Raw genomic sequence first — 115,343 nt, 5'->3', positions numbered from 1 at the left:
CATACCTGATCAGCTTCGACCTGGAGCTGCCCGATGGCAGGCATCAGGGCATCTATCTGGCCGAACTGGAAGACGCCGAGGGCCAGCGCTTTCTGCGGCTTTCCACGCCGATCGGACCACTCTCGGGCGTCGATGCGCGACGCTGCCTTCGCTTCAACTGGGAGCAGCGCACGGGCTACCTGGCGGAGGCGGATCTCGACGGATCGCCCTACCTGCATCTCTGCGAGAACCGTCCCTACGACTACCTGGACGAGCGCGAGCTGGCACGGATCGTCGAGGAACTGGGCGCCACCGGCGACCAGCTCGAGCAGGTGGTGAACGGCGAGGCGGACGCCCTGTAAGAGGGCGCCCTGCGGGCGATCAGTCCGGCACGCGCATCAGAAAAACAAGCGGCCGAGCTTCACGAGGGCGTACCCCAGCGCCGCCGTGATCGGCAACGTCAGGATCCAGGCCCATACCATCCGCTCGACCACCGACCAGCGGATCGCATTGAACCGCTTGGCCGCGCCCACGCCCATGATCGAGGCGGACACGTTGTGCGTCGTGGAGACCGGCACGCCCAGCATCGACGCCGTGAGAATGACCGCCGCCGAACTGCCTTCGGCGGCGAAACCATTGATCGGGTGCAGCTTGACCATCTTGTGGCCCAGCGTCTTGATGATGCGCCAGCCACCGCCGGCGGTGCCGCCGGCCATCGTCAGCGCGCAGACCACCTTCACCCAGACCGGGATCGGAAAGCCGCCGGGCGCCGCCGGATCGTGCGGAATACGCAGGAAGTGCAACAGCGCCGGCAGATGATCGAACTGCCCCGCGGCCGTGGCACCGGCCAGGGCCAGGGCAATGATGCCCATGCTCTTCTGGGCGTCGTTCATGCCATGAGACAGACCCATGGCGCTGGCCGAGAGAATCTGCGCCTTACCGAAGAAGCTGTTCACGAACGGGGTGCGACCAAAACGATGCAGCGGTCCCTTCTGTCGTGAAAAGAATCCTAGCAACGCGTAGAGGGCGCCCATCAGCAGGAAACCAATGACGAAGCCCAGGAAAGGCGACACGATCATCGGCACGATAACCTTCGGCACCACGCCCTTGCCCAGCCACCAGTGCTCGCCACCCTGCCACCAGATGATCGAATGAAGGTTGCCGTCGGACGCGGCCAGCGCGGCGCCGCACAGTCCGCCGACCAGCGCGTGACTCGAACTGGACGGCAGGCCGAGCCACCAGGTGATGAGGTTCCAGATGGTCGCTCCGAGCAGCGCGCTGATCAGCAGGTGCGAACCGACGTCGACCACGCCGGTGTCCACCAGGCCCGAGGCGATCGTCGCCGCCACGGCGGTGCCCCACAGGGCGCCTGCGAGGTTGGTGACGGCCGCCAGCAGCACGGCCTGGCCGGGCGTCAGCACCTTGGTCGCCACCACGGTGGCGATGGAGTTCGCCGTGTCGTGGAAGCCGTTGATATAGGTGAACGCGAGGGCGATCAGGACGACCGCGATAACCATGCTCATGGGGCGGCCGCCGTCAGGAGTTCTTGAGCACGATGGAGTAGACGACGTTGCCGACGTCGCGGCACTTGTCCACCGCTTTCTCCACCAGCTCGAACAGGTCCTTGGCGAGAATCGCCTTGAGCGGATCCGAGCCTTCGGCGTACAGCGTGCGGTAGGGATCCAGGAGCAGGCGGTCGGCCTCGGATTCCAGCGCCTGGAGCTGGTCGCGAAGCTTCTTCACCGGGTCGATCTTCAGGCCATGACGCAGTTGCCCGATCATCTGGACGACCACCTCGGCCGAGCGCTCGAGCAGGGCGGCGCGCTGAGCGAAGTCGATGCCATGGAGGCGTTCGGCGACGATGACATAGCGTTCGGCGAACTTCTCGATGGTCTTGGGAATCTTGTACAGCGCTGAATTGAGCGCCTCGATGTCTTCCCGGTCCAGCGCGGTGACGAAGGTGTTGACCAGTTCCTCGCCGATCTGCCCGTGGAGGGCCTTCTCGCGGGCGCGCGCCGTGCTGAAAGCGGCCATGACCGGCGTGCGGTCGGTCTTGGTGACCAGTTCGTGCATGGCGCGGGCGCTTTCGCGCGCCGCCTCCGCACTGGCTTCGAGCAGACCGTAGAACTTGTCGCCCTTACCGAAGATCGTCTGGAGAGAAAACATGGCGTCGCCTGGGGGAACTGGGGGTTTGTGACGCTAATGTTACCGGAGGGCGGGATCGTGTGCTCCTCCTCCCCGGCTACACCGCTCAGATGGCTTCTACCGGTGCCCTGCACAGGCTGGTCTGCTATATAAGCCTCGATGCCCACCGAACTTCTGCTCGTCCTCGTCCTCTCCCTGGCCAACGCGTTCTTCGCCTTGTCGGAGATGTCGGTTGTCGCTTCGCGTAAAAGCCGGCTCAAGGCCATGGCCCGGGAAAGCCGCCGCGCCCGGGTGGCGCTGCAACTGGCTGAATCGCCGGAGCGCTTCCTGTCGACGGTGCAGGTCGGCATGACCCTGATTATCCTCGTCACGGGCGCGATCGCGGGCGATCAGCTGGGCGAGCACTTCACCGCCCTCCTGCAAGGCGGTGGCCCGGGCTGGCTGGAGCCTTACGCTCGCGCGGCCGGCTGGCTGCTCGGCTTCATCTATATGTCGCTGGTCCAGATCGTCATCGGCGAACTGGTGCCCAAGCGCGCGGCGCTGACAGTCCCCGAGCGCATTGCCTGCCAGATCGCGGTCCCCATGCTGGTGATCTCGCGGATCACGTTGCCGATGGTCTGGCTGCTCAACCACCTGTCGAGCGGCATCCTGCACGTGCTGCGACTGAACCGGGCCGGCGGCCATTCGGCGGCGACCGAAGAGGAAATCCGCCTGCTGGTCGCCGAAAGCGCCGAGCAAGGGATCCTCGACAGCGACGAACGCAACATGGTCAACCGCGTTCTGCGCCTGGGCGACCGCACGGTGGGCTCGGTCATGACCCCGCGCATGAAGATCGCCTGGCTCGACATCGCGGCGCCCCGGGAGGAGAACCTCGAGGTCCTGCGCGAGTCGCAGTTCTCGCGCTACCCGGTCTACCGGAACGACGAAACCGAAGTCGTCGGCACGGTCGAAGTGAAGACGCTGATCGGCTCGTTCGAGCGCGGCGACTTCGACCTGTTCGCCCATATCGCCCGGCCGCTCTTCGTCCCGGGCACCGCCCGCGCACTGGACCTGCTCGAAGCCTTCCGCGATGCGGACACGGAGCTGGCGCTGGCCGTGGACGAGTACGGCGACATCGAAGGCATGGTGACCCTCAACGATCTGCTGACGGCCGTGGTTGGTGCCACCGCGCCCGCCGCGGACGACGCCGAGCACGAGGGCCCGATCGTTCGCCGTGACGACGGCAGCTGGCTGATCGACGGCGGTCTGCCCGCCGACGACCTGCGCGACCTGCTGCAGATCGACCGGCTGCCCAACGAGGAAGAGCACGATTTCCGCACCGTGGCGGGCATGATCACCACCCAGTTCGGGCGCATCCCGCACGCCGGCGAGTCTTTCACCTGGCAGGGCAACCGCTTCGAAGTCGTCGACATGGACGGGGCGAGGATCGACAAGGTGCTGGTCAGCACGGCAAGCAGCGAAGAGTCCGTCGTCGACGCGCCATGACCGCTGACGAGCCCCGCGAGGAAAAGACCGCCGCCCTGCTTCGCACGGCGCTGCTGTCGACGCCGGGAGAACGGGTCACGGTAGACCAGGTCCTGGAGCCACTGAAACGGCGCGCGTTCGGTTTTCTGCTCCTGTTGCTCGCCATTCCCAACTTCATCCCGGTACCGCTGGGGATCGGGGGTGTGATGGGCGTACTGGTGGTGGCGCTTGGCCTGGAAATGCTCATCGGCCTGGAGCAGCCGTGGGTCCCGGGTTTTCTGCGTCGCCGGACGATGTCACGGGAAGGACTCCTCCGGTTCCTCGACCGTATCGAGCCGGTGACACGCCGCCTGGAAAAGCTCTGCAAGCCACGGGCGCAGCGGCTCACACGACGCCCCTTCACGTTCGTCTCGGGCGCGATCATGCTGCTGATCGGCCTGTTGCTCGCGCTGCCGATCCCGTTCACCAACTACGTGTTCGGCGCCATGCTGATCGCCTTCGCGTTCGCGCTTGTCGAAAGGGACGGCGTCCTGCTGGTCGCCGTCTGGGCAACCACAGCGATCATCGTCATCGCTTCGGCCACGTTCAGCCGGGCGCTGCTCGGTTTCTTCCGCGACCTGTTTTAGCCGTCGCGCTTGTGCGCGATACCGGCCATGCGCTGCGCATCGGCCAGAATCCCGTGAAGAATGCGCAGTTCCCGCAATTCAGGACGGGCGCGCAGGAACAGCTTGCGCAGTTTCAGCATGATCGTGGTCGGGGAACGCCCCTTGTGGAACTCGATATCGTCGAGCATCTCGCCCAGGTGCGTGAAGAACCGCTCGAGCTGCTCGGCGTCGGCGGGGATCTCGTCCGGATCGGGCTTGGCCTGCGCCACGACCGGCTGTTCGTCGGCCAGCAGGGCCGTACGCAGTTCATAAGCGACCACCTGCACCGCCTGCGACAGATTCAGCGAACTGAAGTCGTCGACACTGGGAATGCGGACCATCGCGTGGCAGCGGGCGAGCTCGTCATTCTCCAGTCCCGTGCGCTCGTTGCCGAAAACCAGGGCCACCTGCTCGCCGCGGCGGGCGGCGGCGATCGCCTGGGCGGCGCCTTCGCGAGGATCCAGTTCCGGAAGATTGACCCCGCGGCGCCGAGCCGAAAGGCCCAGCGAAAAGGTGGCGCCGGCCAGGCCGGCCACCAGATCGTCATGGATCGCGGCCTGGCCGAGCACGTCGTCGGCACCCGCGGCCAGGGCCGTGGCTTCCGGATCGGGGAACCGGTGGGGGGCGACCAGGGTCAGGCGGTCGAAACCCATGGTGCGCATGGCGCGCGCGGCCGAGCCGATATTGCCCGAGTGCGAGGTGCGGACAAGGACGAAACGGAGGCGGTCGTGGAGCTCGGAGAGGGCCATGGGCGACGGGCGTGCAGGATGGAGGACCGGAAAGTCTACAACGGCAACGACTTGGGCATAGGGCGAGCCGGTGTTAAACTCACCGACCGACGCGGCCCGACCGCGATCTCCCGTTCTTTTGACAAGTCGATCCCCATGCCAAGACCCGCCGTCAACGTCGCGGCGCGCGCCGCGCGCTCCGCAGGAAACATCATCCTGCGCTACATGAATCGCATCGAGGGCCTCGCGGTCGTCGAAAAGCAGCGGATGGACTTCGCGTCCGAGGTCGACCGCCTCGCCGAAGCCGAGATCGTGAAGGAACTTCGCCGCGCCTACCCCACCCACGCCATTCTCGGCGAGGAGTCGGGGCAGATCGGCAAGGGACCGCTTGTCTGGGTCATCGATCCGCTCGACGGCACCCACAATTACCTGCGTGGCATCCCCCACTTCTGCGTGTCCATCGCGCTGGTGGAAAAGGGCGAGCCGGTCTATGGCGTGGTCTTCGATCCGCTGCGCGACGAGCTGTTCACCGCGAGCAAGGGCGACGGCGCCTACCTCAACGACCGCCGCATCCGCGTCGGCAAGCGTGAAGGCCTCGCCGGCTCGCTGCTCGCCACGGGTTATCCCTACCGCGCGCGCAACCACCTCGAGGCGCAGCTGGCCATGACCGGCGAGCTCCTCAAGGAAGCCGAAGACATCCGCCGGATGGGTTCGGCCGCACTGGATCTGGCCTACGTCGCCGCGGGCCGCCTGGACGGTTTCTTCGAGCCGTCGCTCAACGTGTGGGACATCGCCGCGGGTGCTCTGCTGGTGCGCGAGGCCGGTGGCGTCTATGGCGACTTCGGCGGCAAGGAAGGCCTGCCGGAGAGCGGCAACATCATCGCTGGCAACCACAAGGTGGCTGCCGCCATGACCGACGTAATTAAGGCCAACGCCACGGCGCGCCTGCTCGGGGTTTAACGCCCCACGCGGCGAAACCCTACAAGCGGCGAGGCCTTCTCCTCGCCGCTGCCTCACCAAGCCTGACAGACGCTCAGACTTCACCGTCTTACCTTGTCGTCGCGAACGGGACGTTCGCAGCCGCCCACGACGCACAAGGAAACGTACCGTGCAAACCATACTCCCTGGCCGCATCGCGGCCGCGCTCGCCATAGCCACGGTCTCGGCGATTTTCGCCTCCAGCGCGACCGCCGCCGTACATACGATGATCGTCACTTCCGACCCGCAGTATCCCTGGACGGACGCGACCGACGCCGGCAGACCCCAGCCCGACGATGTGCGCAATGCACGATCCCGCGCATTGATCGAAGAGCAATACCGCAGCATCGCCGCTTATCGCGCCGCTCGTCCGGGGGAGGACATCCCCGTCTTCATCAATGGCGATCTCACCGCCTACGGGCATGGCTGGCAGCGCGACGTCATGGAGGAGCTCTACCGCATCCTCGGCGACAACGTTCATCTCGGCCTGGGCAACCACGATTACCAGAACAACATCCGCCAGCCGAACGGCAGCGGCTGCGCCAACAACGGCTGCGCGCGTGACAGCATCTGGGGACTGGTCAGCCATGTGACCGCGAAGCCCGGCAAAGTCTCGTTCGACTTTTCGATCGACGCCAGAGGCCTTGGTAACCGCTACAAGGGCAGCCTCGCCTACGCCGCACAAACGCCAGGCATGGACCGCGTCCTGCAGGTCCAGCTCAATAATTACCCCCGCTATGCGGTGTCATTCGACACGACCGAGGGCATCCTGCCTGCCCGCTTCGACATCGATCCGTCCGTGCCGTGGTTGCGCACCTTGCTCGACCGCCATCTAGCCATCCCCACCTACGGCACACCTGCCGACCGTGCCTACGATTTCGCTCTGGTGCATATGCACGATGCCAGCGACTACGACGACGAGTTCGAGCAGACGATCGCCTCGGGGCATGTTGCCGCCGTGTTCGCCGGCCATTACCACGGCACGCTGGGACGCTTCAGGACGATGGCCGGTGTACCGGTATTCCTGAGCGGCTCAGCCAGCCAGCGAAGCTATCTGATCGTGGAGCACGACACCGAGTCGCGGCATCTGCGCGTCTACGCCGTACGAGGCAACGACCCCTCACGGAAAACACTTGTCGACACCGTACCGGCCGGTACCGCCGGTCGCTGACCTCACTTCAAGGAAGAAACACTCATGCGCAACCTTCTCACGCGTGTGCCATTACAAGCAGCCGCGCTATGCCTGGCCTTCACCAGCAGTGGCGCTTACGCGGAAACACCACGGATCATGGTGATCACCTCGGATCCACAGTACCCCTGGACACCGGCCACCGATGACGGCGAACACTCCGACCTCGCCGACAAGACACTCGCCGAGGCGCTCATACGCGAACAGTACGAAAGCATCGCGGCTTTCCGGCGCAACTATCCAGGGCAGCACATCCCGGTGATCGTCAACGGCGACCTGACGTCCCAGGCCGCCCCAAGTGAGCAGGAGAAGATCCATGACCTGCTCGGTCTGCTGGGCGACGAAGTCTACTATGGGCTCGGCAACCACGATTACCAGAACAACCTCACCAACTTCGTGTGCTCGGCCCTGACACACTGTGCGATCGACGCCCTCGACAATCTCGCGCAGCACGTTCGTCGCCACCGGCAGAACGGACGCGTGACCGACTTCGATTACGCGGCGTTCGCGGGCGGCCTGTTCACTGGCCTACGCAAGGAAGGGAGCTGGTCGTACGCGTTCACGCCGGACGGCTGGGAGCAGGTGCTCAACCTGCAACTCAACAATTCGCCGGGCTATGCCGCAACGATCAACTGGGGTGCTGGCCCGGCAGGCTATCGCTACGAGGTGACACCGAGCACGCCATGGCTTACTCGACACCTCCCCAGATGGAGCACGCCGGGTGCTTACGACTTTCTGCTGGTGCACGTGCACAAGCCCGACGAGTTCTCGACCGGGTCTCGCGCGCCCACGCCCTTACAGGCGATGCTGGCGACCCATCGTGTCGCAGCGGTGTTTGCGGGTCATTACCACGGGCGCATGGGCTATTACAGCGGTGGCTTTGGCGCGCCACCCGTGTTTCTCAGCGGATCGGCATCGCAGCGTACCTATCTCATCGTAGAGCACTGGCCGGAGTCGAAGAAGCTGAAGGTGTACGGCGTTCGCGAAAACGATCCGGCAAGACGCGAGTTGATCCGCGAGATCGACGTCTAGTCGTTCTTCAGCAGGTTACGCAGAAACGGCACCGTCACGCGTCGCTGTGCGGCGAGTGACGCGCGATCCAGGGTATCGAGCAGATCGAGCAAGGTACCCAGGTCGCGCGCGTGGTGCGCGAACAACCAGTCCAGGACGACGTCGTCCAGCTCGATGCCGCGAGCCCCCGCCTGCTCGCGCAGCACAACCCGGCGCTCCATGTCGCCCAGTGGCTTCAGCAGAGCCTGGGTCAGCGAGCCCAGTCGCGAACGAAGATCCGGCAGCGCGATGTCGAGCGACACGGGCGCACCCGATGCCGAAAACAACAGCGTCGCGCCCTCCGCGCGGTAACGGTTGAACGTATCGAACAGCGCGTGCTCCGCGTCCGCCTCGCCAGCGACCGAATCGATGTCGTCGATGGCCAGCACGTCGCTGCCGGCCATGCCACGAATGGCATCCGCACGCGATCCGCGCAGGCCCGCCAGCGGCAGGTACTGCGCCGTACGCCCGACATCGATCGCCGCCTGACAGGCGGCGATCAGCAGATGCGTGCGGCCACTGCCCAGCGGACCGGCCATGAAAACCCACGGCGCCGACGCATCCACGGCCGCGGCGCGCACGGCGTCGACCGCCGCGGCGTTCTCGCCGGCATGGAAGTGCTCGAAACGCTGGCGCCTGGGCCAGCGCAGCGCGAGGGGAAGCTGAGTACTCATGGACCGGGATCGCGAGGCAGGATCGGGTTATCCGGGCGCGGCTTGACCTTCACGTCGACCGCCACATCGACATCGAGCTTCTGTGCCATCGGGGTCTGCGCGGCCGGCTCCTTGTAGAGGTCGCTCTCGCGGTAACGGGCGAAGACGTAGCGGAGCAACACGACGACGACGGACGCGGCCGGCAGCGCCAGCAGCACACCGAGGAAACCGAACAGGTGACCGCCCGCCAGCACGGCGAAGATCACCGCGACCGGATGCAGACCGATCTTGCCACCGACCAGACGCGGCACCAGGACATAGCCCTCGAGCAACTGTCCGATGGTGAAGACGACGCCGACCAGGATCACGTGCGTCCAGTCCCCGTACTGGACCAGAGCCGCGATCAGGGCCGCGACGAAACCGATCATGAAACCCAGGTACGGCACGAAGCTGAGCAGGCCGGCGACCATGCCGATCAGGGGACCGATCGAGATGCCGACCAGGGTCAGGCCCAGGCCGTAGAAAACGCCAAGCGCCAGCATGACCAGCAACTGGCCGCGGACGAACGCGCCGAGCACCTGATCCGACTCGCGCGCCAGGCGAACGACCGTCGGCTCGATGGAGCGCGGCAGCAGGCGCTGAATGTGCGCGATCATCGTGTCCCAGTCGCGCAGCAGGTAGAACGCCACGACCGGAATCAGCACGACATTGGTCAGCCAGGTGACGATGCCCATGCCCGACTGCGTGATCTTGGTCATCGCCTTGGCGGCGATGCTGCCGACCGACCCGATGTGCTCGCGTACCGTCGCCAGGAGGCGATCGGTGTCGAAGACGTTGGCGTCCAGGTGCAGGCGCACCTGGATCCACGGCAGCGCGGTGGTGCGCACCCAGTCCACGTAGCGCGGCAGGTTCTCGGACAGATTCTCGAACTGGTGCTCGATCAGCGGCACCAGCAGGAGCAGGACGCCGACGAACACCAGCGAGATGACGGTGAAGACGATGCTGACCGCCCACGAACGCCCCATGCCGAGGCGCTGGAGGCGATCGGCGAGCGGATCGCCCAGATAAGCCAGCATCGCGGCGATGGCGAACGGCATGAGCACCGGCGCCAGCAGCCAGATCACGAAGATGATGACCGCCGAGATCGCCAGCATCTGCCAGCGGCGGGAAGTGTCGTGGGTCATCGGGTCAGGGGACCCAGCGCACGGCGAGGTCGGCACCGGCGTGTGCGTCGGCGACCAGCACATGGCCGGCGGACGCGTAGCCCGCGACAAGGCGGGCCAGTGGCGCACCGGCGCTGATGTTGAACAGCACCCCGTCGGCCGTCGCGGAAATCGGCGCCACGCTCTTGATCGACGGATCGTTCTGGAAGGTCGCCAACAGGCCCGCGTAATCGGAAGCCGAATGCAGACCCGATACCCAGACCTTGCCGGACGAGCTGCCGCCCTGCGTCGATGCGAACTGGCGGTCCAGCTTGTCGGCCATCGCGTTGGCGCCGTTGCTCAACAGTGCGGCGCGTGCCTCACCGCTGTCCTTCCAGCTGGTCGTCTTGCCGGCCGAGACCAGGGTCCAGTCGGTCTGGTCGTCGCCGATGCTGCCGACGAGCACGACGCCGGTGTTGTACTGGCGCGCCGTCGTCGCGACCGCGGCGGGGTCGCCACTGGCGAGCGCCTTGGCGTCGGGCATGGCGTCGGCGCGGGGGACAACGATCTGATAGCCACGCGTGTCGGCCATCTGCGCCAGCGGGACCAGGTCCTGCTGACCAAGCAGCTTGCCGCTGGCGTCGCGGGCAACGACCAGGACCGGCGCCTTGGGCGCCGCCACCGCCGAGTCGCCGACCGCGAGGATGCGGCGGATGGCGCCCGGGTCGAAGACGATGTCCAGACTCAGTGGCGCACCATTGGCGCCGCCGGTGCGAGCGTACTTGTACTGCTGAACCATGCCGCCCGGCTGCTTCATCGCGTCCGCGTAGCCAGGCTTGCCCCGGGGGTCCGCTCCGTTGGAAGCCCGCGACAGCACCTGGGTCAGGCCGTTGGCGAAGGCCTGATCGCGCACGGCGGCACTGGTGTCGGCGACCGGTACGGTGACCGTATAAATGGAGGTCTGCGCCACGGCGGAGCCGAGGCAGGTCGCCACGAGGAGCGTCAGGAAGACGATGAGACGGGCTGGGCGCATGGTATGGCGTCGCTTTGTGAAGACGGGAAGTCTGCCCAAACCTTGGCATGCCGTCCATCCAAAGCGCGTGCAGGGCAAGGCCGGGCGCCCGCTTGCTGCTATCATTCCGGGTTTCCAATTCGCGCCGGAACCGCTTATGTCCTCCGACCAGGGCTCCCTCACCTACCGCGACGCAGGCGTCGACATCGATGCCGGCAACGCGCTCGTCGAGCGCATCAAGCCGATGGTCAAGCGGACTTTCCGCCCCGAAGTCATGGGCGGACTGGGCGGCTTCGGCGGCCTGTTCGACCTTTCCGGGCGTTACAAGGAGCCGGTCCTGGTCTCGGGTACCGATGGCGTGGGCACCAAGCTCAAGCTCGCTCACCAGCTGGATCGCCACGATACGATCGGCATCGATCTGGTCGGCATGTGCGTCAACGACGTGCTGGTGCAGGGCGCGGAACCGTTGTTCTTTCTGGATTATTTCGCCACCGGCAAGCTCGACGTCGACACCGCGGCGTCCGTCGTCGGCGGTATCGCCCGCGGCTGCGAACTCGCCGGCTGCGCGCTGATCGGCGGTGAAACCGCCGAAATGCCGGACATGTACCCGCCGGGCGAGTACGACCTGGCCGGCTTCACGGTCGGCGCGGTCGAAAAGGCCGAGATGAACGACGGCTCGTCCATCGTCGCCGGCGACGTCATTCTCGGTGTCGCCTCGTCCGGACCGCATTCCAATGGTTACTCGCTGATCCGCCGCATCCTCGAGCGCGCCGGTTCGCCGCTGGACAGCGACATCGGTGGCGTCACACTGGTCGACGCGCTGATGGCGCCGACCACCATCTACGTCAAGCCGATCCTCGAGCTGATCGCCAAGGTGGCCGTGCATGGCATGGCACACATCACCGGCGGCGGCCTGAAGGAGAACATCATCCGCGTCGTACCCGACGGCCTCGGCTTGTCGATCGACGCGTCGTCGTGGGAACTGCCGCCCGTGTTCCAGTGGCTGCAGCGCGAGGGCAATGTCACCCGCGACGAAATGTGGCGCACGTTCAACTGCGGCATCGGCTTCACGGTGCTGCTGGCTCAGGATCAGGTCGACGCGGCGAAAGCCGTGCTGGCCGGCCACGGCCTGGACACGTGGACCATCGGCTCGGTCGTCGCCGCCAGCGGCGACGAGCGCGTTCACATCGCCTGAGATCATTCGTGGATCGGCCCCTGCGCGTCGCCGCGCTCGCCTCCGGGCGCGGCAGTAATCTCGCCGCGCTGATCGCGGCGCGGTTGCCTGTCGAATTCGTGCTGGTCGGCAGCGACAAGTCCAGGGCCGGAGCGCTCACTGTCGCCGCCCAGGCGGGCATTCCCACCGTCTCGCTTCATCCCCGCGATTTCGCGACGCGTGCCGACTTCGACCGCGCGCTGTTCGGCCATGTCGCCGCCAGCGGCGCCGATCTGCTGGTGCTGGCCGGCTATATGCGCATCGTCGACGCCGACGTGGTCGCCGCCTGGGAAGGTCGGGCGATCAACGTCCACCCTTCACTGCTCCCGAAATACCGTGGACTGCATACGCACCGGCAGTGCCTCGAGGCGGGCGACGCGGAGCATGGGGCAAGCGTGCATTTCGTCACCGCGGAGCTGGATGGCGGACCCGTCGTGGCGCAGGCGCGTATCCCTGTGTTGCCGGGCGATACGGAGATATCGCTGGCGGAGCGCCTGCTCGTCGAAGAACACAAGCTGCTGCCGGCCGTGGTCGCGGCGATCGCGTCCGGGCGACTGCGCTGGGAGGGCGGCGCGATTTTCGATGGTCTGCCGCTCACGAGCCCCCTACGCCTCACCGACCTGTAGAAGCGCGCCCCGCGCGCGAGCTCTCCAGACACGCGGGCTATCCCCGGCTCGCCACCCCGTCGCCCCGCATTCAGCCACCGCGGCTAGAATCGGGTGTCATGAAGACCTCAATCCTCCGCGCCGGCTTCGCGCTGGCCCTCGCCCTGCCCGCCGCCGCGTTCGCCGCGGCCGTGCCGCAGTCGTTCACGGCTACCTACAACGTCCTTCAGGGCGGCAGCCCGCTCGGTGAAGCCACCATCGTGCTGAAGTCGGCCGGCAACGGCCAGTTCGAATACACCAACGCCAGCAAGGGCACCGCCGGCCTCGCCGCGGCACTCGGCGCCAACGCCACCGAGACCTCGCGCTTTGCCTGGGCGGGGCAGGTGCCGCAGGCGGTCAGCTACCACTACCAGATGGACGCGTCGTTCAAGCAGAAGACGCGCGACATCAAGGTTCAGGGAGCGACCGTGCAGGTCCAGGACAACAGCAAGAGCTTCAGCTACGCCGCCGTGCCGGGCATGATCGACCGCAACACCCTGCCTCTCGCGCTCGGCGTCGCGCTGCGCGACGGCAAGCAGGAAGCGGCCTTTCCCGTGGCGGTGAAGCAGGCCGTCGAGAACCAGCAGTTCAAGGTGTCGGGCAAAGAAAAAATCACGGTCCCGGCCGGCTCGTTCGATACCGTGCGGGTGGATCGCACCGATGCGGACCGCGGCTTCAACGCGTGGTACGCGCCGGCGAAGTATCCGGTGCCGGTAAAGCTGGCGCAGAAAGATGGCGGGGATCTGACCCTCGAGCTGGTGAAGTTCGAGGGTAAGTAAACCTCAACTGTAGGAGCGCGCCCTGCGCGCGACGCTCTTTGCGAGAACGTGTCGCGCGCAGGGCGCGCTCCTACAACCAGGTGTACCAGCCTGGCAGCCGTAGAACAGGTGGATCAGCCTGGAAGACGGCGGATGTGCGCGCCGAGGACGCCGAGCTTCTCTTCGATATTCTCGTAACCACGATCTATGTGGTACACGCGGTCGACCGTCGTATCGCCTTCGGCGACCAGGCCGGCCAGCACGAGGCAGGCCGAGGCACGCAGGTCGGTGGCCATGATCGGTGCGCCGGTCATTTTCGGCACGCCGGTGATGATCGCCGTGTTGCCTTCGAGACGGATATCGGCACCCAGACGCTGCAGTTCCAGCGCATGCATGAAGCGGTTTTCGAAAACCGTTTCGGTGATGACACCTACGCCCTCGGCGACGCAGTTGAGGGCGGTGAACTGCGCCTGCATGTCGGTCGGGAACGCCGGATACGGCGCGGTCACCAGATTGACGGCCTTCGGACGACGTCCCTGCATGTCCAGCTCGATCCAGTCCGGACCGGTGCTGATGTGCGCGCCGGATTCCTCGAGCTTCTGCAGCACGGCATCCATGGTGTCGGCGCGCGCGCCACGGGCGCGGACCTTGCCACCCGTCATCGCCGCGCCGACCAGGAACGTGCCTGTCTCGATACGGTCGGGCAGAACTTCGTAGTGCGCGCCGTGCAGGCGCTCGACGCCTTCGACGATCAGCGTCGATGTACCGACGCCGTCGATCTTCGCGCCCATCGCCATCAGGCAGTGGGCCAGGTCGACCACTTCGGGCTCCTGCGCGGCGTTCTCGATGACCGTCGTGCCCGACGCCAGGGTGGCGGCCATCAGGATGTTCTCGGTACCGGTGACGGTGACCATATCCATGACGATGCGCGCGCCCTTGAGGCGACCGGCCTTTGCCTTGATGAAGCCGTTTTCGACCGTGATCTCGGCGCCCAGCGCCTGCAGGCCACGGATGTGCTGGTCGACCGGACGCGAACCGATGGCGCAGCCGCCGGGCAGCGAAACCTCGGCCTTGCCATGGCGCGCCACCAGCGGACCGAGCACGAGGATCGACGCACGCATGGTGCGGACCAGATCGTACGGGGCCACGCAGGAATTTTCGGGACGCGGGTCGATGTGCATCTTCATGCGGTCGTCGAGGACGACGCGCACGCCCATGCGGCCGAGCAATTCGATGAACGTGGTGACGTCATGCAGGTGCGGCACATTGCCGATGCTGACCGGTTCGTCGGCAAGCAGGCAGGAGGCGAGGATGGGGAGCACGGCGTTTTTCGCGCCGGAGATGCTCACCTCACCGTTGAGCGGCTGGCCGCCGCTGATCAGGATCTTGGCCATGGAAAGGGAGTGCCTTGAGAAAGGGAACGAACCGGGAATGCCGGGCGGCGCGCTGGATCAGCGGCGGCCGGCGGCTTCTTCGGGGGTAAGGGTCTTGAGGCCCAGAGCGTGAATCGCACCGCCCATGAGGTCGCCCAGCGTCGCGTAGACGAGACGATGACGGGCGAGCGGCAACTTGCCGGCGAACTGTTCCGAGATGACGTCGGCTTCGAAATGAACGCCGTCGTCGCCGCGAACGTCCACCAGGGCGCCGGGCAGGCCGGCTTCGATCAATGCCTGGATGCGCGCAGCGTCCATGGAGTCTCCGATGAGGGGGTCGCCGCGGCCGTGAGGGTTCCGAAACGGACCCTGAACCACCGGTCGATGGCAGCGACGATAAAATGAGAATATGTAATGGTAATGGAAATCCGGTGTCGCAGAAATGGACATCCCGGGTCAGAAGCCACCACCCGGACCTCCGAGGCCGCATGAACGCCCGCACTGCCCCGCCTGCCGATCATCCCGTCGTGAATGCCGATACCATCGTCCGTAGCGCGCGCACCGTGATCGTCACCGAGGCCGCGGCTATCCGTGCCCTGGAGTCGAAGATCGACGCCACCTTCGTCCGGGCCTGTCAGATGATCCTGACCTGCAAGGGACGCGTGGTCGTCTCCGGCATGGGCAAGTCGGGCCATGTCGCCCGCAAGATCGCCGCGACACTGGCCTCCACGGGTACGCCGTCCTTCTTCGTGCATCCGGGCGAGGCCAGCCACGGCGACCTCGGCATGATCCAGCCGGACGACATCCTGCTGGGCATCTCCTACTCCGGCGAGACGGACGAACTCCTCTTCATTCTGCCGGCGGTGAAACGCCAGGGCATCCCGCTGATCGCGATCACCGGCAACCCGAAGTCCTCGCTGGCACGTCAGGCGGAGGTCAACATCGACGCCAACGTGCCATCGGAGGCCTGTCCGCACGGACTGGCGCCGACCTCCAGCACGACCGCGGCGCTGGTCATGGGGGACGCGCTCGCCGTCGCCCTCCTCGAGGCCCGTGGTTTCACCTCGGACGACTTCGCCCGCTCGCATCCGGCCGGCAGCCTGGGGCGCCGCCTGTTGCTGCATATCGCCGATGTCATGCACACGGGTGACGACGTGCCGCGCATCGGCGTGGAAGCGTCCGTCAGCGAAGCCCTCGTCGAGATGACCCGCAAGCACCTGGGCATGACCGCCGTCGTGGACGGCGAAGGACGTCTGCTGGGTGTCTTCACCGACGGCGATCTTCGTCGCGCCCTCGACGACGACGATGTCGATCTGCGCAACGCCACCGTCGGCCAGCTGATGACCCGCGGCCCCAAGACCATCGGCTCGGACAAGCTGGCCGTCGAAGCCGCCCAGCTGATGGAAAAACACCAGATCAACGCGCTGCTGGTCACCGACCCCTCCGGCCAGGTGGTCGGCGCGCTCAACATCCACGACCTGCTCCGCGCCCGCGTCGTCTGACGACCCGGTCCCGGCGCGCCTCGAGCGCGCCCTTTTCGTCCCCATATCGATGCCCATGGCCTACACCCACTACACCGACATCCCCGCCGATATCGCCGAACGCGCCGCCCGCGTGCGCGTCGTCGTCTTCGACGTGGATGGCACCCTGACGGACGGCCGCCTCTGGTACGCCGAGGACGGCCGCGAGACCAAGGTGTTCCATGTGCATGACGGTCTGGGCCTGAAACGCCTTCAGGAAAACGGCATCAAGGTCGCGATCATCACGGCGCGGATCAGTCATCCGGTGTCGCTGCGCGCCGAAGAACTGGGTATTCCTCACGTCTATCAGGGCCAGAAGGACAAACGGGCCTGCCTGACCGCCCTGCTCGACGCCCTCCGCCTTACGCCGGACCAGGCCGCTTTTGTCGGCGACGATCTGCCGGACCTGCCGGCCATGGGTATCGCCGGTCTGGCCGTCGCCGTGGCCAATGCCCACCCCTGGGTGGCCGAGCGCGCCCATTGGCGCACCCGGCTGTCCGGCGGCTACGGCGCCGCCCGCGAGGTCGCCGACATGATTCTCGCCGCCCAGGGCAAGGCCGAAGCCGAACGGGACCGCTGGCTGTGAGCGCCTTCAATCTGCTCAAGGACCGCAGTACCGGCGGTATCGCCGGCATGCTCCTGGTCGCGCTGGGCGCCAGCGTACTGCTCTACTACTGGGTCGCGCCGGAGAAGAAGCTGCAGGACTTCGTCGGTCCGCCGCGCTCGGGCTACGTTCTGACCAACTTCGACCTCGACTCCTACAACGAACAGGGCAAGCTGGCCTTCACGCTCATCGCGCCACATCTGGAGCGCCGAGAGGGTGACGATTCGCTGTACATCAATGCGCCCGATTTCGTGCTGCCATCGACCAAGGAAGTCGACGTGCCGCCGTGGAAGGGGCATTCGCAGTACGGCTGGGTCAACAAGGACGGCAGCATGCTGAAGCTGCAGGGCAAGGTGCACATGGACCGCGTAGCCTTCGCGCAGACGCCGCCGGCCAGCATCGACACCTCCGAGGTCACCGCGTGGCCCAAGCGGAACTACCTGGAGACCGCCGAAGCGGCCCGTATCGTCCAGGGAACCTCTACAATGAACGGCGTTGGCATGCGCGCCAATCTCGATACCAAGCACCTGGAGCTTCTCGATGCAGTCCACACCACGTATCTGCCGCCCAAGCGCTAACGCGCTGCTTGCGCTGCTTGGCCTGGCGCTCGTGGCCAGCCTGTCGGCCGCCGCCAAGCAGTCCGATCGCAACCAGCCGGCCGACGTCGTCTCCAAGTCGTTCGATGGCTCCCAGCAGCCCAACGGCAAGGTGATCTGGACGGGAAGCGTCGTCCTGACCCAGGGCACCCTGAAGATCACCGGCAGCAAGGCGACGGGTTATTTCGACGCCGACAGCCAGCTCAACCGGGTGGTCGTCGACGGCAGCCCCGCCACCATCCATCAGCTGGACGACTGCGATCAGCCCATGGACGGCAAGGCTTCCAACATCGACTACAAGATCGACAAGGACTTTGCCGTGCTGACCGGCGGTGCCCATGTCAACCAGCCGGCGAAGGGCAGTGCCGATGGCGACAAGCTCACCTATAACACCCAGAACAGCACGATGACGGGCGAAAGCAACGGTCCCGCACCCGTACACATGACCTTCCAGCCGAAGAGCACCACGCCGGGCGCACCCGCCAAGGCGGCCGGCGCCTGCCCCACTCCGGCGGCTGCGGCCGCACCTGCCAGGAAGCCCTGACCCGATGCTTTCAGCCCAAGGCCTGCAGAAGCGCTTCCGCGCACGCAAGGTAGTCCGTGACTTCGCCTTCTCCATCCGCGAAGGTGAGGTCGTCGGCCTTCTCGGCCCCAACGGCGCCGGCAAGACGACCTGCTTCTACATGGTGGTCGGGCTGATCCAGGCCGACGCGGGCGTAATCAAGCTCGATCAGCAGGACATCACCGGCCTGCCCATGCACGCGCGCGCCAAGCTCGGCATCGGATATCTGCCGCAGGAAGCCTCGGTCTTCCGCCGCCTCAGCGTGTCGGACAACATCATGGCGGTGCTCGAACTGCGCGACGGCATGACGCAGAAGCAGCGCGACGACGAACTCGACAGCCTGCTCGACGAACTGAAGATCGCGCACATCGCCGATCAGAAGGGCATCAGCCTGTCCGGCGGCGAGCGTCGCCGCGTCGAGATCGCCCGGGCGCTGGCGGCACGCCCGCGCTACATGCTGCTCGATGAGCCGTTCGCCGGCGTCGATCCCATCTCGGTGGGCGAGATCCAGCGCATCGTTCGACACCTCAAGGAACGCGGCATCGGGGTGCTGATCACCGATCACAACGTCCGGGAAACGCTCGGTATCTGCGACCGCGCATACATCCTCAACGACGGCGAAGTGCTTTCTCGCGGCACTCCTCAGCACATCCTCGCCGATGAGAAGGTGCGCGAGGTGTATCTGGGTCGTGAATTCCGCATCTAGAGCGCGTCACCGGCCGTCCGGACCGACGCGCGAATCCGGCCGGAAGAGCTAGCCGACCCGACCGCTGGTTTGTGGAGGCCGCAAGGGGTTACGATGGATTCGACACCTCACGCATCGAAGGCATGAAACCCGGACTTCAGTTTCGTCTGCATCAGCAGCTCACGCTGACGCCGCAGCTACAGCAGGCCATTCGGCTGCTCCAGCTGTCGCAGCTGGAGCTCGAAGCGGAACTCCGCCAGATCGCGGAGAGCAACCCGCTGCTTGAGTTTGCCGAAGATGCGGAGTCCGACGCGGATGCCGAAGGCGACGCCGCCGACGAGAACGGTTTCGACGCCGAGTTCCCCTCCCGCCAGGAGCTCCCGGCCAAGTCCTCGAAGGAGGACGAGTCCACCGCCACCCCGTCCGAAGAACTCGCCCCCGAGTGGGACGACGATCGCTTCCACGGCGAGGCGGGTGACTACGCCGGCGCCCCATCGCGTGCCAACGGTGGTGACGAAGACGGTTTCGAGCCGCAGAACGCCGCGCCGGAAAGCCTCCAGCAGCACCTGGAGTGGCAGCTCAATCTCTCCCAGTTCTCCCCACGCGACCACGCGATCGCCACCGCGATCATCCACGCGCTGGACGAGGACGGTTACCTGCGCGACGGAGTCGAGGCGGTGGAAGTCGCGCTGCCCGCCGAACTGCGGGCCAGTGCCGAGGAGATCGAAGCGGTACGCCAGCGCGTGCAGCGGTTCGATCCCACCGGCATCGCCAGCCTCGATCTGCGCGACTGTCTGCTCTGCCAGCTCTCGCAGTTTTCGACCGAAACACCGTTCCGCGACCTGGCGATCCGTATCGTCCTTGAAGAGCTGGAGCTCCTCGCGCGAAACGACAGCGTCAAGATCGCCCGTCGGCTCAAGGCCGCCGAGAACGAGGTGGCCAGCGCCGCGGCGCTGATCCGCAGCCTCGATCCGCGCCCGGGCGCCGCGCTGGATGCCACGCCCGTCGAATATGTCGCGCCTGATGTGTACGCGCGGCGGGAAGCGGGGCGCTGGACGGTCAGCCTCAACCCCGACGCGCAGCCCCGGCTCGGCCTGAACCAGCATTACTGCAACCTCATCGCCCGCGCACGCGGCGACGACGCCACCTGGATGAAAGGCCAGCTGCAGGAAGCCCGCTGGTTGCTGAAAAGCCTGCAGTCGCGCGCCGAAACCCTGACCAAGGTCGCGGAAGTCATTGTCCGCCGCCAGAGCGCCTTCCTCGATTACGGCCCCGAGGCCATGCATCCGCTGGTGTTGCGTGAGGTCGCCGAAGAAGTCGGCATGCACGAATCGACGATTTCACGGGTCACCACCCGGAAATACATGCACACGCCGCGCGGCACCTTCGAACTCAAGCATTTCTTTTCCAGTGGCGTGGCGACCGAAGACGGCGGCAGCGCATCCGCCACCGCCATCCAGGCCATGTTGCGCAAGCTGATCACGGGCGAGGACGCACGCCGCCCCTTGTCCGACCAGGCGCTTGCCGAGGAGCTCCATCGACGCGGAATTCAGGTCGCACGCCGTACGGTGGCCAAGTACCGTGAAGCGATGCGAATTCCCAGCTCCAGCGAACGCGTTCGCGCAGGTTGAGAAACATCGGGGGGAACCCCGGCGGAGGTCCACGGTCTCATCAGTTCAGGCTTGAGGAGCGGCAACCCCGCCGTTCCGATCTCGTCGCCATAAGGCGACACCCTCAGCAAGAAGGAGGCGTCATGCAAATCCAGATCAGCGGCCAGCACGTCCATATCACCCCCGCTCTGCGCGAGCGCGTGGAACAGCAAATCGGCCGCTTCGAACGCCTTTTCGACAATATCAAAGCCCTCGACGTGGTTCTTTCCGTCGATAAGAACGAGCACAAGGCCGGAGGCACCCTGCACTGTGCCGGCACCCGGCTCCATGGCGAAGGCGTGGCCCGCCTGGAAGACGACAACAAGGGCGACACGCTTTATTCCGCCATCGACGCCATGATCGGCAAACTCGCCGACCAGCTTCGCAAGCACAAAGAGAAGCTCAAGGATCATCACAACGCTGAAGGCCGCGACGCGCGCGTCGCCAGCACCGACTGACGAGAGCGCCCGGCGGCCGCTCGCGCGCGCCGCCGGGCCTCCTCCCGCGTGTTGATGGCACAATAGCCCAGCCGGCGCCCTCGCGCCGGCTTCGCTATCTAAAGGGATCACCCGCGTGGATCGGCTCACCGCCAGACAACTCTTCGACGGCGTCTACGAACGTATGGCGCTTCGCTGGGCCGCCGGCATGCGCGGCGAGGCCCGCGTGCTCGAGCCCAATGCCAAGCAGAGCCGCCGTCCTTCGCTGGTCGGTTACCTCAACGTGATCTACCCGAACAAGGTGCAGATCATCGGCACGGAGGAGCTCAACTACCTCGACGGCCTCGAATCGCGCCAGCGCTGGGAGGTCATCCACAAGATCGCCGCCTATCAGCCGGCCGCGCTGATCGTCACGAAAGACCAGTCGATCCCCTCCGATCTGCGCGAAGTCGCGGAAGAAACCGACACGCCGTTGTGGCAGAGCACCAAGCGCGGGCACGAGCTGCTCACGTATCTGCAGTACCACCTGGCGCGCACGCTCGCACCCCGGGTCACGCTTCATGGTGTATTCCTCGAGGTGTTCTCCATCGGCGTGCTGATCACCGGCGACCCGGGCTCCGGCAAAAGCGAGCTGGCGCTGGAACTCATCAGTCGCGGCCACCGCCTGGTCGCCGACGACGCGACCGAATTCACCCTCATTGCGCCAGACGTCATCGACGGTGCCTGCCCCGAGCTGCTGCAGGACCTCCTCGAGGTGCGCGGCCTGGGCGTGCTCAACATCCGCGAGATGTTCGGCCACACGGCGGTCAAGCCATCGAAATACCTGCGTCTGGTCGTGCACCTCAAGCCGTTGACCTCGGGTGAAGACATCGACGCGATGACCCGCCTTACCGGCGACGTCAGCCGGCGTAACGTGCTGGATGTGGACGTCCCCAAGATCACCATTCCCGTCGCGCCCGGCCGCAACCTCGCGGTGCTGGTCGAGGCGGCCGTGCGCAATCACGTGCTCAAAAGCAAGGGCATCGATCCCGCACAGACCTTCATCGACCGTCAGGCGCACCAGATGCGTCGCCTGCCGCCATGGTGACCGACGTGACCGAGGAAACCATGAGCCCCATCGTCGAACCTGGCGCCATCCATCTGGTCGTCCTCACCGGCATGTCCGGCGGCGGCAAGACGGTCGCTCTGCGCGCGCTGGAAGACCTCGAGTTTTACTGCGTCGACAACATGCCCGCCGAGCTGATTCCCCAGCTCGTCGCCGCCGTCAGCCAGGGCGAGCATGGACCGCGCCGTCGCATCGCCGTGGGCGTCGACGTGCGCAACCGGCGCATCGATCTCTCGCGCATGCCCCACGTGTTGTCCGAGCTTTCCACAGCGGGCGTCCACGTCCATCTGATCTTCCTGGACAGTCGCGACGACGTCCTGATCAAGCGCTACTCCGAGACCCGCCGCCGTCACCCGCTGGCGGCGGAAAAACTGTCGCTGGCCGATTCCATCGCCGAAGAACGTCGCCTGCTGCGGCCCCTGGTCTCGATCGCGGAAAAGGTCATCGACTCCAGCGACCTCAACGTCCATCAGCTGCGCCGGCTGTTCGCCACGGGGTACGCCGCTGCCTCGGATGGCACGACACTGCTCTTCGAGTCGTTCGCCTACCGCCGCGGCCTGCCCTCCGACGCCGATTTCGTCTTCGACGCCCGCTGCCTGCCCAACCCCCACTGGGACCCCCGGCTGCGCCCGTTCTCGGGCCGCGACCTCCCCGTACGCGAGTTCCTCGACGCGAATCCACTCGTGGGCGAGTACTATGCGGACGTCGCCCGCTGGCTCGACACCTGGTTGCCGCGCTTCGAGGGCGAGGATCGTAGCTATGTCACCGTCTCGATCGGCTGCACGGGCGGGCGTCACCGTTCGGTCTATCTGGTCGAGAAGCTGGCCCAGCATTTCCGCTCGGAACGCGGCAACGTACTTACCTTTCATCGCGAGCTAGAGTGAGCCATGACCCAGCCCATGCCAGTGCGAGAAACCGGGCGATGAGCGTCGGCGTCCTCCTCATGACCCACGAAGCCGTCGGCAAGGCGCTGATTTCGGCGGCCCGTCACGTCATGCCCAAGCTGCCACTCGAAGTCGATGCCGTCGAGGTTCCACCCAGTTCGGATCTCGACGTCATGCGCACGCTGACCGCGAAGCATGCGCGCGACCTCGACCATGGTGACGGCGTCCTGGTGCTCGCCGACCTTTACGGCGCCACCCCGTGCAATATCGGCCTCTCGCTGGCCGAACTGGGCGTCCACCTGCGTTGCGTATCCGGCCTCAACCTGCCGATGCTGCTTCGTGTCCTCAACTATTCGGAAAAATCGCTGACCGAACTGGCCGACATCGCGGCCGCTGGCGGTCGCGGAGGGATCTTCATCGACCATGCTTGAACGGGACATCGTGGTATCCAACCGGCTGGGCCTGCACGCTCGCGCTTCAGCCAAGCTCGTACAGCTGGTGGCGGGGTTCAGGTCGACGGTATGGCTGATCAGCAAGGGCCGTGAAGTCAACGCGCAGAGCATCATGGGCGTCATGATGCTGGCCGCTGGCATGGGCACCTCGCTAGTCGTGCGCGCCGAGGGTGAAGACGAAGAAGCCGCGCTCAACGCCGTGGTCGATCTGTTCGACCGCAAATTCGACGAGGGTGCCTGAACCATGATGCCGCCGCACAGGACGAGCCCCCCATGAGATACGTGCTGACCGGCACGCAAGCCGCCCGGGGCATGGCCCTCGGTCGCGCGCGTCTGGTCCAGCCGAGCATCTACGCCGTCGACACGCGGATGCTCGAGGACAACGAAATCGCTCCCGAGATCGAGCGCCTGCACAAGGCGATCGATACCGCCCGCACGGAGTTGCGTGAGCTGCGCGGCAAGCTGCACGGGGCGCTGGCCCGCGAAGTCGGCGATTTCATCGATGCGCATAGTCTGCTGCTCGATGACGAGGAGCTACTGCGCGGTCTGGACGAGCTCGTCGCCGTCGGCCACTACACCGCGAGTGCCGCGCTCAAGATGCAGCGCGATCGTCTCGCGGCGGTGTTCGACGCCATGAACGACCCCTACCTGAAAAGCCGCGGCGAAGACATCGACCAGGTCATCGGCCGGGTGATGTCCGCTCTGCTCCAGCAGTCCAGCCGTGAAGAACGCAAGCTGGCCGCCCGCGTGGGCGAGATCATCGTCAGCGATACCGTCGCGCCAGCGGACATGGCCAGCATGGCGGGACAGGGCATGCTCGGCGTCATTGCCAGCGCCGGCAGCATCTACTCGCACAGCGCGATTCTCGCGCGCAGCTTCAACCTGCCCATGCTGGTCGGCACGAAAGACGCGCTGGCGACGATCAACGACGACGACCTCGTACTGATCGACGCCGAACACGGCGAAGTCATCGTTCATCCCACCGCGCAGGATCTCGCCCGCTACCGCCAATGGCAGCGTCAGGCTGCCGCCGAGGGCCGTCGTCTCGCCGCGCTGGCAACCGCGCCGACGCTGACCCGCGACGGTGCCCATGTTCGCCTGTACGCTAACGCGGAGCTTGCCGGCGACATCACCCTCGCCCGCTCGCGCGGCGCCGACGGCGTCGGCCTCTACCGTTCGGAATTCCTCTTCCTGCGCCAGCGCGGCCTGCCTTCGGAAGAAGAACAGTTCGTCGCCTATCGGGACGTCGTCCTCGGCATGGGTGGCCTCCCGGTCACCATCCGTACGCTCGACCTTGGTGCCGACAAGGCCGACTCCGCCGGACTCGCGATCCGCGGCGAAGACAACCCGGCACTCGGCGTACGCGGCGTTCGTCTGTCCCTGCGCTATCCCGACATCTTCAGCGTGCAGCTGCGCGCCATTCTGCGTGCCGCCTGTTACGGCCCTGTGCGCATCCTGGTACCGATGATCACCCACCTCGGTGAAATGACCGAGGTGCGACGGCTGATCAAGAAAGCACGCGAAGACCTCGCCCGTTCCGGCCAGGAATTGCCTGAGCGCATCGATATCGGTGCCATGATCGAAGTGCCGGCCGCCGCCATCGGCGTCACCTCGATCCTCGAAAAAGCCGACTTCCTCGCCATCGGCACCAACGATCTGGCCCAGTACGTGCTCGCCGCCGATCGCAACAACGATGCGCTCGACGGCATCTACGATCCGCTGCAGCCAGCGTTTCTGCGCCTCATCGCGCATGTCATCGCCAGCGCCCGCCGGGCGAAGAAGCCGGTGAGCCTGTGCGGCGAAATCGCGGGCGACACGCAGTTCACCGCGTTGTTGCTGGCGATGGGGCTGGAGGAATTCAGCATGCACCCGGGACAATTGCTGCAGGTCCGCGACCGGCTGACGCAGCTGGACTGCCGTGCGCTCCGGCGTGCGGCGCCGCGCCTGTTCCGTGCGCACACCCGCGACGATGTCGAAGCGCGCTTGCAGGAAGTCGAAGCGCTGCAGGACGGCTGCGCCGAAAGCTAGGCGTTGCCACAGTCCTGTGCAGGAGCGAGCCTGCTCGCGACCCGACATCGCATCATTCGGGGACTCTAAGGGCTCGGCTGCGCCATCGCTTTCGTACTTGCGCGCTGACGCAAGGGAGCCGCCGACTGCCATGCCTGTCGCTAAGTCCTCTTACGGCCTTCGCCTTCGTGCGGAAGCGCTCCAGGCACGGCAGCCGACGACTCCCCTCGAACGTGGCATTGACTTGAAGGGCGAGCACGAAGGGATCCTTGGCAGACACGATTGAAGACCCGCCCGGCGTCCGGCCACGGACGGGCCGATGAGGTTCATCGTGCGAGCGAGGGTGCACCCGTTGCGTTTTGGCGTGCGACAACTCGGGGCGGAGTGAATCGCCAGCAGGGCTGGCTCCTACATACGCCGCTTGCCTCGACGGTAGGAGGGGCGTCGCCGGCTGCCGTTTCTGGAGCGCTTCCGCACGAAGGCGAAGGCCGTAGGAGGACGTAGCGACAGAAATGGCAGCCGGCGACTCCCCTGCCGCAAGGCGACGCTTTGAGGCAAATGCGAGGGCAAAGCCGAGCCCGCTTCCGCCAAAACAAAAAAGGCCGCGATCGCTCGCGGCCTTTTCCGTGAAGCGATGCGAACGACTCAGGCCGCGCGCACCTTCTTCATCGCTTCTGCATTGCGCACCACGTTCGCGCGCAGTTCTTCGCTGTCGAAGTCATCGACCGAGATGAACTCGGCGACGCCGTCACGGACACGCTGCAGCAGATCGCGCTCCGCAGCGTTGATGGCGCCCAGCTTCTCGGCTTCGGCGAGCTGCTCGTTGTAGGTGTGAGCCTTCAGCTGACCACCCTTGAGCGCCTTGACGAACTTGCGCTCCACCGGCTCGGCGGCGATGACGTCCGGCAGCAGCGCGTTCATGCGACCGACGGTGTTGTTTTGCGTTGGCGTCAGGTAGCTCCACGTGGTCAGACGATCGCGGGCTTCGCTGGGCGCCGTGATCAGCGCGGCGACGCGACGGCCGAGGCGATCCGACGGCGGCACTTCGCGACGACCGAACGGGAACACCAGCGCACGCAGGAGCCAGGCTACCGGGCGGACCGGGAAGTTGCGGATCACGCCGTCCAGCGCCATCTGCATGTTCCAGACGCACTGGTGGAACGCCCAGGCCAGCAGCGGACGATCCGCTTCCGGACGGCCCGTGTCTTCGTAGCGCTTGAGCATCGCGCTGGCGATGTAGAGGTACGAAAGCACGTCACCCAGACGGGCCGACAGCTTTTCCTTGAACTTCAGCTTGCCACCCAGCACGCCCATGGCGACGTCGGCGCAAAGCGCCAGCGCGGCGGAGTAACGGTTGAGCTTGCGGTAGTAGCGACGGGTATACGCATCGCCCGCGGTGTCGCCGATCTTCGCCGCGGTGATGCCCAGCACGAAGCTGCGGACCGCGTTGGAGAAGCCGAAACCGATGTGACCGAACAGCGCCTTGTCGAAGGTCTTCAGACGCTCGCGATAGTCCGCGATGCCGAGGGCCTGCATTTCCTTCAGGACATAAGGATGGCAGCGGATGGCACCCTGACCGAAGATCATCAGGCTGCGCGTCATGATGTTCGCGCCCTCCACCGTGATGGCGATGGGCACCGACTGCCAGCCGCGACCCATATAGTTCTTCGGACCGAGGATGACGCCCTTGCCGCCGTGCACGTCCATCGCGTCGGATGCGATCTGGCGGCACCATTCCGTGGCGTGATACTTCGCGATCGCCGACGGTACGGCCGGCTTCTCACCGCGGTCGACCGCCGCGGCCGTGGCACGCGACAGCGCCTGCATGGCGTAGGTCAGGCCGCCGATGCGGGCGAGTGCTTCCTCCACACCTTCGAAACGGCCGATGGCGAGGCCGAACTGCTTGCGCATACGGGCATAGGAACCCGTCGCCGAGACCGCCATGCGCGACGCGCCCGTGGCGTTGGACGGCAGCGAGATGGCGCGACCCACCGACAGGCACTCGACCAGCATGCGCCAGCCCTGGCCAGCCATGTGCGGACCGCCGATGAGGACGGACAGCGGGACGAACATGTCCTTGCCGTGCACCGGACCGTTCTGGAACGGGGTGTTGAGCGGGAAATGGCGACGACCGATTTCCAGCCCCGGGGTTTCGCGCGGCAGCAGCGCCAGCGTGATCCCGAGGTCTTCCTTCTCACCCAGCAGCTTGTCCGGGTCGTACATGCGGAAGGCCAGACCGACGATGGTCGCGACCGGCGCAAGCGTGATGTAACGCTTGTCGAAGGTGAGGCGGATGCCGACGGTTTCTTCGCCGTTCCACGTGCCCTTGGTGACGATGCCGAAATCCGGAATCGACGTGGCGTCCGAACCTGCGTACGGGCCGGTCAGCGCGAAGCACGGGATTTCACGGCCGTCGGCCAGACGCGGCAGGTAATGATTTTTCTGCTCGTCGCTGCCGTAGTGCATCAGCAGCTCGCCCGGTCCGAGCGAATTGGGCACGGCCACGGTGGAGGCGACGGTCTGCGACATGCTGGACAGCTTCTGCAGCACGGCCGAGTGGGCCAGCGCGGAGAAGCCGAGGCCGCCGTAGCTCTTGGGAATGATCATGCCGAAGAACTTGTTCTTCTTGATGAACTCCCAGACGTTCGGCGGCAGGTCGGCCAGTTCGTGGGTGATCTGCCAGTCGTCGATCATGCTGCAGAGTTCTTCGACGGGGCCGTCGAGGAAGGCCTGCTCTTCGGTCGAGAGTTCCGGCTTCGGCTGGCGGAGCAGTTCCGACCATTCCGGCTTGCCGGAGAACAGCTGGCCTTCGAAACCGACGGTGCCGGCTTCGAGCGCGGTCTGTTCGGTATCGGACAGCTTCGGCGTCACCTTGGCGAACATCGACAGCAGCGGCGCGCTGATCTTCTTGCGGCGGAAATCCACCATCAGCAGCGGTGCGGCGATGAGCGCCAGCAGGATGAGCAGCACGACGGTGGTCACCGGCGCGCCGGCAAGCAAGCCGACGACGACGATGGTGACACCCGTGGCGATGGCCCACGTCTTCAGGGACGTGCGGTGATAAGCGCAAGCACCGGAGGCGATGAGCGCCGCCAGCACAACCAGGATCGCAGACATCGGAATCACCTCGTTACAGTCGAACAGTGGAAACAGCGGATAGACAGTGCGTGAAATGGTGGATCAAAGCTCGCGCATGAAGCGCGCAATCTCGCGGGTGAACGCGTCGTTCGCATCGCCGGCGACCATATGGGTCGCATCATGCAGTGCCACGTGACGCGCATGCGGCACGAGGCGAAGGAATTCTTCCACGGTGTGGCTGGAGACGACGTCACTGCGCGTACCGGAAAGCAGCAGCACGGGGACGTCGACGTTGGCGGCGGCCTCGAAAAGCCGCGGCTGGTAGCGCTCGCTTTCGGCCACAAGACCATCGAGCAGAGCCGGATCCCAGTGCCAGCGCAGGCGTCCGTCGCTACCCGGCCGCAGCAGCGGCTTCAGCTGCGACTCCGTCTTGCGTTCGCGGCGCTGCGGCAGGTACGCCTCGATAGCCGAGGCCGCCTCGTCGTAACTCGCGAAACCTTCAGGGTGCGCACGCATGAAGCCGAGGATACGTTCGACCCCGGCGGTTTCCCAACGGGGCGTGATGTCGACGAGAACCAGCGCCGAAAACGGCGACGTACCGCCGGACTCGCCCGCCGCGATCAGGCCGAGCAGGCCGCCCATCGAGGCACCCACCAGAACGGGAGGCCGTCCGTCCGGCGAGGTCGCCACGCCGGCCACCGCAAGCAGGTCGCCGACGAACTGCTCCATGTGGTATTCGCCTCGCGGGACGCGCTCGCTCTCGCCGTGGCCCCGGGCGTCGAAGGTGGTCGCATCGAAGCCCTGCGCCGCCAGCGTACGCGCCGCGCCGGTCCAGGCGTGCCGGGTCTGCCCGAAGCCGTGAGCGAACAGCAGTCCTGGCGAGCGTTCACCCGGCCAGCGCTCGCTCGCGAGCACGATCCCGTCGATCGAGACGAGACTCGCCTTGGCGGAACTGACGTGGACGGGATCGGCAACCATACGGCGGAGTATGTAGCGGGTCGCCGGGTGCGTCAATACGCCCGCGTACGGTCACGCAATAACAGCCAAGTCAAGGTCTTATGCAGCATGCACCGAAGGGCACGGATTGCAAACGGCGACGGCTCCGCTACCATGCGCCGATGAACGACGGTGCCAAGAACGAACGAGTCCGCCTCTCCGCCGAAGACTGGGAAGACGGCGCCCTGGCCCTTATCGCCGAGCAAGGCGTCGGCGCCCTCGCCGTCGAGGCGCTCGCGCGCCGGCTCGGCGTGACCAAGGGCAGCTTCTACTGGCACTTCCGCACGCGCGAAGCCCTGCTTCAGGCCGCGCTGGAGCGTTGGGAAGAGTACGGCGAACGCGAGGTGCTGGCAGAGATCGAGCGCATCCCGGACCCGCTGAAGCGCTTTCCGGAGCTCTTTCGCCGGGTGGCCCACGAGATGCAGCCGCATCGCGTCTACGCGGCCCTGCTCAAAGCGCTGGATCATCCGCAGGTGGTGCCGGTGATGTCGCGCGTGTCGCAGCGGCGTATGGAGTTCCTCACGCGGTTGTATCAGGAAGCGGGCCTGGATCCCGTGGTGGCGCTGCACCGTGCACGGCTGACGTATGCCGCCTATGTCGGGTTCCTGCAGCTCAACTTCACGCTGGGTCTGCCGCGCCTGAGTCATGAGGAGTTCGATGCGTATGTCGAGCACATGATTGCGACGTTGACGCCGGCGCATGTGAACGACTGAGGCGAGAGGGTCGCGCGCGATGCGCGCTCCTACAGGGGTGCGGCGGGATATGTTGCGCCGTGCCTTGCCAATACCACGAAGCGCAAACTACTGTCTTCAGGGACTTTTACCTGGAGACCACAACGGATGCGTTCGAACGGCAGTTCTCTTGAAGCATTGAACCGATGGGTGGACGAGGTCGCAAGGCTGACCGACCCCGCCTCCGTTCGCTGGTGTGACGGCTCGGAAGGCGAATACGCCGACCTCATCCAGACGATGCTTGCCAGCGGCGATCTCGTGCCGTTGAACGAGGCGACCAACCCGCGCAGCTATCTGCATCGCTCGCATCCGTCCGACGTCGCGCGCGTCGAACACCTGACCTTCGTCTGCACGCCGAAGCAGGACGATGCCGGTCCGAACAATCACTGGATGGCGCCTGCGGACGCGCACGCGAAGATCGACGCCCTGTTCGCCGGCGCCATGCGCGGGCGCGTCATGTATGTAATTCCCTACTGCATGGGACCGATCGACTCGCCGCTGTCCCGCTGCGGCGTGGAGATCACCGACAGCCCGTACGTCGTCGCCAACATGCGGATCATGACGCGCATGGGCGCCCCTGCCCTGGCGCGGATCGAGCGCGAAGGTCGCTTCGTCAAAGGGTTGCATTCGACGGGCGACCTGGACCCGGAGCGCCGCTTCATCATGCATTTTCCCGAGGAGCTGTCGATCAAGTCGATCGGCTCCGGTTACGGCGGCAATGCGCTCCTCGGCAAGAAATGCCACGCCCTGCGCATCGCCAGCTATCAGGCACGTCAGGAAGGCTGGCTCGCCGAGCACATGCTTATCGTCGGCATCGAGAACCCGCAGGGTGAGAAGCACTACATCGCCGCGGCGTTCCCGTCCGCCTGCGGCAAGACCAACCTGGCCATGCTGATTCCGGCCGAGGGTTACCGGAAGGCGGGCTGGAAGGTCTGGACCGTCGGCGACGATATCTGCTGGATGACGCCGGGTGCCGATGGGCGCCTCTGGGCGATCAATCCCGAGGCGGGGTATTTCGGTGTCGCACCGGGCACGAGCGCGGGCACGAATCCGACCGCGCTGGAGACGCTGGGACACGATGCGATCTTCACCAATGTCGCGCTGACCGCCGACAACCGGCCGTGGTGGGAAGGCCTCGGCGACGGCGAGCCGGTGACCGACTGGCAAGGGCGCGCGTTCGATCATGCCAATGGCCCTGCCGCGCATCCCAACTCGCGCTTCACCGTCAGCGCCAGGCAGTGCCCGAGCTGGGCGCCGGAGTCAGAAGACGCGGCAGGCGTCCCCATCTCGGCCATCGTCTTCGGCGGACGTCGCCCCTCGCTGGTGCCGCTGGTCTTCGAAGCGAAAGACTGGGCGCACGGCGTGCTGATCGGTGCGGCGATGGGCTCCGAAACCACGGCAGCGGCGACCGGTGCGGTCGGCGTGCTCCGTCGGGACTCGATGGCGATGAAGCCGTTCTGCGGCTACAACTTCGCCGATTACTTCGCGCACTGGCTTTCGTTCGACAAACCAGGCGCGAAACTCCCGCGGATCTTCCACGTCAACTGGTTCCGCAAGGATGGCGAAGGGCGTTTCATGTGGCCCGGTTATGGGGAGAACCTGCGGGTACTGGACTGGATGATTCAGCGGGTCGCCGGCAAGGCCGAGGGTGTCGAGACGCCGATCGGGGTGGTTCCCGCGAAGGCCGAACTCAATACCAACGGACTCACCGTGGCGCCCGCTACGCTCGACGCGCTGCTCCACGTCGATCTGGAGGGCTGGACGGAAGAACTCAGGGCGATCGACCTTTATCTCGACGGGTTCGGCGAGCGGATGCCGGCGCGGCTGAAGGCTGAGCGGGTACGCGTCAGCGAGGCTTTGCAGAAAGCCATGGAGACCCGGGAAACCGATGTGGCCTAGCGTTAGCGCCCTGTAGGAGCGCGCCTCGCGCGCGAAATCCGCCCCCCGACGTGGCCTGCCTTCGACATGCCCTTCGCGCGCAGGCCGCGCTCCAACGGTGGCGGCGTGGCCGCCCCCCGTTAAACCGTTTTCCCCTTGCCCGCATCCAAGCTGGCAAGATGAATGCCCTATGCCTCGCCGCCACGTCCTTCATGCAGCCTGAGCTGCCCGTCGCATCGACCGATGACGACGTCGTACGCGCGGCGATCGGTGGCGACCGCAAGGCTTTCGAGACGCTGTACCGTCGGCACGCCGACCGGGTCTACGGCGCGGTACTGCGCCTGGCCGCCTTCGATCACGCCCGTGCGGAAGACCTGACCCAGGAGGCCTTCGTCCGCGCCTGGCAGAAGCTGGAAAGCTTCCGCTTCGAAAGCGCCTTCGGCACCTGGGTCTACCGTCTGGCCGTGAACGTCGCACTCATGTCCATACGCGCCCGCAACGCCGACCCCGTCACCATCATGGACGACGAACATCTGCCGGACATCACGTCCACCGACAATCCCGTCCGCGCCATCGAGCGCGACGAGCTGGAAAAGGCCATCGCGGCATTGCCGCCGCGGGCCCGTGCGGTTCTCGTACTGCACGACGTGGAAGGCTGGAAACACGAAGAGATCTCCATCGAGCTGGGCATGGCGGTGGGGTCTTCAAAAGCACAGTTACACCGTGCGCGCGGGCTCCTCCGCCGCGCACTGGGAGAGACGCCATGAACGAACTCGACTATCTGCGCCAGATGCGCTCGCTCAACCGCCCGGTCACGCCGCATCGCGACCTGTGGGCCGATATCGACGCCCGCCTCGGCGAAGCGCCCGTAATCGCTCAGCCGCGTCGGCGTCGCGCACAGCCCTGGCTGATGGCCGCCGCCATCGCCGGTGTCGCGGTCCTGAGCGGCGGCGTCGGCCTTCATCTGGCCAAGCCCACCGGCAGCGATGGCATGGCCAGCACGACGCAGCCCTGGAAGCCGGCCGATCCGCGCCTGTCCGGCGCGGCGGTCGAACTCGACGCAGCCCACATGGAGCTCACTCAGGCCATGAAGGACTCCCCCGACTCTCCCGCGCTGCAGCGCCTGCTGCTACGTACCGAACGCCAGCGCGATCGTCTGCGCAATTTTGAAAAGCAAGCCGGCTAACGCGAACAGCCAGGACAAACCGCTATGAAAACGCTCTACCTCACTCCCCTGCTGCTGGCGCTCTCGATCGGTCAGGCATTCGCCTCGACACCGATCAACCTGTCGAAAGACATCCGTCCGACCGCGAAGGTAAGCATCGACAACGTCAAGGGCGAAGTCACGGTGACCGCCTGGGACAAGAACCAAGTGCAGGTCTCCGGCACGCTCGGCGACGGCGCCCGTCCGCTCGAGATCGAAGGCAACGACCAGAACGTCGACATCCATGTCGATGGCGACGAGAAGAAAGGCAACTGGTTCAGCTGGGGCAACGACACCCGCATGCAGCCCACGGTACTCAACGTGCGCGTGCCGCGCGGCGTCTCCATCGATATCAATGTCGTGAGCGCCCCCGTCAGTGTCGACGGCCTCGACGGCGGCAAGATCGACATCAACTCCGTGAGCGGTCGCATTCGCGCCAACCTGCGATCGCCGAACGTCAGCATGCAGACGGTGAGCGGCACGATCGACCTCGCCGGCCGTTCGGACAAGGCCGAACTGCAGACCGTCTCCGGCGACATCACGGCACCTCAGGTCACGGAGCGCGTCGAGGCCCAGACGGTGTCCGGCCGCATGACGATCGGTGGCGGTCCATGGAAGGAAGCGAGCTTCAGCACGGTCTCCGGCGACACCCAGGTCACCGGTGGCCCGGCACGCGACGGCAAGATCAACGTCGACTCGATGAGTGGCGATGTCCAGCTGCAGCTGCCGACCGACACCTCGGCAAAGCTCGAGGCCTCAACCTTCAGCGGCGAGATCCGCAGCGACTTCGGCAGCCCGTCCAAGGGTGACGATGGTCCGGGTAAGGAACTGAAGACCACCCTGGGCGGTGGCAACGGTTTCATTCATGTCGAGTCGTTCAGCGGCGACGTGCGGTTGAGGGGCCAGGGGCGCTGAGGCGCTTCGATGGGCTGAGGACGGAGTTGGTTTACGGCTCGGCTGTCGCCTTCGCGTTGGGCTTGCTGCGGCGTGTGATGTCGCGTTGAAGAGCCGGCGGGTGCCACCCTCGCGTCCACGCCTGCGGCGACCCCATAAGGAAAGGCCGCTACCGCGGCCGTGTATCAATGGCCTACGGCCGGGTCGGGCTCCGACTGGGGGTTTTCGAGTCGGCTGTCCCTGCCTCCCCGAAAACGGCCGGTCATCCTTGACCGGCCCCGCTCTCGCGGCCTCTTCCAGTCGGAGCCCTCGCCTGCGGCTACCGGACGCGAGGGTGGCACCCGCCGGCTCTTTGGGGGACTGAGGCATCGTGCGGCCGAGCCGCGGCTCGCTTCGTGGCTGGGACCGCTCGCCTGCCTGTTTCGGATGGCCTCGTTCGCCTTAGCCGGGGTGAGGGTTCGCGAACAGGGTTCGCTCCTACCGCACGGCGACCGCAATAGTGGGATACATGGCGGCCTGTAGGAGCGCGCCCTGCGCGCGAAAAGCCAACGAAGCGAAGAAGCCACACCCCGCTCGACCACCAACCCACCTCGGTACACCAAAGAGACGGCGGGGGTGACCCTCGCGGCCGGTAGCCGCAGGCGAGGGCTTCGACTGGACAAGGCCGCGCAGGCGGGGCCGGTCAGGGATGACCGGCCGTTTTCGGGGAGGCAGGGACAGCCGACTCGAAAACCCCCAGGCGAAGCCCGACCCGGCCGAAGGCCATTGAAATACGGCCGCGGTAGCGGCCCTTCCCTGAGGGGTCGCCGAAGGCGTGGCCGCGAGGGTCACCCCCGCCGTCTCTCCAACACGACACGACACACCGCGACAAAGCCAAACGCGATGGCGCAAGCCGAGCCGAGCTCGGCCATTGCCGCCAAGCCGGCCAGCCGACCAGCCGCCGCGGGATCGTCAGCAGGGCCGGCGTCCACCGGATCGGCTGCCATCCGCAGCGCCATAAACGAAGAACCCGCCTTGCGGCGGGTTCGTTCAGAGGTCCTGGTGGTACTGGACGTAAGGCGTTCGCGAGGAGTCGGGCTCTGGACCCGCCGGACTCGCGGGGGCGTTGCCCGAGGACCAGACGTTCTGTGCGCCGACCGAGAGCTCGCCACGCCATGGCAGGCGGAAGGTGACGCCGAGGTCCACCGCGCTCCAGCGGCGATCCGGGTTCAGGCCATTCACGATGTTGGCTTCCGGCTGCATGGTGCGGCCGGTGATGGCGCCCGACACGGAGCCGCGGTCGACGCCGAAGCTCAGCGCTTTCTGGTCGACCGAGCCGATGCCCAGCAGATTGCCCGGCAGCAGGCGGATGCGACCGACGCTGGCGCCGACGTCTATACCGCTGCGCGCACCGAGATCGACCCTGCCGTGAGCATTGAGCTCGGTGCTGGACGAAAGGGCGCTGATGGGAAGGCCCGATGCGGTCGACAGGCCCGGCAGCACACGCGGGAGCGCCGCGCCACCACCCGTCGGACGGCTCGAACCGACGCCCAGACCGAGGCTGTAACCCGTGCCACGGTAGGTCGCGCCGACTTCGCTGCCGACAATGCGCGGCGGCGCACCCGGCGTGTAGCAACGGTTGTCGAGCCCACCCGGCGCCGCGGCGGCGCAGGATTCGGCCGAATTCGCCCAGCCCTGCCCGCTGACACTGGCGTGGGCCTGGAGCCGCGGGCCGAGATCGTACTGCAGGCCACTGGACAGGAAGGGGCCGGCATCGACCGCGTGGAGGGCCAACGGCTTGCTGGGATCGGCGCGATCGTCGGCCTGGATGGCGAGCATCCGGCCATCGGGGGCGCGCCACAGCGGCAAGGAACCCTGGCTCGTCTGCGCGTAGGCATCCGGCTGCTTGGCCAGCAGACGGGACGCCGTGGCGTCCGGACCCACCGACGCACTCTGACCTGCCGCGACGAGCGGCATCAGAAGTAGCAACGTGAGTAAGGATCGGCGCATGTCGGGTCTGGTCGTAAGCGGCTGAAGGTTTCCTCCCCGTGCCCCCGCCTTCAGCCCGACGAGGACGGCTCGACTATACCCCGTTTTACTTTTTACTAACACCCCGGAGCGGTCGAGGTTCAGGAAAAAGATTACCTGCCGTTTAGTACGACAGGGGGAACCGCGGCGCGTGGGGCGCAACGGGTTCGGCAACCTGCAAGGGCCATCGCACGGTTGCGTTAACGCATATAGACTGGCCCGACCACGACCGGAATCTTCGTCAGGCGATGACCATAGCTCCATCCCAAAGCCCGACATCGCAAACACCCGGCACAGGGGAGGTCGAGCCGCTGCATGACGCCGTCGAGCGTCTGCTGAGAGCCGCCGATGCCGATGGGGTCCGCGACGAGTGCGAGGCATTCGCGCGCTGCCTCCTGCCCGACGCCCGGGTCTCCTGGCTGCGCGTCGACGACGCGCCGATGGCGGCCGGCACCACGCTCGACCTCGCTGTCGACCCGCAGTCAGGGCGGACGCTGGGCTTCGGCACCGACGATCGCGACGCCTCCGCCTCGATCGACATGGTGTCCTGGCTGGGCAGGCTTGCCTCCGCCCGGCTACGCCAGCTTGCGGAAACCGCGAATCTTTACGAGGCGATCTCGCGCCTGGCGCTGGCCGAACGGCTGCAACGCGCGCTCTACGCCATCGCCGAGCAGGCGGGTGCCGAGCACAACATGAAGGACATGATGAGTGCGCTGCACAGCATCGTGGGCAGCCTCATGTACGCCGAAAACTTCTTCATCGTCCTCTACGACGCGCAGAACCGGACCGTACGCTTTCCGTATTTCGTCGACACGGTCGACGACGACACACCGGATCCCGAAGGCATCCGCCTGATCGACGCGATCGAGAACTCCCTGACCTGGCACGTGCTGCAGAGCGGGCGTTCGATGATGGGCGCCAGCTCCGAGCTGGAAAAGAGCCTCCCGGGTCCACGCGTGGCCATCGGCCCGCCCAGCGACGACTGGCTCGGCGTACCGATGAAGCGCGGTGACGACGTGGTGGGCGCCCTGGTGGTGCAGAGTTACCGGGACGACACGCACTACAGCGAAAACGACCGCGAACTCCTTACCTATGTCGCGCAGCACGTGCAGACGGCGCTCGAACGACGCCAGGCGCACGAGGAACTCGAGCGACGCGTGACCACGCGAACCGCGGCCCTGCGTGAGGCCAACCGCGTGCTGCGCCAGCAGGTCCTGCAGCGTCAGCGCGGCGAACGCCTGCAGGCGGCCCTGTTCCGTATCGCCGAGCTGGCCAATACGTCGGACAGTATCGAGAACTTCTATGCCGCCGTGCATCGCGTCATCGGCGGCCTGCTCTACGCGCGCAACTTCTATATCGCGCTGCTCTCGGAAGACCAGAACAAGCTGACCTTCCCCTACTCCGTCGACGAACTCGATGGCGTGCGCGAGCCGCGCGAGCTGGGGCGTGGCCTCACCGAATTCGTGCTGCGTAACGGCAAGGCGCTGCTGGCCGATCGCGACGAGATCGACCGCCTCAATCGCGACCAGGTCCTTTCCACCAGCGGCGCGCGCTCACTGCACTGGCTGGGCGTTCCGCTGATCTGGAACGAGAAGTCGATGGGCGTGCTCGCGGTGCAGAGCTATTCGCCCGAACACACGTACAGCGCGCGCGACCAGGAATTGCTGACGTTCGTCAGCTACCACATCGCCAACGCGCTGCAGCGCAAGTACACGACCGAATCGCTGAAGCAGGCCTACGCCAGCCTCGAGCGACGCGTCACCGAGCGCACCCGTGCCCTGGCGCTGGCCAACCGTGACCTGCGCGAGCAGATCGCCGAGCGCGAACGCGTCGAACGCCGGCTGAAATACGAAACCCTGCACGACTCGCTTACCGGCCTGCCCAACCGCACGCTGCTCCTGCAGCGACTCGAGCAGGCGCTCAACCATTACCGCGAGAACCCGGGCGAACTGTTCGCCGTGCTCTTCATCGATCTCGACCGTTTCAAGGTGATCAACGACTCGGTCGGTCATCTGGTCGGCGACGATCTCCTCTTCCAGGTCGGCGGACGCGTGCGTGCCTGCCTGAAGACGCGCGATGTCGTCGCGCGTCTGGGCGGCGACGAGTTCGCCGTGCTGGTCGAGGGCATCACCGATCCCCAGGCGGCCACGCACATCGCGGAGCGCATCATCGCGCAGTTGCAGACACCCTTCCGCCTGGGCGCGAAGGAGATCTTCACCTCCGCATCCATCGGTATCGCGCTGCCGACGCCCGAATACACGCGACCGGAAGAACTGCTGCGCGACGCCGATTCGGCCATGTATCGCGCGAAGGACGAGGGACGCCATCGCGCCGCCGTCTTCGATGATCGCCTGCGCCGTGAAGCGCTTTCGCTGCTCGAGCTCGAGGGCGACCTCCGGCGGGCGATCACCCGCAATGAGTTCGTGCCGTTCTTCCAGCCGATCGTCGAACTGGCGACCTTACGCGTCGTCGGCTATGAGGCGCTGCTGCGCTGGCGCCATCCCGAGCGCGGCTTGCTTCCGCCCGGCGAATTCCTCGCGGTTGCCGAGGACACCGGTTGTTCGGAGGCGATCGACTGGCAGATCTTCGAGCAGGTGGCGCGGCAGGCCCGTGCGCTTACGCGCGACGAGGGCTTCATCAGCATCAACGTGTCGGGCAGTCATTTCCGCTCGGCCGATCTCGATCAGCGGTTGCTGGACCTGTTCGCACAGCACGGCGTACCCGCGCGCTGTATTCGCGTCGAGGTGACCGAGCGCGCGCTGCTGGAGAATCCGGCGCAGGTCAAACGTATTCTCGAGCACCTGCGCGAGCACGGTGTCGGCATCGCGCTGGATGACTTCGGTACCGGGTACTCGTCACTGAGCTATCTGCATCAGTATCCGATCGAGACGCTGAAGATCGACCGTTCGTTTGTCATCGAGCTTCCGGCGGAAGACGATCAGGCGCATAGCACGGCGGTCGTCCGGGCCATCCAGGCGCTGGCGGACTCGCTGCGCATGCAGGTGATCGCCGAGGGCATCGAAACCGAATCGCAGATGCGGGTACTGCAGCGTATCGGCTGCCGGTTCGGTCAGGGGTTTCTGTTCGCGCAGCCACAGCCAGCGAGCAAGTGGCTGGGAGCGCCACTGTCGCTGGATGCCTGAGCGCGGTTTACTGCAGCGTCGAGGGGGCGGGAGGGGTCTCGGCCTGCGTGAGCAGACGCTCGGCATCCACGCGATCGAACACATACCGCGTGGCGCAGAACTCGCAGATCACCTCGATCTCGCCATCGCGATCCTCGAGGGTCGCCTCGACCTCGTCGCGCCCCAGCGCGCGTAACATGCCTTCCACGCGCTCCTGTGAACACGTGCAGCCAAACGCGAGCGGCTTTGGCTCGTACAGTCGCACGGTTTCCTCGTGATAGAGCCGGAACAGCAGCTCCTCCGGGCGCGTCGACAGCATCTCGCTGGCGCTCAGCGTGGCCGTCAGGTGACCGACACGCTCCCAGGCGTCGTCGTCCTGTTCAGCGGCGCTGTGTCCGCCCTCTCCCGCTACCGGTTGCAGGATGAGGCCAACCGCGTGCACGCCATCTGCCGCGAGAAGAATGCGCGCGGGCAGCTGTTCCGACCGCAGGAAGTAGTTCTCCAGCGCCTCGGCGAGGGACGACGTGTCGAGGTCGACCAGCCCCTGATAGCGGCCGCGGTCGATCTGGCCGATGGTGATGGCGAGCGCGGCGTCGGGCAGCTCGCTCAGATCGAGCTTGCCGTCCGTCACCGGCATGTCGCCGTCGTCGAATCGCGCCAGCCCGCGGAGGCGGCCCTTGTCGGTGCATTCCGCGAAGAGGAGGCGCAGCGCGCCCTGACTCTTGAACTCCAGGGACAGCGAGCCTTCGAACTTGACGTTGCCGGTCAGCAGCGCGGATGCCGCGACGGCCTGCCCCAGCGTGTCGCGAAGCTCCGCGGAGTAATCGACGCGCGAGGCGATGTCCTGCCAGCTGGCGCCGAGCCGCACGAGTACGCCGCGCACACCCGCCTTCTCGAGCAGGAAGCGGTGCAGCACGTCCTCGGACGCAAGGGTATCGACGATCGAATCGGTCACGGTGGCCTCCTGGTGATCCGACGGGAGATGGGGGTGGGTCGGCCCGGCGACAAGCCTGCATGGGCACAGGCCCTTTATACTGCGCCATCCTCCTTCCGCGTGCCCTCATGAGCCCGACGCCCCGCTCGCTGCCCCGCCGCATCGTCCATCTCGCCGGCCTGCTCATCGTCTCGTGGGTCGCACTGTCGGTCCTGGTGGTCGTCGTGCTGCGCTTCGTGCCGCCGTGGACCAGCGCGATGATCATGGAGCGCCGGGTGGCCGCGCTGGTCACCGGAGAAACCGGCTTCACCTATCGTCACCACTGGGTGCCATGGGAGCGCGTATCGCCCCAGGTGGGCCTGGCCATGGTCGCTGGCGAAGACCAGAAATTCCCCTATCACCACGGCTTCGACGTCGATGCCATCCAGGACGCGATCGACGCGGCCGACGAGGGCAAGCGCCTGCGCGGGGCCAGCACGATCAGCCAGCAGGTCGCCAAGAACCTGTTTCTGTGGAACGGCCGCAGCTTCGTACGCAAGGGCGCCGAGGCCTATTTCACCGTGCTCATCGAGGCCTTGTGGCCGAAGCAGCGCATCCTCGAGGTGTACATGAACATCGTGGAGCTCGGTGACGGCATCTACGGTGTGGGCGCCGCGAGCGACACGTTCTTTCACACCACGCCCGATCGCCTGGGTGTGTCGCAGGCAGCCCGGCTTGCGGCCGTCCTGCCCAATCCCCGCCGCTTTCACGCCGAGGCGCCCAGCGCTTACGTTCAGCGGCGCGCGGCGTGGATCTCGCAGCAGATGAGCCAGCTCGGCGGCCCGGCCTACCTCACTCGCCCGGCCCCCGTCGCCGGTCGCGTACGCTGAGCGCCACCATGACGTATTCACTGGCCATCGTCGTCCCGGCATATAACGAAGCGCAGGTCATCGACGACTTCCACGCACGCATCGCCGCGGTGCTCGACGGGCTCGACGCGGACGCGCGCGTGATCTACATCGACGACGGCAGCCGCGACGAGACCTGGCCGCTGATCGAGCGCATCGCCCAGGCGGATGCCCGCGTCGTCGCGCTGCGCTTGTCGCGCAACTTCGGCAAGGAGGCGGCCATGACCGCCGGTCTCGATGCCGCGGATGCCGACGCGGTCGTCGTGATCGATGCGGATCTGCAGGATCCCCCCGAGCTCATCCCCACCCTCATCGCCCGCTGGCGCGAAGGCTTCGACGTCGTCTACGCGACCCGCGGCGAGCGCGACGGCGAGACGCGCTTCAAGAAGTTCACCTCGGCGGCGTTTTACCGCGTCATGGAACGGGTGGCCGACACACCGCTTCCGCGCGACACGGGCGACTTCCGCCTGCTCTCGCGCCGCGCGGTCGAGGCACTGCACGGCCTGCGCGAGCGCCAGCGATTCATGAAGGGATTGTTTGCCTGGATCGGCTACCGGCAGACCTCCGTGGTCTATCACCGCGACGCCCGCCACGCCGGTACGACCAAGTGGAATTACTGGCGCCTGGGCAACCTCGCCGTCGAGGGCATCACCTCGTTCTCCACGGCACCGCTGCGTATCGCCACCTGGCTCGGGGTGTCCGCCGCGGGCCTGGCCTTTCTCTACGGCGTATGGGTGCTGCTCAAGGTGTGCATCTGGGGCGACCCCGTACGCGGCTACCCCACACTGCTGGTGGTGATCCTCTTTCTGGGCGGCGCCCAGCTGCTGGCTCTGGGCGTCATCGGCGAGTACATCGGCCGTACCTACGCCGAATCCAAGCGCCGGCCGATCTACTACGTCGAGTCGCGGCGCGGCGCGCCCTCTTCACCTGATCGTTACCCTCGCCCGCGCGCACCCGGCGTAGACTGATCTCCTGGCGGCGGCACGCCGCGCGGCAGCGGAGAGTCGAGCATGCAGCAGGTCAAGCACCTCCTGGAAGGCAAGGGCAAAGCCGTCTACGCCGTGGCACCCGATGCCTCGGTCTACGAGGCTATCCAGCAAATGGCCGATAAGAACGTCGGCGCGCTCGTGGTCATCAAGGGCAGTGAACTGGTCGGCATCGTTTCCGAGCGCGACTATGCGCGCAAGGTCATCCTGAAGGACCGGTCCTCACGCGACACGCCGGTGGCCGAGATCATGACGGCCAGCGTCATCACGGTCGCCAGCGACGCCACGGTGGATGAATGCATGCGGCTGTGCACCGACGGGCGACTTCGCCACCTGCCCGTGCTCGACGGCACGAGGCTCGTGGGCGTCGTGTCCATCGGCGATCTGGTCAAAGCCGTGATCTCCGAACAGCGCGAGACGATCAATCAGCTGGAGAGCTACATCACGAGCTAGACCGGGTCGCGTCGTCGCGTTGCTCGGGTAGCAGGTCGGGCGATTTCGCCGCACGTCGGCCCATCTCGGCCGCCACGCAGGCGAGACCCGCGGCGGTCAGGCCGATCGCCGTGATGCCCACACCCGCGCCACGTATGGCGACGAGTCCCGACGTCACCACCAAATCGCCGAAGCGCCAGACAGCGGTCTCGATGAAGTTCTTGCCCTTGTAGCGCACTTCGCGCGGCGTGCGGGTGTACAGCGCGTCGGACGCCGGCTTGGTCATGCCGTAGGTCATGCCGCGCGAGCCGACCAGCACGATCGCGATCACCGGCACCGTCCAGCCGAAGACGTGCAGGTCGATCAGTCCGAGCACCGACAGGCCGAGCAGCAGCACCATATTGACCAGCGCTGGCAGAACCATGGCCCAGACCACGCCCAGCCCGCGCATGATCAGCGGGGTGAGCGTCAGCTGCAGCAACGCACCGAAGCAGTTGGTCCACAGATCGAGATCGGCATAGAAGGCCGTGCGTGCCGCGTTGTCGGCGAAATGCCCCTTGGTGTAATCCGCCATCAGCGTATAGCCCATCGTGGCGATGCCGTCGCCGAGCAGCATCAGCACGAGCATGTACCGCAGGAACGGCTGCGAGAACGCCGCCTTCGCGCCTTGCAGGATCGATCCGCCCACCGGCGCGCCTTCGCTTTCATCGTTCAGGTCACGCCGTGCCGAGAGCGCGAGCAGTGCGCCCAGCGCCAGCAGCAGGAACGCCGCGGAGACGACGAGCATCGCGGGCACACCGAGGCGCTGGACGAGCAGCCGTGTCAGTAAGGGGCCGAGCAGCGCGCCCGCCATGCCACCGGCCGCGATGAACGGGAACATCAGCCGCGCCTGCTGGCTGCGGTAGACATCCGCCATGAAGCTCCAGAAGAGCGACACGACAAAGAGATTGAACACACTGACCCAGACGAAGAAGATCCGCCCCAGCGCCACCGCGCCGATGCGGTCCTGGGCGACGAAGGCCGGGATGAACGCGAGCATCGAAGCGGCGAAGAAGACGTAGCTGCTGCCGATCACCAGCTTGCGCGGAAATCGCGAGACCAGCCAGCCGAAGACCGGTGTCAGCGCCAGCATCACCACGAAGACGATCGCGTAGAACTGCGGCAACGACTGCGATCCGGCCGCGCCAGCGAGCTGATCGCGCACCGGACGGAGCACGTAGTACGACGTCATCACGAAGAAGAAGGCGATGACGGAGAGCGTGAGGGTCCTCGCTTCATCCCTGGCGAAGGGTCGACGTTCGTTCACGGTGGGTCCGGGGTCGGCGGGATGCGCGAGAAGCCTAGCACGGCTCGCCGCGGGCACCGGATCGTGAAGGGGAACCGGGTCGTCGTTTGTGTGAAGTCTGCCGTCCGTTGTAGACAGCGATGAAGTACACGACAATGACCGCGACGATGATCAGAAAAACGATCCATCCCATGACGTTTCCCTCCCTTCGGCGTGTCCGTCACGCCTCGCTTTCGCGAGAATAGCATGTCGTTTCGATCCGCCTCCCTGCTGGCCTGTGCGCTCGCCTGCGCCGCCACCGCCCCCTTCGCCCTCGCCGCTCCGCCGCCGCAGAAGCCGCCGCAGAAACCCCCGGTCGTCCATGTCGACCCGACGTCGGAAAAGCTGCCTGCGGAGCGCGTGAAGGAAACGATCGAGAACTACAACCGCTGGATGGACGCGGCCGAAGCCCGCGACGCCGCCCCCGCGATCGTCACCGCCGTTATCGTCGACGACAAGGTCGTGTACGAGCGCGCCATCGGCTACGCCAACGCGAAGACGAAAGAAGCCGCCACACCGGAAACCGTGTTCCGCCTGGCGTCGCTGTCGAAGGCCTTCGCCACGGGCGTCACCGCCGTGCTGGTCCGTGAAGGCTTTCTCAGCTGGGACACCAAGCTGATCGACACCATTCCGTATTTCAAGCTCAAGGACATGGAGGCGGCGCAGCAGGCGACCGTGCGCGACATCCTCGGCCAGCGCCTCGGTCTGCCGCGCAACACGTACGACAACATGCTCGAGGCCGACGCTCCCTACGAGGAGCTCGTCCGCAAACTGGACGAGGTGGACCTCTCCTGCAAGGTGGGCGCGTGCTACGGCTACCAGAACGTCGCCTTCAGCATGATCGGCGACGTCATCTACGCCACCACCGGCGATTATTTCTTTCGACAGGTCGAACGCCGCATCTTCGCCCCGCTGGGCATGACCACCGCCAGCTACGGCCGCGACGCGCTCGAAGCCAGCAAGAGCTGGGCACGCCCGCATCGCGGCGGTCCGCACAACTGGATTCCCTACGAGCCCAACGACAGTTACTACCGTGTCGCCCCCGCCGCTGGCGTCAACGCCAGCCTGCGCGACATGGAGCAGTGGCTGATGGCCCAGATGGGCGGACGTCCGGACGTCCTGCCGACGCCATCGCTGGACGTACTGCACGCGCCCGAGGTGGCCACGCCGTCGGAAGTTCACTCGCTGCCCTGGCGACGCGCGCGTGTCACCGACGCGCACTACGCGCTGGGCTGGCGCGTATTCAAGTACGCCAATGAAGACCTGATCTTCCATGCGGGCGCGGTCTCTGGCTATCGCACGATGATCGGCTTCTTTCCCAAGTATCACGCCGGTGTCGTGACCATGTGGAACGGTGCGGGTCCGGTCCCGGCGGGTCTGATGCCGATGGTGTTCGACAGCCTGCTTGGGCTCAACCACGTCGACTGGGCGGGTGTGGAAGGAAGCGTGCGCGCGGCGCCGGTGGCCAAGGCGGCGCCTGCCACGAAAACCAAAGCGAAAGGCAAGGCGGCGCCCGTGAAGAAGGCGGCACCGGTCAAGGCGGTGAAGAAAAAGAAGAAGCCGGAGTAAACGAGGTTCCGGCTTCCGGGCTTTCACCAGGTTACGGCGACCGTGATCGTTTTCATACGACCTGTAGCCCAAAAGAAACGGCCCCGAGGGGCCGTTCCTTTTTTGCGCGGCTGGTGTGGTGACTTACCGGCCGAGGTTGAACTGCAGGCGGCGGCGCAGGGTGACGGTCATCGGTTCGCCGTTGCGTGTGGCGGCCTTGTACTCCCAGCGGCTGACGGCGTCGATCGCGGAGCGGTCGAAGATATGCTTCGGCTGAGCGTCGACCACGTTGACGTTCGCAACGCGACCGTCGGGACCGACGGTCAGCTCGACGTCGACCCAGCCTTCCTGATTCGCACGCATCGCGGCAGTCGGATAGCGCGGGTTGACCTGACGGATAAGGACGGCATCGCTGATGGCCCCGCCCTCCGAGGCAGCCGGCGCGGCGGCCGGTCGTGCGACGGGTGCGGCGACGGGCACCGCCTGCTGCGCCTGAGCGACACGAGCCGCCTGCTCGCGTGCGGCCTGCGCGCGCTGCGCCTCGATGGCCGCGGCGGCCTGTTCGGCCTGCTGACGCTGGGTGGCGGCGGCATTCTGCTGCGCGACCTGCTGAGCCTTCTGCGCATCGACCGCCTGCTGCTGCTCGCGGTCCAGCGTCTTGCGCTGTGCATCGAGCTTCGAACGCAGGATGGTCAGGGTGTAGTTCTCGGGGTCGGCCTTGGCGAGCAGGTCGATCTCGCGCTGCGCTTCATTGAAGTCGCGCTGGTTGATCGTCTGCTCCGTCGCGGCTGAGCCGTAGGAGAAGGTCTCGCGCAGCGCATCCGCGGCGACCGGGTTGCCGGGCTGCTTCTGCAGCACCTTCATATAGAACTCGAAGGCATTGTTGCCCGCCGGGGCGACGAGGCGCTGCTCGTTCATGGCGGTACGCGCTTCGGCCAGCAGCTGGTCGACGCTGAGTGCATCGACGTTGGCCGGCGGGGCCACGCCGGTCGCGGCAGCCTTCTGCACCGCTACCGGCGCGGGCGTCTCCGCGGCGCGGGCGTCGCGGTAAGGCTTGACGATCAGGAACCAGGCCGCAACGGCGAGCGCGACGACGATGCCGATGACGGCGAGCGTCACGGGACTGACCGCGCCACGCTGGCGGCGATCGATAAAGGGTGGACGGTTATCCATGGCGGTCGTACGACTCCGCAAGGCGCGCGCCCCCTGATGGCTTGACGCGGTGGACCCCCCGTCCCCCGCAGCGCGATGTGGCGACAAGGTAACCGTAATGGCCGCGTGAATCCAGCGCGACGCCCTAGGAGCTTTTCCGGGGGAGATATTCTGCGAACCCCATCAATGAATAACCCCGGCAAGCCGGGGTCAAGGTTTCGAAGTGTCTCCCCGCGCTGGGCACCGCGGGGAGATAATTCGGAAACGTACTTTCTTATTGGAAGGTAACGCTTACTTGGCCTTGGCGGCCCGGGGTGCCTTGGCGGTCTTGGTCGCGCGAACGACCTTCGCTGCGGCGACCTTCTTCGAGGCAGCCTTACGCGGGGCGGCAGCCTTACGCGGAGCAGCCTTGCGAGCGGTCTTCTTGACGGAGGCCTTCTTTACGGAAGCCTTCTTGACTGCCTTCTTGGCAGCGACCTTACGGGTGGACGCCTTGCGGGCGACCTTCTTGACCGCAGCCTTCTTGGCGGTGGCCTTCTTGGCCGGCGACTTGCGGGTCGCAGCCTTCTTGACCGCGACCTTACGGGTCGAAGCCTTCTTCGCCGGCGACTTGCGCGCGGCCGTCTTCTTTACGGTGGACTTCTTCGTCGCTTTCTTGGCGGCGGACTTCTTGGCAGTGGCTTTCTTGGCAGTGGCCATAGTTCTCTTCAGCTCCTCATCAGTTGGCAGTGGTTGCCCAGTAAAAGCGTGGAGGAACGCTTCGACCAGCAGGTCGCTGTTCGTAGCGTGCCTCAAATTGTTCACCTGGCGGCGAGTACGTTCATCGGATAGCAGGCGGAGTATGTGCAGCGGAATCGAGACGGTGATCTTGCGTACCGCACCCGCTTTCGAACCATGCTCCACATACGGCCTGACGAATTTTCCTGTTTCCATTTCCGGGTTCCCCGTCAATTGACGCAAAAGCTATTCCTGAACATTTCCGCTGTCAATAAATTTTGGCTCTAAATTGAAGACGTTGCGGACACATACCGGACGATCGGGAAGTCCACCGGGTTTATCCCCGACGCACCTTCGGCATTAGCAAGGCACTAATGGACTTCCATTCAAAACACACCGCATCTCTTATGCGGTTCAAAAAACACCTTAAATAAAGGCGTTTTTTTGTTCGTTCAAAAAAAACGCCGCAATCGCATCGCACCGCGACAGCGCGCGTCGTCGCTCCGGTCACCATCCATCGGGAGGCGAATTTCGGGGATGAACGGAACACGACTGAGGCGAAAAAAAATTTTCGCCGAAGACCCCTCCCGGACAAAAAAATGCCGGTCGAAGACGACCGGCATCGGGGTGAAGCGTCGGCGAGTCGATCAGTGGTCGTCGTTCTCGGCATGCTCGGCGTACTCGTCGGCTGTCATCAGCTCGTCGAGTTCGCTCTTGTCTGCGATCTTCAGTTTGAAGATCCAGCCACCCTCGTACGCATCTTCGTTGATCGTTTCCGGCTTGTCGGCAAGTACCGTGTTCACCTCGGTCACTTCGCCCGACACCGGCGCGTAGATATCGGAGGCGGCCTTGACCGACTCGACGACCGCCGTGCTGCTGCCTGCCTGCACGCTGCTGCCCACTTCCGGCAACTCGACGTAGACCAGATCGCCCAGTGCGCCCTGCGCATGGTCGGAGATGCCGACGGTGACCGTGCCGTCCTGTTCGACGCGGACCCACTCGTGGGTTTTTGCAAATTTCAGATCGCCGGGGATTTCGCTCATGGGGTGTTCCTCGTTGTCTCGGGACGGGGTGTGCGTTGGTGCGACGGCCAATTGTCGCCGGTCCGCGCGTTTCGCGAAAGCGTCTGGGAGAAACGCGGGCGCAATGCGCGGCTGCGGGCGTTCGCCTGCCCTAGGGCTACGAAGTCCCCTACATGAACCTAAGGCTTCGCTCGCAGCGCGAGCGAACACGCGGGCATACGCTGACAACCAGCTCGGCCAATCGAGCTGAACCACGAAGGCGACCTCCGACGTCGCCCGCCCCATTCCCCATGGAGAACCTTATGACACGGAAAACCAGGATGACCTGCCTTGCAGCCCTCATCGCCGTCGCGCTCTCGCCGTCGCTGATGGCGACGGACGTTTCCTCCCCCGGCGACGCACGCGTCGCACTGGCACGCGACCTCGCCTCGATCCTCCACCAGCCCGCCCTCGATACCGCCATCCGTGACCATCTGGGTAACGGTAAGGCCCCATTGGCGGAAATTCTCAACGACTACGCCCAGACCGCGGTCGCCGATGGCAAGCAGGACGTCGTGGACGACATGCTCGACCTCGACCGACAGGCTGTCCACCTGCGCGGCCTCGAGGGCAGGCTCGGCCATATCGCCAGCGTGCGTGTCCACGGTCTGGGCGCACATCCGCAACCCAGGAGTCTTCGCGGCTTCTGGACCGCCGCCGTGACCAGCGACGGTTCGACCGGCAAGAAACAGGTCGTCGCGTTCGATCCCGAGGGTAAGCGACACAGCTTCGCGATCGACCAGGCTCCCGACATCCCCATGCTCCTGGTGGAAACCGACGGTACCGCCGCTGTGCAGGCAGGCATGGCCGTACTCAATGAGGCGGCGCGTGGCGCTTCGTCAAGTCGTCGACTAACGACCTTCGCCCGGGCTGACGCTAGCGAAACGAAGGGCGAGTTGCTGACCATCCTCAAGGAAATCTATCTGGAGAAGGATCACGAGCCCAACATTCAGGGCGATGCCGAGGTGTTTGCTGTCGTGTCCGGCGTCGATGCCGCCGGTAAACCCGTCGTCGTCACCCAGGACATGCCCTGGCTCGACCACGACAAGCGCTGGTATACGCCGAGACAGGACCTGATCAACTGGACACAGTTCGGCACCAACTACGTCAACGTGCAGTTCTTTGAAGACGACGGCAACGTCAACTTCCAGAAGCTTGCGTCCGCCCTGACGGAGGCGGTGGGCGACACCGCGCTGGTCGTGTCGCCGGCGGCTCCGCCCGCGCTCATCGTGGCGGGCATCTCCAGGATCGGCCAGAAGATACTCGGCGCGATGGAGAGTTCGTGGTTCGAAAACAGCACGGACTACATCGATTCGTTCTACGTGCTGGAGCGCGGGCACGATTACGGCAGCAAGAACGCTCCGCTGATCGGCGCCCGCGGCGAAGTGAAAATGGTCCTGGCGCCCTACGAGGTCCGCCAGCGTTGACGAGAAGGCCGGGGTGGCACGCCATCCCGGCCTTTCTTCCCATGGAGCAAAACGATGCACCTGCCACCAGGCACGACGTTTCTTCTTTTCCTGCTGACCGCGGTCGCGAGCGTACCGTCGACCGCGCGTGCCGTGACGATCGGTCATTCGCCAACCCCGGAAGCCACCACCATGCTGCGGCGCATCCTGCTTCGCGACGACAAACATCCCGATTCGCTCGGCGAGGCGTCGATTTTTGTCGTGGTTTCCGGGACCGGTCAGGACGGCAAGCCGCGGACCGAAGTCCATCCCCTGCCCTGGGTCAAGCGGGATCGGACCTGGTATGACAGGTCCTATCCGTTGGTGGACTGGCGCCGCTTCACCGGCGGCTACGTCACGCTGCACATCTATGACCGCACGTCCGGCGAGGACGTCGCGCATGTGGATACCTTCTACGTCATCCAGCCGCAACGCAAATATCTGCTGCAGAACGGCGCAGCGGGCAACGCCGTCCTGTCACTGGAGCCGGGCGCGGCGTCCGCACGCTGACATATATATATGTGTACGTCAGTCGGCGATGCCGGGCATGGGCTGGCCGTCACGGACGAACGGGAACCTGACCACGCGCACCGGAATCTCGCGACCGCGGATGTCCACGCGCACGTCGCCGTGCTCGCCGACCGGAATGCGGGCGAAGGCGACCGACTTGCCGAGCGTCGGTGCGAAGCCGCCGGAAAGAATCTCGCCGTCGCCGATAGCCGTGAGAACTTTCTGGCCGTGACGGAGCACGCCCTTCTCGTCCATCACCAGACCGACCATGACACGTGACACCCCGTCAGCCTTCTGCGACTCCAGCGCGGCGCGGCCGATGAAGTCGCGGCCTTCGTCGAGCGAGATCGTCCAGGCCAGCGCGGCTTCCCATGGCGTGACCGTTTCGTCCATGTCCTGACCGTAGAGATTCATGCCGGCTTCGAGGCGCAGGGTGTCGCGCGCACCCAGACCCGCCGGGGCGACGCCCGCCTCGCGCAGCAGGTTCCACAGCTCGACCACGCGGCTGTTCGGTACGACGACTTCGAAGCCGTCTTCACCCGTGTAACCGGTGCGGGCGAGGAACAACGGCATGCCGTTGGGACCTTCGACCTCGATGGCGGCGAACTTGCCCAGCTTCGTCGCCTTCTCGCGGACGTCCTCGGGCAGCAGTGCGATCAGCTTCTGTCGGGCGTTCGGCCCCTGCACCGCGATCATGCCGAACTCGGGGCGCTCACGGACGGTGACGTCGAAGGCCGCCGCCTGCTTCGTGATCCACGCGAGATCCTTGACGCGCGTCGCCGCATTGACGACCAGACGGAAAAAATCCTCGCGCAGGAAGTAGACGATGAGGTCGTCGATGACACCGCCGTTCTCGTCGAGCATGCAGGTGTAGAGCGCCTTGCCCGATTTGGCCAGCTTGTCGACATTGTTGGCGACCAGCTTGCGAAGAAAGGGACGGACCCGCTCGCCGGTCAGGTCGACGACCGTCATGTGCGACACGTCGAACATGCCGGCGTCCTTGCGGACGGCGTGGTGTTCTTCGATCTGCGAGCCGTAGGCGATCGGCATGTCCCAGCCGCCGAAGTCGACCATGCGGGCACCGAGTTCACGGTGGGTGGCGTTGAGTTCGGTCTTTTCGGTCATCGGAGTACCTTGCGGGGGATGGCGGTGGGATACAGCCCCGTATTATCCGGTCCGACGACAGATAAGGCCAATCGCAGCGCAACACGTCCGGACTAAGGTAGCCTTCCTTCCATGACGACGGCACCCGCCCCCGGCTCCGCCACCCTGACCCGCGACGCGGCGGGCGAACGACTGTCGATCTCGGGCGACTGGACGCTCGCCCACTATCCCGCCCTGCAGCGTCGCGCCAACGAACTGGCCGGATCGATCGGGGCGGAGGTCGCCGTCGACATCGCGCGGCTCGGCGCGATGGACACCTCCGGCGCCTTCGTCATCGCCGAACTGCTCGGCAGCGCACGCACCCAGCAACTGGCCCAGCATGAGGACCTGCCCGCTGCGCGGCGCGCGCTGCTGAAGACCGTGGGCGATGCCATCGACGCCTACTGCAAGGGCGTGAAGCGCAAGCGTGACGCCGGCTTCGTCGAAGCACTGGAGCGGATCGGCAGGTCGCTCGAAGGTTCCTGGAAACAGACCGCGAAGCTGCTGGCTTTCATCGGCATCACCCTGCAGGGATTTCTCGCCACCGTCTGGCAGCCGAAGCGCTGGCGGGTCACCTCACTGGTGTCGCATATCGAGCAGACCGGCCTGGACGCGGTACCGATCCTGGCGCTGCTCTCCTTCATGGTCGGTGCGGTGGTCGCCTTCCTCGGCTCGACCGCGCTGGCCAGCTACGGCGCCAGCATCTTCACCGTCGACCTGATCGGCTTCGCCTTCCTGCGCGAGTTCGGCGTCCTGCTGACCTCGATCCTGCTTGCCGGCCGGACCGCGAGCGCCTTCACCGCGCAGATCGGTTCGATGAAGGCGCGGGAAGAGATCGACGCCATCCGCACGCTGGGACTGGACCCGGTCGAACTCCTCGTTCTGCCCCGCGTGCTCGCCCTGCTGATCGCCCTGCCCCTGCTCACCTTCATCGCCATGATCGCCGGCATCGTCGGCGGCGGCGTGGTCTGCATGGCGGTGCTGAAGATGTCGCCGTCGATGTTCCTGTCGATGTTCCAGGCCGACATCTCGCTGACCCAGTTTCTGGTCGGCATCGCCAAGGCGCCCGTCTTCGCGTTCATGATCGGGGTGATCGGCTGCATGGAAGGCTTCAAGGTATCAGGCAGTGCGCAGTCCGTCGGCGAGCACACCACCTCGGCGGTGGTGCAGTCCATCTTCGTGGTGATCCTGCTCGATGCCCTCGCCGCCCTCTTCTATATGGAGATGGGCTGGTGAGCGCGCGCGAAACCGTCATCGAAGTGCGTGGCCTGGTCAATCGCTTCGGCGCGCAGACCGTGCACGAGAACCTCGACCTCGATGTCTACCGGGGCGAGATCATCGGCGTCGTCGGTGGATCGGGTACCGGCAAGTCGGTCCTGCTGCGGACCATCGTCGGGCTCGTTCGACCGGTTGCTGGTGAAGTGCGGGTCTTCGGGCAAGACCTGCTTTCGCTGCCGGCGGAAAAACGGTCGCTCGTGGAGCGTCGTTTCGGCGTGCTGTTCCAGAGTGGCGCGCTGTTCTCGTCGTTGACGGTCGCCGAGAACGTCGCGCTCCCGCTCGTCGAACACGCCGGTCTCGACCGCCTGGACGCGCAGCGGCTGGCGGGCGTCAAGCTGGCCTTGTCCGGCCTGCCGGTGGATGCGGGTCGCAAGTATCCGTCGCAACTGTCGGGCGGCATGATCAAGCGCGCGGCACTGGCCCGCGCGCTGGCGCTGGATCCCGAGATCCTGTTTCTCGACGAGCCGACCGCGGGACTCGACCCGATCAGCGCGGCGGCGTTCGACAGCCTCCTCGTCACGCTGCGCGACGCGCTCGGTCTCACGGTTTTTCTGGTCACCCACGATCTGGACACCTTGTATTCCACCTGCGACCGCGTCGCCGTGTTGTCGCAGCGGCGCGTGCTCGCCGCGGCGCCGATCAATGAGGTCGCCCGCACCGACGACGCCTGGGTCCAGGCCTACTTCAACGGACCGCGCGGTCGCGCGGCCACCCTCGCCGCCCACCGAGGCAAGGACTGAGTCATGGAAACGCGTGCCCACCACGTCTTGATAGGACTGTTCGCGGTCCTCGTCGTCCTGTTCGGCCTGGCCTTCGGGGTCTGGCTGGCCAAGGCGCACTCCGATCAGGAGTGGAACTATTACGACATCGTGTTCAACGAGGCGGTCACCGGCCTGTCGAAGGGCGGCGCGGTGCAGTACAACGGCATCCGCCTCGGCGATGTCACGCAGCTGCGTCTGGATCCCGAAGACCCGCGCCGTGTGCTCGCCCGTGTCCGCCTGACCGGCGACACACCGTTGCGCAAGGACACGCACGCCAAGCTGGCCGTCACGGGTGTGACCGGTGTGGCCATCATCCAGCTTTCCGGCGGTTCGCCCGGCAGCCCGCTGCTGGTGGGTCATGACGGCGAAGTGCCGGTCATCATGGCCGACCCGTCCCCGCTCGCGCGACTCCTCGCCGGCGGCGAAGACCTGATCACCAACATCAGCCAGGCTGCCGCGCAGGCCAAGGATCTGCTGTCGAAGGGCAACGTGCAGCGCATCGAGCGCACGCTGGATCATCTGGACAAGACCACCGCGGTCATCGCCGACGAGCGCGAGGACATCCGCTCGCTCATCAGGCAGCTGAATACGACGACGCAGGAAGCGAGCGCCACCCTCGCCGAGAGCCGCACGCTGGTGCACAACGCCAACGGCCTGGTCGAAGGCCAGGGCAAGGCGACGCTGGAGAGCGCGCAGCGGGCGATGGCGTCACTGGAGCATTCGATGGCCTCCGTCGATCGCCTGCTCAATGACAATGCCGATGCGATCAATGGCGGCGCCGCCAGTCTGGGCGACCTCGCTCCGGCATTGCGTGAGCTGCGCGACACGCTGGGTTCGCTGCGCTCGATCACCCGCCGTCTCGACGAAAACCCCAGCGGCTACCTGTTCGGCCGCGAGAAGACCAAGGAGTTCACGCCATGAGCCGTGCCCGCTTCGCCGCTCCACTGCTCATCGCCCTGCTGGCCGGTTGCTCGATCCTGCCGAAGGCGGAAACGCCACGTATCTATACGTTACCCGCGGCGCCCGGCGCACGACCCGCCGCCTCGGCGGCGACGCCGGTCAGCTGGTCGCTACGTATCGCCTCACCCAATGCACCGCGCGCGCTGGACAATGCGCGCATCGCGGTAGTGCCCGAAGCGAACACCATTACGGTGTACGCGGGCGCGCGCTGGGCGGACAGCGTGCCGCATCTGGTTCGCGATCGCTTTGCCGATGCGTTCCGGGACAGCGGGCGTGTTTCAGCCATCAGTACCGATGACAGCAATCTGGGCGCGGACGTCGAACTGGGCGGGTCGCTCGCCGCGTTCCAGACCGAATATGTCGGTGGCGCGCCGGAAGTGGTGATTCGCTTCGATGCGATTCTCGCCAGTACGCGGAAGCATCAGATCGTCGCGTCGCGACGGTTCGAGGTGCACGAGCCGGTCAGCGGGAAAGAAGTGCCGCAGGTGGTCGAGGCGTTCGGGCGGGCGATGGACAAGGTGTCGCGGGATGTGGTGAGCTGGACGTTGGCGTCCCGGGAGCAGGAGCATCGGTAACCCGGTTGGCGACGCTAGGCGATGTTCCGGAAGGTCAGATTGAGCCGAGCCTCCGCCACCCGCTTCCTGACCGGCAGCTCGTGCTTATAGAGCCGCTGGGTCTCTCCGCCCATCCGTAACAGGCTGCCATGCGGCAGCGCGATGGCGACTGGCTCGCCCCCTGTCTTCGCGCGGAAGCGAAACGTACGCTCCGCTCCCAGGCTGACCGAGGCGATCACCGGTGCCGCGCCAAGCTCCGGCTCGTCATCGCTGTGCCAGCCCATCCGGTCGGATCCATCGCGATAGAGATTCGCCAGCACGCTGTTGAACGACGCATCGCACGCCGCCGCCACGCGATCGCGCAACGCGAGTAACGCCGGCGTCCAGGGCCGCGGCGCGAAGCGCGTCCCCGAGTAGCGGTACGTCGCCGCTTCGTCGCCGATCCAGGCACTGAGTCGCGGCGAGTCCACGACCCGCCCGAACATGCGGATACGGTGAACCTCCCAGGGCAGACGGTCACGCAGCGCATCGAACAGCGCGTCGGCTTCCTCGCGCGGCAACCAGGCCGGCGCAAACGTCACGTCGGCGCCGGGCAGATCGATACGCTGCCAGTCCGGGATCAGGCGGGCTCCACCGGATACGTCGGCTCGGCATCCAGCGACGACGCGCAGACAGCGGCCAGTTCGAGCAGACGCAGGTCGGAACCGCGCGCGCCGATCAGCTGCATACCGATGGGCAGGCCGTTGGGCAACGTACCCATGGGGATACTCACAGCCGGACAACCGGCCAGGCTGGCAAAACCGCACAGATCCGCCTGCGACGCCGGGACCGGGCCATCCAGCGGGAACGCGCCCTGCGGCGTGGTCGGAAGCACCAGAACGTCGACCTGGGCGAACAGACGACGCATCTTGAGCGTCGCCGCGTCCAGGACAAGATCGGCCGCCGCGTATTCAGCGGCGGATTTCTTCGTCGCAAAACCAACCATGTCGCGGAAACCGTTCGAGACCGGATAGGCCTCATCGGCCAGCTCGGCCGCGAAGGTGTTGATCATCTCCGCTTCCATCAGCAGCAGGCCGGCACGACGCGTCTTCGCGAAATCCCAGTCGGAGAAGTCGACACTGCGACGTTCGCCGAGCTCGCCCTGCAGGCGCGCCAGCGCGGCTTCGAACACGTCGATCACGTCACGCTCGACGCCCACCGCCGCCAGATCGGGCAGGAAACCGGCACGCAGGTTGCCTGGCTCCCAGTCCGGCGGCGAGAACGCGACACGACGGCGGCGCGAGCGCGGATCGTCCGCGTCATAGCCGGCGAGCGTCTGCAGCAGGACCGTGAGGTCGTCGACGCCGCGCGCCAGCAGGCCCACCGCATCGAGCCGCCGCGCGGCCGGCACCAGGCCACGCGCGGAAATTTCGCCGTGCGTCGGCTTGAGGGCGTAGATGCCGCAGTAGCTCGCAGGAACGCGGATCGAACCGAGACTGTCCGAGCCGATGGCGGCCACGGCCATGCCGGAGGCCACCGCCGCGGCCGCACCGCCGGACGAACCGCCCGCCGTGTAACCGAGCCGGTGCGGATTGTGCGTCGCGCCATGAAACGGGTTGTTCGTGGTAAGGCCGAGCGCGCCTTCATCCATATTGGTCTTGCCAAGCAGCACCGCGCCTGAGGCACGCAGGCGCGCCACGACATGCGCATCTTCCTCCGGTACGACGGTGCGGCGCCGCATACCCGCGCGCGTCGGCACGCCGGCGACGTCGAAATTGTCCTTGATGGCGATCGGCATGCCGTCGAGGCGACCGATCACACCGTCCCGGCGACGCCGGTCGGCGGCCAGCGACTGCTCCTGGATCAGGGAAACGCTGTAATCGGAAAAAGCATTCAGACGCGGGTTCAGACGCTCGATCGCGTCCTGGTAAACGTCGGACAGGGCCTGGGGCTGGACCCTTCCAATAGCCAGCCAGTGCAGAATCTGCAGTAGCGTGGCGCGGCGCATGTCGTTATCGGCGACCGGCGGCATCGTATTCATGAACTCTCCTTGCGCTTGGGGCGATTATGAACGCGATATGTGAAAGTCATGCAAGGCTTTATGACGCGAACGTGTTTGAAACGCGCCATTTGCCCCTCTGGCGGCGAAAACGGACAATGCCAGGTCAACCCTCCCCAGCCAGCCGAGTTTGAGTGAGCCAGCCATGAGCGAACGCGAAACCATGGAATACGACCTCGTCGTCGTCGGGGCCGGCCCCGCCGGTCTCGCGTTCGCGATGCGTACGAAACAACTCAATCCGGAGATCACCGTCTGCGTGATCGAGAAGGCATCCACGATCGGCGCGCAGATTCTCTCCGGCGCGGTGATCGAGACGGCGCCCCTCGACCGCCTGCTGCCGGAATGGCGCAAGGCGCCCCCGCCGGTCTGCGTGCCGGTGACGAAGGACGAGTTCTGGCTGCTGCGCGACCACGCCTCGGGCAGCAAGCTGCCGGTGACGCCGCCGCAGATGAACAACCACGGCAACGTCATCGTCAGCCTCGGCGCACTCTGCGCGTGGCTGGCGCCTCAGGCGGAAGCGCTGGGCGTTGACGTCTTTCCCGGCTATGCGGCCGCCGAGGCGCTGTTCGACGAGAGCGGCGCGGTGAACGGCGTGCGCATCGGCGACATGGGCGTGGCACGCGATGGCACGCACAAACCCGGCTATACCGAAGGCATCGACATCCGCGCGAAGGTCACCGTGCTGGCCGAAGGCTGCCGCGGACACATCAGCAAGGCGCTGATCAGGCACTTCGACCTCGATAAGGACAGCGACCCGCAGACCTACGGCATCGGCATCAAGGAGCTCTGGCAGCTGCAGCCCGGCCGCGGCGAAGCCGGCAAGGTGGTGCACACCGCCGGCTGGCCGCTCGCCAACGACACCTACGGCGGCAGCTTCCTCTATCACCTCGACAACGATCGCGTGGCCATCGGCTTTGTCGTCGGCCTCGATTATCCCGATCCCAAATTCTCGCCGTTCGAGGCGTTCCAGCAGTTCAAGCACCACCCGAACGTGAAGGGCCTGCTCGAGGGCGGCACGATCGTTTCCGCCGGCGCGCGTGCCATCGTCGAAGGCGGCGCGCAGTCCCTGCCGAAGGTGGAGATGCCGGGCGCGATCCTCATCGGCGACTCCGCCGGTCTGGTCAACGTGCCCAAGATCAAGGGCACGCACCAGGCGATGGCCTCGGGCATGCTCGCCGCGGAACATCTCGTGGCATCGCAGCTCTCGCCCGCCGGCTGGGATGCGGCCCTGCGTGACTCGGCGGTCGTCGCCGAACTGAAGAAGGTGCGCAACATCCGCCCCGGCTTCAACAAGGGTCTGTGGTTCGGCCTGATCAACGCCGCGTGGGAAACCGTGACCGGCGGCCGCTCGCCGTGGACGCTGAAGAACCACGCGGACTGGTCGTTGCTGGGCAAGCTCGGCCAGTACGAGACCCCGAAGAAGGACTACGTCGACCGCACACTGGCACCGCGAGACCGGCTCGCCAGCGTGTATTTCGCGGCGACCGACCACGATGAGGACCAGCCGGTGCATCTGAAGGTGGCCGACACCTCGATCTGCATCGACCGGTGCACGACCGAGTATGGCAATCCGTGCGAGAAGTTCTGCCCGGCGGGGGTTTACGAGATGGTGCAGGATGAGGGCGGTAGGCGGCTGCAGATCAATTCGGCGAACTGCGTGCATTGTAAGACGTGCGATATCAAGGACCCATATCAGATCATTACCTGGGTGACGCCTGAGGGCGGGTCCGGGCCGAATTATCAGAACCTCTGACGATCAGAGGCGACCGAGCAACGCGGCCAGCACGAGGCCCGCGTTGCCGATGGCGGTCTGGCGATAGAGCCCCGCACGGGCGAAGTTCCACGCGCGTGGCAACAGCCAACCCGACCGACCGGCGACGAAGCGATCGAAGCGCTGGCGATTCTCATCGCTGAGATCGTCGCGCATTCCTGCCAGCAGTTCGACATTGAAGTCGTTCCACTCGCGATGGCGGCCACCGACCATGTCGGCCATGCGGCGCAGCCGTGCGCCGAAGCCCGCGTTGGAACCGATGATGTTTTCGGCGTGCTGGCGATAGCCGATGGTCGGCTCGCGGTCGTAGATGACCAGGCCACCCGCGCCTGAGACGACCAGATACGCCCACCAGTCGTGCGAGACGACCTTCGCTGTCTCCGGCGCGCGGCACATGAGCGCACGGGCACGCCGGTTGATCAGCATGGTGTTGCCACCGGCCAGACTCTGTACCAGCGCATTGGCGAAGGATGGACGCCGGGCGAACAGCGGCGACATGCCGAAGGGCTTGCCCGCCTCATCGACGAGGCGGGACCTGCCGCCGTAGAGAGCCGCCTGCTCCTGCCCTGCCGCGACGATCGCGGCGAGCGCTTTTTCGAGCTTGTCCGTATCCCAGATGTCGTCCTGATCGCTGAAGGCCAGGTAGTCGCCATCGATGCCTTCGCGGTGAAGCATCGACATGAAATTACGCGAGTAGCCAGCGCGCGGGCCTTGCCACAGAACCATGCGGTCGGCGCCGAGGCGTTCGCGATAGGTCAGCAGGATGGCCAGCGTATCGTCGGTGGAGCCGTCATCGGAGACGTGGATCGTCCAGTCGGTGTGGGTCTGGGCGATGATGGAGTCGAGTTGTTCGGGGAGGTGGTGGGCGCCGTTGTAGGTGGCGAGGAGGATGGCGATGTGGGGGGTGGTGGCGGACATCAGCCGATTCTCAGAAGGTCGCGCAGGGCGGAGCGGATACCGGTGCCGAAGCGGGTGTAGCGGCCGGTGGACCATTCTTGGATGACACTGGGGACGCGGTGCCAGAGGGATTGAGTGCCGATAACGAGGCGCCGACGCAGATGGTCGCGCATGGAGCGAACACTGTCGATATGCTCATTCGAGGCATCCACCTCCTCGAAGCGTGCGATGAGGACACCCAGCCGATCTGCGGTATTTGTGATGGTCTCATTACGCGCTCTGAATAGGTCGCTTACCCGCTGTTTCACGCTGCGCCGTGCCACCCCAATCTGGTTTTTCGGGTGCTGCCGATAGTCAATAAGGCAATCGGCGACAATGGATACTCGCCCGGTAGCTGCAGCAACTACGACCAACCAAGCATCATGAACCCACTCTTGGGGAAGCGGCTGCGCCATCGTCAGAAGCGAGCGGCGAAATGCTGACGCGGCGCCTGTCGCGAGGTTGCGGCGCAGATAGACCTCAAACGCTCCTCCGGAATCGATACCATCGAGTTCACGTTTTGTCACTTCCAGCGCATAAAACAAACAATGTCCCAGATAGCCCCCTCCCTGATCTACCAGCCTTGCGTCTGAATGCGCAAACAGCAACGCCGGATCGTGCTCGAACGACGCCGTCATGACGGCGACTTTGTCGGCGTGCCAAACATCATCCTGATCGCGAAGGAAGATCACATCTCCCACCGCCGAGCGCAACGTTCGCGAAAAATTCTCTACGTAACCGACCCGGCGTGCGTTCCGAAACGCAATAGCTGTGATACCGCGACCTTCCGCCCGAGCAACAAAGTCGCAGACGAGCGACCAGGTCTCATCATCAGACGCGTCGTCCCCGATTACAATCTCATCAGGAGTGCGACTCTGAGCGAGAAGGCTATTCAGCTGCTCGGCAACATAGGCCTGACCGTTGTAAGTGCAAACGACGACGCTGGTTTTCAGCGGACGTCCCTTTGGGGCAGCGGAATGACTCATCGACCGTTAACGCCTTAACAGGATACCTTTGAATCATCTCAGATTTCGACCGACTTCCGGACATGGTGCGCCTGCGCAATCTGCGTCAAGCCCAGCTACAATTCAGAACTGGTCCGACCGAGTCGTCTCAAGCCGGTCGCCGCTACCTCTTAAGTGACACATGGAAAAATCCAAGTTGGTCAGGACCGTCATTTTCCGAAGCTTACGTGCAATCTTCCGCGCGATCCCCCTGAATGAATCGACACGCATTCGCATGCGCGCATGGTTCATACGCACGCTGGGCATTCTTGCGCCGTCACACCAAGGTCTCGCTCCCCACGATGAAGGGCATGCGACTACCCGCCGACCATTTGATCAGGCGGCCCATCGCGCAGTGACGTTTCAGAGCCGCAACGTCGAGCCACTGCCACCGACCCTGCCCGCAACGATAGTTGCGTTTTATTTGCCTCAGTTTCATCCCATTCCTGAGAACGATCACTGGTGGGGTGCCGGGTTCACGGAATGGCGGAACGTTGGCCGAGCTCTCCCACAATTTGAAGGGCAACTGCAGCCGCGAGTTCCTGCGGATCTCGGGTATTACGACTTGCGAGTGCCCGATGTCATGCGCAAGCAGATGCAGTTCGCTCGAGAGTACGGCGTGGCGGCCTTCTGCATGTACTTTTACTGGTTTGCAGGTAAGACATTGCTCGAGCGGCCACTCCGCCAGTGGCTGGACGACCCTACGCTCGACCTGCCGCTATGTCTCTGCTGGGCTAATGAGAACTGGTCGCGACGCTGGGATGGGCTCGAGGACGACATCCTCATCGGCCAGGAGCACAGCGATGAGGACGATCTGGCATTTATCGAGTACATATCGGTCTACCTGAAAGATCCTCGCTATCTTCGAGTGGACGGGAAGCCAATACTTCTCGTCTACCGCCCGGGCCTTTTCGCAGATGCGGCCGCTACCGCGAAGCGCTGGCGCGAATGGTGCCGCAACAATGGCGTCGGTGAGATTCATCTCGCATATGCCCAGAGCTTTGACCGGATGCCTCCAGAGGCTATCGGCTTTGACGCTGCAGTAGCATTTCCTCCGAACCAGGCAAATCTCACGCCCGTGACAGGGCAGTTTCGTCTGATCAATGCCGATTATCAGGGACATATATTCGACTGGCGTGATCTCGCGACCAAGGCCATGGAGGCTCCCGACCCGTCGTACCGACTGTATCCCTGCATCAATCCAGGCTGGGACAACGAGGCCCGGAAGAGCGGCAAGGGCTTCAGCTTCGTTCGTGCGACGCCCCGCGCTTTCTCAGACTGGGCGCGCTCCGCGATAAGTACTGCGCGCCGGCGTTCTCCCACAGCCCCCCTTGTCTTTGTCAATGCATGGAACGAGTGGGCCGAGGGCGCCATTCTGGAACCCGATGCGAGGTTCGGATTTGCATGGCTTGAAGCGCTGCGCCGGGCCATGTCTCCACCAATGCCCCGGACGAGCCGTCCTTGTGCAGTGATTCACGTCTGGTACCAGGAGCTTCTCGAGGAGATCATCACGGTTCTTCGCGAGACCGGGCTTTCCTTTCGGATCATCTTGACTGTTCCTACGGAACGGGAGAGCGCTGTACGGCGCGAGGCGACGAGGCTCGGGCTGGACGCAGAATTTGTCGTCTCCCCGAACCGGGGGCGAGACATTCTGCCCTTCCTGCGGCTAGCCACGCGACTGCTTGACGAAGGCGAAGATGTTGTACTCAAACTGCACACTAAGCGGTCGACCCACCGGCAGGACGGGAGTGCGTGGCGCTCGGAACTGCTGGAACGCCTTGCATCGCCGAGTCGGGCACATGCCGTTGTCCGCGCATTCGCCGATGACAAAATGCTAGGCGTCGTCGCTCCCGAAGGACACGTTCAGCCATTGAGTTTCTATTGGGGCATGAATGCAGCCAACGTGGCTTACCTTTGCGCACTCATGGGCATAAATCAGCCGAAAACCGAAGAGGACTCCTTCGTGGCAGGCAGCATGTTCTGGTGCCGCCTCTCTGCCCTGACTAGTCTCATTGACGCGCCCCTTTCGGAGGCAGAATTCGAATCTGAAAGCGGGCAAGTGGACGGCACCATGGCTCACGCTGTCGAACGCGTCGTTTCCCTGTCCGCACTGCAATCTGGCTATAGGCAAACGACAGTCGCGTCGCTTATTGGCGAGCCGGAACCGGAAGGGCCGTATGCCTACGCCAAAAAAGCGTAGGCGCAAACTCCTGCGGTATATCTCTCCCCGGACTAGAATGTGCATCCAACCCACGCCTGGAACCAGCCTTCCAGGCGATTTCACAGGAACCCCGAATGAAGATTCTTGTCGGCTACAAGCGCGTCGTGGACTACAACGTCCGCATTCAGGTTAAGCCCGACGGCACCGGTGTGGTCACGGACGGCGTCAAGCTCTCCGCCAACCCGTTCGACGATATCGCCCTGGAAGAGGCCCTGCGCCTTCGCGAGAAGGGCGTGGCCGAGGAGGTCATCGTCGTGGGCATCGGTCCCGCCGACCTGACGGCCCACCTGCGTAACGGCCTGGCCATGGGCGCCAACCGGGCGATCCACGTTCAGACCTCGGACGCGGTGTCCCCGCTTACCGCCGCCCGTACCTTCCTGAAGCTGATCGAAAAAGAACAGCCGGGTCTGGTGATCCTCGGCAAGCAGGCCATCGACGACGATGCCAATCAGACCGGCCAGATGCTGGCGGCCCTGTGGGATCGACCCCAGGCGACCTTCGCTGGCAAGGTTGAGATCGCTGACGGCAAGGCCACGGTCACCCGCGAGGTGGATGCCGGCCTCGAGACGATCGAAGCCGACCTGCCCGCCGTGATCACGACGGACCTGCGTCTCAACGAACCGCGCTTCATCAAGCTGCCGGACATCATGAAGGCCAAGTCCAAGCCGATCGATGTGATCGAACTGGGCTCCCTGGGCGTCGACGCAGCAGACCACATCAAGACCACTCACTACGCCGCCCCGCCCAAGCGCAGCAAGGGTGTGATGGTGAAGGATGCCGCCGAGCTCGTCGCGGCCCTCAAGCAGAAGGGCCTGCTGTAAAGCAGCCGACCGGAGAATCGATATGTCCAAGATCCTCGTTATCGCTGAACACCTCGACGGCAAGCTCAACGGTGCCACTGCACGTGCGGTCAGCGCCGCCTCGGCCGTCAAGCCGGAAGCCATCGACGTCATCGTCCTGTCTGACGCTCCGGATGCCATCGCCGCGGAAGCCGCGAAGATCGACGGTGTCAGCAAAGTACTGACGGTCGCCCGCTCTGAAAACGCCCATGCCCTCGCAGCCATCCTGGCTCCGCAGATTGCCAAGGCGGCGGCAGGCTACAGCCATGTGTTCGTCCCCTCGACCACCTTCGGTAAGGACCTCGCCCCCCGCGTGGCGGCTCTGCTGGGCGTCTCGCAGGTCAGCGACGTCATGACTGTGGAAGGCCCGCACAGCTTCAAGCGCCCGATCTACGCCGGCAACGCCATCGTCACCGTCGAAGTGGACGCGGCCTCGACTGTCGTCGCAACGATCCGCACGGCCTCGTGGCCGGCCGCCGCCTCCAACGGCTCGGCTTCCGTCGAGGCCCTGACGATCGATGCTGCCCTGCCCTCGCACACCCGCTTCGTGAACCTGCAGCAGGGCAAGAGCGACCGTCCAGACCTCCAGGGTGCGCCGAAGGTCGTTTCGGGCGGACGCGGCGTGGGTTCGAAGGAAAACTTCGACATCATCTATAAGTTCGCCGACAAGATCGGTGCGGGCGTGGGTGCGTCGCGTGCGGCGGTTGACGCCGGCTACGTTCCGAACGAAATGCAGGTCGGCCAGACCGGGAAGATCATCGCTCCGGAGCTTTACATCGCCATTGGTATCTCGGGTGCCATCCAGCATCTGACGGGGATCAAGGACGCAGGCACGATCGTCGCCATCAATAAGGACGGTGAGGCGCCGATCTTTGAGATCGCGGATATCGGCCTTGTCGGGGATCTATTCAAGATCCTGCCGGAACTCGAGGCTGCTCTTTAGTAGGCCTTATGGGTTGAAGGTCGGACGAATCACCGTTGCGGCCGCCGACATTCGCACGGACATCGCGTCGTGCGTCGTCCGATTATAGATAGACAGATCGCCTGTATTCTTCCTGCGCTCGTGGGCTGAACGCTCACGAGCGACTCCTTGGCCGCGACCGTAGCCGTACAGCCACGTAGCTCCCACATCGGGATCTCGCCTCATAGACCGCTCGCCTTGGCGCCGTGGCGGATTCCAAATGCAGCGCTGTGCTATGTTCCCGTGAAAATCATTAGGCATCGCCTTTGATTCTTACAGGGAGTTATTTATGTCGTCGATTGGCGAAACGCTGCGATCACACGAAGGTTACTGCCCATGCTGTCGCTCCGCGACCAACTTTACGGTGCACGGTACATGGTTGCGCGAGGATTACAGATGTGACCGATGCGGTTCAATTCCGCGGCAGCGGCATTTAATCACCGTACTCGATCTCCTCTATCCTCGCTGGCGAAAGCAGCGTCTGCACGAGTCATCGCCTGCCCCTCCCATGCTGGTGCACCACAGCAAACGTTACGAGTCCTCTCAATATCTGCCCGGCGTGCCCCTAGGGTCGGTAAAGGACGGTGTCAGGTGCGAGAACATCGAAAAGCTTACGCTGAAGGACCGCAGTCTTGATCTTTTTGTCACACAGGATGTTCTTGAGCACGTATTCCGACCCGATTTGGCACTTCGAGAAATTCAACGAACCCTCAAGCCCGGTGGGGCGCACATATTCACTGCACCCAAACATCCCGATCTTGCAAAGTCGCGCTGCCGCGCCGTATTGCGCCCGTCCGGCGACATCGAGCACTTTCTTCCGGAGGAATACCACGGCAGCCCAGTAGGTGACGGAAGGGCTTTAGTTACCTGGGATTACGGCTTCGACTTTGAGCGCGTCGCAAGCAACTGGGTAAATTCTCCCGTCGTAACGTACAACACGATCGACCGCGACAAGGGCATAGAAGCCGAGTTCAACGAGGTCTTCGTGATCATGAAACGATGAACGTATTTAGTTTCGTCGAACTCGCTTATGAATAGCCCGGCGGGGAACCGTTGAAATATCGTACCCAATGAAAGCCAGTAGAAGCTGAAGCCCCCAGATGAGACTGACTGCCGTGATCATAATGGTGCCAACAGGGGTCGCTCGACCGCCAGATGCGGACGAAACCCAATGGCCACCACCAAAAATCGCCGCAAAAGCGAGCAGGATCATGGAAAGAACCAGCTCGACCGAAGCAAGTGACACGTCACGAAGAAAATAGTTATAAAAAATACGCTTAAAGAAATTCTTCGCGTGTTTAAACAAGAATTCGCCCAAGATACGGCGAATATGCAGATTGCTGACCTCGTCGCCATATTTCGCATCCATCGGAATATCGACTACAGCCGCCCGCAATGTATTCAGGCGAAACATGAGATCCGTTTCAAAAAAATACCGTTGGCTTATACGATCATAGGGCAGCTGGCGCGCGACGTCGGAATGTATGGCCGTATAGCCGTTCGTCGGATCAAAGATATCCCAATATCCCGTCGATAGCTTCGCCATAAACGAGAGTGCGGCGTTCCCGAATATCCGCATTGGCGGCATCGCGCCAATGTTCTTCAAATCGAAGAAACGGTTTCCCTTCGTGTAGTCAGCCTCGCCTCGCGCAATCGGCAAGGCAAACTCGGGAAGAAGTGAGGCATCCATCTGCCCATCACCATCGACTTTTACGATGACGTCGACTCCTGCAGCCACGGCGGCGCGGTACCCGTTCATAACGGCACCACCCACGCCCGCGTTCTGCTCGTTAAAAAGCACCACGACACGGGGATCCACGAAAGTTGACTCAACGAGTTTCCCGGAGCCCTCCGGACAACAATCATCGATCACGAACACGTGATCGCAGTATGGAAGCACTGATCTCACCACATCAACGATGTGCCGCGAAACCTTATAGGCAGGGATTACGACCGCTACTCGGATATCTTCGAGGCCAGCAGCCTTCGCGATTGGCACAACATGGGTCGCTGTCATCGATAAATCCAATATTTGGAGATCAGGTAACTCGCTACAGCCAGTACGGCTTCAATCGCGGGTTTAACCAACCACGAAGCCTCAAGACCATAGTGCCATCTAGCAGCTTCGAGGATCGCGGTACTGAAGAAGGTCGCGACGACCCAAAATGCTGAAAAACGCAAGAAATGACTTCGCCCAACACGACCATCAGCGCCCGGAAATGTTACTTTTCGATTCAACCAGAAGCCCAGGGATGCGCCACTCATGCGCGCGATTATGTTCGCGACGGCCACAGGCAACGTTCCGTAGGAAAGTACAACGTAGACAATCCAGTCGAGCGTGAGCTGCGCCCCCCCGACCGCCAAAAAAAGGACAACCTCAACGAGCCACATTGGTCTTCTGCGCAAGAAACGCCTGAGCGCACGAGGGCACCGCTCAACGATCCAATGCCCATGCGTCGGCTCTTCTTCAGAGGACATGGCGGCGCCCGTCCCAGTCACCGCCCTCGCTGGTAAGGAAGCTATCTTCACGGCCAACTCCGTGGCGGAAGATGCCCACGGCATACCGGACTGGCGACCTAGAAGTCACAGGTAAGGACAAACGATAGTGAACGTCGCCGCTGGGGGACAACAGCGAATCTTTATAGGACACGTACGCCTGCTCAATTTCACCTGCATCATCCATCGCATGCACGAACACCGTCCAGCCCGAACCGGGCTCTGGCAACGCTTTTTGTTGATGAATGTAAATGTCAAACAACCTTGTGCCATCCGTGTTCGCACTTACCAGAACAGCGTCCATCAAAGCCACCACCTGCCCGTCCCAGCGCAGCTCGAGGGGCGCAGCTAGCCTGTTCCCAGACAACCCTTGCGCTTCGGCCGGAGAGAGGAAGCTACGCTCGGTAAATCCATCGAGGAACACTTGTCGGAAAATGTGATGCGGAAGCAGATCACGAGAAGCTGCCGTCGCCACCTTCATCGGATCCACGATCTCCAAGACCCGAACACCGTCGTCGGAAATAATCCGAACACCCGACGCCTCATTCAACGAAGATAACCATGCGCGGACGACTACCTGCTCCTTGTCGAAGTCATCCGCCACCGGCAGGCTGGCAGAGGCCTGATCTGGGTGTTCGTAGGGCTCGAAGACAACGTATTTCGCCCGTATCACCTCATCTAGACGATAAGCGTGCTCGCGCACCCAGTCGATCGGCAGCGCGGGGTTAGAGTTTCCGCCCTTCAAACCCAGGACGCGATTCCAATCCATCACCGCCTCGAATGCCTTCACCTTCGGAGCAACGCCGCAGTAATACACGATACTACTATGCGAAGGATCTGCCGCAAGAATGGATGCAAGTGCCCGCCCCTGCGCGACCTCAGCGGCATGGAGATTTGTTGAAAGATTTGTGCCGACGATTCTTTCGAGGCGCGGTGACGGATTCGCGCTGAGCAGAAGCCAAGCAATGATAACGGTTGGTACCAGAAGAAGTGCACTGCCTGCAGTGACCAGCCTTGGAAACGTAGCGGAAGAATGCGTCAATGCTGGTAGCGCCGCCGTAAGCGCCATGATCGGAAAGGGGAAAAAGTATCGGACGTGCTCTATATTGGTTTGGCCCAACCACAGCCAGAACCCTCCAGCCAGGCAAACGAGCGCAACGCCTAGCCGCTCCCATTGGCGCTGCCAGACGGTAAATCCTACGGCCGCGATCAGAATGATCGTCAACGGTACGCCGAATGCGAGATGGAGCTTCGCAAAGATCTGGCTCACCGTGGGAGAGGTGACCTGTGCAGCATGCAGCAGCTTCATGCTACTGAGACCGTAAAGGTAGTTCTCCTTTGAGAAATACGCGGAGTGATACAAAACCAGCGCTGTGGACCCGTAAATAACGAGGTATACCGATATGCCCTTAAGCAGGGCCGCGCGCGCCAAGTTACGCCTCAGCGTGGCGCCCAATCCCATAAGCCCCCAGGAGCCAGCTATCAGCAACATAAGAGTTAGCCCAGCGGGCTTAACGAGAATGGTCAGAACGGCCAACGACGCGGAAACAAACGTGTCGCGCATCCAGGAACTCGGCTTCGCACGAGTCGCAAATGCCATCGCGAGAGCGCCGAGTGCACCAAATAGCGTGTCGACGAAGCCCCACGTACCCATGATGGGCACGCCTTCGGCCGACGCGAACTGATAATACGATGGGAGGCTTCCTGCGACGATCAAAACTATGCCAACGAACCACGTCTCGCGTGCATTACGCCATGCGTTGCGCCCGGCCACGATAGCCAGCGAGAGTACGAGAATCACTCCCGGCAGAAATTCCGAAAGAAAATAGAACGGTCTGAAGTCTTCCGTAAATCCGTACGGATGCGTGAAGAAAACTGTGCCGAACGGACGGATAGGTGGTTCGAGATTGAATGGATTAAAAAGATGGCCGGAGCCGACTGCGGCCCAGAACGCTTGCGCCTTCTGAACGTACGACAATGCATCAAAAACCGGAGGCTCGGTTTCACGGCTGGCATATGCCCAGATGCCGTACGCCGAAATCGCAAACCAGGCGAACAGGATCGCAGTAATGAATCGACGGACGCGAGGCTGCGATGAGTCGAAGCCTTGGCTTGAAGTGATGTTCATGTGAGGTCAGAAGCCGAGCAAAGATGATGCGGTAGTAACTCTTCACCTGAAGGCACTGTTCCAGGGTGAAAGTCGATGCGAAATTCCTTCATGCGGCGGACGCCTTCGGCGATTGCTGATTTCTGAATCGCGCATACAGCCGCCTGCCCACCTTGATGGAAGGCTCTTCGACCAATCGATAAGTAACGTAGGAAATAAGACTAGCGACCGCCAGAGTCAATGCGAGACAAGCAGCGAGAGCAAGCGACGCCCTCGGTACGTGCGAGTAGATATTACGGTACGCAGGGGTTAAGAAGTAGATGACCGTGGGATGAATAAGGTAAAGCGAGTAGCTGATCTTTCCCAAAAACATAGTCAACCTGTTCACAAGCAGTGACCATGGCCAGAGACAAAGTCCACATACGGCCAAACCGTAAACAACGCCCTGCCAGTAGTATTGAGCGCCGAATATATTCGGTAGCCAGGATGAAAGAAGCGCCATGTATAGAAACATAGCAAGCAACACAAGCATGGCACCTAAGGAGGCTTGAGATTGAGAACGTGAACCTGACTTCAAATGCGTTTGGAGGGCATAGAAGCAGATGCCTCCGATGGCAAATATCGGGAGATGGCGCAATACGAACCACTGAAGGACCGAGGCGCGCTGCACGTCGCTAAGGGGGACCATTGGCAGAAAAACAATAAGGACGTTCCAGGCGATGAGAGTCACCAGGAAGAAGGCGATCGCCCCGTAGATGGTTCGCACGCGCGCGTAAATCGCAGGAAACGCTGCGTAGAACAGCATTTCGACGCCGATCGTCCATCCTGCCCACACAAAGCTCTCCTGATGTCCAGGGATAAGATTAAAGATGAAGGTGACCATTCCGGCAACTTCCCAGCCTGAATGAGAGACGCCGAACACGAGATAGTCTCGCAGCATTGAAGCCAAAACCACTGCGTAGAAAAGCGGCGCTATTCGAAACAGCCTGTGCAAGTAAAAGCTGATGCGGGGCGTTGGCTCCTTCAACCGCGACGGCATGGTGTAGAACAGTGAGAAAGTGCTCGCAACAAAAAACAACGTCACGCCGGAGCCGCCATTTCCGGCAAACGCCGCCAGCCAAGGTGGGACTGGGAGGTTCGGCATCGGCAGCAACACCATGTGGTACAGCACGACGTAACTGGCAGCCAGCCCGCGCAGGGCGTCCATAAAGTCAAGACGGGGACGCGATGTGACAACGCGCTCTTCCACGCTGTCCAACTCGATCCTTTGTGCCTCTGCCACGGACAGCCGATTCATTTCTTCACCTGTTCTTCCCCCAAGAAAACCTGCGCGTACGCACGGCCGCCCCACTCGTAGCGCGTGCCTACTCCGGCGCGCGACTTTGCTTCAGCCACTTCCAGGCCAACTGAATTCCATCTGACAGGGTCGTGCGCGGCGTCCAGCCAAATACGTCGCGGGCACGAGACACGTCCAGTACAACTCTTTTTACGTCAAAGCTTCGCGCCTCCATGCGAACGATCTCGGGCATGAAGCCCGTCGCCGAGGCTATCGCGGCGACGATATCGTTTACCGACTGTCCTTGACCGCTCCCAACGTTGAAGATCCCCGTTTCACAGCGCAGGACCGCGAGGCAAAGCATGTCGATGAGATCGTCTATGTAGAGATAGTCTCTGACTATCTCGCCATCTCCCCAGATGGGAAGGGTCTCGCCCGACAAGATTTTACCAAGAAAGGAAGCAATAAGGCCTTGGACTCCTGTGGATAGCTGACCCGGGCCATACGGATTGGACGGCCTGAGAATGACTGATTGGATCCCATACAAGGAGCGATACATCGACAGATACTTCTCGATAGCAACCTTGACGACGCCATAAGATGAGATCGGATTTAGCTCGTGGCTTTCTGGAATCGGCTCCTCTATGGGATCGCCGTAGACCGTGCCCCCAGATGAAAGGTAAACGATGCGGCCGACGCCAACTTGGCGCATGGCCTCCAGAACATTGATGGCCCCGACAAGATTTTGTTGGACATCGCCAACAGGATCGAGATTTGAAGTACTGGGCACGGTACTGCTGGCACAGTGCACCACCACATTCACACCATTTAGCGACTCAAGAATCGCCCCGCGCTCCGCTAGTGATCCCCTGCGATAGTCGATTCCCTGCCAGTCAAAATCAGGTCGAGGGATGCCCGCATCCAAAATGCGAACATCCACTCCCCGCCCACGCAGCCGCTCGGTCAGGCGCGACCCGATAAACCCGTTTCCACCAATAACCAATACAACCACGTGCGCGACTCCAAATAACTTCTTGCGAAGTATACCCATGACTACCCGCCACCCTAGTACTAGCCTAGGGTAGCGAGCATCCCGCCACTCAGGGACGGAAGTGCGCCAAGTCAGGTCGAGCCCCTAAGGTAGGGCTGGCTGGAGATGCCATGCCAAACTGCTGATACAGCCCCTCTGCGTACTGCCATGCACGCTCGGCTTGCCCAACGGGAACATCGAAACGGCTTCGGGCTATCTCTTGCACCCTGAGAATTTCTTGGAGGTGCGGCAGTTGATCCGACCCGAGCGTTATGCTTGCGGCATGCCGTCGATGGTGGTTCAGAGCCTTCGCCGTGAACGCGACGCGTCCTCCAGAGGCGACCAGCATGTAGGTGAGCCAATCCCCAGCGATCCTGAAAGACGCAATGTCTTCAATCTCCTGCTCGAGCACCTGCCGCACCGCTGTCGTACGGAAAACCACGGCGCTTACGTTTGGAATGGTGTTCTTGATTGACAGCGCAGTGGCAATTTCATCCGCCCCATCATTGACATAATCGGCTCGCCATCGATGACCGTCGACGTCGTTCGTATACCCAAGGTAGTCGTCCGCTATCACATGACCTCCATCATCAATCTGCCGGGACTGAGAAAAGGAGAGGACGACGCCCGGGTCACTGATCATCACCGGCAGGACTTCCTGAAGGAATCTCGGCTCGCACGCATCATCTGCCTCCGCGATCCAGAGATACTCACCCTGCGCGAGCTGGGCGCCACGCATCCACTGGCGAAAGACGGAGCCGCTATTAATCGTATTGGCAACGACAACAAATTCGGTGTCCAGGGTCGGACGCAGTCGGTCCAGAGCATCTATGCTGCCGTCCGTCGAACCATCGTCGAGCACGATCAACTCATAGACAGGTAGCGTCTGGGCGTCGATCGAACGAAGCCGCTCGCCTAGAAGATGCGCGTAGTTATAGTTCGGAACGACCGCACTAACCTTTGGAACCGGCAATCCGCATGCGTCCAGCAAGGTAAATACGTACCGTCGAAACGAGAATTCGGTTGCGACCAAGTGCATTCCAACGTCACCGAGGCGCTTAAGAAGCTTACCGTCCAGGAGCACATTCGCTACAGTGGAAGCCAATGAGCCCGATGTCTGCTCGTGGACCAACAATCCGCATCCACGACTCAGAATGTCTCTTGCTCCTCCCGAGGAAGCGAACGCCACCACCGGAAGTCCTACAGAAAGCGCCTCAAGCACGACGGAAGGAAACGGATCCTCTCGAGATGCAAGGACGTAGAGATCAGCTCCGGCGTAATAGTCCGCCGTATTAAAGTCCATCCCCACAAAATGAAAGTTATGTGAGAAGCCAGCGTCCGAGATCTTCGGTGTCAGCGATGCCAGGAGATTGTCATCGGCGTGTCCCACCCAAACGAATTGAACGTCATTCCGGGACGCTAGAATCTGCAACGCCGCCTCGACGAAGAGATCGGCGCCCTTGCGTAGATCGGCATAGCCAACAGACAGAACAACCTGATCACTGGAAGCAATACCGAGTTTCTCTCGTAAGTTCGCCCGAGGAATAGCCCGGTCCCGCATTCCGCGCCAGGGGCTTCGCGTAAAAAGGCCTTGCGGACGAATCTCCGAGGCCGTGTCTGGAACCTGAGCGAACTGAAGAAAGCCGTCGCGGACAACCTCGGAAGGAAACAGAACACGACGCGAAACAGCCGCGATGACTCTCGCATGCTCTTCCACATGGTATTGCCTGATGACGCCCGGCATTTCATGAACCAGGGTCGCGATTTCAATTCCAGCATCCGCCATAGCGCCGGCGAAGAGACCGGAAACGGTCGAATTTACTACGGCATGACTGGCCTTCGCCGCCAATCGATCAACAAGTTCCTTTGCCTCCGCACCATCCTGCGGCAGACCGGCCAGAAGATGCACGTCCCCGAATCTACAGAATTTCTCTATAAGAGGACCTTCTCCTAAACAAACGATGTCTAGCTGGACGTGAAAAACCTCGCGTAATTCTCGAGCGATATTTAATGTGAGGTACTGTGCGCCGTGCGGATGGGCGTCGTGCGTTACAAGAATCAGCCGCCTGGAAGGTCCTAAATCGCCATGCGCGCTTACCAATGCATCACGGGTAGCTTGCAGAAACGCGTAACCATAACGACGATCTGGTTCAAGGTGAGCACCTTCGGCCCACTCGTTCCAGGCATTAACGAAAACGATCTTTTCGCCTTCGACAGGATGCCTGCGCGCAAAGTCGAGCCCTTGGCGCAACCAACGTCCATAGCGCTCGGGCGTGGCTCCGTGAAAAAGATATCCGCGGCCGGGCTTCCGTGCTTCGTTATCCCACGAGGGAAAGACACCGCGGAACAGATTAAACCCTTCGTCTTCGACCTCTGCGGCTCTGTCGCAGATCGCTTCGTAGTCAATGACGGTACCCGCAAAATCCGAAGCCAACCCATCGATCTCGTCGTTGATCGCGGGGAGATTTCTTGCCAGTTTATGAGGTGGGAATTCAATCGCCGCATCGAAGCCGTACGTGCGAGGGTCGTCTACATCGAACTGGACCATACCCATGAAAATCTCGCCCACGCCAGCCTCGCGGCAATATTTGCGCCAACGCCCTACTGTCGCTGCCGCATCAGGCAGCACAGAGGGACGGTAGACCACAATTAGCGGCTTCCCATTTACGTGGATATAGCGCTTGTCACGAAGCAGGGGAATCAAGGCTTCGATAAAGGCAAGGTCGTCGGCTTCAGAATGAGCCTGGCCAATGAGAATCTCACCGTCCATACCATCCCAGCGTCGCGTCCAGTTTTCATTTGCCCAGCAGATGCAGAAAGGGAAATCGATATCACTTTCCAGAAACTGATTAACCGGCCGCTCGAGAAGACGACGCCCCCCGAACCAATAGTAGTGAAAGCAGAATCCGGCTATACCGTAGAGCTTGGCGAGATCAACCTGCTGACGCATCACGTCGATCAAACGCAGATCGTAGAACCCCAGCTCCCCCGGAAGCTGGGGCTGATGATGTCCCGGGTACTGAGGCCGGGCCTTGGTGACATTGGTCCATTCAGTGAAGCCACGCCCCCACCACGCGTCATTCTCAGCGATGGGATGAAACTGGGGTAGGTAGAACGCGATCAGGCGGACATCGATCTCCCACGGCCGAACCGGGGACGCAGCGATCGAAACGTACTCGTCGGCCGCAGGAGTCGAGACAACTCGTGCCTGTACAGACTCTGGGGGGAGGCTGCTGGTAGCTTCTTCAGCTTCAGGCTCTCCGACGCGTGATCGACCACTACGGAAGTGCTCGATGATATTAAGGATTGACTCCTTCAGGCGGCGCTTTCCCTCATGATTTCCAGGCATGGCGCGGAAGGCGGCACGGGCGGCACGCCCTGCCTCAATGCGAAGTCCACCGGGCTTCAGGGAGCGTCTCGCAATGCGAAGCGGAGCCATCAAGCGCCAGCTCTTTGACGATAAGACGGAAGCCAAATGCGACTGAAGCTCAACATACGAGTGCTGTGTCGCGGCATGCGCGTGATGCACGAACGCTATGTCGTGCCGTAAGGCGTCAATCTCATCAGAAAGCTCACAGCTCCGCCGCTGTTGCGCGTCTCGCTCGCAGGTTGCGGTTGCAAGCTCGGCGCGCAGAGAGCCCAGCTCGGCAGCAAGCTCCGCGTTTTCACGCTCTCGCAGCAGAACCAGACTTTCAAGTGCGCTCTCCTCCACGACTCCGCCAGCCTCGGTGAGATCGCTAAAGGCGCTGGCACGAGCCTCACTTGCGGCATCTATCACGAGCGAGGTCACATCGGGCATCACCGCCACTTCGAACGCACCGAAGTCACGCGATGTAAAGTCGGCGCTCACGCCGAAGGCTAGTTTCCTAAGGACGCCATCGAGCTCAACATAGCGCTCGATGTCAGCGGACGATATGCTCATACCCCGCGCAGCCAGGACGTCGAGCATCACCTCACGAATAAATCGGTGGCGCTTCAGTGCGGGGGCGGCAATCGCCGTTAGCGATGCCATCGCAACCGTGATAGCTCGATAGGCAAGGTAACCGTACTCGACCCCTGCCTTCCACTCCCATTCAAGATCAATGAAGTGCCAAGCACCTGACGCACTCCGCATCAGATTGCGCGGAAGGGCGTCGATCGCCCAATCCGGGAGCATCGAATGCACGTGGTGCGGGCCCCGCACCCCATGTGTCAGCAGCAGCTCATCGAGTGCCTCTTGCCACTCGCCGAGCCACTCAGCGACCTCCGCAATCCCCCAACCCTGCGCCGATACGATTCGCTCAAAGCGATCGCAATGATTGGCGCCCGGAATATATGGCTCATCGGCGATAACGAGCGATATTGGACGCATTTGCTCACTATGACTATCCGGCGCAAGCCTCGTTTTCTTGACATTAATGCCAGCTTCAGTCGGGACGAAATCGACCTGCTTGCAGTAGGGAGGCAAGCGCTCAGTTGAAAAGTGGTGCGCGATAGCACCCGATGTAGCCCACGCCGCCGGGACTGTTCCTTTTCGCGCAACAAAGAGGAACGAATTTGCGAGATCAGGAAGCAAGTGATTTCGACCAACCACACCCCATGCCTGCCCAAGCGAAAACAAGGGCGCATGGATCAACTGTGCGTCGGCTGCCACGCTCTGTCTGGCGAAAGCGGATGCGTCAAACGATGGGTAGGTGGAATCGTACGACCGGGGAAGCAATACCGATGTTGGGAGCTTATAATCGGGAAACGGCAGGGCCACTTCCACAGAACCGAACCCGGCCTCGGCTAGCAATCCTGATAGCTCGACGCGGCCGTACGTCGTCGCCGTGCCTTCGCCGTAGAGATCATTGATACCGAACATCGCCTTCGCGAGGTGATCTTCAGGCATGCCCGCGAGGTATTTAAGACCCAGCTGGTTCTCGATCGCAATGACAAGATGCCCGCCGTCGTTGAGGCTTTCGTACGCCTTCTTGAGCCACGTAAGCGCTGGGTTGGTACCTTTACCGAAAATCGAGGAGTACTCAAGCACGCCGATCAAGGTAACCGCGTCGAATTTCTCATCGACCACAAGGTCATCAAAGACTTCGTTGACGATGTTCACGTTTGGAAGATCCCTGCATCGCGACGCGGCGATGGCAGCCCGACGCGGACTCCCCTCAATACCAACGACATCGCCACCGAGCTCGCCAAGAAAGCGTGAAATAGCTCCACAACCCGAACCAATCTCCATCGTGGAGCCGGACAAAATGGAAGCCAGGGGCCTGAGCAGGTTGGCGCGCGTGGCACTCAGATGATATCGGGATGCCCAGTCCGTCTGAGCGGCTTTCAGTTCGTAAGAAAAGAGCGAAACATCGCCCGCCGCCGCAATAATGTCGTGAATCCGATTCTCGGTCTCATCACCATCAGAGTAGGCAAAAGCCTCCGGCTCGCCCTTTCGGAGCCAGAGATTCGAATGAAGATCATAACGCGCCGCCAACGATGCTCTCATTGTTTCTTTCATAATATTTTCTTCAGTTGGCCGACGGACGCATCTGGAGTTCCAGATTGCTGAATCCAACAAATGTGGATCCAAGCACATGCATATGGATCGCGTCATAGCGTCGATCGTGGGGAATTACTTCCGAACCGTCACGACTCGCTACACCAAGGGATATGAAGTAATCGCCCGCACCCATTGCGCAAGTGAAGTTGATATCGATGCGAACTGAAGTTCCGGATTCGCCAAGTAGAGGAATCTCATTCGAATCGAGCATCTCGGAGTTAGTGGCGTACACTGTCACCCCCTCTTTGTTTTTGATGGCGACACCGAGAATGGGGCGATGCACTGTCTGTTCAAACTCGATGGCAATTGCCAGGCTCGCGTGATCGCCTGTCGATACCGACGATGGGTTTTGAACGCCACCTACGTTCAACGAAAAATCGCGAATAAGTGCGCGTCGATCACCCCAACGGTATTCGTGCGCGTTGTAGTTGGGACGGGTAGAGAACGGATCAGAGTGCTCGTCGCCTTCGGAACTCATAAAGCCATCATGAGCACCATCTCCCTCGTCCGTCATGGACAAGGCGTCCGCTTCGACAGCAGGTTTATCCACTCCGAAAAGAAGATCGAGGTACTGATTTACAACGATCTTCGGTTCGCCATCAGACAAAACCACGCCGCCGTCGAGCAAGACGGCGCGGTCGCAATGAGTCACGATCTGCTCGGTCGAATGCGAAACGAAAAGAATTGTAGTACCTGCGTCGCGGAGGTTCTTCAGGCGCGCGAAACACTTCGCCTGAAACTTCGCGTCGCCCACGGCAAGTGCTTCGTCGACGATAAGTATGTCAGGTGTGACATTGCTCGCGACGGCAAACGCAAGGCGAACGTACATGCCGCTGGAATAGGTTTTGACCGGCTGGTCGATGAACTCTCCGATACCGGCGAATGACAGAATGTCTTCAAAGCGGTCATCGATCTCCACCTTCGACAGCCCGAGCAGGCTTCCGTTGAGGTACACATTTTCGCGACCGGTAAAATCCGGATTGAATCCTGCGCCGAGCTCGAGCAGTGCCGCAACACGGCCTTTAACTTCAAGTGAGCCCGTCGACGGAGCAAGGGTCCCACAGATAATTTGAAGTAACGTGGACTTACCGGATCCGTTGCGACCGATAATGCCCACGGTCTCGCCACGACCTACGTCGAAGGAGACGCCGCGGAGCGCATGAAACTGCCTGAACCAGCGATGCTTACGCGATGCGGGACTGAGCATCTGCATCAAGCGATGATGTGGCTTGTCGTAGATCGGAAAGGCCTTGGTGACCTGCTCGACAGAGATCGCCTTATCAGAGGACATCAGCGAATCCTCTTTGTGTCGAAGCAAACCACCCATAGCCTGCGTACATCACCGCAAGCGCGATGACTGCGTAGATTCCCAACCCTTGCCAATCCGGCATATGTTGCCAGAGGCAGACTTCACGGGCCTGATCGATGATAAACGTCAACGGATTGAGCTCGAACCAGCCGCGGTACGAGGCCGGCACCGAGGAAAGTGGGATCATCGCCGAAGACATGAAAAGGAGCGCGGTCGACATAACACCCGTGATCTGGCCGATATCGCGCAGGTACACCCCTAAGGCTGCAAGGGCCCACGCCACACCGAGCGAGAGCATCGCCAGCGGAAGGATCACAACGGGGAAGAAGATAATGGTCCATGCGATTGTGCCTTCCATGAATAGGCGAAGCAGCATGAAGACCATAAGATTCATGAACGCGTGGAAGAGTGCGGAAAGCAACATCGGCCACGGAAGAATCTGAAGGGGAAAGATTACTTTCTTCACGAAGTTGGGCTGTGAGACGACCAACGAGGGAGAACGCGTGAGGCACTCGGAAAAGAGCCCATGAACGATCAGCGCGACGAAAAGGATAATCGAGAAGTGAGTCTGTCCTCCCTCGACCTGCGGCCACTTGTTCTTCATGACAAAGCCGAAGGCGAAGGTATACACGCCAAGCACCAGGAAGGGGCTGATAAGAGCCCAAAGCAAGCCAAAGCTCGCACCGCGATAGCGGCCGAGAACGTCGCGTTTACTCAGTTCCCACACCAGTGATCGATGCCACAGCAAAGCTGAGAAGGGATTGAGGAGCGCGCGAAGTCGGGGTGACTTCTTTGCGTCTATTTGTGTTGAAAAGGCAGTCATGTTCACCATCGAAATCAAGAAGTGTCGGTCAACGCAGCGCCAGGCTGAGCTCGTGGCGAAGGTCTTCAACGTCTTCGACGCCGACAGAAAGGCGGATCAGGCTATCCGAGATGCCCAGGCGCTTCCGATTAGCGGGCGGAATGGAAGCATGGGTCATGATCGCGGGATGTTCGATCAGACTCTCGACGCCGCCGAGAGATTCAGCCAAAGCGAACAGTTGGCAACGCTCGAGCACGCGGCGAGCTTTGCTAAGACCGCCCTTTACCTCGACGGAAATAATTCCTCCGAATCCGTCCATCTGGCGACGCGCCAGTCCGTGCTGGGCATGGCTTTTCAGGCCTGGATAGATCACACGGCTTACCTGCGCATGCGCCTCGAGCCACTTCGCCAGATCCAGTGCGCTTTCGCAGTGCTGCCGCATGCGCAGATGTAGTGTTTTGAGACCACGCATGGCAAGAAAGGCGTCGAAGGGACCGGCGATCGCTCCAACCGAGTTCTGCAGGAAGGCCATCTGCTCCGCGAGTTCCGGGTTCGCGGCGACGACGATTCCACCCACGATATCGGAATGGCCGTTCAGATATTTGGTGGCGGAATGCAGGACGAGATCGGCTCCCCATTCGACAGGCCTTTGCAGCATGGGGGAGCAGAACGTGTTGTCCACAACGACGATCAGCCCATGCTTTTTCGCGAACGCATTGATCGCGCGAAGGTCGACGAGCTTCAGCATCGGGTTCGTGGGCGTTTCAACCCAGATCATCCGGGTGTTCGGCTTGACTGCAGCCTTCAGGGCGGCTGTGTCATTTAGGTCGACGAATGTGAAGTCCAGACCGGCACTCCGGCGCCGGACGCGCTCGAACAGCCTGTACGAGCCACCGTATAGGTCATCCATCGCGATGACGTGGCTACCGGAGTCGAGCAAGTCCAGCACGGTCGCGGCCGCGGCGAGGCCGGACGCAAATGCAAAACCGGCGACACCACCTTCCAGATCGGCGACACATCGCTCATATGCCATACGCGTCGGATTTTGGGTGCGTGAGTACTCGAAGCCCTGATGCTTGCCCGGGCTGGACTGAACATAGGTCGAGGTGGCGTAGATCGGAGTCATGATCGCGCCGGTACTGGGATCGGGGCTCTGGCCAGCATGGATGGCACGCGTGCCGAGGCCCAATTCCACCACTTTCTTGGAAGGCATTGATTTTCCTTGATTTATAAACCGGCATTCAGGTCAAAGTTACATTCGATCTGCTCCTGCCAGTGGGACATATTACACTTGGCAACCCGCTACGCCGGAAGACGAATTTACGGCGAACGGCTGGCGGCACAGTTTGAAACGGGCGCGATGCTGACCGGGTTCGCTTTTAGGTGACTCGAAATGAAAAGGACGGTATGAAAACTCTTCTTGTTACGGGCGGCGCCGGCTTTATCGGCGCCAATTTCGTGCTCCAGGCCGTGGCCGCAGGCGACCGCGTCATCAATCTCGACAAGCTGACGTATGCCGGGAATCTCCGAACACTCACCTCCCTGGAGGGAGACGAACGCCACGTCTTCGTTCACGGCGACATCGGCGACCGCGACCTGATCGCCCGCCTGCTGGCTGAACACCGCCCCGATGCGGTCGTCAACTTCGCCGCTGAAAGCCACGTCGACCGCTCCATCGACGGCCCGGCCGCCTTCATCGAAACCAACGTGGTCGGTACTCTGGGCCTGCTCGAATCCACCCGCGACTATTGGCGCGGACTGGACGAAGCCGCCGGCAAGGCATTCCGCTTCCTCCACGTGTCGACCGATGAGGTCTACGGCTCGCTCGGCGCGGAAGGGTTCTTCACGGAAACCACGCCATACGCACCGAATTCGCCCTACTCCGCCTCGAAGGCCGCGTCCGACCACCTGGTCCGCGCCTTCCACCACACGTACGGCCTGCCGGTCTTGACGACCAACTGCTCCAACAACTACGGCCCCTACCAGTTCCCGGAGAAGCTCATTCCGCTGGTCATTCAGAAGGCGCTGGCCGGTGAGGCCCTGCCTGTCTACGGCGATGGCCTCAACGTTCGCGACTGGCTTTACGTAGAAGATCACTGCAGCGCCATCCGTCGTGTCCTCGACGCGGGCCGCATAGGTGAGACATACAACGTCGGCGGCAACTCCGAGCGCGCGAACATCGCGGTCGTGAAGACCATCTGCGCGATCCTTGACGAGGTCGCCCCGCTGGCCGACGGCAAGCCGCATGAGGGCCTCATCACCTTTGTCCGGGACCGCCCGGGCCACGACCGTCGCTACGCGATTGATGCGAGCAAGCTGAAGGACGAACTCGGCTGGACGCCGGAACACACGTTCGAATCGGGCATCCGCGCCACGGTGCAGTGGTATCTCGATAACCGGCCGTGGGTCCAGGGCATCCTCGACGGCAGCTACCAGCTGGAGCGACTCGGCTCATGACGACCAAGGGCATCATTCTCGCCGGCGGTTCCGGCACCCGGCTCTATCCGATCACCAAAGCGGTCAGCAAGCAGCTGCTGCCGGTGTATGACAAGCCGATGATCTATTACCCGCTGGCGACCCTGATGCTGGCCGGCATCCGGGATGTCCTGGTGATCAACACCCCGCATGAGCAGGAGCTGTTCCAGCGCCTGCTAGGCGACGGAAGCCAGTGGGGCATCAACATCACCTACGCCGTGCAGCCCTCTCCGGATGGCCTCGCCCAGGCGTTCATCATCGGCAAGGACTTCATCGGCAACGATCCCAGCTGCCTGGTTCTGGGCGACAACATCTTCTACGGTGTCGGCCTGACCGAGCGCATGAAGCGTGCGGCCTCCCGCGAAAGCGGTGCCACCGTGTTCGGTTACTTTGTGAAGGACCCGGAACGCTATGGCGTGGCCGAATTCGATGCGAACGGCAAGGTCATTGGCCTGGAAGAGAAGCCGGTCAAGCCCAAGTCGAGCTATGCCGTCACCGGTCTGTATTTCTACGACAACCGGGCGGTCGACTATGCAGCCAATCTCAGGCCTTCGCCGCGCGGCGAGCTGGAGATCACCGACCTCAATCGTTGCTACCTCGACGACCAGTCGCTGCACCTCGAGCAGCTCGGACGTGGCTATGCGTGGCTGGACACGGGCACGCACGAGTCGTTGATGGAGGCTGGCGAATACATCCAGACGATCGAAAACCGCCAGGGCCTCAAGGTCTGCTGCCCGGAAGAGATCGCCTACGTCAACAAGTGGATCGACGCCGAGCAACTGCTCAGGCTCGCCGAGCCCCTCGCCAAGACCGGCTACGGCCAGTACCTCCAGAATCTGATCAAGCAAGGCTACGTCGGATGAAGTTCACCGAAACCTCCCTGCCCGGCTGCATCGTGATCGAACCTCAGGTCTTCGGTGACAGCCGTGGGTTCTTCTACGAAAGCTATAACGAAGCGAAGTACCGCGAAGCCGGCATCGACCGCCGCTTCGTTCAGTCCAATGTGTCGCGGTCGGCCCGTGGCGTGCTTCGCGGGCTTCACTATCAGTGGCCGAATCCCCAGGGCAAGCTGGTCAGCGTGCTTGAGGGCGAAGTCTATGACGTGGCCGTCGACATCCGTCGCGGCTCGCCCACGTTCGGCAAGTGGGCCGGTGTCATGCTCACGGCGGAGAACCATCGTCACTTCTGGATCCCGGAGGGCTTCGCGCACGGCTTTTGCGTCGTTTCCGAGCACGCCACCTTCTCCTATCAGTGCACCGACCTTTATAACGCGCAAGCCGACGGCGGCGTCCGCTGGGACGATCCCGCCATTGGCGTGGACTGGCCGATCTCGGAGCCGCTCCTTTCCGACAAGGACAGGAAGGCGCCGTTGCTGGCGGATATCGCCGAGGACCGCCTGCCGGAGTTCCGGCCGTGAAGATCCTGTTGCTCGGCGCCAACGGCCAGCTTGGCCAGACCTTCCTGAGTCAGGGCGGCCTCGCGAAGCGCGGCGAGCTCGCGGCCGCCTCGCGTGACGGCGTACTGACCGTCGCCGCGGCTCGCGGTGTCGTGGGTGACCTGGGTGACCTCAGCGCACTCGAAGCTCTGCTCGATGCGGAACGCCCCGATATCGTCGTCAATACCGCCGCCTATACGGCAGTGGACAAAGCGGAGAGCGACGAAGCCAACGCGACGCGCGTCAACGGTGAAGCGCTCGGCGTCATCGGTCACTGGGCCGCCCGTCAGGGCGCTCTGGTTGTCCACTATTCGACCGATTACGTGTTCCCCGGCGACGCGTCGACACCTTACGCCCCGGACGCGACCACAAGTCCGCAGGGCGCCTATGGCCGGAGCAAGCTTGCGGGGGAAGAAGCGCTCCGTAACAGCGACGCGGCTCACCTCATCCTGCGCACGGCGTGGGTCTACTCGGCCGTGGGTAACAATTTCCTCCGCACCATGCTCCGACTTGGCGCGGACCGGGACGAACTGCGGGTTGTCGCCGACCAGAGCGGCACGCCGACGACGACCACGCTGATCGTCGAGGGCACGCTGGCCGCCATCGACCGGTATCTGGCGGCATCGGAGACCGGGCGCAGGGCGTTGACGGGCACGTACCACTTGACCGCGTCGGGCCAGACCACATGGCACGGGTTCGCCGACGCCATTTTCGAGGGCGCCGCTGCCAGGGGCCTGCTCGCCAAACGGCCGACCGTTCACGCGATCCCCAGTAGCGAGTTCCCGACGCCTGCCAAACGCCCGGCCTATTCGGTGCTGGCCAACGCCAGTTTCGCCACCACCTTCGGATATCCCCTGGCCGACTGGCGCGATGGGCTTAACGCGACGCTCGATCAGCTTTCGAACCAGTGAGGCAAGTATGTTGATTCCTCTTATCCTCAGCGGTGGTAGCGGCACGCGCCTGTGGCCGATCTCGCGCCGTAACCTGCCCAAGCAGTTCTTATCGCTGGCAGGCAAGGAAACGCTGTTTCAACAGACACTCCTGCGTGCGGCTGCGCTCCCGGATGCGGCCGCCCCGATTGTGGTCGCCAGCGACGAGCAGCGTTTCCTCGCCGCGGAGCAGCTGCAGGAACTGCACATCGTCGATGCAAACATCCTGCTCGAGCCCGTGGCCCGCAACACGGCGCCCGCGATCGCGGTCGGCGCCCTCCAGGCCATCGAACGCGATGCGGACGCTCTTATCCTGGTCCTGCCCGCCGACCATCTGATCGGTGACACCGACGCCTTCACGAATTCGGTGGCCCGTGCCCGGTCTCTTGCCGAACAGGGCTGGCTGGTAACCTTCGGGATCCGGCCGGACCGCGCGGAAACCGGCTTCGGCTACATCCGTCGTGGCGACGGACTCGAAGGCGATACCTTCCGCGTCGCCGAGTTCGTCGAGAAGCCAAAGCTCGAAGTGGCCGAGGGCTATCTGGCCAGCGGAGAATACGACTGGAACTCGGGCATGTTCCTGTTTCAGGCGTCGCGCTATCTCGACGAGTTGCAACAGCATGCTCCCGCCATGCTCGACGCAGCGAAGGCCGCCTTCGCCAGGGCCAACACCGACCTCGACTTCATTCGCCTGGATACAGAGGCATTCGCCGCCGCCCCCAGCGATTCCATCGACTATGCCGTCATGGAAAAGACCGCACGAGCGGCCGTCGTGCCCGTCGGCTGTGGGTGGAGCGATATCGGCTCATGGGACGCATTGTGGATGGCCGCCGAGAAAGATGCCGACGGCAATCACTTCGAAGGCGACGTCATTGCGCTCGACACGAAGGGATCGCTCATTCGGTCGCATGATCGCCACCTGGTGGCGACGATCGGGCTCGAGGACGTCGTGGTCGTGACGACGCCGGATGCGACGCTCGTCGCGCGACGGGATGCTTCCCAGGACGTGAAGAAGATCGTCGAGCAACTGAAGGCTGCCGGCCGCAGCGAGCATGATCTTCACCGCGTGGTGCGTCGCCCCTGGGGAAGCTACGACTCACTGGAGTCGGGCGACCGTTTTCAGGTCAAACGCATTGTGGTCAAACCCGGTGCCGCGCTCAGCCTGCAGATGCACCACCACCGTGCCGAGCACTGGATCGTGGTCAAGGGCGTTGCGGAAGTAACTTGCGACGATAAGGTATTCCTGCTGGCGGAGAACCAGAGTACCTATCTGCCGCTGGGCAGCCGCCACCGTCTGCGCAACCCGGGCAAAGTGCCGGTTGAGTTGATCGAAGTACAGTCGGGCGCCTATCTGGGCGAAGACGATATCGTCAGGTTCGACGACGTTTACGGTCGCGCCTGATACCGTCTCAATCGCAGTAAAGAACGAGGGGCCGCGGGGCCCCTTTTTCATTGCCCGATCAACGACGAAATTTCCGCGGTGCGCGACCGCATAAGTGCAGCGTCGCCACGCGCCTCCACGTTCAGACGGAGCAACGGCTCGGTATTCGACGACCGCAGATTGAACCGCCAGTCGCCAAAGTCGGCGCTGATGCCATCCACGCGATCGATGGCCGGCTGCATGTCGTCATAAAACGCCATGACCCGCGCGACCGTCTCGGCGGCATTCGCGACAACAAAGTTGACCTCGCCGCTGCAGGGATAGGCCGCCATGCGTTTTGCCAACATCTGGGCGAGACTCACGCCACTCCGGGACACCCGCTCCGCGACGAGCAACCACGGAATCATCCCCGAGTCGCAATAGGCGAACTCGCGAAAATAGTGATGGGCACTCATCTCACCGCCGTAGATTGCATCCTCGGCGCGCATACGCTCCTTGATGAAGGCATGGCCCGTCTTGCTCTCGATCGGTACGCCCCCCGCTTGCGTCACCATGTCGATGGTGTTCCAGGTCAAGCGGGGATCGTGGATGATCTTTGCTCCGGGATGCTTCTCCAGAAGCTGTGCGGCGAGCAGGCCGACGACGTAATAGCCCTCTATGAAGGTGCCGCGGGCATCGAACAGGAAGCACCGATCGAAGTCGCCGTCCCATGCGATACCGAAATCCGCTCCGTGAGTCACCACCGCGTGCGCCGTCGCATCACGATTCTCCGGAAGCAGAGGATTGGGAATACCGTTCGGGAAGGTGCCGTCCGGTTCGTGGTTCACCCGGATGAACTCAAAAGGCAGGTGCGCATCGAGCAAGTCGATGATGCCTCCCGCTCCGCCATTCCCGGCATTTACGACGATCTTCAACGGCGCCAAAGCCGCCACGTCGATATAGCCGAGCAAATGAGCGATGTATGCGGACTTATCGTGGTCATGATCCACGGCACCGCGAGATGTCGCACCCTCGCCGAAAGTATTTTCCTCGACCATCCGCTCGATATCGCGCAGGCCAGTATCTCCGCTGATGGGACGAGCACCCTCGCGAACCAGCTTCATCCCGTTGTAGTCGATCGGATTATGGCTCGCCGTCACCATGATCCCGCCGGCGACGTTGCGATGAAAGGTCTGGAAGTAGACCTCTTCCGTGCCACACAAGCCGATATCGATCGCGTCGCGCCCCTCGTCGTTCAGGCCACGAACAACGGCGGCGGCAAGCGTCGGGCTGTCCAGCCGGATGTCGTAACCGACCACAACCTGTCCGGGGCCCACGGTCCGGGCGAACGCGCGGCCAACCCGGTAGGCGACGTCCTCATTCAGCTCGTCGGGAACCCGACCGCGAATGTCGTAGGCTTTGAAGCACTTCATGGGGCATGTCCGGGAAGGATCGAGCCCCATTTTCACCGAGGACGCCGCTGGCCTCAAGGAATCGGGAATTAGGCGGGGGCGCGACCGTCGTGGAGCATCCACGCCAACGTCGAGCGCAAGGGGATGACGTCCAACGGACCGATAAGCTGGCGCAATAGGCGATTGTCACCCGTCAGCCGCGCCACTTCGTTCCCGCGGACGAAGGCGGGATTGACCTTGATCTCGATCTCGTACCCTGCCAGTTCCTGCATCATGTCGATCACCTCCAGCAGGGAGACCGATACGCCGGAACACAGGTTCACTGTCCCGCCCGCCGCGTCAGCAGAGAGCAGGCGAACGTACGCATCGGCGACGAAGCGGACGTCCTGGAAATCGCGCGCGACGTCGATATTGCCTAGCTCGATCAGTCGCTCACCGCGCCGGAAGTGATCGACGATTTTGGGAAGGAGGAAATTTTCCGACTGGCCCACACCCGTGTAATTGAATGGTCGCGCCAGGACGATAGGCAGTCGGTTCGTCCAGAGTTTCGCCATGTATTCCATAGCGAGCTTGCTGACCGCATAGTCATTGGCCGGCGCAGGCTCTACGGATTCGTCGAGCAACTCGACCGGATTGTTGCCATACACATTCGCACTACTGGCCAGCAGAACCGAGCGAGGGCGTTCCGGTAAGGACGCCAACGCCTCAAGCAGATGACGCGTACCGACCACGTTCGTGCGATAGATCGCATCGACATCACCGTGCGCGACGAAGGCGATCGCCGCCAGGTGAATCACCGCGTCCGGGCGAGCGAGTGCAACGGTCTTCTCGACACCGGCACGATCCAGCAGATCGACAGGTGACGATGAAAGCTGGTCCGGCGTCTCAGTCAGGGCCACGACTTCATGCCCCGCCTGGGTCAGGGCCGCCGTTACGTAGCGCCCGGTAAAGCCGGCATGACCGGTGACCAGTACCCGGAGCGGCTGGAGGTCAGTACGAGGCGTCACGTTCGTTCCGACGCAGGTCGGCCTCGACCATCATGCGACACAGGTCCTCGAGGGTCGTCTCGGCCTTCCAGCCAAGCTTATCGAATGCCTTGCCGGCATCACCGATCAGCATGTCGACCTCCGCCGGACGGTAGAACTTCGGATTGACCCGAACCAGCGTCTTTCCCGTCGCATGACAGGTGCCCGTCTCGCCCTCGTCCTTGCCGCTCCATTCGATCTGGATACCGACGGCTGTGAACGCCAGGGTGACGAAGTCACGTACCGTCACCGTGCGATTGGTGGAAAGCACGAAGGTGTCCGGTTCGTCGGCCTGCAGCATCCGCCACATGCCCTCGACGTATTCTTTCGCGAAGCCCCAATCACGCTGGGCATCGAGGTTACCCAGTTCCAGGACATCCAACTTGCCGAGTTTGATCTTCGCGACGGCGTCGGTGATCTTGCGCGTCACGAACTCACGCCCGCGCAACGGCGACTCGTGATTGAACAGGATGCCGCTGGAACCAAAAATACCGTACGACTCGCGGTAGTTGACCGTCATCCAGTGCGCGTAAAGCTTGGCCACGCCATAAGGACTGCGCGGGTAAAACGGCGTGTCCTCGCGTTGCGGTACGGCCTGCACCTTGCCGAACATCTCCGACGTCGACGCCTGATAGAAGCGGATCTTCGGGTTGATGATGCGAATGGCTTCCAGCATGTGCAACGCACCGATGCCCGTGATCGCCGCCGTGGTGGCGGGTTGATCGAACGAAACACCCACGTAGCTCTGAGCTGCCAGGTTGTAGACCTCCGTGGCACCGGTCTGCTGAAGCAGACGGATCGCGGAGCCCCCATCGGTCAGGTCGAACTCGACCAGATGGAGGTTCGGGTGATTCTGGATACCCAGTTCTTCAATACGCCAGAAATTGACCGAACTGGTGCGCCGGTAGGTGCCGTAGACGCGGTAGCCCTTGGCGAGCAGCAGCTCAGCCAGATAGGCGCCATCTTGTCCGGAGATACCGGTGATCAGTGCTGTCTTCATGGAGTCCAAACAGGTTAAATGATTGATTTTACTAAAACTCGGCGACCGAACACGGTCATGCTGGACGCCATCATCGCATCGATGGTTGTCAGCGACCAAGGCCGCAGCCGATGGCCGGCACCGCCGCAACTCACCCCCTTCGATCTTCGGGCTCGGTAAGCATTGAAGGCTGTCGTAAGCATAGGTACATTTGCGCGGCTACCCGGGATGTTCGTCTATACCAATCAAGGAAAAGATATGGCGTACAGGAAAATTCGCTCGCTCGCTGCGCCCGTAATCGCTTACCTCTTGGCAGGACAAGCCATCGCTACGGCGCCACTTCCTAGCGGCTCATTCGCGATGCTCGATTCATCCAAGGGGTGCCCCGTCGGCACTCCAAACGCCGCGACGTGTTATTTGACGCGCCCAGATCAGGCGCTAAAGGTCATTCAGAACCTGCAGCGAGCAGGCGTCGAATACTTCATGATCCCTTCCGCGCTTCCAGAGGAAGCCGAAGTAATAGCCGACGCAATCGACGCGAAATCTGCGAAGTTCCTGACCTATGAGCGATGGTCCTTCGAAGCAGCGGTTGGAGCCGACGGCACGTTCGATTGTGCGACGTACACCTCCGAGAGAATTGAAAAATTCCTAATCCCCTTGAAGGTGAGCCACCCTACATCATTCGTTGGATTGCAGTTAAAGGATGAGCCGTCACGCCCTGATCATGCAAACTTAGGTGCTCTTGCCGCCTGCGTGCGTAAGGTACCGGCGTTAGCCGACTTGAAGGTATTCGTAAATCTTCTCCCGGCTAACGCAAACGATGCTGCACTAAATGGTTCTGGCCCGGATAATGGCGTAGCGGGAGCCATTGAACCGGAAGCTTATGGCGTGAGCTGCGCGACGAACTCCATTTCGGACCGGACTAAGCTCGTGGCGATGACAGATCGCTACACACATTACGTCACGTCAGCACTCGACGCGATAAAGCCAGACTACGTTGCCTTCGACTTGTACCCCTTCAACGCGAAGCTACGAACTTGCTCAGTTGCACGGGAGCAGCTCATGACTGCCAACATGAGCGTAATCGCTCAGCAGGCAAATGCGCGGGGCATTGTTCCCATTGCATACCTACAGAACTACCAGTTGAGCGTTCCGAACGGTTCACCCGACAGCCCGGAGCACGCATCTTTTCGCGATCTCCGTTGGTATGCCGCTTTCTTTTATGCGTTCGGTGGACGAGGAACAGCGAACTTCCTGAGCCATGATCAAGGCCAGAACTTCGGCATGTTGGACGCGAACAACGAACCGAGAGATATCGCCATCGAACAGGAAAGCGTTTTCGGATTCACCCATCAAGTGCAAGACGCTCTCAGGGGATACGACTACGTCGACTTCGTTGCACCTTGGCTTGGAGTAACCAGCGGATCGATGGTCGGCTGGCTGCCTTCCGAAAACATCATGGCAAGCGAGTTCGCCAGTCAGAGTGGCGGGAGCGACATCGTCATATTCGTGACTAGGCCTAACGGCACAGTGTCATCAGTGCCGACCGGCCTCAACAAGTGGCGGACCAAAATCGAGAGACTTAACTTTGGATCCGGCCTATGGGAGACCGTAGGTCAGAGCACCAATGCGATCACTGTCGACTTCGGCGATCTTCCCGCTGCCGTATATCGATTGACCGACTGATCATTCGCGAAACCGATCAGGTGTGGCCGCGGATGCAACCAGATCCCCGGTCACACTGCATTCTATCCGAGTACTCGAGAAAGGTGACGTCACGCTCGTCGACCGCGAAACCTTGAGATAACGGCGGGGACTGCCCCTCCCTCAAGCCGCGTAGCCAGTGATTCGTGCCAGTGACCGCATCACGATCCCCCTAGCCGGAACATCGTGCGTCACCACGGCGCCAGCACCCACCGTGGCCCGTTCGCCGATCTCAATACCAGGCAGGATGGTTGCCTCACTCTCAATCGAGGCCCCTCGCCGTACATGTGTTTGCGAGAAAGCATCTGGCCTCACCCGCGACCGCTGCATACGAGACGCGGGTCCGGGCGCCGAGCTTCAGCGCTTGGACGTCGGCCGTCGCGTGAATCGACGGCGCATCACTCATTCCACGGTCACCGACTTGGCCAGGTTACGCGGCTGATCCACATCCGTCCCGCGCATGACAGCCACGTGGTACGCAAGCAGCTGCATCGGAATGGTAAACACGGCCGGCGCGATCAGATCGCCACCGCCGTCGACACGCACCGTCGCGATGTTGTCCTGCGAATCCTCGTCCAGCTCCGCGCGCTCGTCGGCGAAGACGATCAGCTCACCACCACGTGCGCGAACTTCCTGCAGGTTGGACTTCAGCTTGTCCAACAGCGGACCATTCGGGGCCACGGCCACGATCGGCATATTTTCGTCGACCAGCGCCAACGGGCCGTGCTTCAGTTCGCCCGCCGGATAAGCCTCGGCGTGGATGTACGAGATTTCCTTCAGCTTGAGCGAGCCTTCGAGTGCCACCGGGAACTGCGCACCACGCCCCAGGAACAGCGCATGCTGCTTGGCCACGAAGTGGTCGGCGATCGTGACGATCTCCGGCTCACTTTTCAGCGCATTCTCAATATAGCGCGGCAGCGACTGCAATTCCTTGCAGTGCTCGAGGTACTTTGCGTTGTCGAGTCCACGACGACGACCGAGATCCAGCGCCAGCAGCGCGAACGCGGTGAGCTGGGTGGTAAAAGCCTTGGTGGAGGCTACGCCGATCTCCGGGCCCGCTCGCGTCATCAGACGCAGATCGGACTCACGCACGACGGACGACTCGGGCACGTTGCAGATGGCGAACGTAGCGAGATAACCGCGACGACGCGATTCACGCATGGCCGCCAGGGTATCGGCGGTTTCGCCCGACTGGGAGACGGCGACGAACAGCGTGTTCTCGGGCACGACGACATCGCGGTAGCGGTATTCGCTGGCCACTTCGACGACGACCGGGATACGGGCGAATTCCTCGATCCAGTACTTGGCGACCATACCGGCGTGGTAGCTCGTACCGCAGGCCACGATATGGATGGCGTGCGTCTTGTCGAGGATCGGGTCGGCGTCGATGCCGAAGATATTGGGCAACACCCCGTGCGGACCGATGCGCCCTTCGAGCGTGTCGGCCACGGCACGCGGCTGCTCGAAGATCTCCTTCTGCATGTAGTGGCGGTATTCGCCGCGCTCGACTGAGTCGGCACTGATCTCGCTCTCGTGCGCGGTGCGGTCGACGCGCTTGCCGTCGAGATCGAACACCTCGACGGTTTCACGGGTGATCTCGACGACGTCGTCTTCCTCGAGGTACATCATCCGGTTGGTGACCTTGATCAGCGCCTGCGCGTCCGATCCGAGGAAGTGCTCACCGATGCCGATGCCGACCAGCAGCGGGCAGCCGCGGCGGGCACCGACGATGCGCTCGGGCTCGTCCAGGCTCATCACCGCGATGGCGTAGGCGCCTTCGAGTTCGCGCACGGCGGCGGTAACCGCTTCGCGCAGCGGCTTGCCGGCCTGCACGTGCTCATCGATGACCGCGCCCATCACTTCCGTATCGGTCTCGGAATGGAAGGTACGACCCTTCGCCTTCAGACCTTCACGCAGCGACGCGTAGTTCTCGATGATGCCGTTGTGCACGATAGCGATCCGGCCCTGTACGTGCGGATGCGCGTTCTTTTCGCTGGGCACGCCGTGCGTGGCCCAGCGCGTGTGTGCGATGCCAGTGCCACCGGGGACGGGATCGGCGTCGTACAGCGCTTCCATCTCGCGAACCTTGCCCTTCGCACGCACCCGGCGAATCTCGCCGGCGTCCGCGATGGCCATGCCCGCGGAATCGTAGCCGCGATACTCGAGGGCTTTGAGGCCAGCGATCAGAATGGGTGCGATATCACGCTGGGCGACAGCGGCGACGATTCCACACATGGTTCAGAATCCTTATCAGTTAACTTTGCGGCGCAGGTAGTTGAGCAGGTCGATCCGGGTGATCAGACCGAGGAACTGGTCGCCGTCGACGACGATGGCCACGTGCCCCTTCTCGAACACGGGCAAGAGTGCCTCGATCGGCTCCCGGACCTGGAGCATTTCCGGCGAAGCGATCATCGCGGTGGACACGGGGTCGCGGAACTTCGCCTCGTCGGCATGCACGTGAAGCAGCACGTCCGATTCGTCGAGGATGCCGACAATACGGTCGCCTTCCATCACGGGAAGCTGCGAGACGTCGTAGAGCTTCATGCGGTTATAGGCGGTCACGAGCATGTCGTCCGGCTTGATCACGACCGTATCGCGCTGGGCATACGGACGCAGGATCAGATCGCGCAGGTCGTTGTAGCGCTCGCGTTCCAGGAAGCCGTTGTCCAGCATCCAGTAGTCGTTGTACATCTTCGACAGGTATTTGTTGCCGGTATCGCAGACCAGCGTGACCACGCGCTTGGGCGTGGTCTGTTCGCGGCAGTATTTCAGCGCGGCGGCGAGCAGCGTGCCGGTGGAGGAGCCGCCGAGGACCCCCTCCTTCGCCAGCAGTTCGCGCGCGGCCAGGAAGCTTTCCTTGTCGGTGATGGCGAATGCCTTCTCGACGAGCGAGAAGTCGCTGATCGATGGCAGGAAATCTTCACCGATGCCTTCGACCATCCAGCTGCCGGACTTCTCCGAGAGGGTCCCCTCGTTGATGTACTCGGCAAGGATGGAGCCCACCGGATCCGCGAGGATGATCCGCGTGTTCGGCGAGTGCTCTTTCAGATAGGCGGTCAGGCCGCTCATGGTGCCGGACGAGCCACAGCCGACCACGATGGCGTCGACCTTGCCGTCCATCTGCGCGAGGATTTCCGGCCCCGTCGTCTGCACGTGCGCGAGCGGGTTGTCCGGGTTGCCGAACTGGTTGATGAAGTACGCGCCCGGGGTTTCGCGCGCGATGCGCTCCGCCATGTCCTGGTAGTACTCCGGATGTCCCTTGGCGACATCCGAACGGGTCAGCACCACTTCCGCACCCATCGCCTTGAGGTTGAAGATCTTTTCCCGGCTCATCTTGTCCGGCACGACCAGCACGAGCCGGTAGCCCTTCTGTTGGGCGACCAGAGCCAGGCCGAGACCAGTATTGCCGGCGGTACCTTCCACGAGGGTGTCGCCCGGCTTGATCTTGCCGGCGCGCTCGGCGCCTTCGATCATCGACATGCCGATACGGTCCTTGACGGATCCGCCCGGGTTGGCGCTCTCAAGCTTGAGAAAGAGCTCGCACGGGCCCGCGTCCAGGCGCTGGGCGCGCACCATCGGGGTATGACCGATCAGGTCGAGGACGCTGTCATGAACACTCATTGAAACTCCAATCGTCTGGAACGGCGCGGCCCCTGCGACCTCGCCCTATGGGCGCACATCATAAAGGGTGTGCCCGTGAACGGATGCCCGGCTGATCGGCGGAGGCGAAAGGGCGTAGGGGAGGGTCGCGCGCAGGGCGCGCTCCTACACATGCAAAACGGGCACCTTTCGGCGCCCGTCGGTCAATTAATGAACTGATTGTGGGTGGTCAGTGTGGCGACTGTTGCCACCTATCCCACATTCGTTGGAGCTTTTCCTTCGCCTGCAGCTTTTCCCTCTTGAGGCCCACAAGGCTTGCGTCGTCGATAGGCAGACAGCCGATATTGGCGTCATGCAACTTGGTATCGAGTTCCTGGTGGCGATAGAAGAGACGACGGGTTTCCGCACTGGCGTGGATGAACTTGTCGACGTCGTCGCGCTGCTGGTTTTCGAACATTGCAAACTCCTCGCGGTGGGATCGGCCCGATGCGCGGGCAGGTCGTGAGGGGAGCCATGCGGGCTAGTTCTTCGCATGCTCCGGCAGGACCGGCACCCTGAATTTTTCGGGTGCCGGGAGACCGAAGCTACTCCGCTAGCCATACGCCTGCAAGAGCGATATTTCTCAGTTGCCGTCGGTTTTCTTGCTCTTTTTCGGTGCAGGCGTGGAGGCTGGCGCCCCACCGTCGGACGAGTTCATATCGCGCATGGCGCGCGCGGCGGCCTCGGCCAGCGCGGCCTGCTTCTTGGCGGCGTTAGCCACCTTGGCCTGTGCCGCGGCGACCTGTTTGGCCTTGTCGCCTTCAGCCTTGGCCTGCTCCAGCGCCTGGGCATAGTCGACGCCCTGCTGCTGCAGGCGGGCGGCCTCTTCCTGGATCATCTGGTTCTGGGCACGCTGCTGCTCGAGCTGGCGACGGGCCATCTCGGCGTCGAGCCGACTGGCCTCCAGCAGGATGGCGTCGTGCTCGCGGTCCAGCTGGGCGCTCTTGGCCTGAGCATCCTGGTACTGGGCCATCGCCTTGGCGATGTCCACCCGGCGCTCGGCGACATACAGCAAATGGCCGTGCTCCTTGTCCTTGGGACGGAACTGGGCCATCTGGCTGATCGCTTCGCGGGCGCGAGCCTGTTCAGCCTGGGCGTAATTGCCCAGCACCGGGTCTGACGACAGCTGGTCCAGGCTCGAGTTGAGACGGCGGATGTCCAGGTCGTCCGTGGCGGCCATGGCACTGCCCGTGGCAAGCGCAAGGGCCAGCGCGGAGGTAAGGAGGGTCGAACGCTTCATCACTGGCCTCCCTGGTTGGTGGACGGCTGGATCTGGTTGCCCGAATTGTCATTCAGGGGCTGGGTCTGACCACCGACCGGCGGCTGCGTGCTGTCCGTCGGCTCGGGCAGGACCGATTCGGTTTCCTGCACGTTGGTCGGGATGGGCACCGTGTCGTTGGCATGGTTGTCGATCATCTCGACGCGCATGCGGGAGTTTTCCTGACTCTTGGCCGTGTTCTGGGCGCGGGCGGCACCCAGACGGGCCTTGGCCCGGGCCAGTTCGCTGTCGGCACGCGACTCGTCGGCGAGCACCGCCGCCTCGTCGTACTTGCGGCTGGCCATCGCGGCCTGCGCCTGACGGAATTTTCCCTGCGCATAATCGAGATCGACCGGCGCATAATCGGCCGCTCCGGCGTCTCTGGCAGCCTGCAGCTGGGCCAGTGCCTGGTTCATCGAGCCGTCGGGTGGGGGGGCGCTGGCACAGCCGGCGAGCGTAGCGATACCAAGGCCCAGGGCGGCCTGAGCAATGAGCCGGCGGCCCTTGGAAAGGGCTTTCGACGGCAAGTTGTGCACCATCACTCGTTCCTCGTACAGGTTTGCGAGATATTGTCGATATATATAACGGTCAGGCTATGACCTCGACTCGATTGTAATGAACGTCCGGGGGTTTAGGTGGATATCGGTTATTTCCTTAAGCTGATGGTGGACAAGGGCGCGTCGGATATGTTCCTGACGACCGGCGCCCCTGTGAACATCAAGGTGGAAGGCAAGCTGTACCCGTTGGGAAATACCGGCCTGCCGAGCGGCATGGTCAAGAAGATCGCCTATTCGCTCATGGACGAGGGTCAGGTGCCGCAGTTCGAGCGCGATCTCGAGCTGAACATGGCCCTGGCCGTGAAGGAAGCCGGCCGCTTCCGTATCAACGTGTTCAAGCAGCGCGGCGAGATCGGCATGGTCATCCGTGCCATCAAGAGCGAGATCCCCTCGCTGGAAGAACTGCAGCTGCCGACGATTTTCCGCGATCTGATCATGGAGCCACGCGGCCTGATCCTGGTCGTAGGCGCCACCGGCTCGGGCAAGTCCACCACCCTGGCGGCCATGCTCGACCACCGCAACAGCAACAGTTCGGGCCATATCCTCACCATCGAGGACCCGATCGAGTACCTGCACCGGCACAAGCGCTCCATCGTCAACCAGCGTGAGGTGGGACTGGATACCCACAGCTATCACGAGGCGCTGAAGAACGCGATGCGCGAGGCCCCGGACGTCATCATGATCGGTGAGATCCGCGACACCGAGACGATGGAGGCGGCCATCTCGTTCTCCGAGACCGGTCACCTGTGCCTGGCCACCCTGCACTCGAACAACGCCGACCAGACCCTGGAGCGCATCCTCAACTTCTTCGGCGAATCGGCGCACAAGAACGTGCTGATGAACCTCGCCCTCAACCTGCGCGCGGTGATCAGCCAGCGCCTGGTGATCGGCAAGGACGGCCGCCGCATGCCGGCGACCGAGGTGCTGCTCAACACCCCGCTGATCCGCGACATGATCCGCCGCGGCCAGATCCACGAGGTGAAGGACGCCATGGACCGCAGCCTGCAGGAAGGCATGCAGACCTTCGACCAGTCGCTCTACCGCCTGTACAAGGACGGCAAGATCACGCTCGAGGAGTGCCTGAACAAGGCGGATTCGCGCGATGGCCTGGCGCTGAAGATTCGTCTGTCGGAAGGTGCGACGGGCAATGAGTTTGCTTCGAGCGATCCCTACGGAATCGGGGTCTGACACCACCCACTAATGTAGGAGCGCGCCCCGCGCGCGACAGCCGCGAGACAGGGGTCGCAGAGTCACCGCTTCTTCGCTTCGTTGGTTTTTCGCGCGCGGGGCTGTAATGGCCGGGTTTTTCAGGACCACCAAGTAGGAGCAAAATCTCCTGCGAGGTGAATCATGGCTCATAGAAAAATTCCGGCAGCGGTCAAAGCCGAGGCAATACGACTGGTGGTCGAGGTGGGATATACCCCGCCTCAAGCCGCTCAGATGATGGGTCTGGGGCCGACGGCCCTGAGGCGATGGGTGGAGGAATGGCGTGAACGGCAAGCGGCGATACCGGACGATCCGGTGGAGCAGCGGCGCCTCATCGCGCAGCTTCAGGGACAGCTGAAAGCCTCTGAAGACGCTCGTGCGGTGTTGGCACAGGAGCGTGACGTCCTAAAAAAACAGTTGCCCTCTCACCTGGCCGCCATCTTGCGAAAGCCGAGATCGTCCAAAAGGTGAGAGGGGATTTGTCGATACGACAGGTCTACGCGATTCTTGGCTGGCCCCGGAGCCGGCACTACGCCCCCGTCAAGGCGGCTCCCGCCATCGACGAAGGGCTTGCCCAGACCGCTCTGGCCATTCATCGGGATAGTCGCCGCAGCTATGGCGCACGCCGCCTTGCGCGCAGCCTGTGCCGGCACGGCTTTCGTGTGGGTCGCGAACGGGCGGCGACACTGATGCGCCGGCTGGACATTCGACTGAGGAAGAAGCGGTTTCATTACGCCAGACGCAACACGAAACCTGCACCGGCCGAAAATATCGTCAACCGACAGTTCGATCCGGCGCGTCCCAACCAGACCTGGGCCGGCGACATCACCTTCATCCGAACGGGCCAGGGCTTCCTCTATCTGGCCATCGTGGTCGATCTGTACTCCCGGCGAATCGTCGGCTGGGCCACAAGCCACACGCCCGATTCACGACTGGCCATCAAGGCCAACGAACTGGCCATCGGCTTGCGCCAGCCGGCTCCCGGGTTAGTCATCCACACCGACCAGGGCGCCTCGTACACCTCCGATCGCTACACCCAACATCTGGCCCGGCACGGCATCGTTCAAAGCATGAGCCGAAAGGGGAACTGCTGGGACAACGCCGTCGTCGAACGCGTCTTCCGAAGCCTTAAACAGGAGTGGTTCGGCGAGGAAACCTTCCCGACCCGAGCTCTGGCATCACAAGACGCGATCGACTACCTGGTTCGCTATTACAACCACGAGCGCCTGCACTCCGCGCTCGACTACCGCCCGCCAGCCGAGTTTGAGAGGATGGCGGCTTAACGCTCCTATGCGTGGTCCTCAAATACCCGGCCACTACAGGCGCGCTCCTACACGGTTTGGGGTCAGGCTGGAGCGTCTGGCTGAACTTCCGGGGCCGCCCGCTGGAACGCCTCGAGCGCCTGGCATGCCTCCACCACTCGCCGGATCGTCGGATACGGCGCCAGATCCACCCCCCAGCGCACCGCGTTGTAGAACTGCGGGACGAGACAGCAATCGGCCAGCGTCGGCGTATCGCCATAGCTGAACGTTCCTGCCGCACCCTCGGCGAGCAGGGCCTCAATGCCGTCGAAACCGTGCTGGATCCAGCGCCGCGACCACCCCTCTTTCGCCGCCTGATCGGCCCCGAATTCCGTCTCGATCGCTTGCAGGACACGCAGATTACCCAGCGGGTGGATATCCGTGCCCACCGCCTGCATCAGCTCGCGGACTTTCGCCCTGCCCTGCGCATCCGCGGGCATCAGGGCCGGATCCGGCCGGGTCTCGTCGAGGTATTCCAGGATCGCCATCGACTGGCGAATGACGCGGTCGCCGTCGACCAGCGTGGGTAGCTGGGCCTGCGGTGAGAGCTCGCGGTAGTCGGCCTTCAGGTGCTCGCCGCCCTCGTTGACCAGGTGCACGGGGCGCGCTTCGTAGTCGAGGCGTTTGAGGTTGAGGGCGATACGAACACGATAGGCGGCGCTGGAGCGCCAATACGTGTAAAGGGTGAGGGACATGAGGGGCTTCCTTGGCGGGGAATTCCCGATTCTAGCGCTGGGACCGGGGCAAGCCTTGCCGCGCTGCCGCGCGGGTCGCCAGCGGGGCTGGCTCCTACAGGGCTACGGCAATGTTGTAGGAGCCAGCCCCGCTGGCGACCTGTAACAGCCAGCCCAGCTGGCGACACGGATTTGCGCCACCCCATCAAGGACGCGGACAATGGCGAATTCTCCTTCCCCTAGCTGGAGCCTCACCGTGCCCGTCATTCGCATGCAAGACCTCGACCTCAAAGGCAAGCGAGTCCTGATCCGTGAAGATCTGAACGTGCCTGTCGAGAACGGCAAGATCACGTCCACCCAGCGCCTCGATGCCTCCCTGCCCACCATCGTTGCAGCGCGCGACGCTGGCGCGAAGGTGATGGTCATCTCGCACCTTGGCCGGCCGAAGGAAGGCGAATTCGACGAAGCTTCCTCGCTGAAGCCGGTGGCTGAGTGGCTCGGCGAAAAGCTCGGCAAAGACGTACGCCTGGTACGCGACTACCTCGACGGCGTCGACGTGGCCGACGGCGAAGTCGTCGTGCTCGAGAACTGCCGCATGAATGTCGGCGAAGGCAAGGACGATGAGGCCCTGTCGAAGAAGTACGCCGCCCTGTGCGATGTCTTCGTCATGGATGCCTTCGGCACCGCGCATCGCGCGCAGGCGTCGACCCACGGCGTGATTCGCTTCGCTCCCGTCGCGGCCGCTGGCCCGCTGCTGGCGAAGGAACTGGACGCGCTGGGCAAGGCGCTGGAAAACCCACAGAAGCCGCTGCTCGCCATCGTCGCCGGATCCAAGGTGTCGACCAAGCTCGAGTTGCTGCAGAACCTCGTCGGTCGCGTCGAGCAGCTGATCGTCGGCGGCGGCATCGCCAACACGTTCATCCTCGCCTCCGGCCACAAGGTCGGCAAGTCGCTGGTCGAAGCGGACCTGCTCGACACCGCGAAAAAGATCATGGCGGATGCCAGGGCACGTGGCGCCGACGTGCCGGTGCCGACCGACGTGGTGGTCGCCACCGAGTTCTCGGCCACGGCGAAGGCCACGGTCAAGGCGGTGGATCAGGTCGCCGACGACGAGATGATCCTCGACATCGGTCCGGATACCGCAAAGCGCTATGCCGACCTGATCGCCAAGGCAGGTACGGTCGTCTGGAACGGCCCGGTCGGCGTGTTCGAGTTCGACGCGTTCGGCAAGGGCACGGAAACGCTGGCGCGTGCCATCGCTTCGTCGAAGGCCTTCTCGATCGCCGGTGGCGGCGACACCCTGGCGGCCGTCGACAAGTACGGCATCGAAGACGGCGTGTCGTACATCTCGACGGGCGGCGGCGCCTTCCTCGAATTCCTCGAAGGCAAGGAGCTTCCGGCCGTGGCCGCGCTCAAGGCTCGTGCGGATTCGAAGTAATGCTCATTCTCTTCGACCTGGACGGCACCCTCATCAACTCGGAGATCGGCATCTTCGCCGGCGTTCGCCATTCGCTGGCGACCGTCGGCGCGGACGTGCCTGACGACACCGTGCTGCGCTCATGGATCGGTCCACCACTTCGGGTCAGCTTCGGCGAACTCCTGAATGGTGACAGCGAACGCGTCGAGCAGGCCGTCGCGGCTTACTCGCAGCGGTTCCACGATGTCGGCTGGTCCGAGCACACCGTGTACCCGGGCATCGCCGACCTGATCTCCGCACTGGCGGGCGCAGGTCACAAGCTGGCGGTCGTCACCAGCAAGGTGCGGCCGCATGCGGAGCCGATCATCGCCCACCTACCCTTCGGCGACGCGTTCGATGCGCTCTATGCGCCCGATCCGTCGACGTCGAAGAGCGAGAAAGCCGAGATGATCGCCGCGGCGATCGCGGACTTCGGGCACATCGTGGACGACGTGATCATGATCGGCGATCGCCACTTCGACATCGACGGCGCGGTCGCCAACGGTGTTCGTGGCATCGGCGTCCTCTGGGGCTTCGGCGATCGCGAGGAACTGGAGAAGGCCGGGGCCTGGAAGGTGGTTGAAACACCGGCTGAAATCGCAACACTGGTGGGTGCCACCGTTCCCGGCTGAGGCCTGAATGGACGACCGGGCGGCCATGCCGATGGTCACTGGGTGCCCCGCGACGATGCGCTTATCGTGGGGGCACCCAGCTGGCACCACTCCCTCCCGCCAAGGTATCGCACCGCATGCGCGTCGTTGCTTCCGCCGTCGTTCTGTCCTTCTTCTTCGCTCAGGCAAGCCTCGCTTCCGAAGGCCCGCAGCCGGCACCCCTTCCCCCGCCGATTCCTGTCGCACGCGACGTGCCTTTCAACGGGCAGATAACGCTGGATGTCGACGCCTCCAACCTGAGCCAGCGCATCTACCGCGTCCGGGAGTCGATCCCGGTACAGGCAGCGGGACCCATGGTCCTCCTGTACCCGCAATGGGAAACCGCAAGCCATGCCCCGACGGCGTCGGTAGCGGGCCTCACAGGCTTGACCGTCGTATCGAACGGCCGGCCCCTGAAATGGGAACGCGATACCGTCAACATGTTCGCCTTCCATGTGGACGTTCCGGCCGACGCGAAAGCGCTCGACGTGTCGTTCCAATACCTCTCGCCCTTCAGTCTTCGCCAGGGCGCCGTTGCCATGACCGCGTCCACGGTCACGGTACCCTGGCAAAACGTTGTGCTTTACCCGGCAGGGTGGTTCACGCGCAATATCCCTGTAAGCGCACGAGTTACCTTGCCAAATGGCTTCGCCTCCGCCACGGCGCTGGAGAGCAACCCGGGCGATGCCTCAGGGTTTCGCACCACCTCACTGGAGACACTGGTCGACTCGCCCGTCTACGCGTCGCGCCACGTCGGGCGTTATGCGCTAGCGCGCAAAGGCGAAGCGCCGGTCACCCTGAATGTGTTTGCCGATGACGAGCGCAGGATCGCCATCAAATCGGCCCAACTCGACGCGCTTCGGGCGATGGTGCAGCAGGCAGGCAAGGTGTTCCCGAAGCGGCATTACCGACACTACGATTTCCTGCTGGCGCTGGACAACGCGCTACCCGGTCCCGGCGGCAGCGAGCAGGCACAGTCCAGCACCGACACCTTGCCGCCGGACTATTTTGCCGGGGACGAGCGCGACCTCATCAACGCCGACCTGCTGGCGCACGAGTTCGTCCATTCGTGGAACGGGCGTTATCGCCAGCCTGCCGATCTTTGGACAGCTGACTTCAACACGCCCGCACGGGGCAGCCTACTGTGGGTGTACGAGGGCCAGACCGAGTTCTGGGGGCGCGTGCTGGCGGCGCGTTCCGGACTGCGGACGAAACAGGAAACGCTGGATGCGCTGGCGGTGGGTGCGGCGCAGGTGCTCGCTCAGAAGGGACGCACCTGGAAGTCGCTGCAGGACAGTACCAACGATGCGATCATTACCGCCGGCGGCCGCTCCACGTCGTGGCGTGATTGGCAACGGCGTGAGGATTACTACGGTGAGGGTGTATTCCTCTGGCTGGCCGTCGATGCGGAGATTCGTGAGCAGACCCATGAGGTGAAAGGTATCGATGACTTTGCGCGGGACTTCTTTGCCGGTGGAGCCGAAGGCGATCTGTCAACGAGAACCTACGCGTTTGCCGATGTGTGCGCTGCGCTCAACCGTGTAGCACCCTTGGACTGGGCAGGCTTCCTGCGCAAGCGGCTGGATACCCACGACCCCACCATTGTCCTCAATGGCATCGAGCGTGAGGGCTATCGACTCGTCTTCGATGGAACGCCAAGCGACTACAGCCGCGCAAACGAGTTGGACAGCGGCGCCAGCGATTTCTCCAGCGCCATCGGATTTACTATCGGCAAGGGCGGCGTGATTCGCAGCGTGGCGTGGGAAGGTCCTGCGTTCAAGGCGGGACTGGCCCCCGGCATCAAAATCGATGCAATCAATGGCAAACCGTATTCCTTTGAATCGTTAGCAGCGCTCTTGCGAAATAGGTCGCCAGCTCCTCTCAAACTGACGTGGAGTGTCGACGGCGAAACGATGAGCACCACGCTCCACGCATCGGGACCGCTGCAATATGCTCACTTGGCACGTCTGGGCAGCGCCCCTGATCGTCTTGGCGAACTTCTGGCACCGAGGTAGTCCCCCCGGGCACGGGAGTGCGGTGCGGCACGCTATGATGGCTGCCGACTCGGTCGCCCAGGGGCACATGCGAGTCGCTGGCCCCATTTCGCCACATTGACAAGGGTCTCGACGCAACGACATGGACAACAAGCCTCTAACAGTGGCCATCTACCTCTGTCTGGGAGCCGCTCTCCTGGGCTTGATGGCGACCTCCCTGCCTTTGGTCCCCCGAAAGTGCGTTTCAGGTCAGCGCGGTATAATGGCCTTATTATGTCTGGGCTCGCTGCGTCGGCGCCGAGAAGAAAGACCGCCTGCGCAGTTTCGTGTGGGCGAATGTCACGCTGGGAAGCTGGCTCCTGGTGGCCTGCATTGGCTTTATAGGCGCGTATCGCCTTGGCTACGGAATCTTTCCAACCGCCGACGCCTACTTTGCGTACGTCTTATATCCTCCGGGACCGGTGCCGGTGCGCCCGTTCGGCATCATCTGGTTCTTCGCCCTGGCCGGGACACTGGGAGCGATGGCGCTGTACGAAAGACTGCGTCGCGCGCCGGACGACGCGCAGACCCATCGCATCGTGATTCTCCTTCTTGCCGCCTTCGGCGTCACGTCGTACTTCCTCGGTCGGAGTCACGACAACAACCTGCTCAATGTCTGTGCCTTTTTCGTTCTGCTCCTGATCACGCTTCGGCATGAAAACCACGCCCCTATGGTGAGAGTCACGACGAACGGTCTCCTCGCGGCCATCCTCGTATACCCAATGTTGGCTAACTGGCATAACTGGGCAAGCGTGACGGCGGATGGAAATCTTCTGGACTTCCATCCGAAACGCGCCATACAGGCTTTCAGCTACATGAATCCGGCGGGCGCGGCAAGCAACCAGACCATGGCGGGACCCAATCCGCCGGCTACTGCCGGCAGTGACGCGGCGCACGGAATGCGAACCATCTGGGCGGCAAGCCACGAATTTGTGACCGTCCTTGACCCATCACTGAACCTTGAAGGCGCTACCCCAGGGTTGCCCTGGAGCGCCTACCATGGGCCGGAAAACTACCTCTATCTTCCGGCGGACTTGCGACGTAAGTTCCTCGACCGCGTCGCGCGCAGACTGAATGCGCCGGGATGGGTACTCATCCGCAAAGGCGACGATGCACAGGCATGGCTAACGGACTACGATGCCGTATATCGCCGCGACGGGACACTGGATTTCGGTAGCTACGACGCTATCCGCTACGCTCCGCGCCCCGCACTATCGAAAGTACCGTAACCCCAGCTTCATATCCTTAAGCCATCCAGACAGTGACGCAGGCCATGCAGACAGAGGCATTCAAACCCATTTCGGTAAAGAAGCCCTCATCAAATCCCTTCATGTTCAGGGTCAGGTGCATGGTCGACCTGCAACTGCTGACGATTGTGCGGCCGCTGCGCCCGGCGATGGCCCGACTGGACGGCAATGTGCTGGACGTCGGCGCGGGTGAATCACCCTGGCGCGAATGGCTGCCGCCCACCGCTCGTTACCAGGGCATAGATATCGGGAATGCCGAGGAATTCGGCATGAAACAGGGACGCGAGGGGATCACGTATTACGATGGACGAACTATCCCCTTTCCTGACGCGTCTTTCGACAGCGCCATTTGCATCGAAGTCCTCGAACACGTCGAGGATCCCGATGTCGTCGTTCGCGAAGTCGCACGATGCCTCAGGCACGACGCGACGCTACTCGTCACCGTTCCCTGGTCAGCGCGCCGCCATCATGTTCCCTACGATTTCCACCGTTTCACGCGTGAGCGCCTGACCAGGCTTTTCGAGGCGAATGGCTTCCACGCCGTGGAGATCGCAGAGCGAGGCACCGACATCACCGCCATTGCGAGCAAGCTGGTCGTGCTCTCGCTCAGACTCGCCCCGACGCGATCGATCGCAAGATCGCTATGGACACTCCCCCTGTTCATCGTGACGCTGCCGCTTACCGCTGGCTTCGTCGTGGCCGCCCATGTGGCCGAACTCTTCGGACTAGGTGCCAAGGAAGATCCCTTGGGGTACTTCGTGAAGGCAACTCGTCGCTGACTGCCTGGCCGCGGCATAAATTCAGCGTGATCCTCTAGCGGCGTCCCGAGAACGGTAGACCTCATGAGCCGGGTTGACCGAATACCCCTCGAGGCGCTCGAAGTTGTCTTTGATGTACTGATCCATCAGCGGATGGGTATTTTTGTACCTAAGCTCTTCACGCCCGTCCAGGGGAAGGTCATACACGACCACGAATGCCGGCCTGGCCTGTTTGAGCCTGGCGATTTCATCCTGCTGGAACGCATCACTGCGATTCCACGCCGTGTATATTTCCCAGGTCGGTGAGCGCGCGCCCAGCAATGCATATGCGCCGGGCAACAGGGGCGCGACAAAGAAAGGCCGCCCCGTGGAGCCGAAGTCACGCTTCAGTTTTTGCAGAAGCAAGACATCCTTCTCGGCGACGGCATCAACCCGAAGGCTGTCTCCGTCAATATTCATCAGTGCGCAATGTCTCGCACCCATGCACTGCCACCCTGGATGCAGCGGCAGCATGGCGAAGATGCTCGCTACACACAGCGGAACCGCTATGAAATAACGCGACAGCGCGGATCTGGTGCCAGCCAACGTCAGGATGCCGATCAGCGTCGGAAAGATCCCTTGTGCGAGATGGCCCGCATCGGCGCGCGAGAATGCGTAATGGGCGTATGGGATGGCGGCAAATGCGCATGCCACCAGCAGCGGAGACACGGCCCGATGCCTCCAGCGACAAAAGAGCACATAGATGATGGCCGACGCACCGAAGGCCAGCGTCGAAAGGAAAAACATCCCCAGCGTCAAGTCGCGGAATGCATCCACCAGCCCGACGGTGCCGAACCGAGCTAGCCAAGGCCATGGGATAGGAAGGGGGAGATTGGTCGATTTGACGTCGAACAGGAACTTGATGCTTTCAATAAGCGCCGACGTGAATCCCGGTGCGAGAAGCATGGTGACGAACATCGGCAGATAGCCGACAAACCCACCCACAACGAACGATGCGATGCCTCTCCACCAGGCATGCCAGTCTTCGCATCGAACCGCCAGGTACACCAGGATCCCGATGCTGGCGAGGGCACCATAGATGCCGTGATTACGCCCGAAGTACGCCACGAAGCCCACGAAGGCGCCCGCTCCAAAATAGCGACGCGTCGTCGGACGAAGGGTCCAGGCAGCGAGGACGCAAACCAGACCTATCGAGATACTAATGTCGAAGAGCTTGTGGCGAGGCACCATCCAGACCATGAGCGTCAATGCGCAAATGAAGAGATAGGTTCCGGACCCCCGCTTATTGCTGCTCGCACCGAGCCAGGCCAATACCGGCACGAGCGCGGCAGCCTGAAGGATCACAAGGGTATAGCGCACCGCTGAGATACCACTGCTACCGCTCACCCACATAATCAGGGCGCTCCAGTAGTAGCGTCCAGGGTCGTAAGCCTGGAAGTCACGGATCGGCACCTCTCCGTGCATGACGCGCTGGATGCCATACCACAGGTAACCTTCGTCCCAGAGACTGAAGCCCTGCCGACCCTCCCATGCAAAAAACACGAACACAAAGAGTAGCCCGACGACGAGCGCCCTTTTGGCTTCGGATGAAATATTCAGGGAAAGTGGCATCGCATATTCCGGAAGCGGGCGAACGATAGCTTTATGGCTGATCTGAGCGGAAAACGTATCGGGACATCAGAACATAGGACACGACCGCCATGAAGGGCGTCAACACGACCTGACTTTCGATGGGACCCAGATGTAGCCAAGCGAATCCCGCGAGCGCGAGGTAGTTGATGGCGTAGCACGCCAGATACGCCACGACGAAACGTGGCGCCCTGGAGACGGCGACCGTCGAAAAGATGAGGTGCCCCGTCGTGAAGAAGTTGAAAACAATTCCGGCGACATTACCGCCAATCAAAGCACCCCAGATGGGCACTCCGGCGCGAATCAGCAGTGCATAGATACCCAGGCCGAACAGCGTGTTCAGTGCCCCAACCATCAGAAACTTGATGAAACGGACGTCCAGCCTCACGAGTCGTGCCGAACGGCGTCCACTTGTCGGTAGCCGACCGCCACCATATTCCCTACGTTGATCGAAACCTTATTACTGGCCAAACCGAGACTCGCGAGCAGTCGTGAAGTCACGCGCTTCAGCGTCGCGCCGAGGGGCATAAGACGCACCCAGTACGAGAGCGCGTAGCGGTTCGCAAACGGACGCGCCACCACCTGCTGGTAACCCGAACGCTGGAACAACTCCACGATGCTCTGCGGGGAAAACAGCTGCATGTGTTCGACATCGATGATCGGGGACCGACGTCCGAGCAAGCGATTGACGGCACTTCGGTAATCGTGGGTCACGGTGACAAACGCGCCGCCCGGCTTTAGCAGCCGATGAACGGATTCCGCGATCTCGCGCGGCTCTTTGACGTGCTCGAGTGTCATGAAGCAACAAATGAGATCGAACGATTCCGGCTGATAGTCGTCTTCCTGAAAGATCCCTTCGCGGATCCAGGGCCGTCGGTGGGCGGGCGCCGCCTTGATAGCCGCCGTCGAAGGCTCGACGCCCGCTACCTGCGAGAAGCCGCGCGTCGCCAGCCCCTCGAGCAGGATACCGGTGCCTGTACCGATTTCCAGCGCGGCTCCCAAGTCGATCCGCTGGAGGATGGGCTCCAGTTCGCGAAGGTAAGCAGCCGCTGCGTCCTCGGCTTCTTCCGAGCTGTCGTACTCCGCGACGTGATAGGCCTGATGAAGCGCTTGCTGCGATGGCGGCCGGTCCACGAACACGACGTCGCACGTCACGCACTGGACCATACGATAGTTAAAGAATTCCGGCTCTTTGCGCGACGCGAAACTGTATTCGTTGAGCCGCGATGGATCGATCCGCTCGTCAAGAAAGCGTCGCGCACTGGCGGAAGGACTGCCGCATACCGGGCATACGCGCTCGACACGGTCGCCAGGTCCCTGCGAATTTTCTGTCGTCTGGCTCTGCATGAATTTATCCGGAGCTTCTTTCATCGAAGGATCGCGTGCGGGAGGGCCTCGCAACCTGTGGCGTTATGACGCCATGGCGGATCAGCGCAGCCCGGATAAGCCGAGGCCGTTGCTTGACCTCCAGCATGATCTTACCGATGTACTCACCGACCAGGCCGATCCCGAACAGATTCAGGGAACCGAACATCAGTACCGCGATGAGCATAGTCGTCGCACCACGAGGCGCGATATCCGGCCAGACGATACGCAAGGTTGCAACGACGATTGCCGCCACGACTGACAGCGCAAGCAGGCCAAGTCCGGCGGTCGTCAGGAGCGTGAGTGGCACGTTGCTGAACGAAAAAATGCCTTTCTTCGCCCAGTCGATGTTCTTGGTAAGCGTGTTGGTCGTATGGCCGAACATCCGCTCTGGTCGAACATAGTCGACACCGGTCTGCCGAAAGCCGACATAAGCCCTCAAACCTCGCATGAACAAGTCACGCTCCGGGCAATCGAGCAGCCATTGCATGACCTTGCGATCGATCAGCGAGAAGTCGCCCGCATCGAGAGGGATCTGAACGTAACTGAATGCCGCGAACACACGATAGAAGGCCTTGTACAACAGCCCCCAATGCCAGGGCATCTCGCGTTGCACGCGACGACCGTAAACGACGTCGAAGCCTTCTTCCCACTTCGCGTAGAAGGCCTCGATCAGTTCGGGCGGGTCCTGAAGGTCGCCGTCAAGCAACACAACCGCATCCTTCGATGCCAGCTCCATCCCGCTGCGGAAGGCCATCTGCGAGCCGAAATTGCGGGAATGCGTGATACCGATAACGCACGGGTCACTAGCTGAAATGGCTTGAATGACCGCAGCGCTATCGTCCGGACTGCAGTCGTTGACGAAAATAATCTCGTGATCGATGCCAAGACGCGAGAACGTGTCTTTCAGGCGCCGGTACATGACTGGAATGGCCGGCTCATCCTTGTAACAGGCGATGATGGCCGAAACACTGCGACGCTTTCGGTTAGTCGACTTCTTCGACCGCTGCGCAAGTTCATCCTCGCTCAGCGTAGCAACCCACCCGGAAGTTGACCGAAGGCCATCCTCGAGAGATATCTGAGCCTGCCAACCCAGCATGTCGTGAGCTTTCGTCGGATCGGAGAACCAGTCGGCGAGATCCCACGATCGCCCCTCCATGGCACCAAAGCGAGGCTCCTCCGTCACACCGAAGACGTCACGCGTGATGGCGGCGAGCGATTCGATCGTCGTACAACGTCCCGACCCGATATTGAGGCTCTCGCCGTAGAGATCGGGATTCATCTTCGCCGCAGCGTAAATGAAAGCCGCACAAACGTCGTCAACGTGAACGAAATCCCGTGAAGTCGCCGGGTCAACGAAGGGCGGAAGCGAACCCTGCAACGCCTTGTAGATGAGATTCGGGATGAGCCGCGAACCGTCTTCGAGAGGCCCGTAAACCGAGTAGAGACGAAGATTGACGCAGGGAAACGCGCGCTCCTTCCCCAGGTAGGAGAGATACTCGGCCGCAGCGACTTTTGATACGGCATAGTGGCTATTGGGCTCGCACCGCGCGTCTTCCTGCGGGGCTGCGCTGTTACTGCCGTATTCCGATGAACTGCCAGCATGGATATACGCACTGATGGAACGATCCGCCAGCATCGTCGTCAAGCTGACGATGGACTGGAAATTCGTTTCGTAAATCAGTCGCGGATCTTGCTCGAACGAATAGGCGCCATAAGCCACGCAGTCAAACACCGTTCGTGGGCAAATCTCCTCGACCAGGTGTCTCAACGCTGCGGCATCATTCACGTTGGCCTCGACCAGATTCGCTTCGCCGACGCCCTCAAGGCGCCAGTTGGTCGAGCTCTGAACGACAGCGTAAACGTCCGGACGAAGGGCAAGAATCTTTCGAAAAAGATTGGCGCCCACGAAGCCTGCGCTGCCCGTCACGAGGATGGGGCCGTGAAGCGCGCGGATATGTTGATTAAGGTCGTTCATGGTCAGCCGGCACCCACGGCGCCAAGTAAGGTCTGCGGATCAAGTCCCGATTGCGCCCTCAGGTAGGCCTGGGATCCGTAACGGGAATAGTGGTGTGCTTTTGCATGGAGATGGACGAGCGCAACGCCCTTCCCCCGACCTAGCAAATACATGGAAAGGTCCGAGGCAAAGCCGCCATGAGCGACGTGCTCTTCGGCAACGACTACTTTCTTGGCCGCGATCATTTTATCGAGAAGGTCTTGCGGAAGCGGGTTCAACGCCAACGGCAGTTCGGAAACTGCCCACAAGCTCGGCCTCGTTTCAAAGGGAAGACGCTGCAGGCTATCGATATACGTCCCGGCAAGCGGGCCAACCACGATCACCGGCATCGCCGCACCGCTCACCAGTTCACGCCACGGCGCGTATGCGGGCACCTCGAAGCCGACGGGCGGCTCGCCCCGGCCCAGACGAATATAGGCGGCCCTGATATCGCCCGCCGCCTTGTCGATCACCGCGGCAACGTCCTGATCGAAGACCGGCGCATACACTCGCATATTCGGCAAAGTGAGGAGGACGCCGTAGTCCTCGATGGCGTGGTGCGTCGGACCCATCACGCCGTAGCCGTAGCCGCCACCGTTGCCAATGAGACGGACGGGAAGCCCATGAAAGGCGACATCGTTGCGAATCTGTTCGAAAGGCCGGGCATAGCAAAAAGGAGCGATGCTGTAGACCCAGGCGCTCATACCCTGCCGGGCCATCGCGGCCGCCACGGAAATCATATTCTGCTCAGCGACGCCCGCATTGATAAATCGATCGCCCATGGCGGTCTGCAGCGCTTCGAGCGCCATAAAGCCCAGATCACCCGTCAGGAACACCATGCGGGGATCTTTCGCGCGCGCCACAAGCGCATCGCAGAGTTGCGTCCTCATGCCTGGCCCAATTCGACGAGAGCCTGCTGGTAATCCGGCTCCTTCAGCGGCAGGTAGTGCCATTCCATGCGATTTTCCATGAAAGAGACGCCTTTGCCTTTGATGGTCTCGAGAACAATGACCTTCAGGCGATCGGTAGCCGCATCGATAGCACCGCGCATCTGGTCCAGGTCATGGCCGGAAACCAGATGCAGATCGACATCGAAGCCCTTAAGCCGCTCGGACAGCGGGAACATGGACGCCACGTCGTGCGTGCGGCCGAACCCCTGCAGACCGTTGTGATCGACGAGCACGGTAAGGCCACTCATGCGCCGATGGGCGGCGAAAATCAACGCTTCCCAGGTCGATCCCTCCTGCCATTCGCCATCGGACATGAGGCAATACGTGTGGCCGGGAAGCCCCTGGAGTTTCAGTGCCAGCGCCGTCCCCGAGGCCAGTGACAACCCGTGACCGAGGCTGCCCGTCGCGAACAGAATGTCGGCGATACCACTTGCCGGCGGATGGCCCGCGAGGAGGGTCTCGTCACGATGAAATGTGCGCAGGTCCTCATCCGAGAGTTTTCCGGCGCTCCATAATGCAACGTACAGGGCACCGGCGGAGTGGCCCTTCGAAAGCAGGAAGCGATCGTGCTCGCCCATGCGCTCATTAAAGAGCAAGGCCAAGGCATCGACGGCCGAAAGGTTGCCACCGATGTGTCCAACGCCGCTTTCGAAATGCATCCTGAGGAGGCGGGCACGGATGACCGCGAGGCGTTGTTCGTCCAGTGCCTGCTTCATAAACCATCCTCAGGCATGCGATCAGTCTCAATCAGTGGTGATTGCCCCAGGATGACGTCCCGTTGGCGACATTCGTGTTTGCACTCACGCAAGTGAATCCAATTGCGGACGCTGGCGTCACCTCGCCGCCTGCGACCGCGAGGCAGCACATCCCTTGACATGCCAGCGTGGCGCGTCATGCATGGTAAGGGGAGACCCCGGAGAAGGCAAAAAAAATGAAGGTGCCGCATTGGTGGGCGCGCCCTTCAGCCCGTCCGGCGTGGGCATTCCGCCCCGGTGAACGTCCCATCGTGCCTGCCCCCGCGGAACGGAGTTCGTCCCAATGGAAGCCGCCCACCCCTCGTCGCGGTCCTGATCCCCTGCTTCAACGAGGCCTTGGCGATCCCTGCCGTCGCCTAGGGTTTCCGCAAGAGCCTTCCGCAGGCTCAGATCACCATATTTCGACAACAACTCGACGGACGGCACGGCCGAGGTCGCCCATCGGACAGCGACAGAGGTGTTCCACAAGCGCTAGCAAGGCAAGGGAAACGGCGTGCGCCGCATGTTCGCCCTTATCGATGCGGACGTTTACATCATGATGGACAGCGATCCGACTTACGACGCGGATGCCGCCTGGGAGCTTGTCCGTCGTCTCCGCGCTCAGTGGCTCGACCTGGTGGCCGGCGCACGTGTCACCGACGAAAACGCTCGCACCGCAGCGGGCATCGCTTCGGCAACTGGGCACCCACAAACCTCACCAGCTGGATCGTCGACCGTACCTTCAACGACATGCTCTCCCGGTGCCAGGTGAGAGCTTGATGGCCAGAGAAAGTATGCACTCTAAAGACGGGCGCTATGTCGCCATCATGCAGAGTGACGGAAATTTCGTCGTTTACTGAACAGACGGCGCGTGGCGAGCAATCTGGTCTACAAACACGCATGGCCGTGGCGCAGTACAGGCGATCATGCAACGCGATGGCAACTTCGTCCTTTACGACGCGGCGGGCCGAGCGGTGTGATGGACTGCTAGCAACGGGCGCGATCGCACCTTCATCGTCACCGAACACGGGCAAGCGATAGTTGTTGCACCAGAAAAAGTCCCGTCCAGAACAAGAGGGCCGGGCACCAGCCATTGGCGGCAGCATCACGTAAAGCCAGTGTGGGCTGCCCGGGAATACGACCGCGCAACCCGACGCGGCGGAAATGGTCCGCATTGCATTGGCGATCCCCATACTTGCGGGGCAAAGCTGCACGAACCACTTCATCAAGGCCGATAAACGAGAAAGGCCCCTTTGGGGCCTTTTTTAACAGCGTTGCCGGCTCTGTCGCGTGAAGCTTAACGAAGCTTGTCACCGCGTGGCGACAGGACTGCGGCTGCAGGATCACCGGGCGCGAAAGCGCCCGATCCCCAACCTCAATTATCGCCAAACAAATCGCGCGTATAGACCTTATCCGCCACATCGGAAAGCGCCTCAGCCATCCGGTTACTGATGATCACATCAGCTTCCTTCTTGAACTTCGGCAAATCGTTGACGACTCGGGAATGGAAGAACTCTTCCGACTCGAGTACGGGCTCATACACGATGACTTCCACGCCCTTGGCCTTGATGCGCTTCATGATCCCCTGGATGCTCGACGAGCGGAAATTATCCGATCCGCTCTTCATGATCAGGCGATAGATACCCACCACCTTCGGCTTTCGCCGCAGAATATCGTCAGCGATAAAGTCCTTACGCGTCGTGTTCGACTCGACGATGGCCTTGATCAGTGTCTGCGGCACGCTCTGATAGTTGGCCAGCAGCTGCTTGGTATCCTTGGGCAGGCAGTAGCCGCCATAGCCGAACGATGGATTGTTATAGCCGGCGCCGATGCGAGGATCCAGGCAGATGCCTTCAATGATGTGTCGGCTGTCCAGGCCGTGCGTCACCGCGTACGTATCGAGTTCGTTGAAGTACGAAACGCGCATGGCGAGATAGGTATTGGCGAACAGCTTGATCGCCTCAGCCTCGGTCGAATCGGTAAAGAGAACGGGGATGTCCTTTTTCTCCGCGCCACGCTGCAGAAGCTCGGCAAAGGCCTTCGCCTCCTGCGAGTGATCACCCACAATGATTCGCGATGGGTGCAGGTTGTCGTACAACGCCTTGCCTTCGCGCAGGAACTCCGGCGAGAAGATGATGTTCTCGACGCCGAAACGTTCGCGCAGCTTGCGCGTGTAACCCACCGGAATGGTCGACTTGATGATCATCGTCGCCTTCGGGTTGATCTCCAGAATCTGCCCGATCACCGTCTCGATGGAGCCGGTATTGAAATAGTTGGTCTGGGGGTCGTAGTCGGTCGGTGTCGCGATGATGACGAACGAGGCATTTTCGTAGGCATCCCGTGGATCCAGCGTTGCACGGAAATTCAGTCCGTCACTGGCCAGAGCCGAGACCAGTTCGGCGTCCACGATCGGCGAGCGGCGCTCGTTGAGCATCTTCACCTTGCTCTCGACGATATCCAGCGCGACGACTTCGGCGATCTTCGAAAGCAGAACGCCATTCGACAGTCCGACATAACCTGTGCCGACAACAGCAATCTTCATAGTCATGTTTACTCTAGGGCCTCCTCAAACGAACGGGCCCGGGTCCGGTGCGATACCGGACCCGGGCCCCTGGGTCGCCAGCTTTACAGACAAGAACGCGACTTACTTGACGACACTCTTGACCGCATCGACCACAGCCGTGGTCGTGATGCCGAAGTGCTCATACAGCTTGTCGATCGGGCCCGAAGCGCCGAAGGTCGTCATGCCGACCGCCGTGCCGTCGAGGCCGACGTACTTGCTCCAGAAATCGACGCTGGCGGCTTCCACCGCCACGCGGGCGCGGCACCACGACGGCAGGACGCCTTCGCGGTATTCGGCCGGCTGCGCGTCGAATTCCTCGGTGCAGGGCATGGAGACGACGCGGACCGGGATGCCCTGGTCGCCGAGTGCCTGTGCGGCTTCGACGGCCATACCGACTTCGGAGCCCGTGGCGATGATGATCGCCTTGAACTTCTCGGCCGATTCCCAGAGGACGTAGCCGCCCTTGGCGATGTTGGCGACCTGCTCTTCCGTGCGCGGATTATGCTTGAGGTTCTGACGCGAGAAGATCAGGCACGACGGGTTGCCCGTGCGCTCGATCGCCTTCTGCCAGGACACGGCCGACTCGACCGCATCGGCCGGGCGCCACACGCGGTTGTTC

General features: G+C 63.0%; 104 protein-coding genes (2 of these 104 only partly in view). 56 read left to right on the top strand and 48 right to left on the bottom strand.

Translation table 11 applies throughout. The features are described from left to right. On the top strand, positions 1–341 hold the 3' portion of the coding sequence (locus FA85_RS14535; protein ID WP_036118298.1) for a hypothetical protein. 64 nt of this gene lie to the left of the window's left edge; 341 of the gene's 405 nt are visible here — the last part of the coding sequence; its start codon lies off the left edge, out of view; its stop codon occupies positions 339–341. Positions 342–377: 36 nt separating this feature from the next. Here the strand turns inward: FA85_RS14535 and FA85_RS14530 are convergent, their stop codons facing one another. Then, positions 378–1,502, bottom strand: a complete 1,125-nt coding sequence (locus tag FA85_RS14530; RefSeq protein WP_036115614.1) for an inorganic phosphate transporter — start codon at positions 1,500–1,502, stop codon at positions 378–380. 13 nt (positions 1,503–1,515) lie between these two features. After that, a complete protein-coding gene (locus tag FA85_RS14525; RefSeq protein ID WP_036115617.1) occupies positions 1,516–2,145 on the bottom strand; it encodes a DUF47 domain-containing protein in 630 nt (209 codons plus the stop codon). A 138-nt stretch (positions 2,146–2,283) separates the two neighbouring features. Here FA85_RS14525 and FA85_RS14520 point away from each other — a divergent pair, with 138 nt between their 5' ends. Together FA85_RS14520 and FA85_RS14515 are read left to right on the top strand one after the other, a co-directional pair. Further along, the gene (locus FA85_RS14520) at positions 2,284–3,609 is read left to right on the top strand and encodes a hemolysin family protein (RefSeq protein ID WP_036115619.1); all 1,326 of its coding nucleotides are present in this window, start codon (positions 2,284–2,286) and stop codon (positions 3,607–3,609) included. Beyond that, the gene (locus FA85_RS14515) at positions 3,606–4,214 is read left to right on the top strand and encodes an exopolysaccharide biosynthesis protein (protein WP_051943933.1); all 609 of its coding nucleotides are present in this window, start codon (positions 3,606–3,608) and stop codon (positions 4,212–4,214) included. Before FA85_RS14520 ends, FA85_RS14515 begins: the two co-directional genes overlap by 4 nt. Here FA85_RS14515 and FA85_RS14510 read toward each other — a convergent pair. Then, positions 4,211–4,981: an RNA methyltransferase gene (locus tag FA85_RS14510; protein WP_036115620.1), complete on the bottom strand. Its 771-nt coding sequence runs from the start codon at positions 4,979–4,981 to the stop codon at positions 4,211–4,213. The two genes, FA85_RS14515 and FA85_RS14510, sit on opposite strands and share 4 nt — an antisense overlap. A gap of 135 nt (positions 4,982–5,116) precedes the next feature. On the opposite strand from FA85_RS14510, the gene FA85_RS14505 reads away from it, so the two are divergent. From FA85_RS14505 to FA85_RS14495, 3 genes are all read left to right on the top strand, one after another. Beyond that, on the top strand, positions 5,117–5,920 hold the full coding sequence (locus FA85_RS14505) for an inositol monophosphatase family protein (RefSeq protein ID WP_036118304.1): 804 nt from the start codon (positions 5,117–5,119) through the stop codon (positions 5,918–5,920). Positions 5,921–6,068: 148 nt separating this feature from the next. After that, a complete protein-coding gene (locus tag FA85_RS14500; RefSeq protein ID WP_036115623.1) occupies positions 6,069–7,109 on the top strand; it encodes a metallophosphoesterase in 1,041 nt (346 codons plus the stop codon). Between the two features lie 24 nt (positions 7,110–7,133). Beyond that, complete coding sequence (locus FA85_RS14495) at positions 7,134–8,159, top strand: metallophosphoesterase (RefSeq protein WP_036115626.1); 1,026 nt, start codon at positions 7,134–7,136, stop codon at positions 8,157–8,159. On the opposite strand, the gene hda is transcribed toward FA85_RS14495, so the two are convergent. From hda to FA85_RS14480, 3 genes are read right to left on the bottom strand one after another with little or no spacing between them, the layout of a single operon-like run. After that, positions 8,156–8,851 carry a DnaA regulatory inactivator Hda gene (gene hda / locus FA85_RS14490; RefSeq protein WP_036115629.1) on the bottom strand — a complete coding sequence of 232 codons (696 nt, stop codon included), beginning with the start codon at positions 8,849–8,851 and terminating at the stop codon, positions 8,156–8,158. The genes FA85_RS14495 and hda overlap by 4 nt on opposite strands. Beyond that, the gene (locus FA85_RS14485; protein ID WP_036115632.1) at positions 8,848–10,014 is read right to left on the bottom strand and encodes an AI-2E family transporter; all 1,167 of its coding nucleotides are present in this window, start codon (positions 10,012–10,014) and stop codon (positions 8,848–8,850) included. The genes hda and FA85_RS14485 overlap by 4 nt, the downstream gene beginning before the upstream one ends. A 4-nt stretch (positions 10,015–10,018) precedes the next feature. After that, complete coding sequence (locus FA85_RS14480; RefSeq protein ID WP_036115635.1) at positions 10,019–11,005, bottom strand: DUF2066 domain-containing protein; 987 nt, start codon at positions 11,003–11,005, stop codon at positions 10,019–10,021. 136 nt (positions 11,006–11,141) lie between these two features. On the opposite strand from FA85_RS14480, the gene purM reads away from it, so the two are divergent. The 3 genes from purM to FA85_RS14465 all read left to right on the top strand — a co-directional run bounded on the left by purM (position 11,142) and on the right by FA85_RS14465 (position 13,620). Then, positions 11,142–12,179 (top strand): phosphoribosylformylglycinamidine cyclo-ligase, encoded by a 1,038-nt coding sequence (gene purM, locus FA85_RS14475; protein ID WP_036115638.1) that lies wholly within the window; start codon positions 11,142–11,144, stop codon positions 12,177–12,179. An 8-nt stretch (positions 12,180–12,187) separates the two neighbouring features. Further along, positions 12,188–12,823 (top strand): phosphoribosylglycinamide formyltransferase, encoded by a 636-nt coding sequence (gene purN / locus FA85_RS14470; RefSeq protein ID WP_036115640.1) that lies wholly within the window; start codon positions 12,188–12,190, stop codon positions 12,821–12,823. A 98-nt stretch (positions 12,824–12,921) separates the two neighbouring features. Beyond that, positions 12,922–13,620: a DUF3108 domain-containing protein gene (locus tag FA85_RS14465; RefSeq protein ID WP_036115642.1), complete on the top strand. Its 699-nt coding sequence runs from the start codon at positions 12,922–12,924 to the stop codon at positions 13,618–13,620. 113 nt (positions 13,621–13,733) lie between these two features. Here FA85_RS14465 and murA read toward each other — a convergent pair whose 3' ends face one another. Together murA and FA85_RS14455 are read right to left on the bottom strand one after the other, a co-directional pair. Then, positions 13,734–14,993: a UDP-N-acetylglucosamine 1-carboxyvinyltransferase gene (gene murA / locus FA85_RS14460; RefSeq protein ID WP_036115645.1), complete on the bottom strand. Its 1,260-nt coding sequence runs from the start codon at positions 14,991–14,993 to the stop codon at positions 13,734–13,736. Positions 14,994–15,050: 57 nt separating this feature from the next. Further along, positions 15,051–15,290, bottom strand: coding sequence for a BolA family protein (locus FA85_RS14455; RefSeq protein WP_036115647.1), 240 nt, complete (start codon positions 15,288–15,290; stop codon positions 15,051–15,053). 170 nt (positions 15,291–15,460) lie between these two features. On the opposite strand from FA85_RS14455, the gene FA85_RS14450 reads away from it, so the two are divergent. From FA85_RS14450 to ptsP, 12 genes are all read left to right on the top strand, one after another. Next, a complete protein-coding gene (locus tag FA85_RS14450) occupies positions 15,461–16,474 on the top strand; it encodes a KpsF/GutQ family sugar-phosphate isomerase (RefSeq protein WP_036115650.1) in 1,014 nt (337 codons plus the stop codon). A gap of 55 nt (positions 16,475–16,529) precedes the next feature. Beyond that, complete coding sequence (locus FA85_RS14445) at positions 16,530–17,078, top strand: KdsC family phosphatase (protein WP_036115653.1); 549 nt, start codon at positions 16,530–16,532, stop codon at positions 17,076–17,078. Beyond that, a complete protein-coding gene (gene lptC / locus FA85_RS14440; protein WP_239708968.1) occupies positions 17,075–17,674 on the top strand; it encodes an LPS export ABC transporter periplasmic protein LptC in 600 nt (199 codons plus the stop codon). The genes FA85_RS14445 and lptC overlap by 4 nt, the downstream gene beginning before the upstream one ends. Next, the gene (gene lptA, locus FA85_RS14435; protein ID WP_051943934.1) at positions 17,637–18,236 is read left to right on the top strand and encodes a lipopolysaccharide transport periplasmic protein LptA; all 600 of its coding nucleotides are present in this window, start codon (positions 17,637–17,639) and stop codon (positions 18,234–18,236) included. Before lptC ends, lptA begins: the two co-directional genes overlap by 38 nt. A gap of 4 nt (positions 18,237–18,240) precedes the next feature. Beyond that, positions 18,241–18,960: an LPS export ABC transporter ATP-binding protein gene (lptB, locus tag FA85_RS14430; protein ID WP_036115655.1), complete on the top strand. Its 720-nt coding sequence runs from the start codon at positions 18,241–18,243 to the stop codon at positions 18,958–18,960. Between the two features lie 122 nt (positions 18,961–19,082). Continuing rightward, the gene (locus FA85_RS14425) at positions 19,083–20,570 is read left to right on the top strand and encodes an RNA polymerase factor sigma-54 (protein WP_036118310.1); all 1,488 of its coding nucleotides are present in this window, start codon (positions 19,083–19,085) and stop codon (positions 20,568–20,570) included. Between the two features lie 122 nt (positions 20,571–20,692). Then, positions 20,693–21,046 (top strand): ribosome hibernation-promoting factor, HPF/YfiA family, encoded by a 354-nt coding sequence (gene hpf, locus FA85_RS14420; protein WP_036115658.1) that lies wholly within the window; start codon positions 20,693–20,695, stop codon positions 21,044–21,046. A 115-nt stretch (positions 21,047–21,161) separates the two neighbouring features. Continuing rightward, entirely contained in the window at positions 21,162–22,112 is a 951-nt protein-coding gene (hprK, locus tag FA85_RS14415; RefSeq protein WP_036115660.1) for an HPr(Ser) kinase/phosphatase, read from the top strand. After that, on the top strand, positions 22,106–23,014 hold the full coding sequence (gene rapZ / locus FA85_RS14410) for an RNase adapter RapZ (RefSeq protein WP_197056548.1): 909 nt from the start codon (positions 22,106–22,108) through the stop codon (positions 23,012–23,014). The genes hprK and rapZ overlap by 7 nt, the downstream gene beginning before the upstream one ends. A gap of 38 nt (positions 23,015–23,052) precedes the next feature. After that, positions 23,053–23,445, top strand: a complete 393-nt coding sequence (locus FA85_RS14405; RefSeq protein WP_036115662.1) for a PTS sugar transporter subunit IIA — start codon at positions 23,053–23,055, stop codon at positions 23,443–23,445. Beyond that, positions 23,438–23,707, top strand: coding sequence for an HPr family phosphocarrier protein (locus FA85_RS14400; RefSeq protein ID WP_036115664.1), 270 nt, complete (start codon positions 23,438–23,440; stop codon positions 23,705–23,707). Before FA85_RS14405 ends, FA85_RS14400 begins: the two co-directional genes overlap by 8 nt. 32 nt (positions 23,708–23,739) lie before the next feature. Next, complete coding sequence (ptsP, locus tag FA85_RS14395; protein WP_036115666.1) at positions 23,740–25,494, top strand: phosphoenolpyruvate--protein phosphotransferase; 1,755 nt, start codon at positions 23,740–23,742, stop codon at positions 25,492–25,494. 624 nt (positions 25,495–26,118) lie between these two features. Here the strand turns inward: ptsP and FA85_RS14390 are convergent. Both FA85_RS14390 and FA85_RS14385 read right to left on the bottom strand, forming a co-directional pair. Continuing rightward, positions 26,119–28,590 carry an acyl-CoA dehydrogenase gene (locus FA85_RS14390; RefSeq protein WP_036115669.1) on the bottom strand — a complete coding sequence of 824 codons (2,472 nt, stop codon included), beginning with the start codon at positions 28,588–28,590 and terminating at the stop codon, positions 26,119–26,121. Positions 28,591–28,653: 63 nt separating this feature from the next. Next, on the bottom strand, positions 28,654–29,529 hold the full coding sequence (locus FA85_RS14385) for an alpha/beta hydrolase (protein ID WP_036118315.1): 876 nt from the start codon (positions 29,527–29,529) through the stop codon (positions 28,654–28,656). A gap of 140 nt (positions 29,530–29,669) precedes the next feature. Here FA85_RS14385 and FA85_RS14380 point away from each other — a divergent pair, with 140 nt between their 5' ends. The 5 genes from FA85_RS14380 (at position 29,670) to FA85_RS14360 (ending at position 34,275) form a co-directional block, all read left to right on the top strand. Then, a complete protein-coding gene (locus tag FA85_RS14380) occupies positions 29,670–30,260 on the top strand; it encodes a TetR/AcrR family transcriptional regulator (protein ID WP_036115672.1) in 591 nt (196 codons plus the stop codon). A 126-nt stretch (positions 30,261–30,386) separates the two neighbouring features. After that, positions 30,387–32,177, top strand: coding sequence for a phosphoenolpyruvate carboxykinase (GTP) (locus FA85_RS14375; RefSeq protein ID WP_036115675.1), 1,791 nt, complete (start codon positions 30,387–30,389; stop codon positions 32,175–32,177). A gap of 191 nt (positions 32,178–32,368) precedes the next feature. Beyond that, positions 32,369–32,923 carry an RNA polymerase sigma factor gene (locus FA85_RS14370; RefSeq protein ID WP_036115678.1) on the top strand — a complete coding sequence of 185 codons (555 nt, stop codon included), beginning with the start codon at positions 32,369–32,371 and terminating at the stop codon, positions 32,921–32,923. After that, positions 32,920–33,342: a hypothetical protein gene (locus FA85_RS14365; RefSeq protein WP_036115680.1), complete on the top strand. Its 423-nt coding sequence runs from the start codon at positions 32,920–32,922 to the stop codon at positions 33,340–33,342. Before FA85_RS14370 ends, FA85_RS14365 begins: the two co-directional genes overlap by 4 nt. A gap of 24 nt (positions 33,343–33,366) precedes the next feature. Then, the gene (locus FA85_RS14360) at positions 33,367–34,275 is read left to right on the top strand and encodes a DUF4097 family beta strand repeat-containing protein (RefSeq protein ID WP_036115684.1); all 909 of its coding nucleotides are present in this window, start codon (positions 33,367–33,369) and stop codon (positions 34,273–34,275) included. 1,008 nt (positions 34,276–35,283) lie between these two features. Here FA85_RS14360 and FA85_RS14355 read toward each other — a convergent pair. Continuing rightward, positions 35,284–36,243 carry a hypothetical protein gene (locus FA85_RS14355; protein ID WP_036115687.1) on the bottom strand — a complete coding sequence of 320 codons (960 nt, stop codon included), beginning with the start codon at positions 36,241–36,243 and terminating at the stop codon, positions 35,284–35,286. A gap of 266 nt (positions 36,244–36,509) precedes the next feature. Here FA85_RS14355 and FA85_RS14350 point away from each other — a divergent pair, with 266 nt between their 5' ends. Next, positions 36,510–39,404 (top strand): bifunctional diguanylate cyclase/phosphodiesterase, encoded by a 2,895-nt coding sequence (locus FA85_RS14350; protein ID WP_036115690.1) that lies wholly within the window; start codon positions 36,510–36,512, stop codon positions 39,402–39,404. A gap of 7 nt (positions 39,405–39,411) precedes the next feature. On the opposite strand, the gene hslO is transcribed toward FA85_RS14350, so the two are convergent. Further along, on the bottom strand, positions 39,412–40,338 hold the full coding sequence (gene hslO, locus FA85_RS14345; RefSeq protein ID WP_239708965.1) for an Hsp33 family molecular chaperone HslO: 927 nt from the start codon (positions 40,336–40,338) through the stop codon (positions 39,412–39,414). 107 nt (positions 40,339–40,445) lie between these two features. On the opposite strand from hslO, the gene mtgA reads away from it, so the two are divergent. From mtgA to FA85_RS14330, 3 genes are read left to right on the top strand one after another with little or no spacing between them, the layout of a single operon-like run. Then, positions 40,446–41,186 (top strand): monofunctional biosynthetic peptidoglycan transglycosylase, encoded by a 741-nt coding sequence (gene mtgA, locus FA85_RS14340; RefSeq protein WP_036115692.1) that lies wholly within the window; start codon positions 40,446–40,448, stop codon positions 41,184–41,186. A gap of 8 nt (positions 41,187–41,194) precedes the next feature. Further along, positions 41,195–42,172 (top strand): glycosyltransferase family 2 protein, encoded by a 978-nt coding sequence (locus tag FA85_RS14335; protein WP_051943936.1) that lies wholly within the window; start codon positions 41,195–41,197, stop codon positions 42,170–42,172. Between the two features lie 42 nt (positions 42,173–42,214). Continuing rightward, positions 42,215–42,643 (top strand): CBS domain-containing protein, encoded by a 429-nt coding sequence (locus FA85_RS14330; protein WP_036115694.1) that lies wholly within the window; start codon positions 42,215–42,217, stop codon positions 42,641–42,643. On the opposite strand, the gene FA85_RS14325 is transcribed toward FA85_RS14330, so the two are convergent. Then, positions 42,633–43,928, bottom strand: coding sequence for an NTP/NDP exchange transporter (locus FA85_RS14325; RefSeq protein ID WP_081907574.1), 1,296 nt, complete (start codon positions 43,926–43,928; stop codon positions 42,633–42,635). The genes FA85_RS14330 and FA85_RS14325 overlap by 11 nt on opposite strands. 225 nt (positions 43,929–44,153) lie before the next feature. Between FA85_RS14325 and FA85_RS14320 the strand changes: the two genes are divergently transcribed. Next, the gene (locus FA85_RS14320; protein WP_051943938.1) at positions 44,154–45,515 is read left to right on the top strand and encodes a serine hydrolase domain-containing protein; all 1,362 of its coding nucleotides are present in this window, start codon (positions 44,154–44,156) and stop codon (positions 45,513–45,515) included. Between the two features lie 123 nt (positions 45,516–45,638). Here the strand turns inward: FA85_RS14320 and FA85_RS14315 are convergent, their stop codons facing one another. The 3 genes from FA85_RS14315 to gcvH all read right to left on the bottom strand — a co-directional run bounded on the left by FA85_RS14315 (position 45,639) and on the right by gcvH (position 48,406). Beyond that, the gene (locus tag FA85_RS14315) at positions 45,639–46,667 is read right to left on the bottom strand and encodes an energy transducer TonB (protein WP_036115696.1); all 1,029 of its coding nucleotides are present in this window, start codon (positions 46,665–46,667) and stop codon (positions 45,639–45,641) included. 270 nt (positions 46,668–46,937) lie between these two features. Continuing rightward, positions 46,938–47,606, bottom strand: a complete 669-nt coding sequence (metJ, locus tag FA85_RS22670; RefSeq protein ID WP_343122857.1) for a met regulon transcriptional regulator MetJ — start codon at positions 47,604–47,606, stop codon at positions 46,938–46,940. A 404-nt stretch (positions 47,607–48,010) separates the two neighbouring features. Further along, positions 48,011–48,406: a glycine cleavage system protein GcvH gene (gene gcvH / locus FA85_RS14305; RefSeq protein WP_036115701.1), complete on the bottom strand. Its 396-nt coding sequence runs from the start codon at positions 48,404–48,406 to the stop codon at positions 48,011–48,013. Between the two features lie 299 nt (positions 48,407–48,705). On the opposite strand from gcvH, the gene FA85_RS21035 reads away from it, so the two are divergent. Beyond that, on the top strand, positions 48,706–49,851 hold the full coding sequence (locus tag FA85_RS21035; RefSeq protein ID WP_051943940.1) for a DUF3103 family protein: 1,146 nt from the start codon (positions 48,706–48,708) through the stop codon (positions 49,849–49,851). Positions 49,852–49,905: 54 nt separating this feature from the next. Continuing rightward, on the top strand, positions 49,906–50,379 hold the full coding sequence (locus FA85_RS14295; RefSeq protein WP_036115704.1) for a DUF3103 family protein: 474 nt from the start codon (positions 49,906–49,908) through the stop codon (positions 50,377–50,379). 18 nt (positions 50,380–50,397) lie between these two features. On the opposite strand, the gene gcvT is transcribed toward FA85_RS14295, so the two are convergent. Further along, entirely contained in the window at positions 50,398–51,504 is a 1,107-nt protein-coding gene (gene gcvT / locus FA85_RS14290) for a glycine cleavage system aminomethyltransferase GcvT (RefSeq protein ID WP_036115706.1), read from the bottom strand. 111 nt (positions 51,505–51,615) lie between these two features. Between gcvT and FA85_RS14285 the strand changes: the two genes are divergently transcribed. From FA85_RS14285 to FA85_RS14270, 4 genes are read left to right on the top strand one after another with little or no spacing between them, the layout of a single operon-like run. Next, positions 51,616–52,758 (top strand): ABC transporter permease, encoded by a 1,143-nt coding sequence (locus FA85_RS14285; RefSeq protein ID WP_036115709.1) that lies wholly within the window; start codon positions 51,616–51,618, stop codon positions 52,756–52,758. After that, positions 52,755–53,540: an ABC transporter ATP-binding protein gene (locus FA85_RS14280; protein ID WP_239739885.1), complete on the top strand. Its 786-nt coding sequence runs from the start codon at positions 52,755–52,757 to the stop codon at positions 53,538–53,540. The genes FA85_RS14285 and FA85_RS14280 overlap by 4 nt, the downstream gene beginning before the upstream one ends. 3 nt (positions 53,541–53,543) lie before the next feature. After that, the gene (locus FA85_RS14275) at positions 53,544–54,482 is read left to right on the top strand and encodes an MlaD family protein (RefSeq protein ID WP_036115715.1); all 939 of its coding nucleotides are present in this window, start codon (positions 53,544–53,546) and stop codon (positions 54,480–54,482) included. Further along, positions 54,479–55,096 (top strand): ABC-type transport auxiliary lipoprotein family protein, encoded by a 618-nt coding sequence (locus tag FA85_RS14270; protein ID WP_036115718.1) that lies wholly within the window; start codon positions 54,479–54,481, stop codon positions 55,094–55,096. The genes FA85_RS14275 and FA85_RS14270 overlap by 4 nt, the downstream gene beginning before the upstream one ends. Before the next feature lie 14 nt (positions 55,097–55,110). On the opposite strand, the gene FA85_RS14265 is transcribed toward FA85_RS14270, so the two are convergent. Further along, positions 55,111–55,656: an alpha-ketoglutarate-dependent dioxygenase AlkB family protein gene (locus FA85_RS14265; protein WP_239739888.1), complete on the bottom strand. Its 546-nt coding sequence runs from the start codon at positions 55,654–55,656 to the stop codon at positions 55,111–55,113. A gap of 38 nt (positions 55,657–55,694) precedes the next feature. Then, positions 55,695–57,095: an amidase gene (locus tag FA85_RS14260; RefSeq protein ID WP_036115721.1), complete on the bottom strand. Its 1,401-nt coding sequence runs from the start codon at positions 57,093–57,095 to the stop codon at positions 55,695–55,697. Positions 57,096–57,258: 163 nt separating this feature from the next. Between FA85_RS14260 and FA85_RS14255 the strand changes: the two genes are divergently transcribed. Next, positions 57,259–58,866 (top strand): electron transfer flavoprotein-ubiquinone oxidoreductase, encoded by a 1,608-nt coding sequence (locus FA85_RS14255; protein ID WP_036115722.1) that lies wholly within the window; start codon positions 57,259–57,261, stop codon positions 58,864–58,866. A gap of 3 nt (positions 58,867–58,869) precedes the next feature. Here FA85_RS14255 and FA85_RS14250 read toward each other — a convergent pair whose 3' ends face one another. Next, positions 58,870–59,802, bottom strand: a complete 933-nt coding sequence (locus tag FA85_RS14250) for a glycosyltransferase family 2 protein (protein WP_036115725.1) — start codon at positions 59,800–59,802, stop codon at positions 58,870–58,872. Beyond that, on the bottom strand, positions 59,802–60,806 hold the full coding sequence (locus FA85_RS14245; protein ID WP_036115728.1) for a glycosyltransferase: 1,005 nt from the start codon (positions 60,804–60,806) through the stop codon (positions 59,802–59,804). Before FA85_RS14245 ends, FA85_RS14250 begins: the two co-directional genes overlap by 1 nt. 160 nt (positions 60,807–60,966) lie before the next feature. Here FA85_RS14245 and FA85_RS14240 point away from each other — a divergent pair, with 160 nt between their 5' ends. The 4 genes from FA85_RS14240 (at position 60,967) to FA85_RS21545 (ending at position 65,848) form a co-directional block, all read left to right on the top strand. Beyond that, positions 60,967–63,024, top strand: coding sequence for a glycoside hydrolase family 99-like domain-containing protein (locus FA85_RS14240; RefSeq protein ID WP_036115732.1), 2,058 nt, complete (start codon positions 60,967–60,969; stop codon positions 63,022–63,024). Positions 63,025–63,119: 95 nt separating this feature from the next. Then, positions 63,120–63,866 carry an electron transfer flavoprotein subunit beta/FixA family protein gene (locus FA85_RS14235; protein ID WP_036115734.1) on the top strand — a complete coding sequence of 249 codons (747 nt, stop codon included), beginning with the start codon at positions 63,120–63,122 and terminating at the stop codon, positions 63,864–63,866. Between the two features lie 22 nt (positions 63,867–63,888). Continuing rightward, positions 63,889–64,827 (top strand): electron transfer flavoprotein subunit alpha/FixB family protein, encoded by a 939-nt coding sequence (locus tag FA85_RS14230; protein ID WP_036115736.1) that lies wholly within the window; start codon positions 63,889–63,891, stop codon positions 64,825–64,827. A gap of 526 nt (positions 64,828–65,353) precedes the next feature. After that, a complete protein-coding gene (locus FA85_RS21545; RefSeq protein ID WP_176167891.1) occupies positions 65,354–65,848 on the top strand; it encodes a methyltransferase domain-containing protein in 495 nt (164 codons plus the stop codon). Positions 65,849–65,854: 6 nt separating this feature from the next. On the opposite strand, the gene FA85_RS14220 is transcribed toward FA85_RS21545, so the two are convergent. The 9 genes from FA85_RS14220 to FA85_RS14180 all read right to left on the bottom strand — a co-directional run bounded on the left by FA85_RS14220 (position 65,855) and on the right by FA85_RS14180 (position 80,602). Next, positions 65,855–66,862: a glycosyltransferase family 2 protein gene (locus tag FA85_RS14220; protein WP_051943943.1), complete on the bottom strand. Its 1,008-nt coding sequence runs from the start codon at positions 66,860–66,862 to the stop codon at positions 65,855–65,857. Then, entirely contained in the window at positions 66,859–67,323 is a 465-nt protein-coding gene (locus FA85_RS14215) for a GtrA family protein (RefSeq protein WP_176167892.1), read from the bottom strand. Before FA85_RS14215 ends, FA85_RS14220 begins: the two co-directional genes overlap by 4 nt. Further along, complete coding sequence (locus FA85_RS14210) at positions 67,313–69,469, bottom strand: hypothetical protein (RefSeq protein WP_036115743.1); 2,157 nt, start codon at positions 69,467–69,469, stop codon at positions 67,313–67,315. Before FA85_RS14210 ends, FA85_RS14215 begins: the two co-directional genes overlap by 11 nt. An 88-nt stretch (positions 69,470–69,557) precedes the next feature. Continuing rightward, on the bottom strand, positions 69,558–70,745 hold the full coding sequence (locus FA85_RS14205; RefSeq protein ID WP_051943946.1) for an acyltransferase family protein: 1,188 nt from the start codon (positions 70,743–70,745) through the stop codon (positions 69,558–69,560). A 67-nt stretch (positions 70,746–70,812) separates the two neighbouring features. Beyond that, a complete protein-coding gene (locus FA85_RS14200) occupies positions 70,813–71,775 on the bottom strand; it encodes an NAD-dependent epimerase/dehydratase family protein (protein WP_239739890.1) in 963 nt (320 codons plus the stop codon). A gap of 49 nt (positions 71,776–71,824) precedes the next feature. After that, positions 71,825–77,236, bottom strand: coding sequence for a glycoside hydrolase family 99-like domain-containing protein (locus tag FA85_RS21025; protein WP_051943947.1), 5,412 nt, complete (start codon positions 77,234–77,236; stop codon positions 71,825–71,827). A gap of 10 nt (positions 77,237–77,246) precedes the next feature. Then, a complete protein-coding gene (locus FA85_RS14190) occupies positions 77,247–78,569 on the bottom strand; it encodes an ABC transporter ATP-binding protein (protein ID WP_036115744.1) in 1,323 nt (440 codons plus the stop codon). Continuing rightward, positions 78,559–79,410 (bottom strand): ABC transporter permease, encoded by an 852-nt coding sequence (locus FA85_RS14185; RefSeq protein WP_079522856.1) that lies wholly within the window; start codon positions 79,408–79,410, stop codon positions 78,559–78,561. The genes FA85_RS14190 and FA85_RS14185 overlap by 11 nt, the downstream gene beginning before the upstream one ends. 28 nt (positions 79,411–79,438) lie before the next feature. Further along, the gene (locus FA85_RS14180) at positions 79,439–80,602 is read right to left on the bottom strand and encodes a trans-sulfuration enzyme family protein (RefSeq protein WP_036115747.1); all 1,164 of its coding nucleotides are present in this window, start codon (positions 80,600–80,602) and stop codon (positions 79,439–79,441) included. Between the two features lie 194 nt (positions 80,603–80,796). Between FA85_RS14180 and rfbB the strand changes: the two genes are divergently transcribed. Genes rfbB through FA85_RS14155 form a run of 5 tightly spaced genes read left to right on the top strand, consistent with a single transcriptional unit; the run spans position 80,797 to position 85,630 of the window. After that, positions 80,797–81,846, top strand: a complete 1,050-nt coding sequence (rfbB, locus tag FA85_RS14175) for a dTDP-glucose 4,6-dehydratase (protein ID WP_036115750.1) — start codon at positions 80,797–80,799, stop codon at positions 81,844–81,846. Next, positions 81,843–82,727, top strand: a complete 885-nt coding sequence (gene rfbA, locus FA85_RS14170) for a glucose-1-phosphate thymidylyltransferase RfbA (RefSeq protein WP_036115752.1) — start codon at positions 81,843–81,845, stop codon at positions 82,725–82,727. Before rfbB ends, rfbA begins: the two co-directional genes overlap by 4 nt. Then, entirely contained in the window at positions 82,724–83,281 is a 558-nt protein-coding gene (rfbC, locus tag FA85_RS14165; RefSeq protein ID WP_036115755.1) for a dTDP-4-dehydrorhamnose 3,5-epimerase, read from the top strand. The genes rfbA and rfbC overlap by 4 nt, the downstream gene beginning before the upstream one ends. Beyond that, positions 83,278–84,210, top strand: coding sequence for a dTDP-4-dehydrorhamnose reductase (gene rfbD / locus FA85_RS14160; protein WP_036115758.1), 933 nt, complete (start codon positions 83,278–83,280; stop codon positions 84,208–84,210). Before rfbC ends, rfbD begins: the two co-directional genes overlap by 4 nt. Before the next feature lie 7 nt (positions 84,211–84,217). Next, positions 84,218–85,630, top strand: a complete 1,413-nt coding sequence (locus FA85_RS14155; protein WP_036115761.1) for a mannose-1-phosphate guanylyltransferase/mannose-6-phosphate isomerase — start codon at positions 84,218–84,220, stop codon at positions 85,628–85,630. 47 nt (positions 85,631–85,677) lie between these two features. On the opposite strand, the gene FA85_RS14150 is transcribed toward FA85_RS14155, so the two are convergent. From FA85_RS14150 to gmd, 3 genes are read right to left on the bottom strand one after another with little or no spacing between them, the layout of a single operon-like run. Continuing rightward, the gene (locus FA85_RS14150; protein WP_051943949.1) at positions 85,678–87,051 is read right to left on the bottom strand and encodes a phosphohexomutase domain-containing protein; all 1,374 of its coding nucleotides are present in this window, start codon (positions 87,049–87,051) and stop codon (positions 85,678–85,680) included. 38 nt (positions 87,052–87,089) lie between these two features. Continuing rightward, positions 87,090–88,007: an NAD-dependent epimerase/dehydratase family protein gene (locus tag FA85_RS14145; protein WP_036115767.1), complete on the bottom strand. Its 918-nt coding sequence runs from the start codon at positions 88,005–88,007 to the stop codon at positions 87,090–87,092. Continuing rightward, positions 87,991–89,025, bottom strand: coding sequence for a GDP-mannose 4,6-dehydratase (gmd, locus tag FA85_RS14140; protein ID WP_036115769.1), 1,035 nt, complete (start codon positions 89,023–89,025; stop codon positions 87,991–87,993). The genes FA85_RS14145 and gmd overlap by 17 nt, the downstream gene beginning before the upstream one ends. 207 nt (positions 89,026–89,232) lie before the next feature. Here gmd and FA85_RS14135 point away from each other — a divergent pair, with 207 nt between their 5' ends. Further along, positions 89,233–90,690: a hypothetical protein gene (locus FA85_RS14135; protein ID WP_156108795.1), complete on the top strand. Its 1,458-nt coding sequence runs from the start codon at positions 89,233–89,235 to the stop codon at positions 90,688–90,690. Between the two features lie 141 nt (positions 90,691–90,831). Here the strand turns inward: FA85_RS14135 and FA85_RS22565 are convergent, their stop codons facing one another. The 6 genes from FA85_RS22565 to FA85_RS14110 all read right to left on the bottom strand — a co-directional run bounded on the left by FA85_RS22565 (position 90,832) and on the right by FA85_RS14110 (position 96,144). Next, a complete protein-coding gene (locus FA85_RS22565) occupies positions 90,832–91,038 on the bottom strand; it encodes an LbetaH domain-containing protein (protein ID WP_081907578.1) in 207 nt (68 codons plus the stop codon). Positions 91,039–91,110: 72 nt separating this feature from the next. Continuing rightward, positions 91,111–92,943: a glutamine--fructose-6-phosphate transaminase (isomerizing) gene (gene glmS, locus FA85_RS14130; RefSeq protein ID WP_036115774.1), complete on the bottom strand. Its 1,833-nt coding sequence runs from the start codon at positions 92,941–92,943 to the stop codon at positions 91,111–91,113. A gap of 15 nt (positions 92,944–92,958) precedes the next feature. Continuing rightward, entirely contained in the window at positions 92,959–94,329 is a 1,371-nt protein-coding gene (locus FA85_RS14125; protein ID WP_036115776.1) for a pyridoxal-phosphate dependent enzyme, read from the bottom strand. Between the two features lie 208 nt (positions 94,330–94,537). Then, complete coding sequence (locus tag FA85_RS14120) at positions 94,538–94,765, bottom strand: HP1242/YdcH family protein (protein ID WP_036115778.1); 228 nt, start codon at positions 94,763–94,765, stop codon at positions 94,538–94,540. Positions 94,766–94,930: 165 nt separating this feature from the next. After that, positions 94,931–95,587 (bottom strand): DUF4398 domain-containing protein, encoded by a 657-nt coding sequence (locus FA85_RS14115; protein WP_036115779.1) that lies wholly within the window; start codon positions 95,585–95,587, stop codon positions 94,931–94,933. After that, positions 95,587–96,144: a DUF4398 domain-containing protein gene (locus FA85_RS14110; protein ID WP_036115784.1), complete on the bottom strand. Its 558-nt coding sequence runs from the start codon at positions 96,142–96,144 to the stop codon at positions 95,587–95,589. Before FA85_RS14110 ends, FA85_RS14115 begins: the two co-directional genes overlap by 1 nt. Before the next feature lie 96 nt (positions 96,145–96,240). Here FA85_RS14110 and FA85_RS14105 point away from each other — a divergent pair, with 96 nt between their 5' ends. From FA85_RS14105 to FA85_RS14095, 3 genes are all read left to right on the top strand, one after another. Continuing rightward, on the top strand, positions 96,241–97,350 hold the full coding sequence (locus FA85_RS14105) for a PilT/PilU family type 4a pilus ATPase (RefSeq protein ID WP_036115787.1): 1,110 nt from the start codon (positions 96,241–96,243) through the stop codon (positions 97,348–97,350). Between the two features lie 162 nt (positions 97,351–97,512). Beyond that, entirely contained in the window at positions 97,513–97,839 is a 327-nt protein-coding gene (locus tag FA85_RS14100; RefSeq protein ID WP_036109331.1) for a transposase, read from the top strand. 8 nt (positions 97,840–97,847) lie between these two features. Then, the gene (locus FA85_RS14095; RefSeq protein ID WP_239739737.1) at positions 97,848–98,651 is read left to right on the top strand and encodes an IS3 family transposase; all 804 of its coding nucleotides are present in this window, start codon (positions 97,848–97,850) and stop codon (positions 98,649–98,651) included. A 62-nt stretch (positions 98,652–98,713) separates the two neighbouring features. Here FA85_RS14095 and maiA read toward each other — a convergent pair whose 3' ends face one another. Next, positions 98,714–99,364 (bottom strand): maleylacetoacetate isomerase, encoded by a 651-nt coding sequence (gene maiA, locus FA85_RS14090; RefSeq protein WP_036115790.1) that lies wholly within the window; start codon positions 99,362–99,364, stop codon positions 98,714–98,716. Positions 99,365–99,599: 235 nt separating this feature from the next. On the opposite strand from maiA, the gene FA85_RS14085 reads away from it, so the two are divergent. The 5 genes from FA85_RS14085 (at position 99,600) to FA85_RS21020 (ending at position 105,508) form a co-directional block, all read left to right on the top strand. After that, the gene (locus tag FA85_RS14085; RefSeq protein WP_036115794.1) at positions 99,600–100,781 is read left to right on the top strand and encodes a phosphoglycerate kinase; all 1,182 of its coding nucleotides are present in this window, start codon (positions 99,600–99,602) and stop codon (positions 100,779–100,781) included. Next, positions 100,781–101,431: an HAD hydrolase-like protein gene (locus FA85_RS14080; RefSeq protein ID WP_036115797.1), complete on the top strand. Its 651-nt coding sequence runs from the start codon at positions 100,781–100,783 to the stop codon at positions 101,429–101,431. The genes FA85_RS14085 and FA85_RS14080 overlap by 1 nt, the downstream gene beginning before the upstream one ends. A gap of 116 nt (positions 101,432–101,547) precedes the next feature. Continuing rightward, positions 101,548–103,464 carry a M61 family metallopeptidase gene (locus FA85_RS14075; RefSeq protein ID WP_036115799.1) on the top strand — a complete coding sequence of 639 codons (1,917 nt, stop codon included), beginning with the start codon at positions 101,548–101,550 and terminating at the stop codon, positions 103,462–103,464. A 305-nt stretch (positions 103,465–103,769) separates the two neighbouring features. Continuing rightward, positions 103,770–104,711, top strand: a complete 942-nt coding sequence (locus FA85_RS14070) for a hypothetical protein (RefSeq protein WP_139382840.1) — start codon at positions 103,770–103,772, stop codon at positions 104,709–104,711. Positions 104,712–104,830: 119 nt separating this feature from the next. Further along, a complete protein-coding gene (locus tag FA85_RS21020; protein WP_051943952.1) occupies positions 104,831–105,508 on the top strand; it encodes a class I SAM-dependent methyltransferase in 678 nt (225 codons plus the stop codon). A 21-nt stretch (positions 105,509–105,529) separates the two neighbouring features. Here the strand turns inward: FA85_RS21020 and FA85_RS14060 are convergent, their stop codons facing one another. From FA85_RS14060 to tkt, 8 genes are all read right to left on the bottom strand, one after another. Continuing rightward, entirely contained in the window at positions 105,530–107,098 is a 1,569-nt protein-coding gene (locus FA85_RS14060) for a hypothetical protein (protein WP_051943954.1), read from the bottom strand. Between the two features lie 31 nt (positions 107,099–107,129). After that, positions 107,130–107,504 (bottom strand): GtrA family protein, encoded by a 375-nt coding sequence (locus tag FA85_RS14055; protein WP_036115804.1) that lies wholly within the window; start codon positions 107,502–107,504, stop codon positions 107,130–107,132. Beyond that, positions 107,501–108,463: a class I SAM-dependent methyltransferase gene (locus FA85_RS14050; RefSeq protein ID WP_051943956.1), complete on the bottom strand. Its 963-nt coding sequence runs from the start codon at positions 108,461–108,463 to the stop codon at positions 107,501–107,503. The genes FA85_RS14055 and FA85_RS14050 overlap by 4 nt, the downstream gene beginning before the upstream one ends. Positions 108,464–108,467: 4 nt before the next feature. Beyond that, complete coding sequence (locus tag FA85_RS14045) at positions 108,468–110,459, bottom strand: NAD-dependent epimerase/dehydratase family protein (protein ID WP_036115807.1); 1,992 nt, start codon at positions 110,457–110,459, stop codon at positions 108,468–108,470. A gap of 2 nt (positions 110,460–110,461) precedes the next feature. Beyond that, positions 110,462–111,367 carry a transketolase family protein gene (locus tag FA85_RS14040; protein WP_036115809.1) on the bottom strand — a complete coding sequence of 302 codons (906 nt, stop codon included), beginning with the start codon at positions 111,365–111,367 and terminating at the stop codon, positions 110,462–110,464. Then, positions 111,364–112,143 (bottom strand): transketolase, encoded by a 780-nt coding sequence (locus FA85_RS14035; RefSeq protein WP_036115811.1) that lies wholly within the window; start codon positions 112,141–112,143, stop codon positions 111,364–111,366. The genes FA85_RS14040 and FA85_RS14035 overlap by 4 nt, the downstream gene beginning before the upstream one ends. Before the next feature lie 1,393 nt (positions 112,144–113,536). Continuing rightward, complete coding sequence (locus FA85_RS14030; RefSeq protein ID WP_036115814.1) at positions 113,537–114,703, bottom strand: nucleotide sugar dehydrogenase; 1,167 nt, start codon at positions 114,701–114,703, stop codon at positions 113,537–113,539. A 102-nt stretch (positions 114,704–114,805) separates the two neighbouring features. Beyond that, positions 114,806–115,343, bottom strand: the 3' portion of a protein-coding gene (tkt, locus tag FA85_RS14025; RefSeq protein WP_036115817.1) for a transketolase. Its footprint extends 1,475 nt past the window's final position; the window shows 538 of its 2,013 coding nt (coding positions 1,476–2,013); its start codon lies off the right edge, out of view — the gene reads right to left on this strand; it ends in the stop codon at positions 114,806–114,808.

Origin of the sequence: Luteibacter mycovicinus, from assembly GCF_000745235.1 — a bacterium.
Classification (GTDB): Bacteria; Pseudomonadota; Gammaproteobacteria; order Xanthomonadales; family Rhodanobacteraceae; genus Luteibacter; species Luteibacter mycovicinus.
This window is presented reverse-complemented; position numbering and strand designations above follow the sequence as displayed.

Excerpts from the sequence above, each read along its gene's own strand:
- FA85_RS14530 (WP_036115614.1), bottom strand. The coding sequence starts at position 1,502 with ATGAGCATGGTTATCGCGGTCGTCCTGATCGCCCTCGCGTTCACCTAT.
- FA85_RS14525 (WP_036115617.1), bottom strand. The coding sequence starts at position 2,145 with ATGTTTTCTCTCCAGACGATCTTCGGTAAGGGCGACAAGTTCTACGGT.
- FA85_RS14520 (WP_036115619.1), top strand. The coding sequence starts at position 2,284 with ATGCCCACCGAACTTCTGCTCGTCCTCGTCCTCTCCCTGGCCAACGCG.
- FA85_RS14515 (WP_051943933.1), top strand. The coding sequence starts at position 3,606 with ATGACCGCTGACGAGCCCCGCGAGGAAAAGACCGCCGCCCTGCTTCGC.
- FA85_RS14510 (WP_036115620.1), bottom strand. The coding sequence starts at position 4,981 with ATGGCCCTCTCCGAGCTCCACGACCGCCTCCGTTTCGTCCTTGTCCGC.
- FA85_RS14505 (WP_036118304.1), top strand. The coding sequence starts at position 5,117 with ATGCCAAGACCCGCCGTCAACGTCGCGGCGCGCGCCGCGCGCTCCGCA.
- FA85_RS14495 (WP_036115626.1), top strand. The coding sequence starts at position 7,134 with ATGCGCAACCTTCTCACGCGTGTGCCATTACAAGCAGCCGCGCTATGC.
- hda (WP_036115629.1), bottom strand. The coding sequence starts at position 8,851 with ATGAGTACTCAGCTTCCCCTCGCGCTGCGCTGGCCCAGGCGCCAGCGT.
- FA85_RS14485 (WP_036115632.1), bottom strand. The coding sequence starts at position 10,014 with ATGACCCACGACACTTCCCGCCGCTGGCAGATGCTGGCGATCTCGGCG.
- FA85_RS14480 (WP_036115635.1), bottom strand. The coding sequence starts at position 11,005 with ATGCGCCCAGCCCGTCTCATCGTCTTCCTGACGCTCCTCGTGGCGACC.
- purM (WP_036115638.1), top strand. The coding sequence starts at position 11,142 with ATGTCCTCCGACCAGGGCTCCCTCACCTACCGCGACGCAGGCGTCGAC.
- FA85_RS14465 (WP_036115642.1), top strand. The coding sequence starts at position 12,922 with ATGAAGACCTCAATCCTCCGCGCCGGCTTCGCGCTGGCCCTCGCCCTG.
- murA (WP_036115645.1), bottom strand. The coding sequence starts at position 14,993 with ATGGCCAAGATCCTGATCAGCGGCGGCCAGCCGCTCAACGGTGAGGTG.
- FA85_RS14455 (WP_036115647.1), bottom strand. The coding sequence starts at position 15,290 with ATGGACGCTGCGCGCATCCAGGCATTGATCGAAGCCGGCCTGCCCGGC.
- FA85_RS14450 (WP_036115650.1), top strand. The coding sequence starts at position 15,461 with ATGAACGCCCGCACTGCCCCGCCTGCCGATCATCCCGTCGTGAATGCC.
- FA85_RS14445 (WP_036115653.1), top strand. The coding sequence starts at position 16,530 with ATGGCCTACACCCACTACACCGACATCCCCGCCGATATCGCCGAACGC.
- lptA (WP_051943934.1), top strand. The coding sequence starts at position 17,637 with ATGCAGTCCACACCACGTATCTGCCGCCCAAGCGCTAACGCGCTGCTT.
- lptB (WP_036115655.1), top strand. The coding sequence starts at position 18,241 with ATGCTTTCAGCCCAAGGCCTGCAGAAGCGCTTCCGCGCACGCAAGGTA.
- FA85_RS14425 (WP_036118310.1), top strand. The coding sequence starts at position 19,083 with ATGAAACCCGGACTTCAGTTTCGTCTGCATCAGCAGCTCACGCTGACG.
- hpf (WP_036115658.1), top strand. The coding sequence starts at position 20,693 with ATGCAAATCCAGATCAGCGGCCAGCACGTCCATATCACCCCCGCTCTG.
- rapZ (WP_197056548.1), top strand. The coding sequence starts at position 22,106 with ATGGTGACCGACGTGACCGAGGAAACCATGAGCCCCATCGTCGAACCT.
- FA85_RS14405 (WP_036115662.1), top strand. The coding sequence starts at position 23,053 with ATGAGCGTCGGCGTCCTCCTCATGACCCACGAAGCCGTCGGCAAGGCG.
- FA85_RS14400 (WP_036115664.1), top strand. The coding sequence starts at position 23,438 with ATGCTTGAACGGGACATCGTGGTATCCAACCGGCTGGGCCTGCACGCT.
- ptsP (WP_036115666.1), top strand. The coding sequence starts at position 23,740 with ATGAGATACGTGCTGACCGGCACGCAAGCCGCCCGGGGCATGGCCCTC.
- FA85_RS14390 (WP_036115669.1), bottom strand. The coding sequence starts at position 28,590 with ATGTCTGCGATCCTGGTTGTGCTGGCGGCGCTCATCGCCTCCGGTGCT.
- FA85_RS14385 (WP_036118315.1), bottom strand. The coding sequence starts at position 29,529 with ATGGTTGCCGATCCCGTCCACGTCAGTTCCGCCAAGGCGAGTCTCGTC.
- FA85_RS14380 (WP_036115672.1), top strand. The coding sequence starts at position 29,670 with ATGAACGACGGTGCCAAGAACGAACGAGTCCGCCTCTCCGCCGAAGAC.
- FA85_RS14375 (WP_036115675.1), top strand. The coding sequence starts at position 30,387 with ATGCGTTCGAACGGCAGTTCTCTTGAAGCATTGAACCGATGGGTGGAC.
- FA85_RS14370 (WP_036115678.1), top strand. The coding sequence starts at position 32,369 with ATGCAGCCTGAGCTGCCCGTCGCATCGACCGATGACGACGTCGTACGC.
- FA85_RS14365 (WP_036115680.1), top strand. The coding sequence starts at position 32,920 with ATGAACGAACTCGACTATCTGCGCCAGATGCGCTCGCTCAACCGCCCG.
- FA85_RS14360 (WP_036115684.1), top strand. The coding sequence starts at position 33,367 with ATGAAAACGCTCTACCTCACTCCCCTGCTGCTGGCGCTCTCGATCGGT.
- FA85_RS14355 (WP_036115687.1), bottom strand. The coding sequence starts at position 36,243 with ATGCGCCGATCCTTACTCACGTTGCTACTTCTGATGCCGCTCGTCGCG.
- FA85_RS14350 (WP_036115690.1), top strand. The coding sequence starts at position 36,510 with ATGACCATAGCTCCATCCCAAAGCCCGACATCGCAAACACCCGGCACA.
- mtgA (WP_036115692.1), top strand. The coding sequence starts at position 40,446 with ATGAGCCCGACGCCCCGCTCGCTGCCCCGCCGCATCGTCCATCTCGCC.
- FA85_RS14335 (WP_051943936.1), top strand. The coding sequence starts at position 41,195 with ATGACGTATTCACTGGCCATCGTCGTCCCGGCATATAACGAAGCGCAG.
- FA85_RS14330 (WP_036115694.1), top strand. The coding sequence starts at position 42,215 with ATGCAGCAGGTCAAGCACCTCCTGGAAGGCAAGGGCAAAGCCGTCTAC.
- FA85_RS14320 (WP_051943938.1), top strand. The coding sequence starts at position 44,154 with ATGTCGTTTCGATCCGCCTCCCTGCTGGCCTGTGCGCTCGCCTGCGCC.
- FA85_RS14315 (WP_036115696.1), bottom strand. The coding sequence starts at position 46,667 with ATGGATAACCGTCCACCCTTTATCGATCGCCGCCAGCGTGGCGCGGTC.
- gcvH (WP_036115701.1), bottom strand. The coding sequence starts at position 48,406 with ATGAGCGAAATCCCCGGCGATCTGAAATTTGCAAAAACCCACGAGTGG.
- FA85_RS21035 (WP_051943940.1), top strand. The coding sequence starts at position 48,706 with ATGACCTGCCTTGCAGCCCTCATCGCCGTCGCGCTCTCGCCGTCGCTG.
- FA85_RS14295 (WP_036115704.1), top strand. The coding sequence starts at position 49,906 with ATGCACCTGCCACCAGGCACGACGTTTCTTCTTTTCCTGCTGACCGCG.
- gcvT (WP_036115706.1), bottom strand. The coding sequence starts at position 51,504 with ATGACCGAAAAGACCGAACTCAACGCCACCCACCGTGAACTCGGTGCC.
- FA85_RS14285 (WP_036115709.1), top strand. The coding sequence starts at position 51,616 with ATGACGACGGCACCCGCCCCCGGCTCCGCCACCCTGACCCGCGACGCG.
- FA85_RS14275 (WP_036115715.1), top strand. The coding sequence starts at position 53,544 with ATGGAAACGCGTGCCCACCACGTCTTGATAGGACTGTTCGCGGTCCTC.
- FA85_RS14270 (WP_036115718.1), top strand. The coding sequence starts at position 54,479 with ATGAGCCGTGCCCGCTTCGCCGCTCCACTGCTCATCGCCCTGCTGGCC.
- FA85_RS14260 (WP_036115721.1), bottom strand. The coding sequence starts at position 57,095 with ATGAATACGATGCCGCCGGTCGCCGATAACGACATGCGCCGCGCCACG.
- FA85_RS14255 (WP_036115722.1), top strand. The coding sequence starts at position 57,259 with ATGAGCGAACGCGAAACCATGGAATACGACCTCGTCGTCGTCGGGGCC.
- FA85_RS14250 (WP_036115725.1), bottom strand. The coding sequence starts at position 59,802 with ATGTCCGCCACCACCCCCCACATCGCCATCCTCCTCGCCACCTACAAC.
- FA85_RS14245 (WP_036115728.1), bottom strand. The coding sequence starts at position 60,806 with ATGAGTCATTCCGCTGCCCCAAAGGGACGTCCGCTGAAAACCAGCGTC.
- FA85_RS14240 (WP_036115732.1), top strand. The coding sequence starts at position 60,967 with ATGGAAAAATCCAAGTTGGTCAGGACCGTCATTTTCCGAAGCTTACGT.
- FA85_RS14235 (WP_036115734.1), top strand. The coding sequence starts at position 63,120 with ATGAAGATTCTTGTCGGCTACAAGCGCGTCGTGGACTACAACGTCCGC.
- FA85_RS14230 (WP_036115736.1), top strand. The coding sequence starts at position 63,889 with ATGTCCAAGATCCTCGTTATCGCTGAACACCTCGACGGCAAGCTCAAC.
- FA85_RS21545 (WP_176167891.1), top strand. The coding sequence starts at position 65,354 with ATGCTGGTGCACCACAGCAAACGTTACGAGTCCTCTCAATATCTGCCC.
- FA85_RS14220 (WP_051943943.1), bottom strand. The coding sequence starts at position 66,862 with ATGACAGCGACCCATGTTGTGCCAATCGCGAAGGCTGCTGGCCTCGAA.
- FA85_RS14215 (WP_176167892.1), bottom strand. The coding sequence starts at position 67,323 with ATGTCCTCTGAAGAAGAGCCGACGCATGGGCATTGGATCGTTGAGCGG.
- FA85_RS14210 (WP_036115743.1), bottom strand. The coding sequence starts at position 69,469 with ATGAACATCACTTCAAGCCAAGGCTTCGACTCATCGCAGCCTCGCGTC.
- FA85_RS14205 (WP_051943946.1), bottom strand. The coding sequence starts at position 70,745 with ATGAATCGGCTGTCCGTGGCAGAGGCACAAAGGATCGAGTTGGACAGC.
- FA85_RS14200 (WP_239739890.1), bottom strand. The coding sequence starts at position 71,775 with ATGGGTATACTTCGCAAGAAGTTATTTGGAGTCGCGCACGTGGTTGTA.
- FA85_RS21025 (WP_051943947.1), bottom strand. The coding sequence starts at position 77,236 with ATGAAAGAAACAATGAGAGCATCGTTGGCGGCGCGTTATGATCTTCAT.
- FA85_RS14190 (WP_036115744.1), bottom strand. The coding sequence starts at position 78,569 with ATGTCCTCTGATAAGGCGATCTCTGTCGAGCAGGTCACCAAGGCCTTT.
- FA85_RS14185 (WP_079522856.1), bottom strand. The coding sequence starts at position 79,410 with ATGACTGCCTTTTCAACACAAATAGACGCAAAGAAGTCACCCCGACTT.
- FA85_RS14180 (WP_036115747.1), bottom strand. The coding sequence starts at position 80,602 with ATGCCTTCCAAGAAAGTGGTGGAATTGGGCCTCGGCACGCGTGCCATC.
- rfbB (WP_036115750.1), top strand. The coding sequence starts at position 80,797 with ATGAAAACTCTTCTTGTTACGGGCGGCGCCGGCTTTATCGGCGCCAAT.
- rfbA (WP_036115752.1), top strand. The coding sequence starts at position 81,843 with ATGACGACCAAGGGCATCATTCTCGCCGGCGGTTCCGGCACCCGGCTC.
- rfbC (WP_036115755.1), top strand. The coding sequence starts at position 82,724 with ATGAAGTTCACCGAAACCTCCCTGCCCGGCTGCATCGTGATCGAACCT.
- FA85_RS14155 (WP_036115761.1), top strand. The coding sequence starts at position 84,218 with ATGTTGATTCCTCTTATCCTCAGCGGTGGTAGCGGCACGCGCCTGTGG.
- FA85_RS14150 (WP_051943949.1), bottom strand. The coding sequence starts at position 87,051 with ATGGGGCTCGATCCTTCCCGGACATGCCCCATGAAGTGCTTCAAAGCC.
- gmd (WP_036115769.1), bottom strand. The coding sequence starts at position 89,025 with ATGAAGACAGCACTGATCACCGGTATCTCCGGACAAGATGGCGCCTAT.
- FA85_RS14135 (WP_156108795.1), top strand. The coding sequence starts at position 89,233 with ATGTTCGTCTATACCAATCAAGGAAAAGATATGGCGTACAGGAAAATT.
- FA85_RS22565 (WP_081907578.1), bottom strand. The coding sequence starts at position 91,038 with ATGCAGCGGTCGCGGGTGAGGCCAGATGCTTTCTCGCAAACACATGTA.
- glmS (WP_036115774.1), bottom strand. The coding sequence starts at position 92,943 with ATGTGTGGAATCGTCGCCGCTGTCGCCCAGCGTGATATCGCACCCATT.
- FA85_RS14125 (WP_036115776.1), bottom strand. The coding sequence starts at position 94,329 with ATGAGTGTTCATGACAGCGTCCTCGACCTGATCGGTCATACCCCGATG.
- FA85_RS14120 (WP_036115778.1), bottom strand. The coding sequence starts at position 94,765 with ATGTTCGAAAACCAGCAGCGCGACGACGTCGACAAGTTCATCCACGCC.
- FA85_RS14115 (WP_036115779.1), bottom strand. The coding sequence starts at position 95,587 with ATGAAGCGTTCGACCCTCCTTACCTCCGCGCTGGCCCTTGCGCTTGCC.
- FA85_RS14110 (WP_036115784.1), bottom strand. The coding sequence starts at position 96,144 with ATGGTGCACAACTTGCCGTCGAAAGCCCTTTCCAAGGGCCGCCGGCTC.
- FA85_RS14100 (WP_036109331.1), top strand. The coding sequence starts at position 97,513 with ATGGCTCATAGAAAAATTCCGGCAGCGGTCAAAGCCGAGGCAATACGA.
- maiA (WP_036115790.1), bottom strand. The coding sequence starts at position 99,364 with ATGTCCCTCACCCTTTACACGTATTGGCGCTCCAGCGCCGCCTATCGT.
- FA85_RS14080 (WP_036115797.1), top strand. The coding sequence starts at position 100,781 with ATGCTCATTCTCTTCGACCTGGACGGCACCCTCATCAACTCGGAGATC.
- FA85_RS14075 (WP_036115799.1), top strand. The coding sequence starts at position 101,548 with ATGCGCGTCGTTGCTTCCGCCGTCGTTCTGTCCTTCTTCTTCGCTCAG.
- FA85_RS21020 (WP_051943952.1), top strand. The coding sequence starts at position 104,831 with ATGGTCGACCTGCAACTGCTGACGATTGTGCGGCCGCTGCGCCCGGCG.
- FA85_RS14060 (WP_051943954.1), bottom strand. The coding sequence starts at position 107,098 with ATGCCACTTTCCCTGAATATTTCATCCGAAGCCAAAAGGGCGCTCGTC.
- FA85_RS14050 (WP_051943956.1), bottom strand. The coding sequence starts at position 108,463 with ATGCAGAGCCAGACGACAGAAAATTCGCAGGGACCTGGCGACCGTGTC.
- FA85_RS14045 (WP_036115807.1), bottom strand. The coding sequence starts at position 110,459 with ATGAACGACCTTAATCAACATATCCGCGCGCTTCACGGCCCCATCCTC.
- FA85_RS14040 (WP_036115809.1), bottom strand. The coding sequence starts at position 111,367 with ATGAGGACGCAACTCTGCGATGCGCTTGTGGCGCGCGCGAAAGATCCC.
- FA85_RS14035 (WP_036115811.1), bottom strand. The coding sequence starts at position 112,143 with ATGAAGCAGGCACTGGACGAACAACGCCTCGCGGTCATCCGTGCCCGC.
- FA85_RS14030 (WP_036115814.1), bottom strand. The coding sequence starts at position 114,703 with ATGAAGATTGCTGTTGTCGGCACAGGTTATGTCGGACTGTCGAATGGC.